This is a genomic window from Allobrachymonas chironomi DSM 19884, assembly GCF_000374625.1.
GTDB lineage: Bacteria > Pseudomonadota > Gammaproteobacteria > Burkholderiales > Burkholderiaceae_C > Brachymonas > Brachymonas chironomi.
In genome coordinates this window covers 1-107,166 of record NZ_KB894773.1, presented here as the reverse complement: position 1 = coordinate 107,166, position 107,166 = coordinate 1, and the positions used below count along the sequence as shown (strand labels likewise).

The 107,166-nt window shown below is 65.0% G+C and carries 98 protein-coding genes and 1 pseudogene; 52 read left to right on the top strand and 47 right to left on the bottom strand.

From position 1 onward, the window contains the following. Both C513_RS0109955 and C513_RS0109950 read left to right on the top strand, forming a co-directional pair. Positions 1–236, top strand: a 236-nt coding sequence (locus tag C513_RS0109955; RefSeq protein ID WP_018715866.1) for a Tn3 family transposase, incomplete at its 5' end; no start/stop codon positions are given. Between the two features lie 141 nt (positions 237–377). After that, entirely contained in the window at positions 378–1,343 is a 966-nt protein-coding gene (locus tag C513_RS0109950) for a cytochrome-c peroxidase (RefSeq protein ID WP_018715865.1), read from the top strand. A gap of 83 nt (positions 1,344–1,426) precedes the next feature. Here the strand turns inward: C513_RS0109950 and tgt are convergent, their stop codons facing one another. The 3 genes from tgt to queA all read right to left on the bottom strand — a co-directional run bounded on the left by tgt (position 1,427) and on the right by queA (position 3,992). Continuing rightward, positions 1,427–2,593 (bottom strand): tRNA guanosine(34) transglycosylase Tgt, encoded by a 1,167-nt coding sequence (tgt, locus tag C513_RS0109945; RefSeq protein ID WP_018715864.1) that lies wholly within the window; start codon positions 2,591–2,593, stop codon positions 1,427–1,429. Between the two features lie 65 nt (positions 2,594–2,658). Further along, positions 2,659–2,820 carry a hypothetical protein gene (locus tag C513_RS14315; RefSeq protein ID WP_018715863.1) on the bottom strand — a complete coding sequence of 54 codons (162 nt, stop codon included), beginning with the start codon at positions 2,818–2,820 and terminating at the stop codon, positions 2,659–2,661. A 107-nt stretch (positions 2,821–2,927) separates the two neighbouring features. Continuing rightward, on the bottom strand, positions 2,928–3,992 hold the full coding sequence (gene queA, locus C513_RS0109935; RefSeq protein WP_018715862.1) for a tRNA preQ1(34) S-adenosylmethionine ribosyltransferase-isomerase QueA: 1,065 nt from the start codon (positions 3,990–3,992) through the stop codon (positions 2,928–2,930). Positions 3,993–4,284: 292 nt separating this feature from the next. On the opposite strand from queA, the gene C513_RS0109930 reads away from it, so the two are divergent. Continuing rightward, complete coding sequence (locus C513_RS0109930) at positions 4,285–5,370, top strand: Fic family protein (RefSeq protein ID WP_018715861.1); 1,086 nt, start codon at positions 4,285–4,287, stop codon at positions 5,368–5,370. Between the two features lie 99 nt (positions 5,371–5,469). Here the strand turns inward: C513_RS0109930 and C513_RS0109925 are convergent, their stop codons facing one another. Then, on the bottom strand, positions 5,470–6,471 hold the full coding sequence (locus C513_RS0109925; protein WP_018715860.1) for a TauD/TfdA family dioxygenase: 1,002 nt from the start codon (positions 6,469–6,471) through the stop codon (positions 5,470–5,472). 172 nt (positions 6,472–6,643) lie between these two features. Between C513_RS0109925 and recG the strand changes: the two genes are divergently transcribed. The 3 genes from recG (at position 6,644) to C513_RS0109910 (ending at position 10,108) form a co-directional block, all read left to right on the top strand. Then, positions 6,644–8,749: an ATP-dependent DNA helicase RecG gene (recG, locus tag C513_RS0109920; protein WP_018715859.1), complete on the top strand. Its 2,106-nt coding sequence runs from the start codon at positions 6,644–6,646 to the stop codon at positions 8,747–8,749. 82 nt (positions 8,750–8,831) lie between these two features. Beyond that, positions 8,832–9,338 carry an NUDIX hydrolase gene (locus C513_RS0109915; RefSeq protein ID WP_033395012.1) on the top strand — a complete coding sequence of 169 codons (507 nt, stop codon included), beginning with the start codon at positions 8,832–8,834 and terminating at the stop codon, positions 9,336–9,338. 5 nt (positions 9,339–9,343) lie between these two features. Beyond that, positions 9,344–10,108, top strand: a complete 765-nt coding sequence (locus C513_RS0109910) for a sulfite exporter TauE/SafE family protein (RefSeq protein WP_026320737.1) — start codon at positions 9,344–9,346, stop codon at positions 10,106–10,108. Positions 10,109–10,122: 14 nt separating this feature from the next. Here the strand turns inward: C513_RS0109910 and C513_RS0109905 are convergent, their stop codons facing one another. Continuing rightward, positions 10,123–11,472 (bottom strand): NnrS family protein, encoded by a 1,350-nt coding sequence (locus C513_RS0109905; RefSeq protein ID WP_018715856.1) that lies wholly within the window; start codon positions 11,470–11,472, stop codon positions 10,123–10,125. Positions 11,473–11,627: 155 nt separating this feature from the next. On the opposite strand from C513_RS0109905, the gene C513_RS0109900 reads away from it, so the two are divergent. From C513_RS0109900 to yjjJ, 3 genes are all read left to right on the top strand, one after another. After that, positions 11,628–12,872 carry an MgtC/SapB family protein gene (locus C513_RS0109900; RefSeq protein WP_018715855.1) on the top strand — a complete coding sequence of 415 codons (1,245 nt, stop codon included), beginning with the start codon at positions 11,628–11,630 and terminating at the stop codon, positions 12,870–12,872. Positions 12,873–12,982: 110 nt separating this feature from the next. Next, entirely contained in the window at positions 12,983–14,020 is a 1,038-nt protein-coding gene (locus C513_RS0109895) for a glycosyltransferase family 4 protein (protein ID WP_018715854.1), read from the top strand. A gap of 104 nt (positions 14,021–14,124) precedes the next feature. Next, entirely contained in the window at positions 14,125–15,471 is a 1,347-nt protein-coding gene (yjjJ, locus tag C513_RS0109890; RefSeq protein ID WP_018715853.1) for a type II toxin-antitoxin system HipA family toxin YjjJ, read from the top strand. Here the strand turns inward: yjjJ and C513_RS0109885 are convergent, their stop codons facing one another. The 4 genes from C513_RS0109885 to minC form a co-directional block, all read right to left on the bottom strand. Continuing rightward, a complete protein-coding gene (locus C513_RS0109885) occupies positions 15,472–17,316 on the bottom strand; it encodes an ABC transporter ATP-binding protein (protein WP_018715852.1) in 1,845 nt (614 codons plus the stop codon). It lies immediately after the preceding gene. A 65-nt stretch (positions 17,317–17,381) separates the two neighbouring features. Beyond that, on the bottom strand, positions 17,382–17,651 hold the full coding sequence (minE, locus tag C513_RS0109880) for a cell division topological specificity factor MinE (RefSeq protein ID WP_018715851.1): 270 nt from the start codon (positions 17,649–17,651) through the stop codon (positions 17,382–17,384). A 2-nt stretch (positions 17,652–17,653) separates the two neighbouring features. Next, positions 17,654–18,469 (bottom strand): septum site-determining protein MinD, encoded by an 816-nt coding sequence (gene minD, locus C513_RS0109875; RefSeq protein ID WP_018715850.1) that lies wholly within the window; start codon positions 18,467–18,469, stop codon positions 17,654–17,656. A 41-nt stretch (positions 18,470–18,510) separates the two neighbouring features. Next, positions 18,511–19,260, bottom strand: coding sequence for a septum site-determining protein MinC (gene minC, locus C513_RS0109870; RefSeq protein WP_018715849.1), 750 nt, complete (start codon positions 19,258–19,260; stop codon positions 18,511–18,513). Between the two features lie 262 nt (positions 19,261–19,522). On the opposite strand from minC, the gene C513_RS0109865 reads away from it, so the two are divergent. The 8 genes from C513_RS0109865 (at position 19,523) to C513_RS0109830 (ending at position 29,425) form a co-directional block, all read left to right on the top strand. After that, on the top strand, positions 19,523–20,734 hold the full coding sequence (locus C513_RS0109865) for an efflux RND transporter periplasmic adaptor subunit (RefSeq protein ID WP_018715848.1): 1,212 nt from the start codon (positions 19,523–19,525) through the stop codon (positions 20,732–20,734). A 10-nt stretch (positions 20,735–20,744) separates the two neighbouring features. Further along, positions 20,745–22,730: a MacB family efflux pump subunit gene (locus tag C513_RS0109860; protein ID WP_051084434.1), complete on the top strand. Its 1,986-nt coding sequence runs from the start codon at positions 20,745–20,747 to the stop codon at positions 22,728–22,730. Positions 22,731–22,745: 15 nt separating this feature from the next. Further along, positions 22,746–24,233: an efflux transporter outer membrane subunit gene (locus C513_RS0109855; RefSeq protein ID WP_018715846.1), complete on the top strand. Its 1,488-nt coding sequence runs from the start codon at positions 22,746–22,748 to the stop codon at positions 24,231–24,233. Positions 24,234–24,312: 79 nt separating this feature from the next. Beyond that, complete coding sequence (locus C513_RS0109850; protein WP_018715845.1) at positions 24,313–25,335, top strand: Ldh family oxidoreductase; 1,023 nt, start codon at positions 24,313–24,315, stop codon at positions 25,333–25,335. A gap of 137 nt (positions 25,336–25,472) precedes the next feature. After that, positions 25,473–26,570, top strand: a complete 1,098-nt coding sequence (locus C513_RS0109845) for an NAD(P)-dependent alcohol dehydrogenase (RefSeq protein WP_018715844.1) — start codon at positions 25,473–25,475, stop codon at positions 26,568–26,570. A gap of 170 nt (positions 26,571–26,740) precedes the next feature. Further along, complete coding sequence (locus C513_RS0109840) at positions 26,741–27,427, top strand: glutathione S-transferase N-terminal domain-containing protein (protein WP_018715843.1); 687 nt, start codon at positions 26,741–26,743, stop codon at positions 27,425–27,427. Further along, positions 27,424–28,269 carry a DsbA family protein gene (locus C513_RS13210; RefSeq protein WP_018715842.1) on the top strand — a complete coding sequence of 282 codons (846 nt, stop codon included), beginning with the start codon at positions 27,424–27,426 and terminating at the stop codon, positions 28,267–28,269. The genes C513_RS0109840 and C513_RS13210 overlap by 4 nt, the downstream gene beginning before the upstream one ends. A gap of 139 nt (positions 28,270–28,408) precedes the next feature. Further along, positions 28,409–29,425: a recombination-associated protein RdgC gene (locus C513_RS0109830; RefSeq protein ID WP_018715841.1), complete on the top strand. Its 1,017-nt coding sequence runs from the start codon at positions 28,409–28,411 to the stop codon at positions 29,423–29,425. Positions 29,426–29,438: 13 nt separating this feature from the next. On the opposite strand, the gene C513_RS0109825 is transcribed toward C513_RS0109830, so the two are convergent. The 7 genes from C513_RS0109825 to C513_RS0109795 all read right to left on the bottom strand — a co-directional run bounded on the left by C513_RS0109825 (position 29,439) and on the right by C513_RS0109795 (position 38,138). Continuing rightward, a complete protein-coding gene (locus C513_RS0109825) occupies positions 29,439–30,686 on the bottom strand; it encodes a phenylacetate--CoA ligase family protein (protein WP_026320734.1) in 1,248 nt (415 codons plus the stop codon). Positions 30,687–30,797: 111 nt separating this feature from the next. Beyond that, on the bottom strand, positions 30,798–31,643 hold the full coding sequence (locus C513_RS0109820; RefSeq protein ID WP_018715839.1) for an ABC transporter ATP-binding protein: 846 nt from the start codon (positions 31,641–31,643) through the stop codon (positions 30,798–30,800). 163 nt (positions 31,644–31,806) lie between these two features. Next, complete coding sequence (locus C513_RS0109815) at positions 31,807–33,237, bottom strand: ABC transporter substrate-binding protein (protein ID WP_018715838.1); 1,431 nt, start codon at positions 33,235–33,237, stop codon at positions 31,807–31,809. A 92-nt stretch (positions 33,238–33,329) separates the two neighbouring features. After that, entirely contained in the window at positions 33,330–34,406 is a 1,077-nt protein-coding gene (locus C513_RS0109810; RefSeq protein ID WP_018715837.1) for a branched-chain amino acid ABC transporter permease, read from the bottom strand. Between the two features lie 36 nt (positions 34,407–34,442). Beyond that, positions 34,443–35,372, bottom strand: a complete 930-nt coding sequence (locus C513_RS0109805) for a branched-chain amino acid ABC transporter permease (protein WP_018715836.1) — start codon at positions 35,370–35,372, stop codon at positions 34,443–34,445. 21 nt (positions 35,373–35,393) lie between these two features. Next, the gene (locus C513_RS0109800; RefSeq protein WP_018715835.1) at positions 35,394–36,179 is read right to left on the bottom strand and encodes an ABC transporter ATP-binding protein; all 786 of its coding nucleotides are present in this window, start codon (positions 36,177–36,179) and stop codon (positions 35,394–35,396) included. A 24-nt stretch (positions 36,180–36,203) separates the two neighbouring features. Continuing rightward, positions 36,204–38,138 (bottom strand): AMP-dependent synthetase/ligase, encoded by a 1,935-nt coding sequence (locus C513_RS0109795; protein WP_018715834.1) that lies wholly within the window; start codon positions 38,136–38,138, stop codon positions 36,204–36,206. Between the two features lie 260 nt (positions 38,139–38,398). On the opposite strand from C513_RS0109795, the gene C513_RS0109790 reads away from it, so the two are divergent. The 14 genes from C513_RS0109790 (at position 38,399) to paaE (ending at position 52,574) form a co-directional block, all read left to right on the top strand. Continuing rightward, complete coding sequence (locus C513_RS0109790) at positions 38,399–39,151, top strand: Crp/Fnr family transcriptional regulator (RefSeq protein ID WP_051084433.1); 753 nt, start codon at positions 38,399–38,401, stop codon at positions 39,149–39,151. Between the two features lie 31 nt (positions 39,152–39,182). Beyond that, on the top strand, positions 39,183–40,556 hold the full coding sequence (locus C513_RS14155) for a pseudouridine synthase (RefSeq protein ID WP_018715832.1): 1,374 nt from the start codon (positions 39,183–39,185) through the stop codon (positions 40,554–40,556). Positions 40,557–40,917: 361 nt separating this feature from the next. Next, positions 40,918–42,585 (top strand): phenylacetic acid degradation protein PaaN, encoded by a 1,668-nt coding sequence (gene paaN / locus C513_RS0109780; protein WP_018715831.1) that lies wholly within the window; start codon positions 40,918–40,920, stop codon positions 42,583–42,585. A gap of 10 nt (positions 42,586–42,595) precedes the next feature. Beyond that, the gene (locus C513_RS0109775) at positions 42,596–43,396 is read left to right on the top strand and encodes an enoyl-CoA hydratase-related protein (protein WP_018715830.1); all 801 of its coding nucleotides are present in this window, start codon (positions 42,596–42,598) and stop codon (positions 43,394–43,396) included. Positions 43,397–43,398: 2 nt separating this feature from the next. Then, the gene (paaH, locus tag C513_RS0109770; RefSeq protein WP_018715829.1) at positions 43,399–44,928 is read left to right on the top strand and encodes a 3-hydroxyacyl-CoA dehydrogenase PaaH; all 1,530 of its coding nucleotides are present in this window, start codon (positions 43,399–43,401) and stop codon (positions 44,926–44,928) included. Then, positions 44,921–45,385, top strand: coding sequence for a hydroxyphenylacetyl-CoA thioesterase PaaI (gene paaI, locus C513_RS0109765; protein ID WP_018715828.1), 465 nt, complete (start codon positions 44,921–44,923; stop codon positions 45,383–45,385). The genes paaH and paaI overlap by 8 nt, the downstream gene beginning before the upstream one ends. A 60-nt stretch (positions 45,386–45,445) precedes the next feature. Next, on the top strand, positions 45,446–46,765 hold the full coding sequence (paaK, locus tag C513_RS0109760; protein WP_018715827.1) for a phenylacetate--CoA ligase PaaK: 1,320 nt from the start codon (positions 45,446–45,448) through the stop codon (positions 46,763–46,765). Positions 46,766–46,777: 12 nt separating this feature from the next. Then, positions 46,778–47,983, top strand: coding sequence for a 3-oxoadipyl-CoA thiolase (gene pcaF / locus C513_RS0109755; RefSeq protein WP_018715826.1), 1,206 nt, complete (start codon positions 46,778–46,780; stop codon positions 47,981–47,983). A gap of 14 nt (positions 47,984–47,997) precedes the next feature. Beyond that, positions 47,998–48,786 (top strand): enoyl-CoA hydratase/isomerase family protein, encoded by a 789-nt coding sequence (locus C513_RS0109750; RefSeq protein ID WP_018715825.1) that lies wholly within the window; start codon positions 47,998–48,000, stop codon positions 48,784–48,786. A gap of 48 nt (positions 48,787–48,834) precedes the next feature. After that, positions 48,835–49,845, top strand: a complete 1,011-nt coding sequence (gene paaA, locus C513_RS0109745; RefSeq protein WP_018715824.1) for a 1,2-phenylacetyl-CoA epoxidase subunit PaaA — start codon at positions 48,835–48,837, stop codon at positions 49,843–49,845. Next, entirely contained in the window at positions 49,842–50,135 is a 294-nt protein-coding gene (gene paaB, locus C513_RS0109740) for a 1,2-phenylacetyl-CoA epoxidase subunit PaaB (protein ID WP_018715823.1), read from the top strand. Before paaA ends, paaB begins: the two co-directional genes overlap by 4 nt. After that, entirely contained in the window at positions 50,135–50,920 is a 786-nt protein-coding gene (gene paaC / locus C513_RS0109735) for a 1,2-phenylacetyl-CoA epoxidase subunit PaaC (RefSeq protein ID WP_018715822.1), read from the top strand. The genes paaB and paaC overlap by 1 nt, the downstream gene beginning before the upstream one ends. 4 nt (positions 50,921–50,924) lie before the next feature. After that, complete coding sequence (gene paaD / locus C513_RS0109730; RefSeq protein ID WP_018715821.1) at positions 50,925–51,455, top strand: 1,2-phenylacetyl-CoA epoxidase subunit PaaD; 531 nt, start codon at positions 50,925–50,927, stop codon at positions 51,453–51,455. Positions 51,456–51,476: 21 nt separating this feature from the next. Continuing rightward, a complete protein-coding gene (gene paaE / locus C513_RS0109725; protein ID WP_018715820.1) occupies positions 51,477–52,574 on the top strand; it encodes a 1,2-phenylacetyl-CoA epoxidase subunit PaaE in 1,098 nt (365 codons plus the stop codon). Positions 52,575–53,067: 493 nt separating this feature from the next. Here paaE and C513_RS0109720 read toward each other — a convergent pair whose 3' ends face one another. From C513_RS0109720 to C513_RS0109700, 5 genes are all read right to left on the bottom strand, one after another. Beyond that, complete coding sequence (locus tag C513_RS0109720; protein WP_018715819.1) at positions 53,068–54,444, bottom strand: MFS transporter; 1,377 nt, start codon at positions 54,442–54,444, stop codon at positions 53,068–53,070. A 112-nt stretch (positions 54,445–54,556) separates the two neighbouring features. Continuing rightward, the gene (locus C513_RS0109715) at positions 54,557–54,958 is read right to left on the bottom strand and encodes a putative zinc-binding protein (protein ID WP_018715818.1); all 402 of its coding nucleotides are present in this window, start codon (positions 54,956–54,958) and stop codon (positions 54,557–54,559) included. Between the two features lie 72 nt (positions 54,959–55,030). Continuing rightward, on the bottom strand, positions 55,031–55,315 hold the full coding sequence (locus C513_RS0109710) for a DUF2249 domain-containing protein (protein WP_018715817.1): 285 nt from the start codon (positions 55,313–55,315) through the stop codon (positions 55,031–55,033). Positions 55,316–55,443: 128 nt separating this feature from the next. After that, complete coding sequence (recQ, locus tag C513_RS0109705) at positions 55,444–57,315, bottom strand: DNA helicase RecQ (protein WP_026320729.1); 1,872 nt, start codon at positions 57,313–57,315, stop codon at positions 55,444–55,446. Positions 57,316–57,424: 109 nt separating this feature from the next. Further along, complete coding sequence (locus tag C513_RS0109700; protein ID WP_018715815.1) at positions 57,425–58,252, bottom strand: M48 family metallopeptidase; 828 nt, start codon at positions 58,250–58,252, stop codon at positions 57,425–57,427. A 212-nt stretch (positions 58,253–58,464) separates the two neighbouring features. On the opposite strand from C513_RS0109700, the gene htpG reads away from it, so the two are divergent. The 4 genes from htpG (at position 58,465) to C513_RS13730 (ending at position 62,965) form a co-directional block, all read left to right on the top strand. After that, positions 58,465–60,525 (top strand): molecular chaperone HtpG, encoded by a 2,061-nt coding sequence (gene htpG, locus C513_RS0109695; RefSeq protein WP_018715814.1) that lies wholly within the window; start codon positions 58,465–58,467, stop codon positions 60,523–60,525. 118 nt (positions 60,526–60,643) lie between these two features. Then, on the top strand, positions 60,644–61,234 hold the full coding sequence (locus tag C513_RS13735) for an O-methyltransferase (RefSeq protein WP_169335121.1): 591 nt from the start codon (positions 60,644–60,646) through the stop codon (positions 61,232–61,234). Between the two features lie 11 nt (positions 61,235–61,245). Then, on the top strand, positions 61,246–62,349 hold the full coding sequence (gene ribD / locus C513_RS0109685) for a bifunctional diaminohydroxyphosphoribosylaminopyrimidine deaminase/5-amino-6-(5-phosphoribosylamino)uracil reductase RibD (RefSeq protein WP_018715812.1): 1,104 nt from the start codon (positions 61,246–61,248) through the stop codon (positions 62,347–62,349). Between the two features lie 133 nt (positions 62,350–62,482). Continuing rightward, positions 62,483–62,965 (top strand): hypothetical protein, encoded by a 483-nt coding sequence (locus C513_RS13730; protein WP_018715811.1) that lies wholly within the window; start codon positions 62,483–62,485, stop codon positions 62,963–62,965. Positions 62,966–63,063: 98 nt separating this feature from the next. Here C513_RS13730 and C513_RS0109675 read toward each other — a convergent pair whose 3' ends face one another. The 4 genes from C513_RS0109675 to lysM all read right to left on the bottom strand — a co-directional run bounded on the left by C513_RS0109675 (position 63,064) and on the right by lysM (position 66,923). Further along, entirely contained in the window at positions 63,064–63,918 is an 855-nt protein-coding gene (locus C513_RS0109675; RefSeq protein ID WP_018715810.1) for a 3-hydroxybutyryl-CoA dehydrogenase, read from the bottom strand. A gap of 152 nt (positions 63,919–64,070) precedes the next feature. Next, positions 64,071–64,619: a hemerythrin domain-containing protein gene (locus tag C513_RS13190; RefSeq protein WP_018715809.1), complete on the bottom strand. Its 549-nt coding sequence runs from the start codon at positions 64,617–64,619 to the stop codon at positions 64,071–64,073. A 168-nt stretch (positions 64,620–64,787) separates the two neighbouring features. Then, positions 64,788–66,293, bottom strand: a complete 1,506-nt coding sequence (locus C513_RS0109665; protein ID WP_018715808.1) for an AMP nucleosidase — start codon at positions 66,291–66,293, stop codon at positions 64,788–64,790. Positions 66,294–66,431: 138 nt separating this feature from the next. Next, on the bottom strand, positions 66,432–66,923 hold the full coding sequence (gene lysM, locus C513_RS0109660) for a peptidoglycan-binding protein LysM (RefSeq protein ID WP_018715807.1): 492 nt from the start codon (positions 66,921–66,923) through the stop codon (positions 66,432–66,434). 127 nt (positions 66,924–67,050) lie between these two features. Here lysM and C513_RS0109655 point away from each other — a divergent pair, with 127 nt between their 5' ends. Further along, positions 67,051–67,878, top strand: coding sequence for a type III pantothenate kinase (locus tag C513_RS0109655; RefSeq protein WP_018715806.1), 828 nt, complete (start codon positions 67,051–67,053; stop codon positions 67,876–67,878). Positions 67,879–67,938: 60 nt separating this feature from the next. Here the strand turns inward: C513_RS0109655 and C513_RS13185 are convergent, their stop codons facing one another. The 14 genes from C513_RS13185 to C513_RS0109580 form a co-directional block, all read right to left on the bottom strand. Beyond that, positions 67,939–71,328, bottom strand: coding sequence for a mechanosensitive ion channel domain-containing protein (locus tag C513_RS13185; RefSeq protein ID WP_083927390.1), 3,390 nt, complete (start codon positions 71,326–71,328; stop codon positions 67,939–67,941). Between the two features lie 34 nt (positions 71,329–71,362). Continuing rightward, a complete protein-coding gene (locus C513_RS0109645) occupies positions 71,363–72,595 on the bottom strand; it encodes a M20 aminoacylase family protein (RefSeq protein WP_018715804.1) in 1,233 nt (410 codons plus the stop codon). 102 nt (positions 72,596–72,697) lie between these two features. Next, complete coding sequence (locus C513_RS0109640) at positions 72,698–72,952, bottom strand: acyl-CoA-binding protein (protein ID WP_018715803.1); 255 nt, start codon at positions 72,950–72,952, stop codon at positions 72,698–72,700. 53 nt (positions 72,953–73,005) lie between these two features. Next, positions 73,006–74,985, bottom strand: a complete 1,980-nt coding sequence (locus tag C513_RS13180; protein ID WP_018715802.1) for a polysaccharide biosynthesis protein — start codon at positions 74,983–74,985, stop codon at positions 73,006–73,008. Positions 74,986–74,999: 14 nt separating this feature from the next. Continuing rightward, the gene (locus tag C513_RS0109630; RefSeq protein WP_018715801.1) at positions 75,000–75,602 is read right to left on the bottom strand and encodes a sugar transferase; all 603 of its coding nucleotides are present in this window, start codon (positions 75,600–75,602) and stop codon (positions 75,000–75,002) included. 11 nt (positions 75,603–75,613) lie between these two features. Then, entirely contained in the window at positions 75,614–76,771 is a 1,158-nt protein-coding gene (locus tag C513_RS0109625) for a DegT/DnrJ/EryC1/StrS family aminotransferase (protein WP_018715800.1), read from the bottom strand. 43 nt (positions 76,772–76,814) lie between these two features. After that, positions 76,815–78,056, bottom strand: a complete 1,242-nt coding sequence (locus tag C513_RS0109620) for a glycosyltransferase family 4 protein (protein ID WP_018715799.1) — start codon at positions 78,054–78,056, stop codon at positions 76,815–76,817. Further along, positions 78,053–79,225 (bottom strand): glycosyltransferase, encoded by a 1,173-nt coding sequence (locus tag C513_RS0109615; RefSeq protein ID WP_018715798.1) that lies wholly within the window; start codon positions 79,223–79,225, stop codon positions 78,053–78,055. The genes C513_RS0109620 and C513_RS0109615 overlap by 4 nt, the downstream gene beginning before the upstream one ends. Beyond that, a complete protein-coding gene (locus tag C513_RS0109610) occupies positions 79,222–79,851 on the bottom strand; it encodes an acyltransferase (RefSeq protein WP_018715797.1) in 630 nt (209 codons plus the stop codon). The genes C513_RS0109615 and C513_RS0109610 overlap by 4 nt, the downstream gene beginning before the upstream one ends. 30 nt (positions 79,852–79,881) lie before the next feature. Continuing rightward, positions 79,882–81,195, bottom strand: a complete 1,314-nt coding sequence (locus C513_RS13175; protein ID WP_018715796.1) for a lipopolysaccharide biosynthesis protein — start codon at positions 81,193–81,195, stop codon at positions 79,882–79,884. Positions 81,196–81,199: 4 nt separating this feature from the next. Then, positions 81,200–82,294, bottom strand: coding sequence for a DegT/DnrJ/EryC1/StrS family aminotransferase (locus C513_RS0109600; RefSeq protein ID WP_018715795.1), 1,095 nt, complete (start codon positions 82,292–82,294; stop codon positions 81,200–81,202). 6 nt (positions 82,295–82,300) lie between these two features. Beyond that, positions 82,301–82,882 (bottom strand): acyltransferase, encoded by a 582-nt coding sequence (locus C513_RS0109595; protein ID WP_018715794.1) that lies wholly within the window; start codon positions 82,880–82,882, stop codon positions 82,301–82,303. After that, positions 82,879–83,832, bottom strand: a complete 954-nt coding sequence (locus C513_RS0109590) for a Gfo/Idh/MocA family protein (RefSeq protein WP_018715793.1) — start codon at positions 83,830–83,832, stop codon at positions 82,879–82,881. The genes C513_RS0109595 and C513_RS0109590 overlap by 4 nt, the downstream gene beginning before the upstream one ends. 584 nt (positions 83,833–84,416) lie before the next feature. Next, the gene (locus C513_RS0109580; RefSeq protein ID WP_018715791.1) at positions 84,417–85,745 is read right to left on the bottom strand and encodes a nucleotide sugar dehydrogenase; all 1,329 of its coding nucleotides are present in this window, start codon (positions 85,743–85,745) and stop codon (positions 84,417–84,419) included. Between the two features lie 226 nt (positions 85,746–85,971). Between C513_RS0109580 and galU the strand changes: the two genes are divergently transcribed. The 7 genes from galU to C513_RS0109545 all read left to right on the top strand — a co-directional run bounded on the left by galU (position 85,972) and on the right by C513_RS0109545 (position 92,054). Next, the gene (gene galU / locus C513_RS0109575; protein WP_018715790.1) at positions 85,972–86,847 is read left to right on the top strand and encodes a UTP--glucose-1-phosphate uridylyltransferase GalU; all 876 of its coding nucleotides are present in this window, start codon (positions 85,972–85,974) and stop codon (positions 86,845–86,847) included. A gap of 27 nt (positions 86,848–86,874) precedes the next feature. After that, positions 86,875–87,936 carry a dTDP-glucose 4,6-dehydratase gene (gene rfbB / locus C513_RS0109570; RefSeq protein WP_018715789.1) on the top strand — a complete coding sequence of 354 codons (1,062 nt, stop codon included), beginning with the start codon at positions 86,875–86,877 and terminating at the stop codon, positions 87,934–87,936. A 3-nt stretch (positions 87,937–87,939) separates the two neighbouring features. Continuing rightward, positions 87,940–88,866, top strand: a complete 927-nt coding sequence (gene rfbD / locus C513_RS0109565; RefSeq protein WP_018715788.1) for a dTDP-4-dehydrorhamnose reductase — start codon at positions 87,940–87,942, stop codon at positions 88,864–88,866. A gap of 32 nt (positions 88,867–88,898) precedes the next feature. Then, complete coding sequence (gene rfbA, locus C513_RS0109560) at positions 88,899–89,789, top strand: glucose-1-phosphate thymidylyltransferase RfbA (protein WP_018715787.1); 891 nt, start codon at positions 88,899–88,901, stop codon at positions 89,787–89,789. Then, positions 89,786–90,334 carry a dTDP-4-dehydrorhamnose 3,5-epimerase gene (gene rfbC, locus C513_RS0109555; RefSeq protein ID WP_018715786.1) on the top strand — a complete coding sequence of 183 codons (549 nt, stop codon included), beginning with the start codon at positions 89,786–89,788 and terminating at the stop codon, positions 90,332–90,334. Before rfbA ends, rfbC begins: the two co-directional genes overlap by 4 nt. 61 nt (positions 90,335–90,395) lie before the next feature. Next, positions 90,396–91,286: an acetylglutamate kinase gene (argB, locus tag C513_RS0109550; RefSeq protein WP_018715785.1), complete on the top strand. Its 891-nt coding sequence runs from the start codon at positions 90,396–90,398 to the stop codon at positions 91,284–91,286. A 9-nt stretch (positions 91,287–91,295) separates the two neighbouring features. Further along, positions 91,296–92,054, top strand: a complete 759-nt coding sequence (locus C513_RS0109545) for an enoyl-CoA hydratase (protein WP_018715784.1) — start codon at positions 91,296–91,298, stop codon at positions 92,052–92,054. A 59-nt stretch (positions 92,055–92,113) separates the two neighbouring features. Here C513_RS0109545 and C513_RS0109540 read toward each other — a convergent pair whose 3' ends face one another. The 8 genes from C513_RS0109540 to C513_RS0109505 are packed head-to-tail and all read right to left on the bottom strand — an operon-like array spanning position 92,114 to position 99,042. After that, entirely contained in the window at positions 92,114–92,686 is a 573-nt protein-coding gene (locus C513_RS0109540) for a TrbM/KikA/MpfK family conjugal transfer protein (RefSeq protein WP_018715783.1), read from the bottom strand. Next, positions 92,683–94,371, bottom strand: coding sequence for a type IV secretory system conjugative DNA transfer family protein (locus tag C513_RS0109535; protein ID WP_018715782.1), 1,689 nt, complete (start codon positions 94,369–94,371; stop codon positions 92,683–92,685). The genes C513_RS0109540 and C513_RS0109535 overlap by 4 nt, the downstream gene beginning before the upstream one ends. Further along, positions 94,368–94,892 carry a hypothetical protein gene (locus C513_RS0109530; RefSeq protein WP_018715781.1) on the bottom strand — a complete coding sequence of 175 codons (525 nt, stop codon included), beginning with the start codon at positions 94,890–94,892 and terminating at the stop codon, positions 94,368–94,370. Before C513_RS0109530 ends, C513_RS0109535 begins: the two co-directional genes overlap by 4 nt. Further along, entirely contained in the window at positions 94,883–95,923 is a 1,041-nt protein-coding gene (gene virB11, locus C513_RS0109525; RefSeq protein ID WP_018715780.1) for a P-type DNA transfer ATPase VirB11, read from the bottom strand. The genes C513_RS0109530 and virB11 overlap by 10 nt, the downstream gene beginning before the upstream one ends. After that, complete coding sequence (locus C513_RS13170) at positions 95,920–97,113, bottom strand: TrbI/VirB10 family protein (RefSeq protein WP_018715779.1); 1,194 nt, start codon at positions 97,111–97,113, stop codon at positions 95,920–95,922. The genes virB11 and C513_RS13170 overlap by 4 nt, the downstream gene beginning before the upstream one ends. Before the next feature lie 3 nt (positions 97,114–97,116). Next, positions 97,117–97,827: a TrbG/VirB9 family P-type conjugative transfer protein gene (locus C513_RS0109515; protein ID WP_051084432.1), complete on the bottom strand. Its 711-nt coding sequence runs from the start codon at positions 97,825–97,827 to the stop codon at positions 97,117–97,119. After that, on the bottom strand, positions 97,814–98,611 hold the full coding sequence (locus C513_RS13165) for a VirB8 family type IV secretion system protein (RefSeq protein WP_018715777.1): 798 nt from the start codon (positions 98,609–98,611) through the stop codon (positions 97,814–97,816). Before C513_RS13165 ends, C513_RS0109515 begins: the two co-directional genes overlap by 14 nt. Continuing rightward, entirely contained in the window at positions 98,605–99,042 is a 438-nt protein-coding gene (locus tag C513_RS0109505; protein ID WP_156816087.1) for a hypothetical protein, read from the bottom strand. Before C513_RS0109505 ends, C513_RS13165 begins: the two co-directional genes overlap by 7 nt. A 94-nt stretch (positions 99,043–99,136) precedes the next feature. On the opposite strand from C513_RS0109505, the gene C513_RS13160 reads away from it, so the two are divergent. The 9 genes and pseudogenes from C513_RS13160 to C513_RS0109460 form a co-directional block, all read left to right on the top strand. After that, a complete protein-coding gene (locus C513_RS13160; protein ID WP_018715775.1) occupies positions 99,137–99,733 on the top strand; it encodes a lytic transglycosylase domain-containing protein in 597 nt (198 codons plus the stop codon). Between the two features lie 19 nt (positions 99,734–99,752). Further along, positions 99,753–100,082: a TrbC/VirB2 family protein gene (locus tag C513_RS0109495; RefSeq protein ID WP_018715774.1), complete on the top strand. Its 330-nt coding sequence runs from the start codon at positions 99,753–99,755 to the stop codon at positions 100,080–100,082. Positions 100,083–100,096: 14 nt separating this feature from the next. Continuing rightward, positions 100,097–100,393 carry a VirB3 family type IV secretion system protein gene (locus C513_RS0109490; RefSeq protein ID WP_018715773.1) on the top strand — a complete coding sequence of 99 codons (297 nt, stop codon included), beginning with the start codon at positions 100,097–100,099 and terminating at the stop codon, positions 100,391–100,393. 4 nt (positions 100,394–100,397) lie between these two features. Continuing rightward, complete coding sequence (locus C513_RS0109485; protein ID WP_018715772.1) at positions 100,398–102,827, top strand: VirB4 family type IV secretion/conjugal transfer ATPase; 2,430 nt, start codon at positions 100,398–100,400, stop codon at positions 102,825–102,827. A 15-nt stretch (positions 102,828–102,842) separates the two neighbouring features. Continuing rightward, complete coding sequence (locus C513_RS13725; protein WP_018715771.1) at positions 102,843–104,351, top strand: glucosaminidase domain-containing protein; 1,509 nt, start codon at positions 102,843–102,845, stop codon at positions 104,349–104,351. Between the two features lie 91 nt (positions 104,352–104,442). Beyond that, entirely contained in the window at positions 104,443–105,300 is an 858-nt protein-coding gene (locus C513_RS0109470) for a hypothetical protein (RefSeq protein WP_018715770.1), read from the top strand. A 21-nt stretch (positions 105,301–105,321) separates the two neighbouring features. After that, on the top strand, positions 105,322–106,320 hold the full coding sequence (locus tag C513_RS0109465) for a TrbL/VirB6 family protein (protein WP_018715769.1): 999 nt from the start codon (positions 105,322–105,324) through the stop codon (positions 106,318–106,320). A gap of 5 nt (positions 106,321–106,325) precedes the next feature. Then, positions 106,326–106,895: a DUF4189 domain-containing protein gene (locus tag C513_RS14745; protein WP_083927389.1), complete on the top strand. Its 570-nt coding sequence runs from the start codon at positions 106,326–106,328 to the stop codon at positions 106,893–106,895. Between the two features lie 63 nt (positions 106,896–106,958). Continuing rightward, positions 106,959–107,166, top strand: a pseudogene (locus C513_RS0109460) (IS256 family transposase); the annotation flags it as partial.

Below are 107,166 nucleotides of genomic sequence, written 5' to 3'. Positions count from 1 at the left end.
GGGCCAGCGGCCTCAACCTGGTGACGGCGGCCATCGTGCTATGGAACACGGTCTATCTGGAGCGGGCCGCGAACGCCTTGCGTGGCCACGGTCAAGCCGTCGATGACGGCCTGTTGCAGTACCTGTCGCCGCTCGGCTGGGAGCACATCAACCTGACCGGCGATTACCTCTGGCGCAGCAGCGCCAAGATCGGCGCGGGCAAGTTCAGGCCGCTACGGCCGCTGCAACCGGCTTAGCGTGCTTTATTTTCCGTTTTCTGAGACGACCCCGTCATCACCGCCCTGACCCTGGGCCTGGCAGCCTGCGGCAATGACCAGAAGCCGGCCGCCGCGCCTGCTGCTCCGGCCGCATCGGCTGCTGCCAGCGCTCCGGCATCGGTGGCAGCACCGGCAGCCAGCCAGGCCGCAACGGTCCGCAACGAGCTGATCAAGCCGATTCCGGCAGCAGAGATCAAGGACCCGGCCATGGTGGAACTGGGCAAGAAGCTGTTTTTTGATCCCCGCCTGTCCCGCTCCGGCGGCATGTCCTGCAACTCCTGCCACAACCTGAGCATGGGCGGCAGTGACAACCTGGCGGCATCGATTGGTGACCGCTGGCAGAAGGGCGGCATCAACTCGCCCACCGTGCTCAACTCCAGCCTGAACATCGCCCAGTTCTGGGATGGCCGTGCCAAGGACCTGAAGGAACAGGCCGGCGGCCCGATCGCCAACCCGGTGGAAATGGCCTTCACGCACGATCTGGCGGTGGCCATGCTGGAAACCATCCCGGGCTACAAGCAGGAGTTCACGGCGGTGTTCAAGAAGGACAGCATCGATATCGACCAGGTGACCACGGCCCTGGCGGCCTTCGAGGAAACGCTGGTCACGCCCAACTCCCGCTTCGACAAGTGGCTCAAGGGTGACGATTCCGCCATCACTGCCGATGAGCTGAAGGGCTACGAGCTGTTCAAGTCGGCCGGTTGCGTGGCCTGCCACAACGGCCCCAACGTGGGTGGCGCTTCCTTCCAGAAAATGGGTGTGGTCGAGGCCTACAAGACGGCCCACACGGCACAGGGCCGCATGGACGTGACCAAGTCCGATCAGGACCGTTTCCTGTTCAAGGTGCCGACGCTGCGCAACGTCGAGCTGACCTACCCCTACTTCCACGATGGCGCCGCCATGACGCTGACCGAAGCCGTGGACACCATGGGCAAGCTGCAGCTGGGCCGCACCTTCACCGCAGAGGAAAATGCCCAGATCGTGGCCTTCCTGAAGACGCTGACCGGCGACCAGCCGAAGTTCGAGCTGCCGCAGCTGCCGGTTTCCGGCGACAGCACGCCGCGTCCTGATCCCTTCGCCAAGTAAGTAGCGGATCCTGCCCGGACAAAAGGCCTTCCCCCGTCAGGGTGGAAGGCCTTTTTCGCAGGAGTTGCCGAAGCCGGCCGGTCTTACACCCCGCGGGCGCGGTCGGTATGGAACCGGGCCACGAAGGCGTCAAAATGGCCGGCATCCATGGCATCGCGCACTTCCTGCATCAGGTTCAGGTAGTAGTGCAGGTTGTGGATGGTGGTGAGCATGGGGCCGAGCATCTCGCCGCACTTTTCCAGGTGGTGCAGATAGGCGCGGCTGAAGCCGTCACGGCCACCGGCGGCATAAGGGATGCCGCTCGGGCCGGCGCAGGCATAGCAGGTACAGGTTTCATCCAGCGGGCGCGCGTCGGTCTTGTGGCGCGCATTGCGGATTTTCAGGTCGCCAAAGCGCGTGAACACATGGCCGTTGCGGGCATTGCGCGTCGGCATCACGCAGTCGAACATGTCGACGCCGTGCTGCACGCCAAACACCAGGTCTTCCGGCGTGCCCACGCCCATCAGGTAGCGCGGCTTGTGTGCCGGCAGGCGGTGCGGGGTGTAGGCGGTCAGGCGCTGCATGTCTTCCTTGGGCTCGCCCACGCTGACACCGCCCACAGCGTAACCGGGGAAGTCCATCTCGACCAGCTGTTCCAGCGATTCCTGGCGCAGGTGCTCGAACATGCCGCCCTGCACGATGCCGAACAGGGCGTTGGGGTTGTCCAGCCGCTGGAATTCGTCCTTGCAGCGCTGCGCCCAGCGCAGGCTGAGTTCCATCGAGGCACGGGCTTCCTTTTCGGTGGTCAGCTGGCCGCCGGTTTCGTACGGTGTGCACTCGTCGAACTGCATCACGATGTCCGAGTTGAGCACGGTCTGGATCTGCATGCTGATCTCGGGCGTGAGAAACAGCTTGTCGCCATTGACCGGGCTGGAAAAGCGCACGCCTTCCTCGCTGATCTTGCGCATGTCGCCCAGGCTCCAGACCTGGAAACCGCCGCTGTCGGTCAGGATCGGCTTGTGCCAGTTTTCGAACTGGTGCAGTCCGCCAAACTGCTGCATGATGTCCAGCCCCGGACGCATCCAGAGATGGAAGGTGTTGCCCAGGATGATTTGCGCGCCCATCTCATGCAGGCTGCGCGGCATCACGCCCTTGACGGTGCCGTAGGTGCCCACGGGCATGAAGATGGGGGTTTCGACCACGCCGTGGTTGAGCGTGAGCCGGCCACGGCGCGCCTGGCCGTGGGTGGAGAGAAGATCGAATTGCAGCATGGCGACCGATTGTAGGGCCTGGCTGCGTTGGCGTCATGTGCTGCGCATCGCGCGCAGCGGCAGGCTTACTGTTGCGACGCGCCTTGGCTGGTCTGGACCAGCCTGGGCTGGGATATGTCGGTGCGGCCATCGGCACGATCCGAGCTGTCCCACGCCCACGCGGTGACAACGCTGAAACCCAGCAGGAAAACCATGGCGGCGGCCAGACGGCCAAACAGAGACAACATGTGACTATCCTTCAGTTATGCAGCTGATTGTGCATCAGCCGAGGCCGGTGTCAGCTTGTTGTCATCCGCAAAAGTGTGAACTAATGCAAGGACTTGGCGACTAATGCTCAGGTGTCGTCAGCCATGTTGCGTTGCAGCAACATGGAGTCGCCATAACTGAAGAAGCGGTAGCGCTGCGCAATCGCGTGCTGGTACAGCGCCATGATGTGCTCGTAGCCGGCAAAGGCGCTGACCAGCATCATCAGCGTGCTCTTGGGCAGGTGAAAGTTGGTCAGCATCAGGTCCACCACGCGGAAGCGGTAGCCAGGCGTGATGAAGATGTCGGTATCGCCACGGGGCTGGCCGCTGCCGGCCCAGCTTTCCAGCGCGCGCACGCTGGTGGTACCCACGGCCACGATGCGGCAGCCACGGGTGCGGCAGGCTTCGATCGCGGCCTGGGTCTCGGGCGGGACATGGTAGCGCTCGTGGTGCATCACGTGCTCGGCGATGTTCTCGGTCTTGACCGGCTGGAAGGTGCCGGCACCCACGTGCAGCGTGACATGGGCACGTTCCACGCCCATGGCCTGCAATTGGTCCAGCAGCGGCTGGTCAAAGTGCAGGGCAGCCGTCGGTGCGGCCACGGCACCGGGGTGGCGTGCAAACACGGTCTGGTAGCGGCGCTCGTCCTCGGCATCGTCACCGTGGGTGATGTAGGGCGGCAGCGGCACATGGCCGTGCTGCGCCATCAGCGTGTACGGGTCGTCACTGAACTGGAAACGGTAGATCGGGCCGTCCTCATGTGGCCAGCGGCCCAGCAGGGTGGCGCTAAAACCGCCGTCCATCTCCAGCACGGCACCGGGTTGCGGCTTTTTGCTCACCTTCATGTGCGCGGCCACGGTGTGCGGCAGATCCGGTTCGTGCAGCACGCGTTCCACCAGCAGCTCCAGCTGGCCGCCAGTGGCCTTGTGGCCGAACAGGCGCGCCTTGACCACCTGGGTGTCGTTGAACACCAGCAGGTCGCCGGGTTGCAGCAGGCCAGGGAGGTCGGTAAACGGGCGGTCCACCGGCGTGGCAGCACGGCCATCGAGCAGGCGCGAGCCGGTGCGCTCGGCAGCCGGATGCTGGGCAATCAGCTCGGGCGGCAGGTGGAAATCGAAATCGCTGAGGGTGTGGGGGCGGGCAGGGGTGGGCATGGGGCTAGGCGTTGAAAGCAGGCAGGATTGTCCCATGCGGGGCACTGCCTGGGAAAGCCCTCTGGTCCACGGCAAACAAATTGCGGGCAATAGGGATGCGGCAGTTTGCTAGCCCGGCTGATCTTCGGCCAGTGGCACTCTGCTCCGCGTGCAGGGCTTGTGCCTGACAGATGTGGATGGATCGGGCAAGTCTGAGGGGGCAGGCATCGGACATGTATAGAAGGCAGGTTTCTTCTATACATGTCCAGATCGTCATGTTCAAATATGCGTGTTTTGTATACATGAGATCGGTATGAAACCCTTTGATCGGACCCAGCCCCACAATGCCTTGCCCTTGTTGCCGCCTCCAGTGGAGCTGGAAAGCAAGGCTGTGTTGAAACAGGTGATCGCGGCCCGCACCGCATTGGCCGAGTTGAATGGGGCTGCAAAACTGCTGCCCAATCAGGGCGTATTGATTCAGGCAATTGGCCTGCAGGAAGCCAAGCTGTCCTCCGAAATTGAGAACATCGTCACTACGCACGATGATCTGTTTCGTGGCTTTGCCAATGACGGGGAGGGTGCCAGTCCGGAAACCAAGGAGGTACTGCGCTACCAGGAGGCGCTTTGGCAGGGGCATGAGTGGGTGGAACAGGGCCTGCCGTTGACTACGCGCTTGTTCGAAGCGCTGTACCAGGTTGTGAAGCAGGCAGATGACGGCGTGCGTCGTTTGCCGGGTACGCGACTGGCCAACCCTGCTACCAAGGAAATCATTTACAGCCCGCCGGAAGGTGAAACCGTCATTCGTGACAAATTGGCGAATCTTGAGCAGTTCATCAACAGCCCGTCGGAGCTGGACCCGCTTGTGCGTATGGCAGTGGCGCACTACCAGTTTGAGGCGATTCACCCTTTCCCTGACGGCAATGGACGGGTAGGGCGTATCCTCAATATCCTGCAAATGCAGAGCGAGGGCTTGCTGGATGTGCCCATCCTCTACCTATCGCGCTACATCATCGAGAACAAGGGCGCGTATTACCGGGGCTTGTCAGGTGTGACGGAGCGCGGGGAGTGGGAAGCCTGGGTGCTGTACCTGCTGCGTGGTGTGGAAAGCATGGCGCAAGTCACCCGCGAGCGTATCCAGGCGGTGTTGGCCCTGATGGAGCTGGCCCACGAACAGGCGCAGGGTGTATTGCCCAAGGTGGCGGTGCGCGGTATTCTGGATGTGGTGTTCCGTCATCCCTACTGTAAGGTCCGGTTCCTGGAACAGGCTGGGCTGGGCACACGCCAGACCTGCACCAAGTACCTGCGCGCATTGGTCAGCGCCGGCTTGCTACGCGAAGAAACGGTATGGAGAGAAAACTACTTCATCAATGATGCCTTCTTTGAGGCGCTTTCGCGTTAGAAGGCTGATGTGCATGAAGTTAACATGAGCTTTCCATCATGTTAAATTTATAGTCAAAAATCAACATGATGGCGGCGTTGTCGCCGCCCATCCTGTCGATCAGGCCAGCGCAGCCAGCATCTCCGGCGTTTCCGGGAAGCCATTGCGGCCGGGGAAGTCGTCGCCATGCTCGCGTGCGTTGGGCATTTGCAGCCACAGGCGCAGCAGCTTGCGGCCATCCTTGACCACGTTATCGTGATCGACAAAGCTGGTGCGCGAGTGCAGCACCACGTTGTTGTTGGCCAGTTGCAGGTCGCCCGGTTCCAGCATCATGTCGATGCGGTGGTTGGGGTTGGCAATCACGTCATCGAGGATGTCCAGTGCGCGAATCTCTACCTGCGACAGCGGCAGCTCCATGATCTCGTGGCCCAGCTCGACGTACTGGCGCAGGTAGCGGCAGCTCAGCTTGCCCTGGTGGTAGCTGAACAGCGCGGTCAGTGCCGGCGTGGGCTGGCACAGGTGGGCCATGTACCAGCGCTTGTAGTACAGGCCGAGGTATTCGGGGTGCTTTTCCAGGATCTCGTTGTAGATGGAAGCCACGCTGACCAGGCTGGACAGGCCGCCTTCCCTGGCCTTGCGCACGCACAGCAGGCCCACCACGTCGGACGGATCGGTGTGGTAGGGAAGGTAGAGGTTGGTTTCGTAGACGCGGGTGTTCTTGTCGCTGGCATCACCCACGGCCTGGACCTTGCCGAGCAGGTCGCCCTTGGGGTTCTGGCGCACCGGGCGGCCCAGATGCAGGCCGATGCCGTAGCAGACGGCATCGATCTGCTCTTCGGTGTAGCGTTCTACCGGAATGCCGCGCGCCACCAGAAAGCCGAGACCGTTTTCCAGGTCTTCGGACCAGCGTGCCAGCTCGGGGGCCAGGGCGTCCAGCGGGAAATCTTCCTTGGTGAAGTGGGGGAAACGCAGGCCGCGTGCCTCCAGTCCGGCCAGGGCGGCATCCAGCGCGGCAATCGCCTCGGACGAGAGCGGGCGCAGCCATTCGTCCTGGCGTTGGGCAACGTCGGCGGCTTGCCAGGCTGAAGGGCCGGTTACGGGCTGGGTCAGAATGAGGCTCATGGCGCGGGATCTCCTGGCTGAAAGGGGCAGGCCGCATGCTGCGGCGAATCTGTCATATTAAACCAAGAGTGGTATACCTCTCAAGGTGCCAAGGCATGTGCTACAGCGGTAGTCGGTATTCCTGCCGTGCCCGTACGGGCGCAATGTTGCCAAAAACAGGCAGAATCCCCCCATGCCCCAACCCCAGCCAGCCGCCCCGGCGGCCAAGCCCCTGTCGCCCATGCAGAAAGCCCTGCGCAAGCTGGGCCTGGTGCGCCCCATGGATTTTGCGCTGCACGTGCCGTTGCGCTACGAGGACGAGACGCGCATCGTCAAGCTGCGCGATGTGCGTCCGGGCGAGGTGGCGCAGATTGAGGGTGTGGTCACGTCCAGCGAGCTGCAGTTCCGGCCGCGCCGCCAGCTGATCGTGACCGTGGACGATGGCACGGATGTCTGCACGGCACGCTTCTTCAATTTCTATCCCAACCAGCAGCAGGCCTTGTCGGAAGGCAAGCGGGTGCTGCTGCGCGGCGAAATCCGCACCGGCTTCATGGGCTGCACCATGCTGCATCCCTCGTTCCGCGTGGCCGGCGGCGAACTGCCTGACGCACTGACGCCGGTCTACCCCTCATCCGGCAATCTGCCGCAGGCCTACTTGCGGCGCGCCGTGCTGTCGGGGCTGGAGCGGGCGCAGCAGGCCGGGCTGCTGGCCGAGACGGTGCCGGCCGAAGCCTTGCAGGATCTGGGCCGGCAGCTGCGTCAGCCGCCCTGGCCGCTGGCGCAGGCGCTGCACTATCTGCACCATCCCTCGCCCGATGTCTCGGTAGCGGCGCTGGAAGACCGCAGCCACCCGGCCTGGCTGCGGCTCAAGGCCGAGGAACTGCTGGCGCAGCAGTTGTCGCAGGCCCAGGCGCATCTGGCACGCGAGCAGCTGCGCGCGCCGCGCCTGCCCTTGCGCGAAGGCGGCCTGCATGAACAGCTGCTGGCGCAGCTGCCGTTCAGCCTGACGGCGGCGCAGCGCCGTGTCTGCGAGGAAATCGCGCAGGACTTGCAGCGCGGCCAGCCCATGCACCGCCTGCTGCAGGGCGATGTGGGATCGGGCAAGACCGTGGTGGCTGCGTTGGCGGCGGCGATTTGTATCGATGCCGGCTGGCAGTGCGCGCTGATGGCGCCGACCGAAATCCTGGCCGAGCAGCATTTTCGCAAGCTGCTGGACTGGCTGACGCCGCTGAACGTGGGCGTGGCCTGGCTCACCGGCAGCCAGAAGACGAAAGAGCGCCGCGAGATGCTGGAGCGCATTGCCAGCGGCGAGGCGCAGCTGGTGGTGGGCACGCATGCGGTGATCCAGGACAAGGTGCAGTTCCAGCGGCTGGCGCTGGCCATCATCGACGAGCAGCATCGCTTTGGCGTGGCGCAGCGGCTGGCCTTGCGCAGCAAGATGCAGCCCGATGCCGACGGCCAGGCCGATCCGCACCTGCTGATGATGACCGCCACGCCGATTCCGCGCACGCTGGCCATGAGCTACTACGCCGATCTGCATGTGAGCACCATCGACGAATTGCCGCCGGGCCGCACGCCGGTGCTGACCAGGCTGATCAGCCAGCAACGGCGCGACGAGGTGATTGCGCGCATCGGTGCGCAGCTGGCGCAGGGCCGGCAGGTCTACTGGGTTTGCCCGCTGATCGAGGAAAGCGAGGCGCTGGACCTGCAGAACGCCACGCAGACCTGGGAGGAGCTTGGCGAAGCCCTGCCCGGCGTGCAGGTGGCGCTGCTGCATTCCAAGCTGCCGGTGGCCGAGAAAAAGGCCATCATGGCCGCCTTTGCCGGCGGTGACACCGGCGTGCTGGTCAGCACCACCGTGATCGAGGTCGGCGTGGACGTGCCCAATGCCAGCCTGATGGTGATCGAGCATGCCGAGCGCTTCGGCCTGTCGCAGCTGCACCAGTTGCGCGGCCGGGTCGGGCGCGGTGCCGCCGCCAGCGCCTGCGTGCTGCTGTATGCGCCCAATGAGGCCGGCCGGGTCAGCGAAACCGCCAAGGCGCGCCTGATGGCGATGGCCGAGACCAACGACGGCTTCGAGATTGCCCGGCGCGATCTGGAAATCCGTGGCCCGGGAGAGCTGCTGGGTGCGCGCCAGAGCGGCAGCCCCTTGCTGCGTTTTGCCGATCTGGAGCAGGATGCCCTGCTGCTGGACTGGGCGCGCCACTGGGCCCCGGTCATGCTGCGCCAGTGCCCGACGCTGGCCGAACGCCATCTGGAGCGCTGGCTGGGCGGCAAGGCCGAGTTCCTCAAGGCCTGAATCGATTCGCTAGCGTCAATGCGATAATGTCCCATTCCCTGGCCTGATCCTGATGCAGGCCTGCCTTGCTGAAAGAACAATCATGGAACGCTGGACCCCCCGAGTTACCGTGGCTGCCGTGCTGGAGCATGAAGGCCGATTCCTGCTGGTGGAAGAGCGTCAGACCCGTGGTCTGGTGCTGAACAATGCGGCTGGCCACCTGGACCGGGGCGAGTCCCTGGTGCACGCCTGTGTGCGCGAAGTGCTGGAAGAAACCGCCTACGATTTCACGCCCGAGGCGCTGGTCGGCGTCTATTTGTCGCGCTACCAGGGGCATGATGCCAGGCGCGGCATCGACCGCGACCTGACCTTTTTGCGCTTCACCTTCTGCGGCAAGCTGGGCCGTTTCCACCCGGATCGCCAGCTGGATACGCCGATCGAACGCACGCTGTGGCTCACGCCCGACGAGATCCGTGCCAGTGTGCAGCGCCATCGCAGTCCGATGGTGATCCGCTCGCTGGAAGACTACCTCAATGGCCATCGCTTCCCGCTGGACACGATCTACGCGCATGAGAGCGTCACCCATCCGGCCTGTTTCGAGACGCGTTGATCGTCATGGCTGAACTGGATACAGGCGTCTGGCTGGTGCTGGCACTGGCCGCCTTTGGCGCAGGGGTACTCAATGCGATTGCCGGAGGGGGCAGCTTCCTGACGTTCCCGGCCCTGGTCTGGGCCGGCATACCGCCGATTGCCGCCAACGCGACCAGTGCCGCGGTGGTCGCGCCCGGCTACCTGGGCAGCACGCTGGGCTTCCGGCCGGAATTGCAGGAACTGTCGCGCCGCCTGCTCTGGCGCGAAATGCTGGTGGCGGCCATCGGTGGCCTGCTCGGGGCATTGTTGCTGCTGGTCACGCCCGCTGCCGTGTTTGCCGGCATCGTGCCCTGGCTGCTGCTGTTTGCCACGGCGCTGTTCGCCATGGGCCCGTGGCTCACGGCGCGCCTGCGCGGCGGCCAGGCCGACCAGCTGCAGCGCTGGCGCTTGCCGGCCTTGCTGCTGGTATGCATCTACGGCGGCTACTTCAACGGCGGGCTCGGCATCCTGCTGATGGCCATGTACCTGCTGGTGGGCGAGGCCCGCCTGAACACCGCCAACGCCCTGAAAAACCTGAATTCGCTGGTGCTGTCGCTGATTTCGGTGGCGGCTTTTGCCTGGGCCGGCGCGATTGTCTGGCGCGAGGCGCTGGTGATGATGGTGTTTGCCACGCTGGGCGGCTGGGCCGGGGCGCGGCTGGCACGCCGGCTGCCGATGCGCGTGGTGCGCGCCATCGTGATCCTGACCGGGCTGGTGATGAGCCTGCTGTTCTTCCTGCGCCAGCGCTGAGTTGGCGCCCGGACTCAGCCTTCCTTGCCATCCACGCGCGGCTTGCCGTACCAGCGGCTGTAGCGCCAGGCCCAGACGGCGACGATGCCGGTCCAGAGCAGCGCCGACAGCATCAGCAGCAGGCTGGCCTGTGCGCTGGGGAAGGCACCGGCCAGGCGCAGCACGATGGCCAGTTGCAGCAGCCAGAACAGTGCCCAGACCTTGTCGTCGGCGATCAGGGCGCGGCCACTGTGGCCGCAGGACACGCGCGTCACCATCGCCAGGATGAGCGATCCCAGACAGCCCATGGTCAGGGCATGCAGCGCCGCCCAGGGTAGCACCAGGCCGGACGTGGCACCGAGGATATTTGTCAGGCCGCTGATCAGGAAGGCCAGTCCCAGCCAGATGAAGCCGATGTGCAGCATCGCCAGCAGCCGGATTTTCAGGCTTTGCACCAGGCCCCAGACCACGGCCAGCCACAGCAGCATGCCGGCCAGGCCCAGCTCGATCACGCCACGCAGCAGCATCCAGCCCTGGCCGCGCAGGCCGAGCGCCTCCAGCCAGGGCACGACAGCCTCGAAAATCGCCGCACCGAGCATCAGCCCCAGCACCCAGAACGGGCGCCAGACCTGCACCATGGGCACGGCATTGCTGGTAAAGAAGGGAATCATGCGGTGGGCCACAGCCACGAAGGTGACCACGATAAAGGCCCACAAGCCGCTCAGCGTCCACAGGCGTGAAGACGCGGCATCGCCCTGCCACAGCGCCAGCAGGCTGGCGGCCAGACAGACGCAGCCGGCCAGGCCGCCCAGGCCCACGCTTTTGGCGTGCAGGCGATCCTGGTGCACGCTGCTCCTGACCAGCTTCCACCACAGCGCGTACATCCAGCACAGACCCAGCAGCGCCAGCGTGCCGCCGAGCAGGGCCAGCGTCTGATGCAGCTGTGCCCCCACCAGCCACAGCAGCCAGCCTGTCGCCTGCATCAGCAGCAGCGGCCGTACCTGTTGCGTCGTGGGGGCGGTCACGTTGAGCCACTTGGGCCCGGCGGTGAACAGGAAGCCGGCAAAGTACAACGGCATGAAGCCATACACCATCACATGGGCGTGCACCAGCGTGGCAGGAAGGGTTTGCTGCAGCTGAAGGGCCCCGCTGAAGCGATCGGTCTGGACCAGCGCCCACCACAGGCTGCCGGCAACCAGCAGCAGCATGGCCAGGAAAAAGCCGAGCCGGTGCGGCGCACGCATCAGGGCCTGCAGGCGCCAGGGCGTGGCCTCGGCCTGCGCCAGCAGCGCCGCTTTCTGGCGCGCCTTGTCTTCGGCGGACGGGCGGGCTGCTGCAGTCTGGATCGGAATCGGGCGGGAGGAGGGGGGGTGCGGGGCGGTCATGGGGAAATTCTAGGCCGCTGCCGTTGCCACCGGCCGCATTCACACAGCAGCGGCAAGGGCATGCCCTGCTTCTGGCGAAGCCCGGTGTCCGCCAAAGGAGCTAGTTGGTATATGCTGGCCGGAGGAGCCTGCAAGGGGCAGAGGAGAACACCGGGATGGAATGGAATGACACCTTGCGCGGCATGCTGGCAGCCCTGGGCATCGGCCTGCTGATCGGCATGATGCGCGAGCGCCGCAACAACAAAACCATGGCCGGCATTCGCACGCATGCGCTGGTGGCGCTGGCCGGGGCCATCTGCATGTTTCTGGGCAGCGGCATTTACATGGTGGCGCTGCTGGTCATCGGTGCCTATGGCGTGGCCGGTTACATGCGCAACGATCCCGGTGATGTCGGCCTGACGGGCGAGGTGGCGCTACTGGTCAACATGGTGCTGGCCGGCCTGGCCATGCAACGGCCCGAGCTGGCGGTGCCGCTGGGCGTGGTGGTGGCGGTGCTGTTGCAGGCCAAGCAGCAGCTCCGCACCATCAGCCGCCAGCTGATCAGCGAGCAGGAGGTGCGCGATGGCATGGTGCTGCTGGTAGCCGGCCTGGTGATCATGCCCCTGCTGCCGGCGGCAGCGGTCGATCCCTGGGGGGCGCTGCATCCGCGCACGGTGTGGAAGGTGGTGGTGCTGGTGATGGCCGTCGGCGTGCTGGGCCATGTGGCGCAGCGCATGGTGGGGCCGCGCTGGGGCCTGCCGGTGGCCGGCTTCTTTGCCGGCTTTGCCTCCTCCACGGCTGCCACGGTGAGCATGGGCCAGCGCACCAAGGCCGATGCCGCCACGGCGCTGGAAGCCGGCGCCGCTGCCATTCTGGCCAATCTGGCCTCGCTGCTGCTGCTGGGTGCCGTGGTCTGGGCGGTGGCGCCGGGCCTGCTGCAGGCCACGCTGGCGCCGCTGGGCATGGCGGTGGCCGTGCTGCTGCTTGGTGCGCTGCTCGGGCTGCGCCGCTCGATGCAGCAGCCGGTTCCGGAAGAGCCGGCACCGGCCGCGGCACGCGCCTTCAAGCTCAGCCACGCGCTGCTGATCGCGTTCGCGATTGCGCTGGTATCGGTACTGTCGGCCTGGCTGCGCCACCTGTTTGGCGATACCGTGGCGATTCTGGCAGCGATGCTGGCAGCGCTGACCGAGCTGCAGGCGGCGGCTGTCAGCGTGGCGCGCATGGGCAGCTCGGGCCAGATGCCGCAGGCGACGGCGCAATGGGGCCTGGTCGGCGTGCTGGCCGCCGGTTCGGCGGCCAAGTCGGTGCTGGCCTTGGTCAGCGGCAGCCGGTCCTACGGCCTGTATGTGGCACTGGCGCTGGTCGTGCAAGCGGCAGCAGCAGCGGCCGTGCTGGCGCTGATGCAGGGCATCTGGGGTTGACACATGGCCGTCATGCGTCCGACATGAGGCCGTCGCGCAAATCCCGTCCAATGGTCACATGATGGTGCGGGGCGGCCAGCCGGCGGCCCCTGGACTCGGAACCGGATACCATGAAAATCATGATTGTGACCGACGCCTGGGAACCCCAGGTGAATGGCGTGGTGCGCACGCTGAAAACCACCACCGCCCACCTGCAGGAGCTGGGGCATGAGGTGCAGATCCTGTCGCCGCTGGAATTCCGCTCCGTGCCGTGCCCGACCTACCCGGAGATCGCGCTGGCGCTGACCACGCCGGCGCAGGTGGCGCAGCGCATCCAGGACTTCGATCCCGATTGCCTGCACATTGCCACCGAAGGCCCGCTCGGCTGGATGGCACGCCACACCGCGATCCGGCTCGGCTGGCCCTTCTCCAGTGCCTATCACAGCCGTTTCCCGGAATACGTGCATGCGCGCTTCCGGCTGCCGGTCGGCATCAGCTATGCGGTGCTGCGCAAGTTCCACAATGCAGCACGCTCCACCATGGCCCCGACACCGGCCATCGTGCAGGACCTGCAGGATCGCGGTTTCCGCAAGGCCCGCCTGTGGTCACGCGGGGTGAATCTCGATGCCTTCCACCCCGATGGCGAACAGCTGCCGCGCGAGAAGGACCCGGTGTTTCTCTACGTCGGCCGCATTGCCGTGGAAAAGCAGGTGCACAAGTTCCTGGAGCTGGACCTGCCCGGCGAGAAATGGGTGGTCGGCTCCGGCCCGGAAGAGGAACGGCTGCGTGCGCGCTTTCCGCAGGCGCGCTGGCTCGGCGTGCTCAAGGGCGAGCCGCTGTCCACTGCCTACCGCAGCGCCGACGTGATGGTGTTTCCCAGCGTGACCGATACCTTCGGTCTGGTGATGGTCGAGTCCATGGCCTGCGGCACGCCGGTCGCGGCCTATCCGGTGCCGGGCCCGATCGATGTGATCGGCATGGCATCCGATGGTGGCGTGCTCGATACCGACTTGCGCCAGGCCTGCCTGCGTGCGCTGGACAAAACGCGGGATCGCGCCGCCGTGCGCCGCCATGCCGAACAATTCAACTGGCCGGCTGCCACGCGCCAGTTTCTGGACGGGCTGGCGCCGCGCAGCCGGGAGGCGGGGCGGGTGCTGCTGGCGGGCTGAGTTCCGCTGGCCTGTGACAGGGCCGGTGGTCCTGCGCTTGCTTTTGCTGTCATCGGCCCTAGAATAGCTATTCACTTGTCTATTCATTTATCTATTCAAGCGCCATGACCCTCCATGCCGATACGATCCGGCTGCAGCTGGCACAGGGACCGATGACCAGTCGCCAACTGCAGCAGCAGCTGGGCCTGAGCCAGGCCACGCTATCGCGTGCGCTGCGGGCCATGGGTGGGCAGATCGTGCGTCTGGGGGCTGGGTCCGCTATTCACTATGCCCTGCATGACAGCGTGCGCGGTCTGCCGGACATGCCGGTCTACCGCGTGACGCCGGAAGGGCAGATCCAGGAGTTGGGCCTGCTGTTGCCGGTGCGCCCGGAAGGCTTTGTCATGTGCCAGACAGCCGGCAAAAGGCTGCACAGCGACGGCCTGCCCTGGTGGCTGTACGACATGCGGCCACAGGGTTATCTGGGGCGTGCCTATGCACAGCGCCATGGAGCCTTGCTCGGCCTGCCGACCACTCTATCGCAATGGACGGATACCCATGCCCTGATGGCACTGCTGCGGCATGGGCAGGATGTGACGGGCAATCTGCTGCTTGGCGATGCCATGCGTACCGCCTATCTGGAATCGGCAGACCCCTTGCCGGTGGCCAGCGCAGACAAGCCGCAGGTGTACGGGGAAATGGCCAGGGAAGCGGCACAGGGCGAACTGCCGGGTTCATCGGCGGGTGGCGAGCAGCCCAAGTTCACTGTCTATGCAGACGCGGATATTGCGCCGCAACACATGATCGTCAAATTCAGCGAAGCCGCAGACAACAGCGTGAGCCGGCGCTGGCGTGACCTGCTGCTGGCGGAACATCTGGCGCTGCAGGTTCTGGCAGAGCAGGGCGTGGCAGCGGCGCGCAGCAGCATCGTCGATCATGGCTCCCAGCGCTTTCTGGAAGTACAGCGCTTTGACCGCGTGGGTGTGCGTGGCCGGCGTGCCCTGTTCTCGCTGGCAGCGCTGGATGCCGAGTTCGTCGGTGCAGCCCAGTCAGGCTGGCCGGCGATCACGCGCCAGCTGGCGCGGCAGGGGCTGATCCGGCCGGAGGCGGCGGAGGGTGCTGCCCTGCTCTGGGCCTTCGGCACCCTGATCGGCAATACCGACATGCACACCGGCAACCTGTCCTTCATCAGTGACCATGGCCGGCCCTATGCCCTGGCTCCTGCCTATGACATGACGCCGATGGCTTTTGCGCCACGCAGTGGTGGCAGCTACCTGGACGACATGCCGCAGACCGGCCTGCACCCCGACGTGACACCAGCCCAGTGGCTGCAAGCCGAAGCGCTGGCGCAGCACTATCTGCGGCGCCTGCAGACAGAGTCCCGATTCGATGCCGCCTTTGCGCCCTGTCTGCTGGCACTGGAGCAGCATCTGATAGCCATGGGGCGCAAGATCCGTCTGCTGGCTACCTGATCAGCTATCCTGCGATGCCAGAAAACCGCCGCTCTGGCGCTGCCACAGCCGCGCATACAGCCCGCCTTGGGCCAGCAGTTCCTGGTGCGTGCCCTGTTCGATGATGCGGCCCTGGTCGAGCACAATCAGGCGATCCAGTGCGGCAATGGTGGACAGGCGGTGCGCAATCGCGATCACGGTCTTGCCTTCCATCAGGCGCAGCAGGCTGCTCTGGATCGCGGCCTCGACTTCGGAGTCAAGTGCGCTGGTGGCTTCGTCCAGCACCAGGATCGGCGCGTCCTTGAGCATGACGCGGGCAATCGCCACGCGCTGGCGCTGGCCTCCGGAGAGCTTGACGCCACGCTCGCCCACCTGGGCGTCGTAGCCGGTATGGCCCTGGCGGTCGTCCAGATGCGCAATGAACTCGTCGGCTTCGGCGCGTTCGGCTGCGGCGATCATCTCGGCCTCGCTGGCATCGGGCCGGCCATAGAGGATGTTGTCGCGCATGGAGCGGTGCAGCAGCGAGGTGTCCTGCGACACCATGCCGATGGCGCCGCGCAGGCTGTCCTGCGTCACGCTGCGCACATCCTGACCGTCGATCAGGATGCGGCCGCTGTCCACGTCCTGGAAGCGCAGCAGCAGGTTGACCAGGGTGGATTTGCCGGCGCCGGAGCGGCCGATCAGGCCGATTTTTTCGCCAGGGCGGATCACCAGGTCCAGCCCGTCGATCACCGGTGCCAGGCCGGCACGGTAGCTGAAGCTGACACGCTCGAAGCGTACCTCGCCCTGCGATACCTCCAGCTGGCGTGCGTCCGGTGCATCCACCACGGTGCGCGGGCGCGACAGTGTCTGCATGCCGTCCTGGATGGTGCCGACGTTCTCGAACAGCATCGTCATTTCCCACATCACCCAGTGGCTCATGCCGGTCAGGCGCAAGGCCATGGCGCTGACGGCCGCCACGGCACCGGTACCGACTTCGCCGCGCGTCCACAGCCACAGCGACAGGCCGGCAGCGCTCAGGATCAGCAGCACCATCATGATCTGGTTGACGATTTCGAAGCGGCTGACCAGTCGCATCTGCTGGTAGCCGGTGGCGCGGAAATCGTCCATCGCGGCACGCGCAAAACCGGCCTCGCGCTGGGTGTGGGCAAACAGCTTGACGGTGCCGATGTTGGCGTAGGCATCGGTAATGCGGCCGGTCATGGCGGCGCGCGCATGGGCCTGCGCCTTGCTGACCTGGCCCAGCCGCGGCACGAAGTACGCGCAGGCCAGCAGATAGCTCACGGCCCACAGGGCAAACGGCAGCATCAGGCGCAGATCAAAGCCGCCGGCCAGCAGCAGGATGGTGATCATGTAGGTACCCATGCCGATTACCACATCGGTGGTGGTGAACAGCATGTCGCGCACCGCCAGCGCAGTCTGCATGATCTTGGTGGTGATGCGGCCGGCAAATTCCTCGGCGTAAAAGGCCATGCTCTGGCCCAGCATCAGCCGGTGGAAGTTCCAGCGCAGCCGCATCGGGAAGTTGATGGCCAGCGCCTGGTGCTTGAAGATGGTCTGCAGCCCGACCACCACGATGGAGGCGAGCATGATGCCGGTGAGCCAGCCGAGCTGGCTGCCAAAGTCCTGCAGCAGGGTGTCGCGGCTGCTGGCGGCCAGCCAGTCCACCACGCGGCCCAGCGTGGCAAACAGGAACACTTCGTACATGGAGACCAGCGCCGACAGCATGGCCATGCCCAGCAGGTAGCCGCGCGCGCCGCGCGTCATCTGCCAGACAAAGCGCAGCAGGCTGGTGGGAGGGGCTACCGGTTCCCGCGTCGGGTAGGGCGGCAGCCGGCGTTCAAACCAGGAAAACAGGAATTTCATGCCGGAATGCTAGCCCAGTTGGGCTTTCATCGCCAGAGCAGGGGGCTTCCGGGCGGCCGGCAGGATCAGCGTGTATTGCCTTCGGGCAGCTCGATCTTGACTTCCAGCACTTCCAGGTTGTCCTGGCGATCCAGCTGCACCTTGATGTCCTCGGCGTTGATCTTGATGTACTTGGAGATCACCTCCACCAGTTCGCGCTGCAACGCCGGCAGGTAGTCGGGCTCGTCAGCATTGCGGCCGCTGCGCTCGTGCGCCAGGATGATCTGCAGGCGCTCCTTGGCAACGGAGGCGGTCTTCTTCTTCTCGCCGAGCAGGAAGGACAGGAACGATGCCATGCTTACTTCCCTCCGAACAGGCGCTTGAAGAAGCCCGGCTTTTCGGCCTCGATGAAGCGCAACGGCTTGTCCTGGCCCATGAAGCGATCGATCACGTCCTCGTAGGCATCGGCCACATCGGTGCCCTTGGACAGGATCGCCGGAGCGCCCTGGTTGGAGGCCTGCAGCACGGCTTCGGATTCGGGGATCACGCCGATCAGCTTGATGCGCAGGATGTCCTGGATGTCTTCCAGCGACAGCATCTGGCCGTCGGCCACGCGGTTGGGGTTGTAGCGCGTGATCAGCAGGTGCTCGCGGATCGGTTCCTGGCCTTCGGTGGCACGCTTGGTCTTGCTGCCCAGCATGCCCAGGATACGGTCGGAATCGCGCACCGAGGAGACTTCGGGGTTCGTGACCACCAGCGCCTCGTCGGCAAAGTGCATGGCCATCATGGCGCCACCCTCGATACCGGCGGGCGAATCGCAGACGATGTATTCAAAGCCCATGGCGGCCAGGTCTTCCAGCACCTTGCCCACGCCTTCGCGCGTCAGGGCGTCCTTGTCGCGTGTCTGGCTGGCGGCCAGGATGTACAGGTTGTCGACCTGCTTGTCCTTGATCAGGGCCTGGTTCAGGTTGGCTTCGCCCTGGATCACGTTGATCAGGTCGTACACCACGCGGCGTTCGCAGCCCATGATCAGGTCCAGGTTACGCAGGCCGACGTCAAAGTCGATCACGGCAGTCTTGTGGCCACGGGTGGCCAGGCCGGTGGCAAAGCTGGCGCTGGTGGTGGTCTTGCCTACACCCCCCTTGCCGGAGGTCACGACGACGATTTTTGCCATGTTGGGATTCCTTGGTAATGGATATATGAAGGATTTGAAGGTTATTGCAGGGGTTCGAACAGCATCTTTTCGCCGTCCAGGCGCACTTGCGCCGGCTTGCCGGCCACTTCGGGCGGCAGCTCCTGCTCACTGGTGCGGTAGATGCCGGCAATCGATACCAGCTGCGGCTGCAGGCAGGTCGTGAAGATGCGGGCATCGGTATTGCCGCGCGCGCCGGCAATGGCGCGGCCACGCAGCGGCGCGTACACATGCACGTTGCCGTCGGCGATCACTTCGGCACCGTCGCTGACCATGGCCAGCACGACCAGATCGGCACCGCGGGCATAGACCTGCTGGCCGGAGCGCAGCGGCTTGTCCACGACCATGGTGACGGGAGCCGGGGCCGGGACTTCGCGCACCACCTCGACCTGCTGCACCACGGTGGGCGGCGCAGCGGCCGGAGCCGGAGCCGGTGCCGCCACGGCACGCGCCGGCAGTTCTTCGGGGGCGGCGGCCAGGCCGTGGGCCAGCGCGGCCTGCATCTGTTCGGGGCTGCCACCGCGCACCGCCACCGGCAGCGTGCGGCGGGCACGCAGCAGCGTTACCAGTGCGGCGAAATCGATGGCTTCGCCGCGTACGGCAGCCAGATCGATCACCAGGGCGTCATGGTCGAAAAAGTCGGGATCGTCGCCCAGTTGGGCATCCAGCTCTGCCTGCAGGCGGGACAGGTCGGGGGACTTGAGCAGCAGGGCCACCGTGGACAGGAAGGCGCTCTTGAATTCGAAGCAGGGGGTGGCCGTGTCGGCGGTCATGATGATGTACGAGAAAACGGGTATCGGTAAAGCCATGAGTTTACCGTCTGCAGACAGGCTTCATGTATCAGCCAGTTACCATCCCATGCGAATTTGATGCGATATGGCGGCATGCCACGGGAACTTCCGGCATCATGGCCGGATCGTTCTAGTGCGCTGTACTGCATCATCGGCCTTCGCGGCAAGCCTGCAGGGGCGGCGACTCGAACCATTTGCCTGGATTGCCGGCATCGGCCGGCTCCGCAACAGGAAAATCAAGACCATGTGGAAAACCCTCAAGAGCCATCCCTGGTGGATCGCCTTCTCCGTGGCCGTGCTGGTGCTGGCCGGCTGGCTGATTTACAGCACCTTTCTGGCCAAGCCGGAAACCCCGCCCCTGATCACCGCGGCGGTGCAGCGCGGCGATCTGGAAGACAGCGTGCTGGCTGCCGGCACGATCCAGGCCTCCAACCTGGTGAACGTCGGCGCGCAGGTGTCGGGCCAGGTGCAGAAGCTCTACGTGAAAGTGGGCGACCAGGTGCAGGTGGGACAGCGCATTGCCGATATCGATGCCGTGACCCAGCGCAACAACCTGCGTGATGCCGAAGCCGCGGTGGCATCGGCGCGGGCGCAGAAGGTGGCCAAGCAGGCCGTGCTGGACAAGGCGCAGACCGAGTACAACCGCCAGAAGTACATGTACGATCGCGATGCCGCCAGCAAGGCCGATTACGATGCGGCACGCCAGGCGCTGACCACCGCGCGTGCCGACCTCAACAGCGCCGATGCCACCATCGCCCAGTACAACGTGCGCGTGCAGACGGCGCAGGCCAATGTCGGCTATACCCGCATCACCTCGCCCAGTGCCGGCACCGTGGTGGCCATCGTCACCGACGAAGGCCAGACGGTGAACGCCAACCAGACCGCGCCGACCATCGTCAAGGTGGCGCAGCTGGACACCATGACGATCCAGGCGCAGATTTCCGAAGCCGATGTGCCGCGTGTACAGCCCGGCATGCCGGCCTATTTCACCATCCTGGGCGAGCCGGACAAGCGCTACAGCGCCAGCCTGCGCAGCATCGAGCCGGGTCCGATCGACATGGAAACCTATGGCGGCAGCGCCACCAGCAGTTCCAATACCAGCGCCGTGTACTACAACGGCCTGCTCGATGCCCCCAACCCGGATGGCAAGCTGCGCATCCAGATGACGGCGCAGGTCTCCATTGTGCTGGCCGAGGCGAAAAACGCGCTGCTGGTACCGGCCGGTGCGCTGGGCAAGCGCGAGCCGGGCAGCAAGGAGCCGGTTTACACGGTGCGCGTGGCCAGCGGCGAGAAGGGCAAGGAAACCATCGAGCAGCGCAAGGTGCGCGTCGGTCTGAACAACCGCGTGCAGGCCGAGGTGCTGGACGGCCTGAAGGAAGGCGAGCTGGTGGTGGTGGGTGATTCTTCTGCCGGTGGTGCCAACTCGCCGGCGCTCCGTACGCCGCGCATGTTCTGACGGAAGCGCCATGCCCGAGACCCGATCCCCTGTGACGCCGGACGAGCGCGTACCGCTGATGCGGGTGCGCGGCGTGACGCGCGAGTACCCGGCCGGCGACGATGTGGTGGCCGTGCTCAAGGACATCGATCTGGACATCCATGCCGGCGAGATGGTGGCGATTGTCGGTGCTTCCGGCTCCGGCAAGTCCACGCTGATGAACATCCTGGGCTGTCTGGACCGCGCCACGCGCGGCAGCTACCAGGTGGCCGGCAAGGAAACCGGCAGCATGGAGCCGGACGAGCTGGCACGGCTGCGCCGCGAGCACTTCGGCTTCATCTTCCAGCGCTACCACCTGATGGGCGATCTGAATGCCCTGCAGAACGTGGAGATTCCGGCCATTTACGCCGGCGTCAACGTGGAACAGCGCCACCAGCGCGCCCAGCAGCTGCTGGAACGCCTGGGCCTGGGCGAGCGCATGCACCACCGCCCCGGCCAGCTTTCGGGCGGCCAGCAGCAGCGCGTCTCGATTGCACGTGCGCTGATGAATGGTGGCGACGTGATCCTGGCCGACGAACCCACCGGCGCACTCGACAGCGCCAGCGGTGTCGAGGTGATGGCCATTCTCAAGGAGCTGCATGCGGCCGGCCACACCATCATCCTGGTGACGCACGATGCCCAGGTGGCCGACCATGCCGAACGCGTGATCACGATCAGCGATGGCCGCATCGTCAGCGATACGCGCAAGAGCGATGCCAGCCTGCCCGCACGCAAGGACAACAGCGGCGTGCCGCAGCAGAAGAACAGCTGGGCTGCCACCTGGGGCCGGCTCGGCGAGGCCCTGCAGATGGCGGTGCGCGCCATGATCGGCCACAAGATGCGCACGCTGCTGACCATGCTCGGCATCATCATCGGTATTGCCTCGGTGGTGTCGGTGGTGGCGCTGGGCGAGGGCTCGCGCCAGCGCATTCTGCAGGATGTCAGCAGCATGGGCACCAACACCATCGATGTCTATCCGGGCACCGGCTTTGGTGACCGGCGCTCGGGCCGCATCCGCACGCTGAAGCCGTCGGATGCGCAGGCGCTGGCACGGCTCGGCTATGTCGACAGCGTGACGCCCAATGTGCAGACCAGTGCCATGCTGCGACGCACCAACGTCGAGAAGAACGCCACCGTGCAGGGCGTCGGGCCGCAGTTCTTCCAGGTGCGCGGCTACACCCTGGCCCAGGGCGTGAGCTTTGACGATGACAGCGTGCGCACACAGAACCAGGATGCGGTGATCGATCCCAACACGCGCGATGCCTTCTTCCAGCCGGACGAGAACCCGCTGGGCAAGGTGCTGCTGATCGGCAGCGTGCCGGTGCGCGTGGTGGGCGTGACCGAGCCCAAGGACAGCATGTTCGGGGCTGCCGACACGCTGAACATCTGGCTGCCCTACACCACGGTGATGGGCCGCATCATGGGCACCGACTACCTGCGCGGCATCACGGTGCGCGTCAAGGACGGGGCCGACAGCAAGGCCGCCGAGGAGGGCATCACCCAGCTGATGACGCTGCGTCACGGCAAGGTCGATTTCTTCACGCAGAACTCGGACAGCATCCGCCAGACGGTGGAAAGCACGACGCAGACCATGACGCTGCTGGTGTCGGCGATTGCGCTGATCTCGCTGGTGGTGGGCGGTATCGGCGTGATGAACATCATGCTGGTATCGGTCACCGAACGCACGCAGGAGATTGGCGTGCGCATGGCCGTGGGCGCGCGCCAGGGCGACATCCTCAAGCAGTTCCTGATCGAGGCGGTGCTGGTGTGCCTGCTGGGCGGTGTGCTGGGCGTGCTGCTGGCGCTGGGCGTGGGCTGGGTGTTCAGCCAGTTTGGCGGCAATTTCAGCATGCTGTTTTCGGTGGGATCGATCGTGGCGGCGTGTTTCTTCTCGACCCTGATCGGCGTGCTGTTCGGCTTTCTGCCGGCACGCAATGCGGCACGGCTGGATCCGGTCGATGCGCTATCGCGCCAATGACATGAAGGTGCAAGCATGACAACCCTGATTTCTGCGGCTCTGTTGCGCCGTCATAGCCTGGGCCTGATCGCCGCTGCCAGCCTGTTGGCCGGCTGCGCCGCCACGCCCTTCCAGAGCCCGGCCGTGCAGGTGCCCGGCCAGTGGCAGCAGGGGGCCGGCCAGCCCACCAGCGGCAGCCAGGTGGCGCAGCGCGACCGCTGGTGGGCCAGCCTTGGTGATGCGCAGCTGACGGCGCTGATCGATCTGGCCCTGCAACGCAACAACAATCTGGCCGCGGCGGCCTACCGGGTGCGCAATGCGCAGCTGCAGGCCGGCAATGCGCTGGGCAACCGTTTTCCCACGCCCGGTGCCAGTGTGGGCACCAGCGCCAGCCGCGTGCTGGACAGCGGGGCCGGCACCAGCCGCAGCCACAATGCCAGCCTGAACGCCAGCTGGGAGGCCGACCTGTGGGGTCGCCTGTCTGCGGCGCAACGCGCTTCCGATTGGGAAGCGGCGGCCACCGAAATGGACCGCCAGGCAGTGGCGCAGGCGCTGATCGGCACCGTGGCCAGTACCTACTGGCAGCTGGCCGTGGCCGAGAGCCGGCTGGCCAGCCAGCAGCAAAGCCTGGCGCGCGCCAATCGCACGCTGGAGCTGGTGAATGTGCAGTACCAGGCGGGCGCGATTTCCGGGCTGGAGCTGGCCCAGGCGCGCCAGACCCAGGCCAGCCAGCAGGCGCAGATCAGCCGTTACCGCCAGCAGATCGTCGAGCTGCGCAACGCCATGGCGCTGCTGTTCGACAGCGCGCCGGACCAACTGCCCCCCGAGGCGCAGCGGCCGCGCCTGCCCGATACGCGGGTGCTGCCCGCAATCCCGGCCGGCCTGCCGTCCGAGCTGCTGGGGCGTCGTCCCGATCTGCTGGCCGCCGAGATGCGGCTGCGCTCGGTGCTGGCGAATGCCGATGCGGTGCGCGCCAGCTACTACCCGGTGCTGAGCCTGACCGGCTCCATCGGCAATACCAGCCGCGATCTGTCCGACCTGCTGGAGAACCCGATCGCCACGCTGGGGGCCGGCCTGACCTTGCCGTTCCTGCGTTTTGGTGAAATGCGCCGCAACACGGCCATTGCGCAGAACCAGTACGAGCAGGCCATCATCGATTTCCGCCAGACCCTGTACCAGGCCTATGCCGATGTGGAAAACGCACTCGCCGGCCGCCGCAACCTGGCCGATCAGGAAACCCAGCTGCGCCGTTCGCTGCAACAGGCGGCACGCACCGAAGAGCTGATGGAAGTGCGCTACCGCGCCGGTGCCGTCGCCCTCAAGCTCTGGCTGGATGCGCAGGAAACCCGCCGCAGCGCCCAGCTGGCGCTGCAGGACATCCAGCTGGAACGCCTGAGCAATCTGGTGGCGCTGTACCAGGCGCTGGGCGGCAGCCCGGTGCTGCAGGCGGTACCGCTGCCCGAAGCCCGCCCCAAAGTGGGCAATACGGGCCTGTTCCCGACGCAGCTGGCCCCGGCCTCCTGAGCCGCACCGGGGGAAATGCCGGGTAGCGGCGCGGGTGCCGTCCGTTACGATACGGGGTTTTCATGAGCCAGGCCCCTGCATGACCGATTCCGACCACCGCCTTTCCCTGTCCGATCTGACGGCGCTGCTGACGCGCATCTTCGAGCGCCACGGCTGCTCGCCCGAGGTGGCCGCCATCCTGGCTGCCAACTGCGCCAGCGCACAACGTGATGGCGCCGACAGCCACGGCGTGTTCCGCATGCCGGGCTATGTCTCCACGCTGCAGAGCGGCTGGGTGGATGGCCGCGCCGTGCCGCAGGTGCACGATGTCGCCCCCGGCTTTGTGCGCGTAGATGCGCGCAACGGTTTTGCCCAGCCGGCACTGGCGGCGGCGCGCCCGCTGCTGCTGGAGAAAGTGCGGCGCAACGGCATCGCGCTGCTGGCGATCCGCGATTCGCACCACTTTGCCGCACTCTGGCCGGATGTGGAGCCGTTTGCACGCCAGGGGCTGGTGGCGCTCAGCTTTGTCAACAGCATGGCCTGTGTGGTGCCGCATGGTGGTCACCGTGCGCTGTTTGGCACCAACCCGATCGCCTTTGCCGCACCGCGCGCCGAAGGGGATCCGCTGGTGTTCGACATGGCCACCAGTGCCATGGCGCACGGCGATATCCAGATCGCCGCGCGTGAAGGCCGCCAGCTGCCACCCGAGCATGGCGTGGACCTTGCCGGCCAGCCGACCCAGGATCCGCAGGCCGTGCTGCAGGGCGGGGCGCTGCTGCCGTTTGGCGGCCACAAGGGCTCGGCGCTGTCGATGATGGTGGAGCTGCTGGCCGCGGCGCTCACCGGCGGCGATTTTTCCTTCGATTTCAGCTGGGAGCAGCACCCCGGCGCGCAGACGCCACGCACCGGCCAGCTGCTGATCGTGATGGACCCGTCGGCGGGCAACAGCGGTGCCGGCTTTGCCCGGCGCGCCGAGGATCTGGTGCTGGCCATGCGCGCCGCCGGCCAGTCACGCATGCCCGGCGAGCGCCGCTACCGCCAGCGGGCGCAGTCGGATCGTGAGGGCATTGTGCTGGATGCCGCTACCTGGCAGCGGTTGCAGGAGTTGGCGGGAGCGGCATGAAGCCAAACCATGGACGTTCCGCTGCCACGCTGCTACATTGGGCATGAACGCATGACAACACGGCGGCAATCTGCCTGGTGTGCAGGCAGGTGGAGCTGGTCGTATCCGTTTTCCCAACCCTGATCCAGGAGACAAGCATGGCAGCCATGATGAAAGCAGCGGTTTTTGTAGAGCCCGGTCGTATCGAGCTGGTCGACAAGCCGATTCCCGATGTGGGCCCGAACGATGCGCTGATCAAGATCACCACCACCACCATCTGCGGCACCGACGTGCACATTCTCAAGGGCGAGTACCCGGTCGAGAAGGGCCTGACGGTAGGCCATGAGCCGGTGGGCGTGATCGTCAAGCTCGGCAGTGCGGTGCAGGGTTACCAGGAAGGCCAGCGCGTGATTGCCGGTGCCATCTGCCCCAACTTCAACAGCTATGCTGCCCAGGACGGCGCTGCCTCGCAGGACGGCAGCTACCTGGTCGCCAGCGGCCGCTGCGGCTGTCACGGCTACAAGCTCACCGCGGGCTGGCGCTTCGGCAACCTGATCGATGGCACCCAGGCCGAATACGTGCTGGTGCCCGATGCCCAGGGCAACCTGGCCCCGGTGCCGGACCACCTGACGGACGAGGAAGTGCTGATGTGCCCGGACATCATGTCCACCGGCTTTGTCGGTGCCGAAAACGCCAACATCAAGATCGGCGACACCGTGGTGGTGTTTGCCCAGGGCCCGATCGGCCTGTGCGCCACCGCCGGAGCCAAGCTGCGTGGTGCCACCACCATCATCACGGTCGATGGCAACGACGACCGCCTGGCCGTGAGCCGCAAGCTCGGTGCCGACGTCACCATCAACTTCCGCAACGCCGATCCGGTCGAGGAAATCCTGAAACTCACCGGCGGCAAGGGCGCCGACAGCGCCATCGAGGCGCTGGGCACGCAAATCACCTTCGAGCAGGCGCTGCGCTGCATCCGTCCGGGTGGCACGGTCTCCAGCCTGGGGGTGTATTCCGAAGACCTGCGCATCCCGCTGGGGCCGTTTGGTGCCGGTCTGGGTGACCACAAGATCAACACCGCGCTTTGCCCCGGCGGCAAGGAGCGCATGCGCCGCCTGCTGAACGTGGTGGGTTCCGGCCGGGTGGATCTGAAGGCGCTGGTGACGCACGAATACAAGCTGGACAACATCGTCGAGGCCTACGACCTGTTCGCCAACCAGCGTGACGGCGTGCTGAAGATCGCGATCAAGCCCTGAACGCGGCTGGCGCAAGCCAGTGACAAACCCGCCCGGCGCTGGTGCCGTGCGGGTTCGTGTTTTTCGCGGGCGCGAAAAACCCCTGTTCGGGTAATCGGCAATTCGGCCCTGCCACAATCTGCCGCGGAAAGCTGCATACTGGGACCATCACATTGCAGGAGGAACCCGATATGACAGACCTGTCCGCCTTTCCCGTCACCGGACGCTGGCCGGCACAGCATCCGGAGCGCATTCAGCTGTACAGCCTGGGCACGCCCAACGGCCAGAAGGTGTCGATTGCGCTGGAAGAACTGGGTCTGCCCTACGAGTTTCACCGCGTGGACATCATGACAAATGACCAGTTCACGCCCGAATTCCTGAGCATCAACCCCAACAACAAGATTCCCGCCATCCTCGATCCGGACGGCCCGGGTGGCCAGCCGATGCCGCTGTGGGAAACCGGAGCCATCCTGATCTATCTGGCCGACAAGACCGGCCGGCTGCTGCCGCAGTATCCGGTGCAGCGCTACCAGACCATCCAGTGGCTGATGTGGCAGATGGGCGGTGTCGGCCCGATGTTTGGCCAGGTCGGCTTTTTCTACCGCTACGGCGGCAAGGATTTCGAGGACAAGCGCCCGCTGGAACGCTACGTCAACGAGACGCGCCGCCTGCTGGGTGTGCTGGACCAGCGGCTGGAAGGCCGCGACTGGGTCATGGGCGACTACAGCGTGGCCGATATCGCCATCTTCCCCTGGGTGCGCTGCATGCGTGACGTCTACCAGGCGGCCGAACTGGTCGGTATCGACGAGTTTCGCAACGTACTGCGTGTGCTGGAGGCCTTCCTGGCGCGTCCGGCCGTACAAAAGGGGCTGGCATGAGCAAGAAACTGGACAACATTCCCTACTGTGACCCGGTGACGGGGCAGTGCACGCCGGACACCCCGACCGATGCCGGCCAGAAGCTGGACGAGATTCCCTATTGCGATCCGGTCACCGGTGTCTGCACGCCCGCAGCCGCAGTCGGAACCGACCAGCAGCCGTCTGCTGCTGATGCCGGCGATGATGCCGAAGCGCTTGGCCAGGAAGTGATCTACATCGGTGATCCGATGTGTTCCTGGTGCTGGGGCATGGAGCCGGGCCTGCGGGCGCTGCACAAGGCCGCCGCCGAAGCCGGCCTGCCCTACACCATCCTGGTCGGCGGCCTGCGTCCGGGCGGCGGCGAAGCCTGGGACGACGCCATGCGCCAGTTCCTGCGCCACCACTGGGAAGAGGTCTGGACGCGTACCGGCCAGCCCTTCAGCTACGAGCTGCTGGACGACCAGCAGCGCAGCTTCGACTACGATACCGAGCCGCCGTGCCGCGCCGTGGTGATCGCGCGCGAAATGCTGCTGCAACGCGAGGATGAGGAATCGGCGCTGCACGATTTCTTTGCCGGTATCCAGCGCCATTTCTATGCCGACAATGCCGATCCCGGACAGGTCGATTTCTACCGCGATATCTGCGCGCAGGCCGGGCTGGACTTTGCCGAGTTCAGCGAGCGCTTTGCTTCCGAAGAGGCGCGCCAGGCCACTTATGCCGAGTTCAACATGGTGCGCGAATGGGGCGTCAGCGGCTTCCCCACGGTGGTGCTGCGCAAAGGCCGCGAGCTGCATCTGATCACCACCGGTTACGCCACTGGCAAGACATTGGTGCAGACCATGAAGGAACTGATGGCGGCCTGATACCGCCTTCCAGGCGCTACGATAGAGCCCCCGGCAGGGACAGCCACCGCTGTCGCCTGTCGCAGCTGGCTGCACCCGATACGCCCCGGCCCGTTCCGGGGCGCTTGCATTCTGCCAGCCCACCCAACCAAGGAATCCCGTGTTCAAGAATCTGATCCTGTTTCGTATCGGTCCCGACTGGAACCCCGGCATGGCGGCGCTGGAGGCCGGCCTGGACAAGAACCGTTTCGTGCCCTGCGGCCCGACCCAGCAGAAGTCGCTGGGCTGGGTCGAGCCGCGCGGCGAAGCTGGCGGCGCGCTGGTGGAAAGTGTCGGCGGCCACTGGCTGCTGAAGCTGCTGACCGAACAGCGCGTGGTGCCGTCCTCGGCGGTAAAGCAGCGCGTGGACGAGATCGTCGCCCATATCGAGCAGACCACGGGTCGCAAGCCCGGCAAGAAGGAGCAGAAGGAGCTCAAGGAACAGGCGCTGCACGAACTGCTGCCGCGCGCCTTCACGCGCCAGTCTGCCACGCGCGTCTGGATCGCGCCGCAGCAGCGCCTGCTGGTGGTCGATGCCGGCAGCCAGGGCAAGGCCGACGAGGTCACCACGCTGCTGGTCAAGGAGTTCGAGGGGCTGGCGCTGTCGCTGATCCAGACGGCGGTGTCGCCGGCGGCAGCGATGACCGACTGGCTGGGCACGGGAGAGGCCCCGGCCGGTTTCAGCATTGAGCGCGAATGCGAACTCAAGACCCTGGACGAGATGAAATCGGTGGTGCGTTATGCACGCCACCTGCTGGATACCGACGAGGTGCGCCAGCACATTCTGGTCGGCGGCAAGGTGCCGACACGGCTGGCCATGACCTGGCAGGACCGCGTCTCCTTCATGCTGACCGATACGCTGCAGCTCAAGAAACTGGCGTTCCAGGATGTGGTGTTCGAGGACAAGTCGCCCGACGATGACGGTTTCGATGCCGATGCCGCGATTGCCACCGGCGAGCTGATCGTGCTGCTGCCGGCGCTGTTCGAGGTGCTGGGTGGCGAGCAGGAGTTCGGGGCGGCAGCCGCAGCACCGGCCCTGGCACCGCTGCATCCGCATGTGGCGAGCGGCGTGCCGGCTGCTGCGTCGGCTGCCGTTGCCGACAGCGCGGCAGCCGAAACGCCGCCTTGGGAAGACTGATACCGGCTGCGGCTCAGTCGTAGCTGCGTGCGTCCTCGATCACCTTGCCGTCGTTGGGCAGCGCACCGGGCGCGCAGAATGCGACATCGGCACGCAGCTTGGTGAGTTCGCGCACGGTGCTGGCCACGGCCTGCTGCAGGCTCTCGTCCGGCTCGGCGCATTCCACGCGCAGCGTCATCTGGTCATTCGCCATGGCACCGCTGACCACCAGCCGCGCCTTGCCTACCTGCGGGAATCGGCGCACCACCTCGGCCACCTGGGCCGGGTGCACGAACATGCCGCGCACCTTGGTGGTCTGGTCGGCACGGCCCATCCAGCCCTTGATGCGGGCGTTGGTACGACCGGTGGGGCACTGGCCCGGCAGCACGGCTGACAGGTCGCCGGTGCCGAAACGGATCAGCGGATAGTCGGGGTTGAGCGTGGTCACCACCAGTTCGCCGACTTCGCCTTCGGGCACCGGGTCGCCGGTGCCGGGTCGCACGATTTCGACAATCACGTGCTCGTCCAGCACCAGGCCTTCACGGGCGCGGGTTTCGTAGGCGATCAGGCCCAGATCGGCCGTGGCATAGCACTGGAAGGTCTGTACACCGTGCTCGGCAAACCAGTCACGCAGGCTGGGCGGGCAGGCTTCGCCGCTGACCATGGCCTTGCTCACGCTGGGCAGCGGTACGCCCATCTCGGCGGCTTTTTCCAGGATGATCTTCAGGAAGCTGGGCGTGCCGATATAGCCGGCCGGCTTCAGCTCCTGCATCACCTGTACCTGCTGCTCGGTCTGGCCGATGCCGCCCGGGAAAACGGTGCAGCCACGTGCATGGGCGCCATTTTCCATCATGCTGCCAGCCGGCGTGAAGTGGTAGCTGAAGCAGTTGTGCACCAGCTCGCCGCTACGAAAGCCCGCAGCATGCAGGGCCCGGCCCATGCGCCAGTAATCGCGCGCCTTGCCTTCGGGCTCGTAAATCGGGCCGGGGCTGGCAAACACGCGGCCCATGTCAGGCCCGTAGCCGATGGCGCTGAAGCCGCCAAAGGCATTCTGGGCACGCAAGGCCTTCTGGCGTTCCAGCAGTTCGTACTTGCGCGTTACCGGCAGCGTGGCCAGGGCTTCGCGGCTGGTGATGGCGGCGGCATCCACGCCGGCCAGGATTTCGGCCATGGCGGGGGAGTGCTGCTGGGCGTGGGCGATCTGCCTGGGCAGGGCGGCAAACAGGGCCGCTTCACGCTCGGCAGCAGGGCGGATTTCCAGGGTGTCGTAATAGGTTTGCATGGTCATTCAGCTCGACAAGGGGCAAACAGAGGGGTGCAGTCAGCCTGCAGGCGCAAGCCCGCTGCAAGGGGTGTCAGGACAGGGTGGGGCCTCGGCAGCCCCGCCGGACGATCAGGCCAGCCAGCGCTTGCGGCGCTTGTAGCTCTTGACGTCCTTGAAGCTCTTGCGCTCGCCGCCGCCCATGCCCAGGTAGAACTCCTTCACGTCCTCGTTGCTGGTGAGCTGTTCGGCGGTACCGTCCATCACGATGCGGCCGCTTTCCATGATGTAGCCGTAGTGGGCGTACTTCAGGGCCATGTTGGTGTTCTGCTCGGCCAGCAGAAAGGTGGTCTTTTCCTTGGTGTTCAGATCCTTCACGATCTCGAACACCTCTTCCACGATCTGCGGTGCCAGACCCATGGAGGGTTCGTCCAGCAGCACCATGTTGGGGTTGCTCATCAGGGCGCGGCCGATGGCGCACATCTGCTGCTCGCCGCCCGAGGTGTAGGCGGCCTGGCTGGTGCGGCGCGTTTTCAGGCGCGGAAAGTAGTTGTAGACCTTTTCCAGGTTGGCCGCGATTTCGCCCTTGTCCTTGCGCGTGTAGGCGCCGGTGAGCAGGTTTTCCTCGATCGTCAGGTGGGCAAAGCAGTGGCGGCCTTCCATCACCTGCACCACGCCGCGCTTGACCAGATCGGCCGGTGACAGGCTCTGGATCTGTTCGCCACGGTATTCGATGGTGCCCTTGGTCACCTCGCCGCGCTCGCCGGCCAGCAGGTTGGAAATGGCACGCAGGGTGGTGGTCTTGCCGGCACCGTTGCCGCCCAGGATGGCGACCACGCTGCCTTCGGGCACGGTCAGCGACACCCCCTTCAGCACCAGGATGATGTGATTGTAGATGACCTCGATGCCGTTGACGCTGACCAGGGTCGGGGCGTCCAGCGGCGATGGCAGGGTGGAGGAGCTTGCAGTTGCGTCCATGGTCTTGTCTCCGTTGTCTGGGGCTGGCTCTGGGTGGCCAGCCTGGGGCAGGGGGTAGTGCGGGGCACTGGCAAGACCACGCCGTCGGGCGATGGTCTTGCCGCTGCCGGGCGGGGCAGCGGTCCGGGCCGCCTGCCGCAGCAGGCCGGCCCGGTGGGCGCTATCAGGCGCCGCAGTCAGCCGCGTCGCGCTTGGCGATCTTCTTCTCGGCGGCGTACTTCTCGGCACCGGCGGTCACCAGCGGACCGACCACGGCCTGGTCAGCCTGGATCCAGTCGGTGGCGGTGTTCCACTTGCTGCCGTCCCAGGTCTGCACGCGGGCCGCCATGGAGCCCATGTGGTCCTGGCAGGTGGTCTGGATCGGGTGGGCCAGGTCACCAAAGCCCAGCTCGGCCAGACGCTCCTTGCTCAGGTTCAGGTTTTCCATGCCCCAACGCACCTGTTCGGCCGTCATGACCTTGCCCTTGCCGAACTTCTCCTGCGCGGTGCGCACGGCTTCCACGCCCAGCATCTGGATCAGCATGCCGCGGTTGTACAGCACGCTGCCCACTTCCGCACGGCTGGAGGCGGTGCCGTTGCCCTTGTCGTACACGTGCTTCAGGATGTCCTGGACCACCGGGAAGTCCTGGCCGCTGCCATTCAGCGCCAGTGCGTTGTAGCCGGCAGCACCCTGGCCCACGTCCTTGACGTCCGGCTCGGCACCGGCCCACCACACGCCGTAGATCTTGTCACGCGGGAAACCGGTCGCCTGGGCTTCCTTCAGCGCGGTGGAATTCATCACGCCCCAGCCCCACAGCAGCACGTAATCGGGCTTGCTCTGGCGCACCTGCAGCCAGGTGGCCTTCTGCTCCACGCCCGGTGCGGTCACCGGCAGCATCTGCAGCTCGAAGCCGTGCATTTCGGCACGCTTCTGCACCAGCGGGATCGGCTCCTTGCCGAACGGGCTGTCGTGGTAGACCAGGGTCACTTTCTTGCCCTTGAGCTTGTCCAGGCCGCCTTCCTTCTGGCCCAGGTGCTGGATCAGCACGTCGGCTGCGGTCCAGTAGCTGCCCATGTAGGGGAAGTTCCACTTGAAGTAGTCACCATTCTGGGACACCGACAGGCCGTAGCCGAAGGTCATCAGCGGGATCTTGTCGACCGGGGCCTTCTCGGTCAGGGCAAAGGTAATGCCGGTGGATTGCGGATCGAACATGGACACGCCGGGCTTGGTCTTCAGGCGCTCGTAGCACTCCACGCCGCGGTCGGTGGCGTAGCCGGTTTCGCATTCTTCGTAGGCGATCTGCACGCCGTTGATGCCGCCGTCACGCTCGTTGATCAGCTTCAGGTAATCCTGCTTGCCGTCAGCCCACGGGATGCCGTTGGGGGCGTAGGGGCCGGTACGGTAGGACAGCAGCGGGAAGAACTGCTTGTCGGCGCTGGCAGCCACGGTGGTGGAGTTGCCGCCGCCGCCGGTGGCGGCAGGGGCAGCCGCGGTGGCAGAGGCGCCGCTGGCAGCGGGGGCCGAGCTGCCGCCGCCGTCCTTCTGGCAGGCGGCCAGCGTCATCAGGCCGGCGATGGCCACGGCAGTCAGTGCGGGGCGAAAGAATGTGGTCATGGTTGTCTCCTCGAGTGGGGTCTAGGGTGAGAGGTGGAAAAGGAAAATATCAGGCTAAGGTCAGGCGGGTACAGCGGAAAGGCCTGACCGGATCAGTGCGGGAAGGGCCAGATGCGCAGCTTCTGCTTGGCCATGCTCCAGAGCTTGGCCAGACCATGCGGTTCCACGATCAGGAACCAGACGATCAGCGCACCAAAGATGATGAATTCGATGTGCGAGATGGTCGCAGTGGACATCGACATGCCGAACAGACCGGCCGCAAAGGGCAGGAAGTTGGTCAGGAAGATCGGCAGCAGCACGATGAAGGCGGCACCGAAGAAGCTGCCCATGATGGAACCCATGCCGCCGATGATCACCATGAACAGCAGCTTGAAGGAAATGTCCACCGAGAAGGCGCCCGGCTCCCAGGAACCCAGGTGCATGAAGCCCCACAGCACGCCGGCCATGCCGACGATGAAGGAACTCACGGCAAAGGCCGACAGCTTGGCAAACATCGGGCGAATGCCGATCACGGAAGCCGCCACGTCCATGTCGCGGATCGCCATCCACTCGCGGCCGATGGCACCGCGCACCAGGTTCTTCACCAGCAGGGCGGTTACCACCAGCACGGAGATGCAGAACATGTAGCGGGCAAACGGGGTGTCCAGCGGGATGCCGAAGATCTGCAGGTTGGATACCGACACCGAGCCCGAGGGCGAGTTGTTGGTCAGCCACTTGATGCGCAGGAACATCCAGTCGCTGAAGAACTGGGCCGCCAGCGTGGCCACGGCCAGGTACAGGCCCTTGACGCGCAGCGAGGGCAGGCCGAACAGGATGCCGAACAGCATCGCGCAGATGCCGCCAAAGATCAGCGTCGGAATCAGCGGGAAGCCGTCCATGCGGGCGAACAGGTTGAAGGCACCGTAGGCACCCACGGCCATGAAGGCACCGGAACCCAGCGAGATCTGGCCGCAGTAGCCCACCAGCACGTTCACGCCCAGGGCGGCCAGACACATGATGGTCAGCGGAATCAGGATGGCCGAGAACCAGTAGGGGCTGGCGAGGGCAGGCACCACCACGAACACTGCCAACAGCAGCGCGATCATGAAGTAGCGATCCTGTCGGATGGGAAGAATGGCCTGATCAGCACGGTAGCTGGTCTTGTACTGGCCGTTTTCGCGGTAGAGCATGTGAGAGTCTCCTGTAATCGTTATGGTCTGCGCTGCTTACACGCGGTCGATGATCTTTTCGCCGAACAGGCCTTGCGGGCGGAACAGCAGGAACACCAGGGCCAGCACATAGGCGAACCAGATCTCGATGCCACCACCGACCAGCGGGCCGATGTAGACCTCGGACAGCTTCTCGCCGACGCCGATGATCAGGCCGCCGATGATGGCGCCGGGCACCGAAGTCAGGCCGCCCAGGATCACCACCGGCAGGGCGCGCAGGGCCACGGTTGCCAGCGAGAACTGCACGCCCAGCTTGGAGCCCCAGATCATGCCGGCCACCAGGGCCACCACGCCGGCCACGCACCACACGATCACCCAGATGCGGTTCAGCGGAATGCCGATCGACTGGGCGGCCTGGTGGTCGTCTGCCACGGCGCGCAGGGCGCGGCCGGTGGTGGTCTTCTGGAAGAACAGGGTCAGGGCCACTACCAGCGCGGCAGCGATCAGGCCGGCAATCAGGTCTTCCTTGTTGACCAGCACGCCGCCTTCAAACACGTTTTCCAGCAGGATCATCGGGTCCTTGGGCATGCCGATGTTGATGGAGTAGATCTCGCTGCCGAACAGGGTCTGGCCGATACCTTCCAGCAGGTAGGTAATGCCCAGCGTGGCCATCAGCAGGGTCGCACCCTCCTGGTTGACCAGCTTGCGCAGCACCAGCCGCTCGATCACCCAGGCCACCCCGAACATCAGGATCGCGGCCCCGATGAAGGCCAGGATATTGGCCACGATCGGGTTGGCAATGCCGAGGTATTGCGGCACCCATTCCGCCAGTCGGGCCATGGCCAGGGCTGCGAACAGCACCATGGCGCCCTGGGCAAAGTTGAACACGCCCGATGCCTTGAAAATCAGCACGAAGCCCAGCGCCACCAGCGCGTACAGCATGCCTGTCATCAGGCCGCCGATCAGGGTTTCCAGAAAAAATCCCATGGTTTGTCTCCTTGTGTCCGGTCAGTGGCTGGAACCGAGGTAGGCCCGGATCACGTCTTCGTTGTTGCGCACTTCTTCGGGGCTGCCGTCACCGATCTTCTTGCCGTAGTCCAGCACCACCACGCGGTCGGAAATGTCCATCACCACGCCCATGTCGTGCTCGATCAGCACGATGGTGGTGCCGAATTCGTCATTCACGTCCAGGATGAAGCGGCTCATGTCCTGCTTTTCCTCGACGTTCATGCCGGCCATCGGTTCATCGAGCAGCAGCACCTGCGGCTCCATGGCCAGGGCGCGGCCCAGGTCGACGCGCTTCTGCAGGCCGTAGGGCAGCTGGCCCACGGGGGTCTTGCGGAAGGCCTGGATTTCCAGGAAGTCGATGATCTGCTCCACGTACTCGCGGTGCTGGATCTCCTCCTTCTCGGCCGGGCCGATGCGCAGCGCCTGCAGGAAGATGTTGCTCTTGATCTTCAGGTTGCGGCCGGACATGATGTTGTCGAGCACGCTCATGCCCTTGAACAGGGCCAGGTTCTGGAAGGTACGGGCCACGCCCATTTCTGCCACCTGGCGGCTGTTCATGTGGTCGAAGGTCTTGCCACGGAAGGTGATCGAGCCTTCGGTGGGGGTGTAGACGCCGTTGATGCAGTTCAGCATCGAGCTCTTGCCGGCACCGTTGGGGCCGATGATGGAGCGGATCTCGTGTTCCTTCACGTTGAAGGAAATGTCGGTCAGGGCCTTGACCCCGCCAAAGCGCAGGCTGATGTTCTTGATGTCAAGAATGACGTCGCCGATTTTCTTGGTAGTCATGATGCGGTCTTCCGTCGGTCGTGATCAGGCCGCAGCCCGGGTGGCAGGGAAAGTCTTGGCGTCGGCCAGCTTCAGCGTGGCGCTGACCTTGCCGGTGCGACCGTCGTCGAACTTGACCTGGGTCTCGATGAACTGCTCGGGCTTGCCCTCGTACAGCGCGTCCACCAGCACCTTGTATTTGTCGGAGATGAAGCCGCGGCGCACCTTGCGGGTACGGGTCAGCTCGTCATCGTCCGGATCCAGCTCCTTGTGCAGCACCAGGAAGCGCGCCACCTGGGTGTCGGCCATGCCTTCCTCGCGCGCCAGGTCGGCGTTGACCTTCTCGATGCACTCGCGCACCATTTCCAGCACCTGCGGCTTGGCGGCCAGATCGACGTAGCCGCCATAGGGCAGGCCCTGGCGCTCGGCCCAGTTGCCAACCGCCTCGTAGTCGATGTTGATGAAGGCCATCACCTGGTCGCGGTCGTGGCCGAAGCACACCGCTTCCTTGATCTGCGGGAAGAACTTGAGCTTGTTCTCGATGTAGTTGGGCGCGAACATGGCACCGCCGGCCAGCTTGCCCACGTCCTTGGCGCGGTCGATGATGCGCAGTTGGCCATCGGCATCGATCACGCCGGCATCGCCGGTCTTGAAATAGCCGTTCTCGTCGATCACCTCGGCCGTGGCATCGGGGCGCTTGTAGTATTCCTTGAGCACTGACACGCCCTTGACCAGCACTTCGCCGTTGTCGGCAATCTTCAGCTCGATGCCGGGAGCGGCTTCGCCCACGGTGTTGAGCTTGACGCGGCCGTTCTTCTGCAGGCAGACATAGGCGCAGGTCTCGGTCTGGCCGTAGAGCTGCTTGAGGTTGACGCCAATCGAGCGGAAAAAGCGGAACAGGTCCGGGCCGATGGCGGCACCGGCGGTGTAGGCCACGCGGATGCGGCTCAGGCCCATCACGTTCTTCAGCGGCCCGAAGACAAACCAGTTGCCCAGCGTGTACTTCAGGCGATCGCCCATGCCCACGCTCTTGCCGTCCAGAATGTCGGAGCCCACGCGCTGGGCCACGTTCATGGCGGACTTGTACATCCACTGCTTGAGCTTGCTGGCATCTTCCATGCGGATCGAGACCGAGGTCAGCATGCCTTCGAACACGCGCGGCGGGGCAAAGTAGTAACTCGGGCCGATCTCGCGCATGTCGATGCCCAGGGTCTCGGCCGATTCGGGGCAGTTGATGGTGAAACCGGCCACCAGCCACTGCGCGATCGAGAACAGGTGGTCGCCCACCCAGGCCGGCGGCAGGTAGCAGATCATGTCATCGCCGGGGCGCAGTCCGTCAACCTGCTTGCCGCCCTCGGCTGCGCCGATGAAGCTGCTGTGGGTCTGGCACACGCCCTTGGGCTTGCCGGTGGTGCCGGAGGTGTACAGGATCACCGAGACATCATCGGGCTGGATCTGGTCCACCGACTGCTGGTAGAAGCCGGGATGCTGCTGCTCGTACTGGCGGCCCAGTTCGAACAGCTCGTCCACGCTGATCAGCCCTTGTTCGCTGTAGTTGCGCAGGCCGCGCGGATCGTCATAGATGATGTGCGCCAGGCCGGGCATGGTTTCGCGCAGTTCCAGCATCTTGTCGACCTGTTCCTGGTCTTCGGCGAACACGAAGTGGATGTCGGCATCGCTTAGCACAAAAGCCATTTCGGAGGCTACCGCATCCTGGTACATGGGCACCGGAATGCCGCGCAGGCTCTGGACGGCCAGAAAGCTCAGGTACAGATGCGGGCGGTTGTTGCCGACGATGGCCATGTTGTGGCCGGCCTGGAAGCCCAGACTGGCCAGGCCACCGGCCATCCAGCGCACCTCGTCGGCAGCGCGCTGCCAGCTCCAGGTTTGCCAGATGCCGTACTCTTTTTCACGCATGGCGTGTTCGCTGGGGCGCTGGCGTGCGTGCTCCAGCAGCAATCGGGGGAAGGTCATGGTCATGCGCTTGCCTCGTTGTCTCCGTGTGTTTGTAGAAGTCCGTTGCGTGGTTTACAAGTCGCAACGGGCTAAATGTCTTTGGCGAATGCTACCGTTGACTTTGTTGTTTGGGTGTCATTTTGGCGACAATCTAGGGCATTCCCTCTGTGGGAATAACCCTGATGCAAGGCGGCAGGCGGTTTTGTTACTGTGTGGCATTGCCGCGCAACGGGCATTTGGTTGACATTTGCCTTGCGTGTTCCGTGACTGGTCAATCTGCCCGCATGTACACTGCTCCGTCTTCTCCTCACGATTCCACGACTGCCATTCCTCCCCTGCTGGAGCGGCGGCGCTTTGCCACGCAGGCCGAGTTGCAGGCCGTTGTCTGGTGGCAACTGCTGGAGCCGGCACACCGTCTGCGCGTGGCCCAGGACATGATGGTGGGCCAGGTGCTGGCGGGCGAGCTGGTGTGCCGTACCGGCAGGGCGCCGACCTTCTGGTTCGGCCTGCTCGAAGGCTTGCTGAAAATGAGCAATGACGGCTCGCAGGGGCAGACCATCACCTTTTCGGGGCTGGTGCCTGGCGGCTGGTTTGGCGAGGGCACGCTGCTCAAGCGTGAGCCCTACCGCTACAACGTGCAGGCCTTGCGCAACAGCGTGGTGGCGGTGCTGCCGATCGATACCTTCCACTGGCTGCTGGACCACTCGATTGCCTTCAACCGCTACATCATGAACCAGCTCAATGAACGCCTGGGCCAGTTCATCGCTGCCCGCGAGGTGGAGCGTCTGGACAGTCCCAATGTGCGCGTGGCGCGCAGCCTGGCGGCGCTGTTCAACCCGATCTTGTTCCCGGTAGGTGGCGACAAGATGCTGCGCATCACGCAGCAGGAGTTGGCCTATCTCGTCGGCCTGTCGCGCCAGCGCGTCAACGAGGCCTTGCGCGTGCTGTCGCTGCACGGGGCGATCCGCGTGGGCTATGGCGGGCTGCTGGTGTCGGATCTGGAATTGTTGCGGCGTGGGACCTTCGAGACAGCGTAGCCACCCGCGCGCCGGCGCGCGATAATGCCGCATGAGCGACCAAACCCCTCCCTCCCGTCCCGTCCTGCACCGTCCGGCCAAGGCCAAGCCTGCGGATGCGCCTGAGCCGCCGGCAGCTGCCGGCGGCATGCGCAGCAAGGGCTACCGTTCGCATGGTGCGGCACCGGCCGCCCGGCCGCCGGCGCAGCGCAGCAATGTCTGGCGCAGCGATGATCCGTCCACGCTGAAGGGCGAGGGCAAGCCGGCCTTGCGCAGTGCCGGCATCAAGCGCCACGATACGGATACCCCGACCGATGGCCAGGGCCGTTCCGTGCCGCGCCAGCTGGACCGCGCGCCGCAGCGCCGCCGTCCGGAGCGCGAGGACGGCGAGCGTCGTCCCTGGCGCGAGGATGCGGAGCGTGCGCCCGGTTCCGGTCGCCGTGACGATGCCGATGCGCGTGCATCGCAGCGCTACCGCCAGGAGCGCCCGCCGCAAGGGCGGCGTGATGCCGATGGCGACGGACGCTATCGGGATCGTGCCACTGACATGCCTGCGCCACGCGAACGCCGTGCTCCGCTGGCGCCCGCCGTGCCCACGGCACAGCTGCCCGCCGGCGCGGCCCCGGTGCGCGTGCGCCCGACCGCAGCGCCAGATCTGGCCACCGGCATCCGTCTCAACAAGCGCATGGCCGAGCTGGGCCTGTGCTCGCGGCGCGAGGCCGACGACTGGATTGCGCGTGGCTGGGTGCTGGTGAATGGCGCCCCGGCTGAAACCGGCCAGCGGGTGCGCCCTGATGACGAGATTCGCGTGCAGAAAGCGGCGCGTGGCCAGCAGGAACAGCGCGTCACCATCCTGATCCACAAGCCGGTCGGCTACGTCAGCGGCCAGCCTGAAGATGGCTACCAGAGTGCCGCCAGCCTGATCCGCGCCGACAGCCGCTGGCAGGACTGCCAGGTGCGCCAGCGTTTCCAGCCGCAGCAGCTGCGCGGTCTGGCGCCGGCCGGGCGCCTGGATATCGATTCCACCGGCCTGCTGGTGCTGACGCAGGATGGCCGCGTGGCGCGCCAGCTGATCGGCGAGGACAGCCGCATCGACAAGGAATACCTGGTGCGGGTGGAGTACCAGTCACCGCTAGGCGTGGTGGGCCACGATGTGCAGTCGGTGTTCCCGGCTGACCAGCTGGCGCTGTTGCGCCATGGCCTGAGCCTGGACGGCGTGCCCTTGCAGCCGGCGCAGGTGGACTGGCAGAACCCGGAACAGCTGCGTTTCGTGCTGGTGGAAGGCAAGAAGCGCCAGATCCGCCGCATGTGCGAAGCGGTGGGGCTGAAGGTGGTCGGCCTGAAGCGGGTACGCATCGGCCAGGTGGTGCTGGGCAAGCTGCCGCTGGGGCAATGGCGCTATTTGCGGCCCGACGAACACTTCTGAGCGCGCACTGCCTCTCGTTTTCCCTGAATATGCCCGGTTCTTTTTATAAAGACCGGGTTTTTTGTGTCATGACTGTGGCGGGATGGCGGTAGCATGATTGGCGGTGGCGTGTGCAGGCAGGTGCGTAGCTCACGGATGCGAATGCTGCGGTGCACCATAGAGGTTTGCGGCAAGAAATGACATCAAAACAACAGGCCGTGCAGGGCTCTTGCTGGTAGTCTAGGGGAAACCACTAATTTGATATGGATCAAACGTGATACATTCCATCATAGAAATACAGATTGCCTGTAGCACATCTTTTTGCCGGTGTGTCATGTGCATCTGTTCTTCCCCACTTTCCCCTTGAGTTCTGGAGCCGCACATGTCTCATCCCCTGTTCGAAAAGCACCGCGCTACCCTGGATGGTGCCATCAATGCCATCGCCACGCGTGGTTACTGGTCGCCGTATCCCGAAATGCCGAGCCCCAAGGTCTACGGCGAAACCGCTGCTGCTGACGGCAAGGCGGCGTTCGAGGCGCATCTGGGCCAGCAGTTCGAACTGGATCAGCCGGGCCAGACCGGCTGGGGCGGCAACGAAGCCTCTCCTTACGGCATCGAGATGAACATCAAGTACCCGGTGTGCGACCACGAGGCGCTGATCGCCGCCGGCCTGGACGCCATGAAGGGCTGGCAGGCCGTGGGTGCCGAAGGCCGCATGGGCATCTGTCTGGAAATCCTGGACCGTCTGCACAAGCAGGCCTTTGAAATGGGCCACGCCGTGATGATGACCACCGGCCAGGGCTGGATGATGGCCTTCCAGGCCGGTTCCGCCCACGCGCTGGACCGTGGCCTGGAGGCCGTGGCCTACGCCTGGCGCGAGCAGAGCTTTGTGCCGACGACGGCCACCTGGGAAAAGCCGCAGGGCAAGAACCCGGCGCTGGTCATGAAGAAGCACTTCGAGATCGTCGGTCGCGGTATCGGCCTGGTGATCGGCTGCGGTACCTTCCCGACCTGGAACACCTACCCCGGCCTGTTTGCCGCGCTGTCCACCGGCAACGCCGTGATCGTCAAGCCGCACAGCAATGGCATCCTGCCGGCTGCCATCACTGTGCGCACCATCCGCGCCGTGCTGGCCGAAAACGGCATCGACCCCAACCTGGTGACGCTGTGCGTGGCTGAAAAGCGCTCCGTGACCCAGGCCCTGTCGCAGCACGAGTCCGTCAAGTCGATCGACTTCACCGGCAGCAACGTGTTCGGCGAATGGCTGATCGACAACTGCCGCCAGGCCCAAGTGTATGCCGAGCTGGCCGGTGTGAACAACGTGGTGATCGAGTCCACCGACAACTACAAGGCGATGCTGGGCAACCTGGCCTTCACGCTGTCGCTGTACTCCGGCCAGATGTGTACCACTACCCAGGCCGTGATCGTGCCGGCAGAAGGTATCGAGACCGACCAGGGCCGCAAGAGCTACGACGAGGTCTGTGCCGACCTGGGTGCTGCCATCGAGCGCTTCCTGGGCAAGCCCGAAGTGGCGCACGCGGTGCTGGGTGCCATGCAGTCTACCGCCACGGCCGAGCGCGTGGATCTGGCCAACAGCGGCCAGCTGGGCAAGGTCGTGCTGGCTTCGAAGAAGCTGGAGAACCCCGATTTCCCGAACGCCGATGTGCGCACCCCGGTGCTGCTGGCGGTGGATGCGGCCGACGAGGCTTCCTACATGGAAGAGCGCTTCGGCCCGATCAGCTTTGTCGTCAAGGCCGACAGCGCCGCTGGCGCCCTGGCCCTGTCCGAGCGCATCGTCAAGACGCATGGTGCCCTGACCGTGGGTGTCTACTCCACCAAACAGGACTATCTGGACGCCATGACCGAAGCCACCTGGCGCGGCAAGGTCGCCCTGTCGATCAACCTGACCGGCGGCGTGTTCGTGAACCAGTCTTCCGCCTTCTCCGACTACCACGGTACCGGTGGCAACCCGTCTGCCAACGCTTCCTACGCGGATTCCGCCTTCGTGGCCAACCGCTTCCGCGTGGTGCAGCGCCGCTACCACGTCTGAGGGGGGGGTCATGACGTTTGAAACCATCACGCTGGACATCCGGCAGGGCGTGGCGCGCCTGGCGCTGAACCGCCCGGACAAGATGAACAGCTTCAACGGCACCATGCACGACGAGCTGCGTGCCGCGCTGCAACAGGTGCAGGACGATGCCAGCGTGCGCGTGCTGGTGCTGACCGGCCATGGCCGCGGCTTCTGCGCCGGCCAGGATCTGGCCGATGCCGAAGTGCGCTTCGTGCCCGGCGAAGGCACGCCGCCCGATCTGGGCGACGTGGTGGAACGCCGCTACAAGCCGCTGGTGATGCAGCTGGCCAGCCTGCGTGTGCCGACCATTGCGGCCGTCAACGGCATCGCTGCCGGTGCCGGTGCCAGCCTGGCGCTGGTGTGCGACATGGTGGTGGCCACCGAATCGGCCGCCTTCATGCTGCCGTTTGCCAAGATCGGCCTGATTCCCGATACCGCCTGCTCCTGGATCGTGCCGCAGCGCCTCGGCTTTGCCCGCGCCATGGGCCTGGCCCTGACCGGCGAGAAGCTGCCGGCGACCAAGGCCGCCGAATGGGGCCTGATCTGGGAAGCCGTCCCGAACGACGACTTTGCTGCCCGTATCGATGCCCTGGCGGCCCAGCTGGCCACCATGCCGACCAAGGCGCTGGTGCGCACGCGCCAGGCCATGCTGACCGCTTCCAGCCACACGCTGGAGCAGCACCTGACGCTGGAAGGCATGCTGATGCGCGAAATGGGCCGCAGCGCCGATTACGTGGAAGGCGTGTCTGCCTTCCTGGAAAAACGCGCACCGCGCTTTACCGGAGCCTGAACATGAGCCAAGCATTGCCCGCTACCCGCGTGGTAGCCGTGATTGGTGCTGGTGCCATGGGTGCCGGCATTGCCCAGGTGGCGGCCCAGGCCGGCCACACCGTGCGTCTGCTGGACGCGCGTGAGGGTGCCGCCGAACAGGCGATCGCCAACATCCGCAAGATGTTCGGCAAGCTGGCCGACAAAGGCCGCATGAGCGCGGAGCAGGCAGAAGCTGCCGGCGCACGCCTGCTGCCGGCCGCCAGCAACCAGGAATTTGCCGATGCCGCCCTGGTGGTGGAAGCCATCGTCGAGAACCTGGACGTCAAGCGCAAGCTGTTTGCCGAGCTGGAAGACATTGTTGCCGCAGACGCCATCCTGGCGACCAACACCTCCTCGATCTCCGTGACCGCCATTGGCGCGGCGCTGAAGCGCCCGCAGCAGCTGGTCGGCATGCACTTCTTCAATCCGGCGCCGCTGATGAAGCTGGTGGAAGTGGTGTCCGGCCTGGCGACCGACCGCCAGGTGGCCGAGATCATCTATGACACCTCCGTGGCCTGGGGCAAGACCCCGGTGCACGCCAAGTCCACGCCCGGCTTCATCGTCAACCGCGTGGCGCGCCCCTACTATGCCGAAAGCCTGCGTCTGGCAGGCGAGGGCGCTGCCGACATCGCCACGCTGGATGCCGTCCTGCGCGAGGCGGGCGGCTTCCGCATGGGCCCGTTCGAGCTGATGGACATGATCGGCCACGACGTGAACTTTGCCGTCACCAAGTCGGTCTGGAATGCCTTCTACAACGACCAGCGCTTCCTGCCTTCGCTGATGCAGCAGGATCTGGTGGATGCCGGCTTCCTGGGCCGCAAGACCGGTCGCGGTTTCTACGATTACGCCGAAGGCGCCGACAAGCCGCAGCCGCAAACGGCTGCTGCCGTGGCGGCACCGGCCGGCATCGTGCTGCATGGCGAATGCCCGCTGGCGCAAGCGCTGGCCAGTCGCCTGCAACAGGCTGGCGTGGCCTTCACGCAGCAGCCGGCACAGGCCGATGGCCGCGTGGCGCAGATCGGCGACACCGCCCTCTATCTGACCGATGGCCGCACCGCCACCCAGCGTGCCCATGCCCTGGGTTGCAACAACCTGGTGCTGGTGGATCTGGCGCTGGATTACACCCAGGCCACGCGTCTGGCGGTGGCGGCGGCGCTGCAGGCCGATGCGGCTGCCGTGCAGGCCGTGACCGGCCTGTTGCAGGCGGCCGGCTATGCCGTGTCCGTGCTGCGTGATGTTCCCGGCCTGCCGGTGATGCGCACCGTGGCCATGCTGGCCAACGAGGCCGCCGATGCCGTCAACCAGGGCGTGTGCGATGTCGACAGTACCGACGTGGCGATGCAGCTGGGCGTGAACTACCCGCGTGGCCCGCTGGCCTGGGCGCGTCAGGTGGGACTGGAGCAGGTGCGTACCGTGCTCGCCCATCTGGCCCAGTTCTATGGAGAGGACCGCTATCGCGTGTCCCCCTGGATCCAACAACAGGTTTATGCAGGAGATGTCCGTCATGGATGAACAGAAGATCAGCCCGGCCGAAGCACAGGCCCTGGCGGATGCCGCGGCCCAGGCCATGTGGCAGCGTGACACCAACGCCCATGCACGCGGCATGGAACTGGTGGCAGTCAGCCCCGGCGAAGCCACGGTGCGCATGCGCGTGGCCCCCGACATGGTCAACGGCCACCACATCTGCCACGGCGGCATGCTGTTCACGCTGGCCGATACCGCCTTTGCCTATGCCTGCAACAGCTACAACCTGAACACCGTGGCATCGGCCTGCCATATCGATTTTCTGGCGCCGGCACGGGAAGGCGAACTGCTGGAGGCACGTGCGGTCGAGCGTTCGGCATCGGGCCGTACCGGTGTCTACGACGTTACCGTCAGCGTGGTGGACGGTGGCACCGTGGCTCTGTTCCGCGGCAAGAGCTACCGCATCCGTGGCGAAGTCACGGCCAGTTTTACCGATGCGGCCTGATCTGGTGCCGTTTCCTTTTTTTCTCAAACAACAACATATTCATTCACTGGAGACTTTTGCATGAACCAGCAAGCAAAACCCGGACTGCACGCCATCGAGTCGGCCAGCCGGGACGAAATCTCGGCCCTGCAACTCGAACGCCTGAAGTGGTCGGTGCGCCACACCTATGACAACGTGGCGCCCTACCGCGCCAAGTGCGAGGCCCAGGGCGTGCACCCGGACGATCTGAAAACCCTGTCCGATCTGTCCAAGTTCCCGTTCATGACCAAGATCGACCTGCGGGACAACTACCCCTTCGGCCTGTTCGCCAAGCCGATGAAGGAAGTGACGCGCCTGCACGCTTCCAGCGGTACCACCGGCAAGCCGGTGGTGGTGGGCTACACCCGCAAGGACATCGACAACTGGGCCGACCTGATTGCGCGTTCGCTGTATGCGGCTGGCGTGCGTCCCGGCGACATGGTGCAGAACTCCTACGGCTACGGCATGTTCACCGGCGGCGTGGGTGCCCACTACGGCATCGAGCGTCTGGGTTGTACCGTGGTGCCGATGTCCGGTGGCCAGACCGAAAAGCAGGTCTCGCAGATCATGGATTTCAAGCCCGATGCGATCATGGTGACGCCGTCCTATTCGCTGGTGATTGCCGAGGAATTCGAGCGTCTGGGCGTGTCCCCCGAGGACATCTCCCTGCGCGTGGGCGTGTTTGGTGCCGAGCCCTGGGGCGAAGGCATGCGCGGTGAAATCGAGCGCAAGCTGGGCATCGACGCGGTGGACATCTACGGCCTGACCGAAGTGATGGGCCCGGGCGTGGCCTGCGAATGCGTGGAAAGCAAGGACGGCCCGGTGATCTGGGAAGACCACTTCTACCCGGAAATCATCGATCCCGAAACCGGCGAAGTGCTGCCCGACGGCTCCGAGGGCGAACTGGTGTTCACCTCGCTGACCAAGGAAGCCTTCCCGGTGATCCGCTACCGCACGCGTGACCTGACGCGTCTGCTGGCGCCGAGCTCGCGCGCTTTCCGCCGCATCGGCAAGATCGGTGCCCGTACCGACGACATGCTGATCGTGCGTGGCGTGAACGTGTTCCCCAGCCAGGTGGAAGAGCAGATCCTGCGCGACAAGCGTCTGGCTGGTGTGTACCAGATCCACCTGAGCCGCACCGGCCTGATGGACGACGTGGAAGTGCATTGCGAATTGCAGCGCGAGTTCACCGGCCGCCTGACCCCGCAAGAGGTGCAGCTGTGCGCCAAGGAGCTGCAGCACCACATCAAGACCCATATTGGCATCAGCACCAAGGTGGTGATTGTCGATGCCGACCAACTGCCGCGCACCCTGACGGGCAAGGCGCGTCGCGTGTACGACAACCGTCCGAAGCTGGTGTAAGGAGAAAGAACAATGACACAGGCATTTATCTGCGACGCCATCCGCACGCCCTTCGGGCGCTACGGTGGCACCCTGTCCACGGTGCGCGCCGATGATCTGGGCGCGCTGCCGATCAAGGCGCTGATGGAGCGCAACCCCCAGGTCGAGTGGAACCTGGTGGATGACATCATCTACGGCTGTGCCAACCAGGCCGGCGAAGACAACCGCAACGTGGCCCGCATGAGCGGCCTGCTGGCCGGACTGCCGGTGAACGTGCCCGGTACCACCGTGAACCGCCTGTGCGGTTCCGGCATGGATGCCATCGGTCTGGCAGCGCGCAGCATCAAGGCAGGCGAAGCCGGCCTGATGATTGCCGGCGGTGTGGAAAGCATGAGCCGTGCCCCCTTCGTCATGCCCAAGGCCGAAACCGCCTTCAGCCGCAGCAATGCCGTGTACGACACGACGATCGGCTGGCGCTTCATCAACCCGATGATGAAGAAGCTGTACGAGACGCACTCCATGCCGCAGACGGCCGACAACGTGGCTGCCGATTTCAACATCAGCCGCGCCGACCAGGACGCCTTTGCGCTGCGTTCGCAGCAGCGCTGGGCCGCTGCCGACGCCGCCGGCCGCTTTGCCGACGAGCTGATCAGCGTGACCATTCCCCGCAAGAAGGGTGATCCGGTGGTGTTTGCCGCCGACGAGCATCCGCGTCCGCAAACCACGCTGGAACAACTGGCCAAGCTGAAGGGCGTGAACGGTCCCGATCTGACCGTGACGGCCGGCAACGCTTCCGGTGTGAACGATGGTGCCTGTGCGCTGCTGGTGGCTTCCGAGCAGGCCGCCGGCCAGTACGGTCTCAAGCCGATCGCCCGTGTGGTCGGCATGGCCACGGCCGGCCTGGCTCCGCGTATCATGGGTTTTGGCCCGGCTCCGGCCGTGCGCAAGGTGCTGGCCCAGACCGGCCTGAGCCTGGAGCAGATGGACGTGATCGAGCTGAACGAAGCCTTTGCCGCACAGGCGCTGGCCGTGCTGCGCGATTTGGGTCTGTCCGATGACGCCGAACACGTGAACCCGAACGGCGGTGCCATCGCCATGGGTCACCCGCTGGGTGCCAGCGGTGCGCGTCTGGTGATGACGGCGGCCTACGAGCTCAAGCGCCGTGGCGGCCGCTACGCCCTGTGCACCATGTGCATCGGCGTGGGCCAGGGCATCGCCATGGTCATCGAGAGCGTCTGAGCCGGAGTGTCCGCATGAGCAAGTACACGACATTGAGCATCGAGCGCGAAGGCGCGGTTGCCACCGTCTGGATGGACCGCCCCGATGTGTTCAACGCGTTTGACGAGCAGCTGATTGCCGAACTGGATCAGGCATTTGCCGAACTGGATCAGGACGACAGCGTGCGCGTGGTGGTGCTGGGCGGCAAGGGCAAGCATTTTTCTGCCGGCGCCGACCTGAACTGGATGAAGCGTGCCTCCACCTTTACCGAGGAAGAAAACCGCGCCGATGCCCTGCGTTTTGCCGGCATGCTGCGCCGCATGGCCACCATGTCCAAGCCGACCGTGGCCCGGGTCCAGGGCGCTGCCCTGGGCGGTGGTACCGGCCTGGCGGCTGCCTGCGATATCGCGGTGGCCAGCGATGATGCCTCGTTCGCGACTTCCGAAGTCAAGTTCGGCATCATCCCGGCCGTCATCAGCCCCTATGTGCTGCGTGCCATCGGTCCGCGCCAGTCGCTGCGCTATTTCCAGAGTGCCGAGCGCTTTACGGCGCAACGCGCCCAGATGATCGGCCTGGTGCACGAAGTTTGCGCCCGCGACGATCTGGATGCCACGGTCCAGGCCGTGGTCGAACCGCTGCTCACCGGCGGCCCTGGTGCCCAGCAGGCGGCCAAGGATCTGGTGGCTGCGATCCACGGTCTGCCGATTGGCGAGGCCGCTGGAGAAGAAACTGCCCGGCGCATTGCGCGCCAGCGTGCGACCCCGGAAGCCCGTGAGGGCATCGGGGCATTCCTGGAGAAGCGCAAGCCGTCCTGGCTTGCCTGAGGCTGCCCAGCCACTCCAATTTTTCCCAAGTAGTAAGGAGACTTCACTATGTATACACAGTCCTTTAGTGTTTCGGACGAGCCGGGCAAGCAGCAGAAAGCGGTTCTGTCTACCGAATCGCCCGAGCTGATGGCCAGGTTCGATGCCCGCATCGACGCTGACGGCCGCATCGAGCCGCAAGACTGGATGCCCGAGGCATACCGCAAGACCCTGGTGCGCCAGATCAGCCAGCACGCGCACAGCGAAATCGTTGGCATGCTGCCTGAAGGCAACTGGATCAGTCGCGCTCCGAGCCTGAAGCGCAAGGCGATCCTGATCGCCAAGGTACAGGACGAGGGCGGTCACGGCCTGTACCTGTACAGCGCGGCCGAGACGCTGGGCACCAGCCGCGACCAGATGCTGGACGGCCTGCACTCCGGCAAGGCCAAGTACAGCTCCATCTTCAACTACCCGACCCTGAACTGGGCCGACGTGGGCGTGATCGGCTGGCTGGTGGATGGCGCTGCCATCATGAACCAGGTGCCGCTGTGCCGCTGCTCCTACGGCCCCTACGCCCGTGCCATGGTGCGCGTGTGCAAGGAAGAGTCCTTCCACCAGCGCCAGGGCTACGAAGGCCTGCTGGTGATGATGCAGGGCACCGAAGAGCAGAAGGCCATGGTGCAGGACGCCGTCAACCGCTGGTGGTGGAAGTGTCTGGCCATGTTCGGACCGCCGGATGCCGACAGCCCGAACAGTGCCCAGGGCATGCGCTGGGGCATCAAGCGCGTCTCCAACGACGACCTGCGCCAGAAGTTCATCGACGCTACCGTGCCGCAGGCCAAGGTGCTGGGCGTGACCCTGCCCGATCCGGACCTGAAGTGGAACGAGGAGCGTGGTCACCACGACTACGGCCAGATCGACTGGAGCGAGTTCTGGGATACCGTCAACGGCAACGGTCCTTGCAACAAGGAACGTCTGTCCACCCGCGTGAAAGCGCACAACGATGGTGCATGGGTCCGCGAAGCCGCGATCGCCCACGCCCGCAAGCAACAGCAACGTCAAATCAAGGAGGCAGCATGAGCATCGAACTGAAAGATTGGCCCCTGTGGGAAGTATTCGTCCGCAGCAAGCAGGGTCTGGAGCACAAGCACTGTGGCAGCCTGCACGCGTCCGACGCGGCGCATGCCCTGGAGGCCGCACGTGATGTGTATACCCGTCGCCAGGAAGGCGTGAGCATCTGGGTGGTGGAATCCAAGAAGATTACCGCCAGCAACCCGGATGACAAGGGCGAGCTGTTCGATCCGGCAGCCGACAAGATCTACCGCCATCCGACCTTCTACGAGATCCCGGAAGAAGTGGGGCACATGTAATGAGCGCAACGACCGAATACCTGCTGCACCTGGCGGACAACGCCGTGGTGCTGGGCCAGCGCAACGCCGAATGGTGTGGCCATGGCCCTGCGATCGAGGAAGACATCGCCCTGGCGAACGTCAGCCTGGACCTGATCGGTCAGGCGCGTCTGCTGTATCAGCAGGCCGCCGAGCGCATGGGCAATGGGGCCACGGAAGACCAGCTGGCCTATTTCCGTGACGTGCCGGATTTCCGCAACTACACGCTGCTGGAACTGCCGCACCACAGCGCGCTGGTGGGTTACGCCAAGTCCGACATGGACTACGGCACCACCATCGTGCGCAACTTCCTGTACAGCGCCCTAATGGTGCTGGTGTGGGATCACCTGCAGAAGTCTTCCGACGAGCAGCTGGCCGCCATCGCTGCCAAGTCGCTCAAGGAAGTGCGTTACCACCTGCGTCACTCCCGTGACTGGCTGGTGCGCCTGGGTGACGGCACCGAGGAATCCCATGCACGTGCCCAGGCCGCGCTGGATCACCTGATGCCCTATACCGAGGAATTCTGGCAGGGTTGCGCGATGGAACAGGCCGCCGTGGCGGCTGGCGTGGGTGTCGACATGGCAGCGCTGCGTCCGCAGTGGGACACGCTGGTGAACGACGCCCTGGCCGAAGCCACGCTGCAGCGTCCGGCGTTCCCGGGCGGCTACATCACGCAGGGCAAGGAAGGTCTGCACTCCGAGCATCTGGGCTTCCTGCTGAGCGAAATGCAGGGTCTGGCGCGCGCCCATCCGGGCGCCAGCTGGTAAGGCCATGAGCACGCAGTTCAACCAGGACGCTGTCCAGGCGGCGTGGGCCGCCCTGGAACAGTTGGCCGACCCCGAGATTCCCGTGGTATCGCTGCGGGAGTTGGGCATCCTGCGCGATATCCGCCTGGGTGACGAGGGGTTGGAAGTGGTGATCACGCCGACCTACAGCGGTTGCCCGGCCATGGGCCAGATCGAGGATGACGTCAACGCCACCCTGCAGGCTGCCGGCCTGCAGGGCCGTGTCATCACGCAGCTGGCACCGGCCTGGACGACCGACTGGATGACGGACGAGGCGCACGAGAAACTGCGGGCCTACGGTATTGCGCCGCCGCAGAACCGTTGCGCCAGCCAGCCGGTGCAGGGTGAGAGCGTGTTGCGCTTCGTGCGCCAGGCTGGCCAGTCCGAAGTGGTGCCCTGTCCGAAGTGCGGTTCCAGCCATACGGTGGAAACCTCGCATTTCGGCTCCACTGCCTGCAAGGCCCTTTACAAGTGCCTGGACTGCCAGGAGCCTTTCGACTATTTCAAGCCCTATTAAAAAAGAGATTGGGAGACTTTCATGTCCATTCCTCGTTTTCATGACCTGAAGGTCAAGCGCGTCAATCCGGAGGCGGCCGGCTCTGTGGCCATCGCCTTCGATATTCCGCACGACGCACGCGCCGACTTCCAGTTCGAACCCGGTCAGTTCCTGACCCTGCGCGCCACCATCGACGGTCAGGATGTGCGCCGCAACTACTCGATCAGCAGCTCGCGCAGCCGCTTCCACCGTGACGGCGAGATCGAGATCGGTATCCGCCCGGTGGTGGATGGCGTGTTCTCGAACTGGGCCGCCACTGCCGTGAAGGCAGGCCAGACCCTGTCCGTGATGCCGCCCGATGGCCGTTTCACGGTCAAGAAGCAGCGCGCGATCCACCGCGTCGGCTTTGCCGCCGGCTCCGGCATCACCCCGATCCTGTCGATCGCGGCGACCACGCTGGAAGAGCAGCCCGAGTCCAAGTTCACCCTGGTGTACGGCAACCGCCGCATGTCCAGCGTGATGTTCAACGAAGCCCTGCAGGATCTGAAGGACCGCTACGCCGGCCGCTTCACCATGATCCACATCCTGTCGCGTCAGGCGCAGGAAGTGGACCTGCTGCAAGGCCGCATCGACGCCGAGAAGGTGCAGGCCCTGGTGGATGCCCTGCTGCCGGCCAAGAGCATGGACGAAGTGTTCATCTGCGGCCCCGAGGCCATGATCGACGCCACGACCGACGCACTGGTCAAGGCAGGCGTGCCCGAGAACCGTGTCTACAGCGAGCGCTTTGCCACCTCTCCGGCCCAGGCCGCCAAGATCCAGGCAGACTCCGATGCGGCTGAATCCAAGGTGGCTGCCACCAAGGACAAGCTGATGACCGTGGTGCTGGACGGCAAGGAGTACGAGATCCCGGTGAGCGAAGACGATCACCTGCTGGATGCGGCCCTGGACGCCGGTCTGGACCTGCCGTTCTCCTGCAAGGCCGGTGTCTGCTGCACCTGCCGCTGCAAGGTGGTGTCTGGCGATACCGTCATGGACAAGAACTTCACGCTGGAAGCCGACGAAGTGGCACAGGGCTATGTCCTGAGCTGCCAGGCGCGCGCCACCGGCCCGAAGGTGGTCCTGAGCTTCGACGATCGCTGATCCACGTCGGTTGATCCGCATTGACCCGCCCGCCGCTTTGCGGTTGGCGGGTCGTTTTATTTTGGGGCTCCCTGCCATCTCTCTGGCGGGGAGCCTCCTGGTTTTGGCAGGCCTGATTGGGGGTGCGGTGAGTGGTCCTGCGTGTGCGGGTTGGTCCAGCGCTCTTCAGTCGGTCTGGGCGGATGCGGGCCTGCATGCCAACAGGCAGCAAGACAGCAAGCAGTGCGCCGGCTCGCCAGGGGGGGTGTGACCGGAGACGTGTGCTGCCGTGTCCAGACTGCTTCCCGGCATGGCAGGCCAGAGGGCCCTGAAGCTCCAGCGTTCATGCCCAGGAATGGCTGCACAGGGCTTCTGCTGGAGCATCGCAGCAGGGGTGTATGCCGCATACGCTGCGAGCACGAAAAAGGCCTGTCTGCAGGCAGACAGGCCGAAGGGGGAGTCGCGATCCGGTTTATGTGCCGTGCATCACGATATATGTGTCACGTGGTGCCGATTACACCTTGGTGATGCGGCCACTGACCGGCGGGATGTGGCGCTTGATCAGCATCAGCGCGAAGGCCGAACCGAACATGCCGACTGCCAGCAGGGTCAGGAAGCCGTTGGCACCGGCGGCGGTGATCACGGCTGCGCCGATGAAGGCACTCACGATGCCGCCGCCGCGGCCTACGGCCAGCGCCATGGCGGTGCCGGTGGCACGGATGGAGGTCGGGTAGACATAGGCACACAGGGCGTACAGCAGCACCTGGGAGGCGCTCACGAACAGGCCGTGGATGCCGAAGCCGGTGATCAGCATCTGCGTGTCCTGCTTGGTGTCGATGCCCATCATGGCGATCGCCACGATACCGGCCAGCAGCGCCATGATGATCATCGGGATGCGGGAGCCGAAGCGGTTGACGATCAGCGCGCACAGCAGCGAACCGACCACGCCACCCACGTTGTAGGCGGTCAGGCCCTGGCTGGCCAGCGAGACCGGCAGGCCTTCGCTGGTCAGCATGGTGGGCAGCCAGCTGTAGGCGCTGTAGAGCGACAGCACGACCATGAAGAAGGCCAGCCACAGGCCGATGGTGTCACGTGCGTAGTCGCTGGTGAACAGGCCCTTCATGCCAACGGCCTGCTTGGCGTTGGCGCTGGCTGCGGCTTCCAGCGAGTCGGTGAACTCGGCGTTGGCCGGGGTCGGGCGCTCCAGGCGATTCAGCAGCTTGACCAGTTCCTGCCAGCGTTGGCGCTGACGGGCCAGGAAGCGCGGCGATTCCGGCAGGAAGGCGAACAGCACCAGGCTGAAGGCCATCGGGATTGCGCCGCCGATCCAGAACAGGGCGCGCCAGCCGTAAGTCGGCAGCACCCAGCCGGCAAACAGGCCGGCCAGCATGCCACCCAGCGGGAAGCAGACGATGGAGATGGTCACGGCCATGGTGCGGGAACGCGCCGGCGCGTATTCGGCCGTCATGGTGGAGCAGCTCGGCAGGGCGCCGCCAATGCCGAGACCGGCAACAAAGCGCAGGGCAATGATGGTTTCCACATCGGGCGAGAAGCCGATGGCCACGGTGGCGGCACCGAACAGCAGCACGCTGAAGGCGAGGACCAGACGGCGGCCGATGCGGTCGGCGATGCTGCCGGCCATGGCCATGCCGACGGCCATGCCGATCAGGCCGGAAGCCACGGCAGGTGCGAAGGCGGCGCGCGTGATGCCCCATTCCTTGATGATCATGGGGATGGCAAAGCCGATCAGCTGGCCATCAAAGCCATCGAGTACGATGGCCATGGCGCACAGGAAGATCACGCCTTTCTGCAGGGCGGTGAATGGCCCCTGGTCGAGCGCGTGGCCGATATCGATGACCGGTGCTCCGCCGGCGGTGGTGGTCTGACTCATGGGGTCTCCAAATTGACTTAAATCAAGAATCGCTCAGTTAAGCGCGAACTATATCAGTGGAGTCCCAACGTGTTACCAAAACCTAGGGAAAGCGATAATCAATTGTGTCATGTTATGGATCAACATGTTGCGCGGAACCATCAGGCGGGTGGCTGGTCAGGTCGGCGAGGATGTGCCTGATCACGGTTTCGGCCTGGGCGGCATCGAAATCCTGGTGCAGCTTCTTGCGCACGCCCTGTTCCTGCAGCTGGAAATGGCGATCCGGCGTGATCGCGTGACGTGCCAGCGTGTTGCGCACGCATTGCAGCTGGCAGCCATCCAGCGCGATGATCGGCCGGCCGGAGCAGGCCAGCTTGACCAGCGAGGGCACATCACCGCCCACGCCGGCGATGCAGGACATTTCGGCCACGCCGCGCCGGTCCAGCTGCAAGGCCACGTGGTTGGCCAGCTGGGCGGCGCTGGAACAGCCTGAGCACGAGTACACCAGCGCCTGCTGGTGGCGGGGTCGGGTCATGGGGGGTTCTCCGGTGGATGGCCAGCCAGTCACGCACGGGAGCGGGACGGCCGTGCGTGGGCCGCCTGTGTCTTACTGGCGCAGGAAGTCGATGACCACGCCGTTCATGTCGCGCTGCAGGTAGCTGATCCGGATGCCCTGGTCGCCGTAGCGTTCGATCATCTGGTGCAGCAGCGGAATCGGGTCGTGGTCATTGACGAAGCGCATGGTTTCGCCGGGCTGCAGCGCGTCCAGTGCACCAAAGATGGCGGCATGGCGGAAGCGCTTGGCCACGCCACGCGCATCAAAGCCATGAACGGCATCGGCATGCGCAGGGTGCTGCGGCATGCCGGCGGGTTGCAGGGGAATGGTGGTCATCGGAATCTCTCCTGGCCGGGGGGTGGATGGAGAGGGCATTCTTGTCCGATAAAACAGTAGGGATTTGACCTGCCGCAAGGATGTCCTTTTGGGGGAGCAGGCCTCATCCGGCAGAGGGAGGCTGCCGCTCAGGCCAGCTCCAGCTGCTGCAGCACGTCGCGCCCATAGCGCTCCAGCTTGGCCTCGCCCACGCCGCTGATGCCATTGAGCGCCGCCAGGGTGTCGGGGGAGGCCTCGGCAATGGCGGCGAGCACGCTGTCATGAAAAATCATGTAGGCCGGTACGCCATGTTCGCGGGCGGTGTCGGCGCGCCAGCGCTTGAGGGCGTCGAAACGCTGGCGGCCGGCATCGTCGAGTTGCGCGGCCAGCACGCCGAGCCTGCTGCCGGCACTGCGCGTGCCGCTGGCGCGACGGCGCGCACTGGGCGTGACCGGAGCGCGCAGCAGCACCGTCTGCTCGCCGCGCAGGATCGGGCGTGCCATCGGCGTCAGGTGCAGGGTGTTGAAGCGGCTGGCATCGACCAGCAGCGCGCCGGTGGCGATCAGCTGGCGCAGCAGGGGGCGCAGCTCGGCCTCGCTGGCCCCGCGTGCCAGGCCGAAGGTGCTGAGCGTGTCATGGCCGTACTGCTTCACCTTGTCGGTATCGCGACCGCGCAGCACATCCATCACCTGGCCGGCGCCAAAGCCGAAACCGGATTTTTCCTGCAGGCGGTAGACGGTGGACAGCAGCTTGCGTGCCAGTTCCGTGGCGTCCCAGACATCGGGCGGGTTGAGGCAGTTGTCGCAGTTGCCGCAGGGTTGCGAGGGCTCGCCAAAATAGGCCAGCAGGCGCACACGGCGGCAATCGATGGCCTCGGCCAGCGCCAGCAGCGCGTCCAGCTTGCCAGTCTGCACCTGCTTGAAGCGCTCTTCGGCCGGGCTGTCATCGATCATGCGGCGCTGGTTGACCACGTCCTGCAGGCCATACGCCATCCAGGCATGCGACGGCAGGCCGTCACGGCCGGCGCGGCCGGTTTCCTGGTAGTAGCTCTCGATATTGCGCGGCAGATCCAGGTGTGCCACGAAGCGCACATCGGGCTTGTCGATGCCCATGCCGAATGCGATGGTGGCCACCATCACCACACCTTCCTCGCGCAGAAAACGATCCTGGTTGGCCTGGCGCAGGCTGGCATCCATGCCGGCGTGGTAGGGCAGGGCATCCACGCCTGCGCGCACCAGCGCCTCGGCGACTTCATCCACCCGCTTGCGGGACAGGCAGTAGACCACGCCGGCATCGCCTTCGTGCTCGTCTTCGATGAAGCGCTTGAGCTGGGCCAGCGCATCGCGCTTTTCGACAATGGTGTAGCGGATATTGGGGCGATCGAAACTGCTGACAAAGGATTCGGCCTGCTCCAGCTGCAGGCGTTCGGCGATGTCCTGGCGTGTGAGATGGTCGGCCGTGGCGGTGAGCGCGATGCGCGGCACGCCGGGAAACTGCTGCGACAGGATATCGAGCTGGCGGTACTCAGGGCGGAAATCGTGGCCCCACTGGCTCACGCAGTGCGCTTCGTCGATCGCGAACAGCGCCAGCTGCCGCTGCTGGTAGAGGCGCTGCAGCAGTTCCAGGAAGCGGGCCGTGGTCAGGCGCTCCGGCGCCACGTAGAGCATGGTGAGCCGGCCCGCGAGCAGATCCTGTTCCACCTGGCGCGCCTGTTCAAAGTCGAGGGTGGAGTTGAGGTAGGCAGCAGCAACACCGGCTTCCTGCAGCGCGCAGACCTGGTCGTGCATCAGCGCCACCAGTGGCGACACGACGATGCTGCTGCCCAGTCCCTGGCGCTGCCGCACGATGGCCGGAATCTGGTAGCAGAGCGACTTGCCGCCGCCGGTCGGCATCAGCACCAGCGCATCGTGGCCCTTGCTGACGCGTTCGATGATGGCCTGCTGCTGGCCGCGAAAGGCCGGGTAGCCGAAGACCTGCTGGAGCACCTGCAGGGGGGAGGAGGCTTGGGGAGAGTCAGGCATCGTCGGGTAAAAATGAATACCTGCGCATTATATCTATCCCCGCTTGTCCCCATGAAAAAACCGCCGGTCCTTGCGGATCTGGCGGTGTGAGGCACAAGGCCTGGCCGGCTTACTTGCGGCGTGCCGCCTGGTACAGCGGCATGACCTGCGGCAGGGCGGCCTGGATGCGCGAGGTGCGGTCGGCTGCATTCGGGTGGGTGGAGAAGAAGGCCGAGCCCTGGCCGGCACCATTGGCCGCCATTTTCTGCCACAGCGTCAGCGCCGCCGAGGGGTTGTAGCCGGCGCGCGCGGCCAGCTCCAGGCCAAAGATATCGGCTTCGGTTTCCATGCGGCGCGAGTAGGGCAGATCCAGCGTCAGCTGCTTGGCAATGCCGGCCACGTCCATCATGCCGCCGCTCAGGCCCAGCAGCGAACCGCCGATGGACAGCGCCATGTCGCCCGCCATTTGCTGCGACACCTGCTCGCGCGAGTGCTCGCGCAGGGCGTGCGCCATTTCGTGGCCGATCACGGCGGCGAGTTCATCGTCGGACAGGTTCAGCTTCTGGTACAGGCCGGTATAGACCGTGACCTTGCCGCCCGGCATCACGTTGGCGTTGACTTCATCGTTGCGGATCAGCGCCAGATCCCAGTTCCAGCGGGCCGCATCGGGACGGAAGTGGCTGACCTGGCCCGCCAGGCGGCGCATGATGCTGGTGACGCGGTTGTAATCGGCGCCACTGGTGATCAGCACGCCCTTGGATTGCGCTGCGCTCTTGCGCTGGTTGAATGCCTGTTGCGAAGCCTGCACCATCTCGGCTTCGGATACCAGCAGCAGCTGCGAACGGTTGCTGCCGGTGACGGAGCCGGTGGTGGAGGTGGCGCAGCCGGCAAGGGCAGCCGTGGCGGCCACGGCTACAGCGGCGCGACGCGCCATGACGATCAGAGGCTTGTTCGACATGTGGAATCTCCCTGGTGTTCTGGTCGCAGCACGGCAACATGCCAGTGCGCAGGAATCTGACGATTGGCATGTTAGACCAATTTGCCGGGAGGGGTTCCCGCCGGCCTGTAAACAATCGTCAGCCGTGAAAAAGTCTCGCCGGCCGGGCTTGTCTTGAAAATCGGAAGCCATGCCCTACCTGTGTAGGACAGATTCAACCAAGCAAGACAACCATGAGTACCCATCAACATGCCTTCCAGGCCGAAGTGGCACAACTGCTGCATCTGGTCACCCACTCCCTCTATTCCAACCCCGACATTTTCGTGCGCGAGCTGATCAGCAACGCTTCCGATGCCAGCGACAAGCTGCGCTTCGAGGCGCTGGAGCAGCCGGCCCTGTACGAGGGCGATGCTACGTTGCAGGTGCATGTGGCGATCGATCCGGCCGCCAGGACCATCACTTTTACCGATAACGGCATCGGCATGAGCGAGCAGGAAGCGATCGAGCATCTGGGCACGATTGCCAAGAGCGGCACAAAGGACTTTGTCAGCCGCCTGACCGGCGACCAGAAAACCGATTCCCAGCTGATCGGCCAGTTTGGCGTGGGTTTCTACTCCGGCTTTATCGTGGCCGACAGGATCACGGTGGAAAGCCGCCGTGCCGGTCTGCCGGCGGATCAGGGCGTGCGCTGGGTCAGCGGCGGCACCGGCGAGTTCACCACCGAAACCATCACGCGCGAGAAGCGCGGCACCAGCATCACGCTGCATCTGCGCGACGACCAGCTGGACTACCTGAACGGCTACAAGCTCAAGAGCATCATCGCGCAGTACTCCGATCACATCAGCCTGCCGATCATGATGCCGAAGGAAGAGTGGAAAGAGGGCGAGGACGGCCAGCCCGGCGACATGGTGCAGACCGGCGAGTGGGAGCAGGTCAACGAAGCGCAGGCGCTGTGGACGCGCAACAAGAAGGACATCACTGCCGAGCAGTACAACGCCTTCTACCAGCAGCTGGCCCATGATTATGAAGATCCGCTGGCCTACAGCCACAACCGTGTCGAGGGCCTTACCGAGTACACGCAGCTGCTGTACATCCCGGCGCATGCCCCGTTCGACCTCTACCAGCGCGATCAGCAGCATGGCCTCAAGCTCTATGTACGCCGCGTCTTCATCATGGACAAGGCCGAGGCACTGCTGCCGCAGTACCTGCGTTTCGTGAAGGGCGTGGTCGATGCCTCCGACCTGCCGCTGAACGTCAGCCGTGAACTGCTGCAGGAAAGCCGCGATATCCGCAGCATCCGCGAAGGCAACACGCGTCGTGTGTTGTCCATGCTGGAAGATCTGGCCAGCCAGCAGGCGACGCCGCCGGAAAGTGGCGAGGGCAAGGTCGATATCGGCAGTGGCGAAGCGGTGCCGGCCCCGGAGCCGGTCGAAACCGCAGACGGTATCACCGATGTGCAGGACAAGTCCGAAGCCGCTCCGGCCGCAGAAACCGCCGCCGCCTTTGCCGAACAGGCCAGTGGGCACGGCAAGTACGCGCGCTTCTATGCCGAATTTGGTGCCGTGCTCAAGGAGGGGCTGGGCGAGGACAGCAAGAACCGTGACCGCATCGCCAAGCTGCTGCGCTTTGCCAGCACCACCACCGACAGCGTGAGCGTCAGCCTGGCCGATTACAAGTCCCGCATGCAGGAGGGCCAGCAGGCGATCTACTACATCACCGCCGAAAATCAGGCCGCTGCCAGCAACAGCCCGCAGCTCGAACTGTTCCGCAAGAAGGGCATCGAGGTGCTGCTGATGACGGATCGCGTTGACGAGTGGGCGCTGGGCTATCTGACCGAATTTGACGGTACGCCGCTGCAAAGCGTGGCCAAGGGGGCGGTGGATCTGGGCCAGCTGCAGGACGATGACGAGAAAAAGGCTGCCGAAGCCGCCGAGGAAGCGGCCAAGCCGTTGCTGGAACAGCTCAAGCAAACGCTGGCCGAAGTGGCCGAAGACGTGCGCAGCACCACGCGCCTGGTCGATTCCCCGGCCTGCCTGGTCTCCAGCGACAACGGCATGAGCATGCAGCTGGCACGCCTGCTCAAGCAGGCCGGCCAGCCGGTGCCGGACGTCAAGCCGGTGCTGGAAGTGAATCTGGAGCACGCCCTGATCCGGAAGCTGCAGGCAGCGCAGGAGGATGCCGGTCGCTTTGCCGATCTGGCCCGCATCGTGTTCGACCAGGCCCTGCTGGCCGAAGGCGGCATGCCGGCCGATCCGGCGGGCTATGTGAAGCGGGTGAATGCGCTGCTGGCATGAGTATGAGGGTCGCCTGAAGCGCTGAGCAACGGCCATCTGTGGAAGCATGGATGGCCGTTGTGCCGTGGCTGCCTGACTTGCTGAAGAAGTCCGCCGCATTTGTTGCAGAATGGCGCGCATGATGCCTTCCGCCGATCTGCCCGATGTCTTGCAGGCGATTCAGCTCGCCACCCGCAGCCACCAGCAGCAGCACGCCTGCAATGCCCATACCTTTGAAGATGGTGCCGGTCTGTGGCAGCTGGTGCAGCAGCACCAGCCGCGTCACATGCTGGAGCTGGGCAGCGGCCTGGGCTACACCGCCTGCCTGATGGCGCTGGCCAGCCCGCAGGGGCAGGTGCTGACGCTCGAAGGCGATCCTGAACATGCCGCGCTGGCGCGTCAGCAGATTGCGGCGCTGGGGCTGCAGCAGCGCGTGCAGCTGCACGAAGGCTCGTTTGCCACCGTGATGCAGGCGCTGCAACTGCCGGCTGGCAGCCAGGACCTGGTGTTTTTTGATGGCAATATGCCGCCGCTGATTCTGGTGCAGCATTTCCACACGCTGCTGGCCCCCGGCGGCCTGCTGGTCTGCGCCAATATCGACCTGAACGGCCCGCTGGGCGCACGCCGGGTACGCGCCGAGCTGGCCGATGCGCAACGCTGGCAGCTGCTACCGCCGCTGGAATCCGGCCTGACGCGCGTGGCGCGCCGGCTGCCTGCCCTGAGCCCCTGATAATCATCGCCATGGACTATTTTTCCCTTGCCCTCGATCTGGCCGAAAACGCGCTCACGCTGAGCAACCCGAATCCGCGTGTCGGCGCGGTCATTGTCGGCCAGGATGGCCGGATACTGGGCCAGGGCTACACCCAGCAGCGCGGCGGGCCGCATGCCGAGGTGATGGCCTTGCGCGATGCCGCCAGCCGCGACGCAGACGTGCGCGGCAGCACCTGTTACGTCACGCTGGAGCCCTGCTCGCACCATGGGCGCACGCCGCCGTGCTGTGATGCGCTGATCGCGGCAGGCGTCGGCCGGGTCTGCATTGCCCTGCGTGACCCGAACCCGCTGGTGGCGGGGCAGGGCATGGCGCGGCTGCAGGCTGCCGGCATCGCCGTGGAACTGGCACCGGAACAGATCGCGGCACGCGCCCGCGAGCTGAATATCGGCTTTCTGCGCCGCATGCAGCATGGTCTGCCCTGGGTGCGACTCAAGACCGCCTCCTCACTCGATGGCCGGGTGGCGCTGGACCATGGCGACAGCCAGTGGATCACCGGCGAAGCGGCGCGTACCGAGGTGCAGCACTGGCGCGCGCGCGCCTGCGCCGTGCTCACCGGGATCGGCACTGTGCTGGCCGACAACCCGCTGCTGAACGTGCGTTTGCCCGGGGCCACGCGCCAGCCGCATCTGGTGATCGTCGATACGCAGCTGCGTACCCCGCCGGGCGCGCAACTGCTGCAGGTGCCGCAGCGCCGGGTGCTGATCGCCAGCGTGGAACAGGCCGATGCCGGCTGGCAGCAGCGCGCCGCCGCGCTGCAGGTTGCCGGTGCCGAACTGCTCTTGTTGCCGGCCGATGCCGCCGGTCGTCCCGATCTGGCGGCGCTGCTGCAAGAGCTGGGCCGGCTCGAAGTCAACGAGCTGCATGTCGAAGCGGGCGCACAGCTGGCGGGCGTCCTGCTGCAGCAGGGTCTGGTCGATGAGCTGATCGCCTATGTGGCACCGCTGCTGCTCGGGCCCGGTCAGCCGCTGGCCGTGCTGCCACCGTTGCAGCGCGTGGCCGATGCCGTGCGCTGGCGGCTGCATGCGTTGCAGGCGGTGGGTGACGATGTGCGCCTGCAACTGCGCCCGGCCTGACTCTGTGCACTTTCGCACAAGACAGCGATGGCCGCATGTCACATGGCATGACGGCGGGGAACGCTTGCGCTAGCATGGTATCCAAGGGGAACAGGGCCGCATCGGCCCGGGTTCCGTGCGAAAGGAAAGCGATATGAACAAGATCTGGCGCAAGATGCCTGCCGCGCTGGCAGCGGGTGCCGCCGTGCTGGCCCTGGGCGGCTGTGCCGGCAGTGTGAACGGCTGGCCGGTACTCGGCGGCGTGAACATTGGCGTGGGCAGCGGCGGCGGCTGGGGCGGTGTCACCATGAGCACCCCGATCGGCAGCCCGACCAGCCCGGTCAGCGGCACCATCGGCCTGGGACGAGGCAGTGGCGGCTGGGGCTGGGGCAGCGGCGTGGGGGTCGGTGTCTCCATGGGCGGCAGCACGGTGCTGAACCGCAGCGATGACAACGCGCCGGCCGACACCCTGCCGGCTCCGGCGGGTACCCCGGTGCAGCAGGCACCGGCCGGTGTCTGGAGCCCGGTGACACAGGGCGGCACGGCGCAGTCGCCGCAGGCCCCGGTGGTGAACGAGGCCCCGGAAGGTTCGGCTTTTCGCAACTGGCCCTGGGGCGTGCAGCGCGTCAGCCCCTGAACGGCTGCCGGCCCATGCAAAAGCCCGCCGGGCCTGAAGGCCGGGCGGGCGGGTCCTGACTGGCCGGCTGCCGTGGCAGCCAGCTGCAGCTTGGCCGATTACTTGCTGTAGTCGTACACGCCACGGCCGGTCTTGCGACCCAGGCGGCCGGCGGCCACGTACTCCTTCAGCAGGTAGCAGGGGCGGTACTTGCTGTCGCCCAGCTCCTTCAGGTACACCTCCATCACGGCCAGGCACACGTCCAGACCGATCAGGTCGGCCAGCGCCAGCGGGCCGATCGGGTGGTTGCAGCCCAGCTTCATGCCGGCATCGATGTCTTCTGCCGTGGCCAGGCCTTCGGCCAGCACGAAGAAGGCTTCGTTGATCATCGGCACCAGAATGCGGTTGACGACAAAGCCCGGGTTGTTCTTGACCGTGATCGGGGACTTGCCCAGCTTCTCGGCCAGTTCCTTCACGGCGTCATGCGTCTCGTCGCTGGTCTGCACGCCACGGATCACCTCCACCAGCGCCATCATCGGCACCGGGTTGAAGAAGTGCATGCCCACGAACTTGTCGGCGCGGCTGGTCTGGGCAGCCAGGTCGGTGATGGAAATGGAAGAGGTGTTGGTGGCGATGATGGCACCAGCCTGCACGGCCTCGTCGATCTGCTTCAGGATCTTGTTCTTGATTTCGTGGTTTTCGGTGGCGGCCTCGATCACCAGGTCCACGTCCTTCAGGTCGTCGTAGCTGGTGCTGCCCTTGACCAGCGCCAGGGCCTTGGCCTTGTCGTCTTCGGTCATCTTTTCTTTCTTGATCAGGCGATCCAGGCTGCCGGAGATGGTGGACAGGCCCTTCTGCACGGCGGCTTCGGAAATATCCACCATGACGACGCTGATACCGTTGACGGCGCAGGTCTGTGCAATGCCGTTACCCATGGTGCCGGCACCGACGATGCCTACTTTGCTGATGCTCATACTGATCTCCTGGAGAGTGTGAAGTCTGTCTGCCATCTTAACCCGCGTCCATGACGGGACTGTGAGCAGACGCCAAAAGGATGGTTGCCGTGCCATGACCGCAACCACGGGGAGGGCTGCCGCCACCTGTGGTGCGGCAGCCGGTAGCGGTTTCAGCCCTTGAGCTGGGCGCGCACGCTGCGGCGCTGTTCGATTTCCTGGCGCATGGCCTCGGTCGTGGCCTGGCCCTGCACCAGCGGACTGACAGCCGGGTAGGCCACGCTTTCTTCCAGCAGCATGTGGTCGGCATAGAGCTGGCAGAACAGGCGGGAGGTTTCCTGCAGCGAAGCGGCATTGAAGGAGGTAAAGCCCTCGACGGCAGCGGTCAGTTCGGGCTGGATGGACAGCCAGTTCTCCTCCAGCCAGCCGTGGTCCTGCTGCAGCAGGCGCGTCACGTGCATCAGTTCCTCGTCACCCGAGGCCAGCAGCGGCGGGAAAATGTGGCGCTCTTCATCCAGATGGTGTTCGCGCGCCTCGCGGCCCAGCCAGTCGCGCACGGCACGGGCCTCGGTGCGCAGCGGCAGCGTTGTGCCCTGTTCGGCCAGATCGTTCGCCAGCTGCGTCAGGCGTTGCAGCATGGCTGCAATCTGCTGGTGGCTATTGTCAAAAAGTCCCATGACGCCAGCCGGATCGGCGGCGGGGACAGGAGTCGGGGCATTCATGGTTCAGCCTCCTTGGCGGGTTGCGGCACATGTCCTGGCAGCGACGGCTGGCGATACCAGCCACCGTGCATAGTGGTCTCATTTTAACGCTGCACTGCAGCAAATGGTGCGCCGCCACAGGGCTTGTCTGATCCGGCGCAGGAAAATATCACGCTTGCCGGCCAGCGCTTACTGGAATGCCACTTCCTGGAAGCTGCGCAGCTTGCGGCTGTGCAGCTGGCCGGTGGCACCGCTGCGCAGCAGCTCCACGGCACGCATGCCGATGCGCAGGTGCTGGTCGACGCGCTGGCGGTAGAAATGGTTGGCCATGCCGGGCAGCTTGATTTCGCCGTGCAGCGGCTTGTCGCTGACGCACAGCAGGGTGCCGTAGGGCACGCGGAAGCGGAAGCCGTTGGCCGCCACGGTAGCACTTTCCATGTCGATGGCGATGGCGCGGCTCTGGCTGAAGCGCTGCACTGGCGCCTGATGGCCTTCCAGCTCCCAGTTGCGGTTGTCGGTGGTGGCCACGGTGCCGGTGCGCAGGATCGCCTTCAGACCGTCCTCCGGCAGCGCCGTGACCTCGGCCACCGCCTGCTGTAGCGCCTGCTGGATTTCGGCCAGCGCCGGCAGCGGCACCCAGGGCGGCAGGTCGTGATCCAGCACATGGTCTTCGCGCACATAGCCGTGTGCCAGCACATAGTCGCCCAGTTGCTGGCTGTTGCGCAGGCCGGCGCAGTGGCCCAGCATCAGCCAGGCGTGCGGGCGCAGCACCGCCACGTGATCGCTCATGGTCTTGGCATTGCTCGGGCCGACGCCGATGTTCACCATGGTGATGCCGTCGTGATCCGGCCCGACCAGGTGGTAGGCCGGCATCTGCGGCAACCGTTGCGGATGGCTGCCCTGCACGAAGCCGTCCGGTGTCGGCAGACTGGCGTGCTGCGTGATCACATTGCCCGGCTCGACAAAGGCGGTGTAGCCGCCGGTATCGTCTTGCATGGCGGCATGGCCCAGGCGGATGAACTCGTCGATATAGAACTGGTAATTGGTGAACAGCACGAAATTCTGGAAATGGCGTGGCTCGGTGCCGCTGTAGTGGCGCAGGCGCTGCAGCGAGTAGTCCACGCGCGGCGCGGTAAACAGCGCCAGCGGCAGGGCCTCGCCATGGCGCGGCTCATGGGTGCCGTTGGCAATGGCATCGTCCATGCTGGCCAGATCCGGCCAGTCGAAGGTGGTGTGCATGCGGGCCCGCTGTGCGGCGTCCAGGCTGCCCTCTACCTGCTCACTCGGATCGAGGGCAAAGTGCAGCGGCATCGGCTGGCTGCTGGTGCTGATTTCCAGCGCGACCTGGTGGTTGTCCAGCAGGTGGCGGAACTGGGTGCGGTAGTAGCTGGCAAACAGCTGCGGATCGGTCAGCGTGGTCTCGAACACGCCGGCATGGGCGACAAAGCCCCAGGCCTGGCCCTGGCCGTCACGCGGCAACCGTGTCGGCTGTCGCGTGCGGATGCGTACCTGCGGGTAGAAGGCGCGTATCGGCTGCGGCAGGCTGCCGTCCTGCACGAACTGGCGGAACTGCGTGCGCAGATGCTCCTGCGCCTGCCGGTAGATCAGCTGGACCTGTTGCAGGGCGGCATCGGCATCGGTAAAGGATTGCGGGGCCACAAAGGGCGGTGTCAGGGCAGGGCTGGCAGCGTTCATCAGGCATTCTCGTCACGGGGTCATGCGGCCATTCTATGAAACTGCCATGGCAGCGGCATGTCAGGCTGCGGCACAAAAAAACGCACCTGCGCCCGAAGGCGGCAGGTGCGTGTGCACGATCAGCGCGTGCGGCGGGGATTACAGCGCGGGGATGCGCAGCTTCTGGCCCGGGTAGATCTTGTTCGGGTCAGACAGCATCGGCTTGTTGGCCTCGAAGATCACCATGTACTTGTTGGCATCGCCGTAGTGCTTCTTGGCGATGGCAGACAGGGTGTCGCCGGACACCACGTCGTGGTACTGGGCGTCGGAACCGGCACCGTCGGTGACGTTCAGGTTGTTGTCCACGTCGCGCACGCTGGCCACGTTGCCGGCTGCCAGGGTGGCCTTTTCGGCGGCTTCCTTGTTGGGCGCATCGCCCGTCAGGGTGACCTTGCCGCTGGCACCGTCAAACATCACGGCCAGGTTGCTCAGGCCCAGGTTCTGGGTCTCGATGTACTGCTTGATGGCAGCGCCGGCTTCGGCGTTGAGCTGGGACAGGGAGGTGGCGTCATTGGCCGCAGCGGCCTCTTCTACCTTCTTGCCACCGAACAGCTTTTCGCCAGCGTCCTTGATGAAACTGAACAGACCCATGTGTATCTCCTGAAATAAGTTGAGGATGGCTCCAGCGTAGCGTGAAAATGTGACAGCGGCGAGGGTGTCTGCAAATTTCTGGTAAGCAATCGTCAACTATGTCGCGCTGGACGTGGATAATGCAGCCATGAGCTTTCTTGCAGTCGATATCGGCAACACCCGCCTCAAGTGGGCGCTGTATGACCGGCCCGCACCGCAGGCGGTGATGCTGGCGCACGGTGCCGAGTTCCTGGAAAACATCGACAAGCTGGCCGATGGCCCCTGGAAGGCGCTGCCGGTGCCGCAGCGCATGCTGGGCTGTGTGGTGGCGGGCGATGCGCTCAAGCGTCGCGTCGAGGAACAGATGGAAATCTGGCCCCAGCTGGAGGCCAGCTGGGTGGTGCCCAGCGCCCAGCAGGCCGGTGTCACCAACGGCTACGATTTGCCCACGCGGCTGGGGGCGGATCGCTGGGTTGCCATCATCGGGGCCTACCGCCGCATGCTGCACCACTGCCAGGGCCGGCCCTTGCGCCCGGTGCTGCTGGTCATGGTCGGTACCGCCGTCACGATCGAGGCGATCGACCCGGCCGGCCTGTTCCTGGGCGGCATGATCCTGCCCGGCCACGGCATCATGCTGCGTGCGCTCGAATCCGGCACGGCCGGCCTGCACGTGCCTACCGGCAACGTCACGGAATTTCCCACCAACACCAGCGATGCCCTCACCAGCGGCGGCACCTTTGCCATTGCCGGTGCCGTGCAGCGCATGGTGCGTCATGTGCAGAAGCGCTGCGGCCTGCCACCCATGTGCATCATGACCGGTGGTGCCGGCTGGAAAATGGCGCCCTACATGGAAACCCCGTTCGAGCTGGTCGAAAGCCTGATCTTCGAGGGCCTGCTCTGCATGGCCGAACAGCCGGATGCGCGCACGGTGGCACACCAGCACCTGCTGGCGCAGCAGGCACAGCAACAGCAGTAAGCGCCCGGCAGCCGCCAGCCGGCCGGATACGGGGCTCGCCTGCCCCGGACAGCAGGCGCATCAGACCGCCTTGCCGGCCGCCGCGGCTCCGTCCGGCTTGCCCGTCACGGTGTCGCCCACCGGCACATCGCGCACATGCACATCCATCTGCGGGAAGGGGATCTCGATCTGGTGGTGCTTCAGCGTGGCCAGAATGCGCGCGTTCAGGTCGGTCATCACGCCCATGCGGTCATTCATGTCGACAAACAGCCGCAACTCGAAATTGAGTGCGCTGGCCCCCATGCCCATGAAAACCGAGCTTGGAGCCGGCTCGGTCATGACGCGCGGGTCGTCGCGTGCGACCTGGCGCAGCAGGGCATGCACCTGGGCCGGATCGCTGTCGTAACCCACATCCACGCGCAGGATCAGGCGGGTCACGGTATTGTTCAGCGTCCAGTTGACCACCTCGCTGGTGATGAAAGTCTTGTTCGGGATCAGCACTTCCTTCTGGTCGTAGTCCAGCACGGTGGTGGCACGCGTATGGATGCGGCTGACGGTACCGGTCAGGTTGCCGATGGTGATGGTATCGCCCACGCGGAACGGGCGCTCCACCAGCAGGATCAGGCCGGAAACGAAATTGGCGAAAATTTCCTGCAGGCCAAAACCCAGGCCCACCGACAAGGCCGCCGCCATCCATTGCAGTTGCGACCAGCGCAGCCCCAGTGTCTGCAGCGCCAGCACGACACCGGCAATGGTGATGGCATAGCGCAACAGCGTGGTGATGGTGTAGCGTGCCGAGGCCGACACCAGATTGCGCGCACTCAGCAGGATCTCCACCAGACCGGGCAGGTTGCGCGCCAGGCTGATCATGATGGCCAGCAGCACGGCCGAGCCCAGCACATCGCCCAGGCTGACCGGGATATCGGTTTTTTCGCCGGCGGCACCGGTATCGCTGGCGTGCCAGAGCACCACGTCATCGAGCTTGACCAGCGCCGGTAGCACCTCGGCCCAGGCCCAGAGCAGGCCAAGCAGCAGCAGCGTGATCAGCAGGGTGCGCACCAGCCGGCGTGACTGCGCGCTGATGTTGACCAGGGTCAGTTCGGGGGCGGTCTGGCGCGGGGCATCATCGGCTTCCAGATCGACCACGGTACTTTCTGCCGGGTCATCACCGCGCTCCATCTGGCGCAGCGCAATGCGGCGCTCGCTCAGCAGCAGCCAGCGCTTGAACAGGCCGGACAGCACGCCCACACCGACAAACACCACCATGCTGCTCATCAGCGCTTGCAGCACGATGGCGCCGGACAGCACATAGCCCATGGCCGCAATCACCAGGCAGAACAGAAAGGCCAGCGGCAGCAGCCAGCGCAGCAGCCGGGTCATGCGCTGCATGGCGGTGGGGCCCTGGCCGGCCGGGCCGGACTGGCGCTCATGCGTGGCCAGCCGGCCCAGCCACAGGCTGAGCGCAGCCATCGCCAGGGCCAGCAGCATCAGGCCGAGGCGCGCCTGACCGCTGACGGCCAGATCCGAGCCGGCATACAGCGGCACCAGCGCCAGCAGGGCGGCCGGCAGCGTGGTGAGCGTGGCCACCGGCAGCACCTTGCGCAGGGAATCGACCCGTTCGCTGCGCCAGTACAGGTGGGACTGGGCCAGGCCGTCCTGGCGCAGCAGCGCATGCACGAAGGCCAGCACCATCACCAGGCCGCTGAGCTGCACCAGGGCCTGGCCCCAGGCGGTTACCAGCGGCGAGACACCGGCGCCGAGGCGCTGCAGGATGTAGCCGTTGCCCCAGGCCAGCGCCGCCCAGGGCAGCGACAGCACCAGGGTCCACAGCAGGGCCAGCAGCGTGTGGACAAAGTTGTCCTGCAGCGGGTTGCGCGTGAGCTGGCCCAGGCGCTGCAAGTCACGCCGGGCATGGCTGCCGACGGCAAACATGCCCACGATCAGCGCCAGCCCGAGCAGATAGGAAAACGGCCGCTCGCGCAAGTCCTGCCAGAGCAGGCGCGCCATGTGCGGCGTGACTTCCGGCTCCAGCGAGGCGCGCATGCTGGCGGGCAGCGCGCGCAGCCAGTCGCTGCCGATGGCGGCATGGCTGGGCACCCACAGCAGCTGCTGGTCCATCAGCTTGCGCAGTTCCGAGCCGCGCTCGTCGATCGTGAACAGGGCCGCATGCGAATGCTCCAGCAGCACGATGCGGCGACGCAGCACCGGAATCAGCTGCTCCACCAGATCGGCCTGCGTCAGCTGCCAGCGGTTCAGCGTTTGCGCCTGGTCACTGGTCTGGCTGGCGGCAGACGCCGTGCTGCCCTGCAGCCGGCGTTGCTGTTCGTTCAGGTTGTACAGCTGCAGGCGCAACTCGCCAATCTGCTGTTCCAGCTTGCGGCGCTGTATCAGCAAGGCGTAGCTGGAGGGCATGCCCTGGCGCTGCTTCCACAGCCACTGACCCATGCTGACGCTGCTGCTGCCCAGTTCCAGCCTGGCCTGGGTTTCACGCAGCGATTCGACGATGCGATCGCGCTGCGCCTCCTGCCGGGTCAGCAGCGCCTGGTCCTGCAGCACGGCCTGCGATTCGGCCTGCAGCTGGTTCGCCAGATCCAGGTTCTGCTGGGCCAGTGCGGCGATCGCCGGGTCATTGCTGCTGTTGCTGCCGCTGGCCAGTTGCTGCATCTGTTCGGCCAGCTGCTGCAGGCGCTGCTGGCTGTTCAGGGCGATGCGCTGCTCCAGCCAGCCGAGGCGCGGCGCCCGCAGGGCCAGCTGTTGCTGCAACTCGGCCTGACGGCTTTCCAGCTGGCGTTGGCGGCTTTCAGTGCTGGCCAGCTCGAGTTCGCGCAGGGCCAGTTGCGCCCGTGCTTCCTGGTAGCTGGCGGCTTCCTGCAGCTGGCGTGCCTGGCTGGCCAGATCTGCTTCCGGGTTGCTGCCGGCCGCAGGGGGCTGGTGCACTTGCTGGCGCAGCGTGTTGAGTTCGTCCATCACCTGGGCCGGCTGCAGGATCAGGTCGGTGAGGGCACGGGTGGTGCCCTGGATCTGTTGCTGCAGGGTCTCCTGGGCGCTGCGCTCGTCGGCCAGCAGGCGCTCCAGCTGGGTGTTGCTGGCCTGTTCAGGCAGTTTGCCGACCCATTGCTGCAGCGCCTGGCTGATCTGCTCTGCGGTGACCGGGGCCGGGGCAGCAGGGGTCTGCTGGTTGGCCTGTTCCAGTTGCTGGCGTTCCTGCTGCAGTCTGGCCGCGCTGCCCAGGCGCTGCTCGGCATCGTCCAGCAGTGTGCTGACCGGCTTCAGTTCGGCTTCGGGCAGGTCTGCGGCGGCCTGTCGCAGCTGGCTGATGTCCTGTTGCAGGCGGGCGGGTGTGGCGGCGGTGTTGGCACTGGCGCTGTCCTGGGCCTGCAGCAGGCCGTGGCCGGCCAGCAGGGTGCACAGCAGCAACAGCTGCAGCCAGCGCGTGCTCACGGCTGGCAGTCGTCGGAATCGGATCGGCATGGGGGGAATCGGTAAAAACAGGCGGCGCGCGTTATCAGGCAGCGGCTGGCGGTGCGGCCAGCCAGCGTTCGGCCAGGCGTACCCACAGCAGCACGCCCACCGGCAGCACCTCGTCGTTGAAGTCGTAGCTCGGGTTGTGCAGCAGGCAGGGGCCTTCGCCATGCCCCAGGTGGCGGTGGTCGCCATCGCCGTTGCCCAGGAACAGGTAGCAGCCGGACTTCTGTTGCAGCATGAAGGAGAAATCTTCGGCGGCCATGGTCGGCTCCTGCCGGTGCACATGGCGTGCCCCCAGCAGCTCGCTGGCCAGCTCGTGCATGAACTGGGCTTCGGCGTGGCTGTTGACGGTGGGCGGGTAGTTGCGCACAAACTCGAAGTCGGCATCCATGTTGTAGGCGCGTGCCGTGTGGATGGAGAGCTCGCGCATGCGCTGTTCCACCAGATCCAGCACCTCGATCGAGAAGGTGCGTACCGTGCCCTGCAGCGTGCAGTTGTCCGGGATGATGTTGGTGGCTTCGCCGGCCTCCAGCATGGTGACCGAGATCACGGCGGCATCGGCCGGGCGCGTGTTGCGCGAGATCACGGTCTGGAAAGCCTGCACCAGCTGGCAGGCCACCGGCACCGGATCGTTGGCATTGTGCGGCATGGCGGCATGGCCCCCCTTGCCGCGCAGCGTGATGCGGAATTCGTTGCTCGAGGCCATCACCGGGCCGGCGGAGGCCGCCACGTCACCGGCGGGTATGCCGGGCCAGTTGTGCAGGCCGAACACGGCGTCCATCGGGAAGCGCGTGAACAGGCCGTCATCGATCATGGCCTGGGCTCCGGCACCGCCTTCCTCGGCCGGCTGGAAGATGAAGTAGACCGTGCCGTCAAACTGGCGCGTAGCGGCCAGGTGCTGTGCCGCACCCAGCAGGATCGCCGTATGGCCGTCATGGCCGCAGGCGTGCATCTTGCCGGGGTGGCGGCTGGCGTGGGCAAAGGTGTTTTCTTCCTGCACCAGCAGCGCGTCCATGTCGGCGCGGATGCCGACGGCGCGTTCCGAGCTGCCGTGGCGCAGCACGCCCACCACACCGGTACGGCCGATGCCGCGGTGCACCTCGATCCCCCACTGCGCCAGCTTTCCAGCCACCAGTTCCGCGGTGCGGTGCTCTTCGTAGCACAGCTCGGGGTGGGCATGGATGTCACGGCGCGTGGCGACCCATTCCGGGATCTGCTGGCGGATCTCGGCGGGCAGCTGCAGGGTACGGGAGGCGGAGGTCGGACTGCTCATGTCTGGCAGTGTAGCGCGGGATGCGGTCCGGACAAAGAAAAGGCCTGCGGCAGCATGCACGCAGGCCGGATCTGCAGTCGGAGCGATGCCGGCCGCCGGAACTCAGTCCAGCGAGTCGATCAGGTCGATGTATTGCTGGCGCGCGTCGTCGCCGGAGGTGCCTTTCAGGGCATTCCAGGCATCCCACTTGGCACGTGCCACCATGTCGGTGAAACCGGGCTTGGGACGGGTGTTGTCGCCCTCGGTGGCCTGCTTGTACAGGCTGTACAGCTTCAGCAGCGTGGCGTTGTCGGGGCGCTTGGTGAGCTGCTGGGTGCGCTCGTAGGCGGCTTCGAATTGGGCGTTGAGGTCGCTCATGGGGTCTCCTCCTGGGCGGTTGGGTGGGGTGGGTGAAAGCCGATTGTAGCGATTCACTGAACGATCGTGCTTTTTTGTTGTAACAACATCCAGTCTACCAGCGGGCCGGCGCGATAGCCGCTGACCAGTTGCAGCAGCTGGCGGCTGATGGCCCCGATGTCGTGCGTCTCCATGTGCTGCAGCAATTCGGCCAGCTGCGGCTGCAGCTCGGTCCAGGGCAGGAACTGCTCGTGCGCCTTCATGATGCGCGGGTGATCGGTCGGTTCCGGCTGGTCGCCGATCAGCAGTTCCTCGTAGAGCTTTTCGCCGGGGCGCAGGCCGGTCACCTGTATCGCGATATCGCCTTGCGGATTCTGCGCATCGCGTACCGTCAGGCCGGACAGGGTCACCATCTGGCGTGCCAGATGCATGATCTGCACCGGTTCGCCCATGTCCAGCACGAACACATCGCCGCCCGATCCCATGGCACCGGCCTGCAGCACCAGCTGGGCCGCTTCCGGAATCGTCATGAAATAGCGCGTGACCTCGGCATGCGTCAGCGTGATCGGGCCGCCATGGGCAATTTGCTGACGGAACAGCGGCACCACCGAGCCGGAAGAGCCAAGCACGTTGCCGAAGCGCACCATGGCAAAGCAGGTGCGGTTGCGGACCGGCGTGGGTGCGCTGTCACGCCCCACGGCCTGATCGAGGGCGGCAAAGGACAGTTCCGGGCTGCCGGCCAGCGCCTGCAGGCAGAGTTCGGCCAGGCGCTTGCTGGCACCCATGATGTTGGTCGGGCGCACTGCCTTGTCGGTGGAAATCAGCACGAAGTGCGGCACGCCGTGCTCCAGTGCGGCGCGCGCCACCGCCAGGGTGCCGAACACGTTGTTGGCCAGGCCCTGCACCGGGTTGTGTTCCACCATGGGCACATGCTTGTAGGCGGCGGCGTGGTAGACCGTGTGCGGCTGCCAGGTCTGCATGATCTCGCGCATGTGCTGCAGCTTGCGCACATTGCCCAGCAGCGGCACCAGCTCCGGCGAGGGCAGCAGCGTGGCCGCCTCGGCCTGCAGTTCCTGGTAGATGTTGTAGAGGGCGAATTCGCTGTGTTCGAGCAGCAGCAGGCGCTGTGGCCGCTGGCGCAGGATCTGGCGGCACAGCTCGCTGCCGATACTGCCGCCGGCGCCGGTCACCAGCACCACCTGGTCGGCGATATTGCGGCGGATCAGATCCGCATGGGGCGGTACCGGATCGCGTCCGAGCAGATCTTCCACATCCAGCTCCTGGAACTGCTGCAGGCCGGCGCGGCCGCTGGCCAGCGCCGCCATGCTGGGCACGCTGCGCACATGCACCGGCAGGCCCTGCAGGCTCTGGATGATGCTGTTGCGCTGGGCGCGGTCCAGGCTGGGAATCGCCAGCAGCACATCGGTGACTGCGCTGTCGCGCACCACTTCGGGCAGGCGGTCGGAGGGCCAGACTTCCATGCCGTTGATGCTGTGGCCGGCCTTGGCCGGATTGTCGTCAATAAAGCCGATCATGGTGTACTGGCGCGCATTGCGCAGCGCCGCCGCGGTCTGGATGCCGGTTTCACCTGCGCCGTAAATCAGTAGCCGGCCCAGCTGGCGGGTCTCGTGGCCGCTGGTGTACATGAACAGGCCGCGTACAAAGGCGCGGTTGCCGCCCACCAGCAGCAGGAACAGCAGCGGCTGCAGGATACCGACACTGCGTGGCACCGCCGACGGATTGCCGAAGAACACCACATAGATGAAGAACAGCACGCCATACACGGCCACCGCCTGGATCGTGGTGACCATGGCGCTGAAACCGGTGTAGCGGAAAATCGCCCGGTACAGGCCGAACTTGACCATGATCGGGATCGCCAGCGCCGGTGCCAGCAGGTAGGCGGTGAGTTGCGTGGCGTCCGGCGGCACCCACAGGTCCAGCCGCAGGCTGATGCCCAGCCACAGCGCCAGCCAGGCGCACAGCACATCCATCAGCATCGCCATGAGCTGCTTGGGCAGGGTGTTGGAATCAAAAATGCGGGAAGTGGCAGACATGCGGGAGACAGGGTTCAGGGCTTGTGCAGGATGCCCACGGTCATGGCGATGATCTTCAGGTCGAGCAGGAAATTGCGCTCGCGCACGTACTGCCGGCACAGTGCCAGCTTGGCCGGCAGAATGGTGTCGACGTAGGTGCGTTCGGGATCGGCGCTAGCGGCCAGCAGTGTGCTTTCGCTGCGGTATTGTACGGAGGCCAGATCGGTGATGCCAGGACGCAGGCTCAGCACCTCGCGGCGGATCTCGTCCGGGTAGAGCGCCACGTAGCGCGGCACCTCGGGGCGCGGCCCGACCAGGCTCATGTCGCCCAGCAGCACGTTGATCAGCTGCGGCAGCTCGTCGAGCTTGTAGGCACGGATGACATGGCCGCTGCGCGTGATGCGGTCGTCTTCGCCCACGGTGATCTGCAGGCCGGCGTTGTCCTGGCGCATGCTGCGGAACTTGTAGATGCGGAACGGCACGCCATCACGCCCCACGCGCTGCTGGCGGAAAAACACCGGCCCGGGCGAATCGAGCTTGACCCAGGCCGCAATCGCCAGCAGCAGCGGCGCCAGCAGCAGCAGACCCGTGGCCGAAGCCAGCAGGTCGAACAGGCGCTTGAGCAGCAGGGAGGTCATGCCGGGCAGGCTCAGCCCAGGATGTGGCGCAGCGCCTCGATGATGCGCTCCTGCTCGGCATCGCTCATGGCGGTGAACAGCGGGATGCTGAACATGTGCTGGTAGGCTTTTTCGGCCTCGGGGAACATCGCGGGCGTCAGGCCGTAGGTATCGCGCCAGTAGGGCTGGCGGTGCAGCGGCACGTAGTGCACGCTGGTGCCGATACCGGCATCGCTCAGTTGCTGGATGACCTCATCGCGCGTGATGCCGGCGTTGTCGGGCAGACGCAGCACGAACAGGTGCCAGGCGTGGATATCGCCTTGTGGCGCATCGGCCGGCAGGATGAGTGGCAGATCGTGCAGCGCTTCCAGGTAGCGTTTGGCGAGCTGCTGGCGGCGCTGCAGAAAGGCCGGCAGGCGGCGCAGCTGCACCCGGCCCATGGCACCGGCCATGTCGGTCATGTTGTACTTGAAGCCCGGCGCCACGATCTCGTAGTACCAGGCTGGCGTCTTGCTGCTGAAGCGGTCAAAGGCATCGCGGTTGATGCCGTGCAGGCGCATCACGCGCATGCGCGCCGCCATCTCGGCGTTGCGCGTTACCACCATGCCGCCTTCGCCGGTGGTCATGGTCTTGTTGGCGTAAAAGCTGAACACGGCGGCATCGCTGTCCAGCTGGCCGACCAGAGTGCCGCCATGGGTGGTGGGCAGGGCGTGGGCGGCGTCTTCGAGCACGCGCAGGCCATGGCGATCGGCGATCTCGCGGATCGCCGTCATGTCGCAGGCCAGGCCGCCGTAGTGCACCGGCATGATGGCCCTGGTGCGCGGCGTGATGGCCGCCTCGATCTTGCGCACGTCGATGTTCAGCGTCACCGGGTCGCAATCCACCAGCACCGGATCGGCGCCCAGATAGCGGATCACCTCGGTGGTGGCGGTAAAGGTCAGCGTGGGGGCGATCACTTCATCGCCGGGGCCGATGCCCATGGCTTCCAGTGCCAGATGCAGGCCGGCGGTGGCCGAGTTGACGGCAATGGTGTGCACGCCGCCGCCCAGGTAATCGCCAAATTCCTGCTCGAAGGCGCGCGTTTCCGGGCCGGTGGTGACCCAGCCGCTGCGCATGGCGTGCGCCACGGCGGTGATTTCTTCCTCCCCGATATCGGGGCGGGCAAAGGGGATAAAGGCGTTGGTGTTCATGGCAGGGCGTATTGTCGCAGGGTGGGGGCCATCGCGGGGAAATTCAGGCGCAGGCCTGCAGGAAACGGCGGGCCAGCACCGGATAGGTGTGGTGTTCCAGCACAAACTGGCGGCCGGCATCGCCCATGCGGGCGCGGGTACCGGCATCGAGTGCGGCCAGCTGGCGCAGGCCGTCGGCAATCGCGGCCGGATCGGCCGGCGGCACGGTGATGCCGCAGCCGGCTTCGGCTACCGGATCGTTGCCGGCCTCGACCGAGTGCAGCACCACGCAGCGCGCCATCATGTAGTCCATCAGCTTGTTGGGCGCAATGCCGAAGCGGTAAATGGAGACGCGCTGCCAGCCAATGTAGGCGATATCGGTCACTGCCAGGAAGGACGGAATCTGCGCCTTGGGAATCGGATCGAAAAACGCCACGTTCTGCAAGCCCAGCTGCTGTGCCTGCGCCTGCAGCGCGGCTTTTTCGTGGCCGTCGCCCACCAGTACAAAGGCCAGGGGGGCGTCGCGCAGCAGGGCAGCCGCCTGCAGCATCACATCCAGTGCATTGGGCGTGCCGTGCGAGCCGGCATAGCCCACCAGCTGCAGGCCGGCCTGCTTGCAGGCGCGCATGTGTTGCGCCACGTCCTCGCGCAAGGGCGGCGGATTGCCCTGCCATTCGTCCAGCGTGATGCCGTTGGGCACGATATGCAGCTTGCGCAGGTCCAGCCCATGATCCTGCATGTGGCCGGCCACCTTGGGCAGCATGCTCACCACCACATCGGCATGGCGGTAAGCGTAGTTTTCGGCGGTCTGGCACAGGCGGATAAAGGGGTGCGCAGACGACATGCCGCCCAGTTCGATCGGCGACAGCGGCCACAGGTCATGCACCTCGAACACCAGCCGGCAGTCCAGGCCCTGCTGGCGTGCCAGCTTGACGATGCGGTGCGCCACCCAGATATCCATCGGGTAGGTGCTCGATGCAATCACGATGTCCGGGCGGAACTCGCGCACGATCCGGTCGGCTTCGCGCCAGACCTGGCGCAGAAAGCGCCAGATGTTCTTCACGCGGCCCAGGCCGTTGCCGGCATAGACAGGCGTGGGGTACCAGTGGTAATCGATGCCGTCGATCAGCTCATGATGGCGTGTGCCGGCCTGGTCGGGCTGGCGTGTGCGCACATGGCTGAAATCGGCGGCGAGCATGCGCACCGCATGGCCGGCCTGCACCCATTCGCGGGCCAGGTAGTAGGGCCGGTATTCCATGCCGTGGCGCGGACTGCCGGCGTAGTGGTTCAGGTAGAGGATGTTCATCGGGAAGAGAGGGTCTGCACCAGCTGCTGGATTGCCGGCGGAAACAGGCCATGGTGTTGCACCCAGTCGCGGTTGAGGCGGGCAATGGCGGCGGCCTGTGCCTGCAGCGGCGGCAGCGCCAGTGGCACGGCGCGGCTCAGGTCGATGCCGCCAGCGGGCACGATCCAGCCGTTGTGGCCGTCCTGCACCAGCTCGCGGTTGGCGGGCAGATCGCTCAATAGCGGAATGCAGCCGTAGGCCATGGCTTCCAGCACCGACACGGCGACCGAATCGCTTTCGGGCTGGCTCAGATACCACTGGGCGCGGGCGTAATGCGCTGCCTGCTGCTGCGCCGACAGGCGGCCAACAAAGCGCACCTGCTGCTGCAGACCGTGTTGCGCCACCCACTGTTCCAGCTGCGGACGCAGGCTGCCATCATTGGCCACCACCAGCTGCGCCTGCGGCTGCCAGGCGGCGATGGCGGCAAACAGTTCCAGCACGCGCTGCGGCTGGTAGATCGGCTCCAGTCCGCGGTTGGCGTAGCAGAGCCAGGGCTGCTTCTGGTCGCGCGGCAGGGCCGGCAGGCTGTCCAGCCCGAACGGAAACGTCAGCACCTGGCGCGCACCCAACTGCTGCATCACGCCCGTCATGTGCTGCGAATCGCTGGTGCACAGGGCGGCGTTGCGCAGGATCGATTGCGTCAGCCAGCGGTAGGCCGCATGGCGCTGCGGCGTCACCAGAATGTCGCTGCCCCAGGCCGATGCCAGCAGCTGGCCGCGCAGCCGCCCGAAGCGCTTGGCCAGCAGCGCCAGCGTGCCGTGCGAGGTCAGGTAATGCGGGTTGATCCAGTCGGCATCGACCTGCTGCAGCCAGCGCGCTACCTGCGGGGCTTTTTTCAGCAGCGCGATATTGCCGCCGCCAAAAGCCGGATCGGTGCCCAGCGCCAGCCGCTGTTGCTGCGGCACCAGCCGTGCCAGATCGGGCGCAAAATCGCGGCTGCTGCAAATCCACAAGTCCACCAGCGGCTGCAGTGCGCGCGCCCACTTCAGCAGATGCGGGCTGTCGCCATCGCCGATCAGCACGTAGCGCAGGCGGGGCTGGCCGGCAGGCTGGCCCTGCGGCCGGGTGGCGCGCGCCACGGCCTGGCTGATCGGGGAACTGGCGGGGTCGAAGGGTCGGGAACGGCTCATGCGTCGGAAGCGGGAAGTTGGCCGGCCCAGCGTTCGTAGGCGGCGCGGTAATCGGGGTGTTGCTGCAGCCAGGCCGCGTCCTGCTGGCGGGTATCGCCAACGATCTGCGCCGGGTTGCCGGCGAGCACGGCAAAATCACCAAACTGGCCGCGCACACGGCTGCCGGCGGCCACCAGACAGCCCTTGCCGAGCACCGTGCCGGCCTCGATCACGCTGTGCGGGCCGATAAAGCAGTGCTCGCCAATGGTGATCGGAGCACGGATATCGCTGGGCTGGCTGCCATCGGCAGCCGGTTGCGGCACACCGGACAGGCGCGCTGCCACGCGCACGCTGCGGTGCGTGCTGTGGCTGACGATGCTGATGAAGTTGGTGACCTGCGTGCCCTGGCCAATGCGGATGCCGCTGCTGGCCTCGATGAAGTTGAAGTGACCGATGAACACATCATCCCCCAGCGTGAGCCGGTCTTCGTGTTCGATGCAGCTGCTGGGCGAGATGCGCGTGTGCGGTAGCGTCCGGCCCTGGCTGGATTCGCCAAACAGCACGCGGAAAAACACCAGCCGCCACACACGGCGGCGCAGGCGGTTCAGGTGCGCACGCAGGCGCAGGGACAGGCTGGAATCGGACATGCAGGCGCTATTGTCCCCGATGCGGCGGCATCAGGGCTGTTCTTCCACCAGTTCACGCACGCCGGGGTCTGCCGGATCCTGGGGTTCGGGGGCCGGAATATCGCGCCAGAAGGCCAGCCGCCAGAAGTAGATGCCAAAGTAGAGCACCATGGCCGCCGATACCGCCCAGCCGCCGGCAATCAGGCCGCCGAACTGCAGACCCAGCGCCAGCGCCAGCACAAACGCCGCCTGCCCGACCAGTGCCCAGCGAAACGCCCATCGCTGCGCCTTCCAGGCCATGGTGACGACCGCCAGCGGCGCGGCCACAAAATGCGCGGCGATATACGGGGCCAGCGCCCGTGCCAGTTCGCCGGCTTCGCTCCACTGCGGGCCAAACACGGTCACGAACAGCCAGGGCCCGGCCAGCATCAGCACCAGCATCAGCACGCTGCCCATGGCGGCCAGCAACAGCATCACCTGGCGCACGGCACGGCGCGCCGCTTCGGGCTGGGCGTTGGCCAGGCGCGGGTACAACGCCTGCGATACCGCACTGCCCACCAGCGTTGCCGGTGCTTTCAGATAGCGTAGCGCCAGGCCCCAGAAGCCGGCCGCCGCCTCGCCTGTCCAGGCGATCAGCAGCGCCACCGCCACCGCATCCTGCAGCGTGCCCAGAAAGGCGTGCGGTGTGTTGAGCAGCGGAAAATCGCGGTGCGTACGCGCCGCCTGGCGCATGTCGGACTGCAGGGCGGTATCGGCCGATCCCGGCAGCACGCCACGCCAGCCGCCTTCGGGCGTCGGGCGCAGCAGCACCAGGCAGGCGACCAGCGCCGCCGCTATCGGTGCCGCCACCAGCGCCCAGGCCTGCTCCGACCCGGCAGGTGCCCGCGCCTGCAGCCACAACGCATAACCCAGCGCCACCTGCAGCACGGCAGTGCCGCCGTACTGCAGCACCCGTGCCAGCGCCAGGGCACGGAAACGGTGCGCCCGGTTGCTCCACAGGGTCAGCAGCTGCAGCGCGCCGACCGTCAGCACGGCCAGCGGCAGCAGCTGCGGCAAGGGCAGATAGCCCAGCGCATGCAGCGCCCAGGCCAGCGGCAGGCACAGCAACAGCACGATCAGGCCAATGCGCAGGCACAGCGCCAGCAGCGCGCGTGCCTCTCGTCCGTCACGCACCATCGGTAGCGCAAACTCGTAGCGCGCACAGGCCACCACGGCCACCGTGGCGGCAATGGTGCTGAAGCTGGTAAACAGGCCAAATGCCTCCGGCGTGAACAGCCGCGTGATCAGCGGTCCCAGCAGCAGCGGAATCAGCTGCGCCAGTGCGCCGCCGGCCAGCAGGGTGAGAGTGGCGCGGAGCAGGGTCACGGACTCAGGCGGTCAGCGCTGCCACCAGCGCCTGCATCACCAGCGTCTGCTGTTCCCGCGACAGATCCGCACTCATCGGCAAGCTCATCACCTCGGTCGCCAGGCGATCTGCCACGGGCGTCGGGCGGTCACACAGGCCCTGGTAGGCAGGCTGCTGGTTCATCGGGATCGGATAGTGCACGGCAGTGGGAATCCCGGCAGCCTTGAGCCGTTCCTGCAACTGCTCGCGCTGCGGTACGCGCACGGTGTATTGCGCAAACACGCTGGTGCGGCCCTCGCGCTGCTGCATGCGCGTGATGCCGGCGGCATCGCACAGGGCGTTGTAGGCCTGGCCCAGCTGCATGCGCTGCTGCACTTCCCATGCAAAGCGATCCAGCTTGGCCAGCACGATGGCGCACTGCAGCGTGTCCATGCGACCGCCCACGCCGATGCGGGTGTGGGTGTAGCGCTTGCTCTGGCCGTGGATGCGGATCTCGCGGCAGGCCTGTGCCAGCGCGTCATCGTGCGTGAAGATGGCGCCGCCATCGCCATAGCAGCCCAGCGGCTTGCTCGGGAAGAAGCTGGTGCAGCCAAAGGTGCTCAGGTTGCAGCTTTCGCGGCCATGGTAGCGGGCGCCAAAACTCTGCGCCGCATCCTCGATCACGGGCAGATTCCCGTGCGCGGCGGCGATCGCATTGATGGCGTCCATGTCCGGCACCTGGCCATACAGGCTGACCGGCATGATGGCCTTGGTCTTCGGCGTGATGGCGGCCTCGATCAGGTTGGCATCGATCAGGCCGGTATCCTCTTCCACATCCACCCACACCGGCACCGCACCCAGCAGGGCGATGACCTCGGCGGTGGCGGCAAAGGTGAAGGGCGTGGTGATGACTTCGTCACCAGGCTGGATGCCCAGCGCCATCAGGCTGATCAGCAGGGCTTCGGTGCCGCTGCTGACGGTGATGCAGTGGGCGGTGCCGGTGCGTGCAGCCAGGGCCGTTTCCAGTTCGGCCACTTCGGGGCCCATGATGTACTGGCCGTGGTCGAGTACGCGTTGCATGCGCTGCTGGATCGGGTCGCGCAGGGCGGCGTATTGGGTTTTGAGGTCGATGAAGTCCATGGTGTGTCAGGCCGGTTGCAAACTCAGCTTTCCATTGTCCAGCACATAACGATCCCCCGTATGCAGACACACAGCCTCGCCTGAACCCTGCAGCGGCAGCTCCAGCCGTTCGCCAAAGCGGCTCATCCAGCCGATCTGCCGCGCCGGTACGCCCACCACCAGGGCAAAGTCGGGTACGTCCTTCTGCACCACCGCTCCGGCGCCGACAAAGGCGTAGCGTCCCACGGTGCTGCCACAAACGATGGTGGCGTTGGCACCCATGGTGGCTCCCTGTTTCACCAGCGTGCGGCGGTATTCTTCCTTGCGCGCCACGGCAGAACGCGGGTTGTAGACGTTGGTGAACACCATGCTCGGTCCGCAGAAGACGTCGTCTTCGAGCGTGACGGCATCGTACACGCTGACGTTGTTCTGCACCTTGACGTTGTTGCCGATGCGCACATCGTTGCCGACGAACACGTTCTGGCCGAAGGAGCAGCGCTCGCCAATCACGGCACCGGCGCAGATGTGAACCCAGTGCCAGATGCGGCTGCCGGCGCCGATTTGCGCGCCGGGGTCGATGATGGCGGTGGGGTGGATGGTGACGCTCATGCCAGCAACCGCGCCAGCATCGGATGCCCCATCCCATCCCTGGCCGCCACCACCGGCGCAGTGCGGATCACGTTCACTGTCTCGATGCAGTGGCGCGCATCCTCCAGCCCGTAGCCGCGACCGGCCAGAATTTCCTCGTAGCTGACCTTGTGCAGTTCGGTAAAGCCTTCGGAGAATTCCAGCTCCTCCCCATTTATGTCGATGCTGCGGTAGGTCGTCTTGCGGCCCTTGACCTCATCAGGCAGGTCGTTGGCATCGATAGAGAGAAACCAGCGCACGCGGGCGCGCTCGTATTCCAGGTAGCCGGCGGCCTTGGTTTCGCCACTGTAGTGCACCACGTTGTCCTGCAGCTGGCCGAAGACGAAATGCAGCATGTCGTAGAAGTGCACGCCGATGTTGGTGGCCACGCCAAAGGACTTGCGCGGGTCGCCTTTCCAGCTTTCCAGGTACCACTTGCCGCGGCTGGTGATGTAGGTCAGCTCCACGTCGAACTTGGTGTCGGCCGGAGCGGCAGCCACCTTCTGGCGCAGCGCCAGGATGGCATCGTGATGGCGCAGCTGCAGGATGTTGTACACGCGCTGGCCGGTTTCACGTTCCACCAGCGCCAGGTCGTCCAGCAGTTCGGGCGTGGGCACCAGCGGCTTTTCGCAGATCACGTCGGCGCCTAGGCGCAGGCCGGCGGTGATGTGCGGATGGTGCAGGTAGTTGGGCGAGCAGATGCTGACGTAATCCAGCGCGGTAGCCGGATCGCGCTTGAGGCGATGGGCGTAGTCGTAGAAGCGCTCGAAATCGGTAAAGAACGCGCTTTGCGGCGAGATGCTGTCGATGATGCCGACCGAGTCGTTGGTGTCGTAGGCCACGGCCAGGTGGTGGCCCAGGTTCCTGATGGCGTGCATGTGGCGCGGGGCGATGTAGCCGGCGGCGCCGATGAGGGCGAAGTTTTTGGTCATGATGCGCTGTATTGTCTGTCAATTGGGCGAAGCAGGGCTTTGCAATTCACGTGCACATGGCGTGTTTGGCACATATTTTTGCCTGGTGGTTGGATGCCTAAGGGTATAATGGATGCAACACGGCCCCTCTCGGCGAGTCTGCTTTGCAGATGAGTTGCTGAGGGGTTTTTTTACGTCTGCATGTTCCAGATGGCTTGCCAGTTGGCTGGCGCCCCCATACCTGCCAGATTGATGTCAAGATGCTGCAGGCTGGGAAAGGTCAGCAAGTGTGTCTGTATGCGTTCAGGCCAGCTGGATCGCGGGTTGACCTCCTTGAGAAGATGGCAGGTCATCTTAAGGAGCATGAAGCAGCGTGCTTGCGCATGCGTGTCCGCGGCAAAGTTGGTGGTCCAGGCCAATTCCTTGGCAGAAGGTAGTTTGGGTTGATCGATGATGTTGCGGTTCCACAGCCTGCTGTGGTGGGCGCAGACGTTGCGCAGGTAGTTCAGGCTCCACGGTCCATATCCGATACCAGCATGCCCCGGCTGATGAGCAGTTGAAGCTGCTCATCGTAGCTTTTCCAGGGCTTGGTGTAGGGCACGGTCTTACAGCCGAAACACGGCAAACCCCTGCGCCCCCGCCACATGCCGGTCATACAAGCTCTTCACATCCGCCAGAATCGGCTGCTCGCCACGGCACAGCGGGCGCAGGTCGGCAGGTGTCATGGCGCGGTAGCTGCCGTGGCCCACGGCCACCACCAGTACGTCCACGGGATGCTCGGCATCTATGGTCTGCAGGTCGATGCCGTATTCGTGGCGGACTTCGTCCGGGTCGGCGACCGGGTCGCTGACTACGACCTGCATGCCCCAGGCCTGGAATTCGCGCACCATGTCCACGACCTTGCTGTTGCGGATGTCGGGGCAGTTTTCCTTGAAGGTGATGCCGAGGATGCCGACCTTGCAGCGCGGGGCGTCCATGCCCTGTTGCAGCATCAGCTTGATGGTGTTGCGTGCCACGTAGCGCGCCATGTTGTCGTTGATGCGGCGGCCGGCCAGGATGACTTGCGGGTTGTAGCCGACGGCCTGGGCCTTGTGGGTGAGGTAGTAGGGGTCCACGCCAATGCAGTGGCCGCCGACCAGGCCGGGGCGGAAGGGCAGGAAGTTCCACTTGCTGCCGGCGGCTTCGAGCACTTCTACGGTGTCGATGCCGAGGCGGGCGAATAGCACGGAGAGTTCGTTGACAAAGGCGATGTTGAGGTCGCGCTGGGTGTTTTCGATGACCTTGGCGGCTTCGGCGACCTTGATGCTGCTGGCGGGATAGGTGCCGGCTGTGATGATGCCCGCGTACAGATCATCGACCGCCTTGGCGATGGCCGGGGTGCTGCCGCTGGTGATTTTCCTGATCTTGGTGAGGGTGTTGACCTTGTCGCCGGGGTTGATGCGTTCGGGGCTGTAGCCGCAGTAGAAGCCCTGGGCAGGATCGACCTCGTTTTCGTTGCCGGCATGGATGTAGCGCAGGCCGGAGGCCTGTTCCAGCGCGGGTACGCAGACTTCCTCGGTGGCGCCGGGGTAGACGGTGGATTCGTAGATGACGATATCGCCTGGCTTGAGCACCTGGCCAATGGTCTGGCTGGCCTTGATCAGCGGGGTCAAATCCGGGTTGTTGGTGTCGTCTACCGGCGTGGGTACGGTGACAATGAAGATGCGGCATTCCTGCAGATCAGCCGGGTGGCTGGTGTAGCGCAGCTGGGTGGCGGCCTGCAGTTGTTCGGGCGATGCCTCCAGCGTGCTGTCGTGGCCGGACTGCAGTTCGGCGATGCGGTGGGTGTTGATGTCAAAGCCGATGACCGGCTGGTGACGGCCGAATTCGACGGCCAGGGGCAGGCCAACGTAGCCTAGGCCGATGATGGCGAGGGGAAAGGAAGTAGGGGCCACGTTGGATCTGGTAAGTGCAGGAAAGTAGGATGAATTATAGGACTGGTCAGGATTCGGCGGGGTGTGGGGAGAGACGCCAGCCGGAAGCAGCGCATGGGGGTATCATCCAGACATGTCCAGCGGAGTGGGTGTGTTCGTCATGCATACGACACAGGACTGACATACATTCGCGTATTTGCCGAACCGTATCGGATCGGCTTGCCAGCATGAACTGCAGATTAGGAACATGAACCCTTCCAGCATCAAGAAAGCCGTCTTCCCCATCGCCGGCCTCGGCACCCGCTTCCTCCCTGCCACCAAGGCCAGCCCCAAGGAAATGCTGACCGTGGTAGACAAGCCGCTGATCCAGTACGCGGTAGAGGAAGCCTATGAGGCCGGTATCCGCCAGATGATCTTCGTCACCGGCCGCACCAAGCGCTCTATTGAAGACCATTTCGATACCGCTTATGAGCTGGAGTCGGAGCTGGAAGCCGCCGGCAAGCGCGAGCTGCTCCAGCTGGTGCGCAGCATCAAGCCCGACGACATGCAGTGCGTCTACGTACGCCAGCATCGCGCCCTGGGCCTGGGCCATGCCGTGCTGTGCGCGCGCGAGCTGGTGGGCAATGACCCGTTCGCCGTGCTGCTGGCCGATGACCTGATGGTGGGCCAGCCGTCCATCATGTCGCAGATGGTGGAGCAGTTCAACGAATGGCGCACCAGCATTTTGGCAGTGCAAGACGTGCCGCGTGAAGACACGCGCAAGTACGGCATCGTCGCCGGCACCGAGGTCAACCCGCAGATGGTGGATGTCAACGCCATCGTCGAAAAGCCCGCGCCCGAACAGGCACCCAGCACCCTGGCCGTGGCTGGCCGCTACATCCTCACCCCCGGCATCTTTGCCGAAATCGCCAGTCAGCAAACCGGCGTGGGTGGTGAAATCCAGCTCACCGATGCCATCGCCTCGCTGCTGCGCCGTGAGCGCGTATTTGCCTTTCGCTACCAGGGCAAGCGTTACGATTGCGGCAGCAAGCAGGGCTTCCTCCAGGCCACGGTGGACCTGGCGCGTCAGCACCCCGAAATGGGCGAAGGTTTCAGCGCCTGGCTGAAGGACAATTGCCAGTAAGCTCACAATGGGCGGCAAGGAAATTTCATGATCCTGATCACAGGCGGCGCCGGCTTCATCGGCGGCAACTTCGTTCTCGACTGGCTGGCGCAGCACAACGAGCCCATCCTCAACCTGGACAAGCTGACCTATGCCGGTAACCTCGAAACCCTGGCTGCAGTGCAGGATGACCCACGCCACCTCTTCGTGCAGGGCGATATCGGTGACGCGCAGCTGGTCAGCCGCCTGTTGGCCGAGCACCAGCCACGCGCCATCCTCAACTTTGCCGCCGAAAGCCATGTGGACCGATCCATCCACGGCCCGGAAGACTTTATCCAGACCAATATCGTCGGCACCTTTCACCTGCTGGAATGCGCCCGTGCCTACTACAACGGCTTGCAGGGCCAGGCCAAGGAGGCCTTCCGCTTCCTGCACGTCTCCACCGACGAGGTCTACGGCACCCTGGCACCTGATGCCCCGGCCTTTACCGAGCAGCACCGTTACGAGCCCAACAGCCCCTACAGCGCCAGCAAGGCCGCCAGTGATCATCTGGTACGCGCCTACCACCACACTTACGGCCTGCCGGTACTCACCACCAACTGCAGCAACAACTACGGCCCCTACCATTTCCCGGAAAAGCTGATCCCGCTCATGATCGTCAACGCCCTGGCCGGCAAACCGCTGCCGGTTTACGGTGACGGCATGCAGGTGCGTGACTGGCTCTACGTCAAAGACCATTGCAGCGCCATCCGCCGCGTGCTGGAGGCCGGCCAGCTGGGCGAAACCTACAACGTTGGCGGCTGGAACGAAAAGCCCAATATCGACATCGTGCACACCATCTGCCGTCTGCTGGACCAGCTACGCCCGCGTGCCGATGGCCGCAGCTACGCCGAACAGATCACCCACGTCACCGACCGCCCCGGCCACGACCGCCGTTACGCCATTGACGCGCACAAGATCGAACGCGAACTGGGCTGGAAACCGGCAGAAACCTTTGACACCGGCATTGCCAAAACCGTGCAGTGGTACCTGGACCACCCGCAGTGGGTCGCCAATGTGCAAAGCGGTGCCTACCGCGAGTGGGTCAGCAAGCAATACACGCAGGAGTAAGCCATGGGCACCACCATCCTGCTATTGGGCAAACAGGGCCAGGTCGGCTGGGAACTGCAGCGCAGCCTGGCTCCGCTGGGAACGGTCTGGGCCCTGGGGCGTGATACTGTCGCCAATCCCGTCTGGCAAGGTCAGCCGTTGTACGGAGATCTGGCCGATCCCGAAGCCCTGGCCGCCACCGTGCGCCTGCTGCAGCCAAACGTCATCGTCAATGCTGCTGCCTACACCGCAGTAGACAAGGCCGAAAGCGAGCCAGAGCTGGCGCAGCGCATCAATGCCACCACCATGGGCGTGCTGGCCCAAGAGGCAGACCGTCTGGGCGCACTGCTGGTGCATTACTCCACCGATTACGTGTTTGACGGCTCAGGCCAGCAGTCCTGGCAGGAAACCGATGCCACCGCACCGCTCAATGCCTACGGCCAGACCAAGCTGGCAGGAGAAGCCCTGATCCGCCAGCACGCGGCCAGGCACCTGATTTTCCGCACCAGCTGGGTCTATGCCGCACGCGGCGGCAACTTTGCCCGCACCATGCTGCGACTGGCGCAGGAGCGCGATAGCCTCAGCGTGATCAGCGACCAGTGGGGTGCCCCCACTGGTGCCGAGCTGATCGCCGATGTCACCGCCCATGCCGTGCGGCAGTACCTGCGTGGCGATACCGGCTGTACCGGCCTCTACCATCTGGCCGCTGGCGGCAGCACCAGCTGGCATGGCTATGCCAGCCATGTGCTGGATGTGGCACGGCGCAAGGGTCTGCCGCTTAAGGTGGCTCCGGAAGCCGTCACCGCCATTCCCTCCAGCGCCTACCCCGTGGCAGCTACGCGGCCGCTCAACTCACGCCTGGACACGCACAAGTTGCAGCAGGCGTTTGGCCTGACGCTGCCGGACTGGCAGCAGGGCGTGGACCGCATGCTGGAAGAAGTGCTGGGCTGAGACCCGGCCCCTGAATACCACAAGAGAACCCCATGACTATCTCACGCAAGGGCATCATCCTGGCGGGCGGCTCCGGCACCCGCCTGCACCCGGCTACGCTGGCCATCAGCAAACAACTGCTGCCGGTGTACGACAAACCCATGATTTATTACCCGCTCACCACATTGATGCTGGCGGGTATCCGCGACATTCTGGTCATTTCCACGCCGCAGGACACGCCACGCTTCCAGCAGCTGCTGGGCGACGGTGGCCAGTGGGGGCTGAACCTGCAGTACGCCGTGCAGCCCAGTCCGGATGGTCTGGCGCAGGCTTTCCTGATCGGCAAGGATTTCATCGGCAACCACCCTTCGGCGCTGGTGCTGGGTGACAACATCTACTACGGCCATGATTTGGTGACCCTGCTGCTGCAGGCCCATGCACGTACCGATGATGCCTCGGTCTTTGCCTACCATGTGCAGGATCCGGAGCGCTACGGCGTGGTGGAGTTCGATGCCGCCGGCAAGGCTATCAGCATCGAGGAAAAGCCGCAGCAGCCCAAGTCCAGCTACGCTGTCACCGGCCTGTACTTTTACGACAACCAGGTGGTGGACATTGCCAGCCAGGTCCGGCCCAGCGCCCGTGGCGAGCTGGAAATCACCAGCGTCAACCAGGCCTACCTGGAGCAGGGCCGCCTGCATGTGGAAATCATGACGCGCGGCTATGCCTGGCTCGATACCGGCACCCATGAAAGCCTGCTCGATGCCGGCCAGTTCATTGCCACGCTGGAGCAGCGCCAGGGCCTGAAAATCGCCTGCCCGGAAGAAATCGCCTGGCGCAACGGCTATATCGATGCGGCCCAATTGCAGGAATTGGCAGAGCCGATGCGCAAGAATGGCTACGGCCAGTACCTGCTGCGCCTGCTGAAAGAAGGATTGCCCCGATGAAAGCCTTGCCCACCTCCATTCCCGATGTGTTGATCCTGGAGCCGCGCGTGTTTGGCGATGCCCGTGGCTTCTTCATGGAAAGCTTCAACCAGCGCGTGTTTGACGAGCTGACCGGTACCCGCCACCAATTTGTGCAGGACAACCACTCCCGGTCCGCCCGGGGCGTGCTGCGCGGCCTGCATTTCCAGACGCAGCAACCCCAGGGCAAGCTGGTACGCGTGGTGCGCGGCAGCGTGTTTGATGTGGCGGTGGACATCCGCAAGGAGTCGCCCACCTTTGGCCAGTGGTTTGGCCTGGAGCTGAGTGAAGAAAACCAGCGCATGCTGTGGGTGCCGCCCGGCCTGGCACATGGCTTTCTGGTGTTGAGCGAGACGGCGGAATTCCTGTACAAGACCACCGATTACTATGCGCCGCAGCATGAAGCCACGCTGGCCTGGAATGATCCGGATGTGGGTGTGGCCTGGCCGCTGACGTGCAGCGACATTCGGCAACCGCTACTTTCGATCAAGGACCAGGCAGGGTTGGCACTGCAGGATCTGGCCTAGCCACGAAGATACCGTACCCTTGTGCTAAATTGGACGTTATTCTTGCTTCAGATCCATCATCATGACCGACACCACCCCCATCTCCCCCGCCCTCAAGGCCGACCTGCTGTCGCAGGCGCTACCCTATATCCGCCAGTTCCATGGCAAGACCATGGTGATCAAGTACGGCGGCAATGCCATGACCGATCCGGCGCTGCAAAAAGCCTTTGCCGAAGACATCGTGCTGCTCAAGCTGGTGGGCATCAACCCGGTGGTAGTGCATGGCGGCGGTCCGCAGATCGAGACCGCGCTCAAGCGCCTGGGCAAGGAAGGCCATTTCATCCAGGGCATGCGCGTGACCGATGCCGAGACCATGGAAGTGGTGGAATGGGTGCTGGGTGGCGAGGTGCAGCAGGACATCGTGGGCCTGATCAACCAGGCCGGCGGCAAGGCCGTGGGCCTGACCGGTCGTGACGGTGCCATGATCCGCGCCCGCAAGCTGCGCCTGAAGGATTTACAGGATCCGGCCATGGAGCACGACGTGGGCCAGGTGGGCGATATCGAGGCCATCGATCCCAGCGTGGTCAAGGCGCTGCAGGATGACCAGTTCATTCCGGTGGTCAGCCCGATCGGTTTTGGAGAGCACAACGAGAGCTACAACATCAATGCCGATGTGGTGGCCTCGCATCTGGCGATGACGCTGAATGCCGAAAAGCTGCTCATGTTGACCAACATCCCCGGCGTGCTCGACAAGCAGGGGGAGTTGCTGACCGAGCTCACGCCGTCCCGTATCGATGCCCTGTGTGCCGATGGCACCATCTCCGGTGGCATGCTGCCCAAGATTGCCGGTGCGCTGGATGCCGCCCGCAGCGGCGTCAATGCCGTGCATATCATCGATGGCCGCGTGCCGCACAGCATGCTGCTGGAAATCCTGACCGATACGCCGTACGGCACCATGATCTGCGCAGCGTAAGGGGCAGCCATGAGCGATATCCTGATCCACACCGATGCCGGTGTCAGCACCATCACCTTCAACCGCCTGGACAAGAAGAACGCGCTGACCGAAGCCATGTACAGCGCGCTGGCCGAGGCCATGCAGCAGGCCGCCACGGATGACGCCGTGCGCGTGCTGGTGATCCAGGGCGACGCCAGCGTGTTCACCGCCGGCAACGACATCAAGGACTTTCTGGAGCATCCGCCCACCAGCACCGATGCGCCGGTGTTCCGCTTCCTGCGCCAGCTGGTGGTTTTTCCCAAGCCGCTGATCGCTGCCGTGGCCGGTCCGGCGGTGGGCGTGGGCACCACCATGCTGTTCCATTGCGACCTGGTCTATGCCGGTGACAATGCGGCCTTTGCCATGCCGTTCGTCAACCTGGGCTTGTGCCCCGAGGCGGGCTCCAGCCTGCTGGCACCGCAGCTGGTCGGGCACCAGCGCGCCGCCGAACTGCTGTTGCTGGGCGAACCTTTCCTGGCCGAAACCGCCCGTGATCTCGGTCTGGTCAATCGCATCACCGCGCCGACCGAGGTCAACGAGCTGGCAGGTGCTCAGGCCAGGCGCCTGGCCAGCAAGCCGATGAGCTCGCTGCTGGAAACCAAGCGCCTGCTCAAGCAGGGCCAGCAGGCCGCGCTGCTGGAGCGCGTGGCCGAAGAAGCGGCGGTGTTTGCCCGCATGCTGGGCGAACCGGCAGCGCGTGAAGCCTTCACCGCCTTCATGGAAAAGCGCCCGCCGCAGTTCCACTGAGCGACGCGGCTTCAGCGCCTGTACACCCCGTGGCGGATCGGTCTGCTGCGGGGTGTTTTTCATGGGCCGGGTGCAGCTTGCCAGCGGCCATCGTGGCCCGGCTGGCCGACATAGCGTGGCGGCTTCAGGTCGCCCGGGGCGATATAGCCGTGCTGGTAGTAGCTGCTGCAATGGCGTGGCATGTGTGGATCAATCGCCTGCACGGTCTGATAACTGCATTCTTCCTCATCCACCTGTCGCCACCAGGGCGACCCGCGTGGGCGTGTCGGGCAGACGCGGATGGTGGTTTCGTAGGTGTTGCGGTTCAGGCTGGCGGCATCGCAATAACCGGCACCGCGGGCAATCGCCTGGGTCAGGGATTGCATGTGGGTATCAGCACTGGCGCTCGGGCACAGGTTCAGGAAGTTCAGCCGTTTCGTCAGCGTTGACAGGTCCGTACGGAATTGCTTGTGCAGGCTGAAATAGTAGCTCAGCGATGGTGTGCAGGCAGCCGGACGGCTGCCGCTGGACAGGCATAGCAGGGCTTCGCAGGCCAGCCGTGTCAGGCCGGTGAACAGGGCGGGTGACTGTGCCCGGGCCGGCAGGGCCAGTGGCAGCAGCAGGGCGAGCAAGAACAGGGGTTTGCGCATCATGGCGTCTCCACGGTGGGCAGCAGGGGAATCGGTGTGGCAGGCAGCAGCCGCTGGCGCAAGCGCCGGTCGCGGTAGTAGCAGATCTTGTCGAGCAGGGCGGCATCGGCCAGCCCTTCCATCAGCACCAGCTGGCGTTCGCGGCCCAGCGCCTTGACCTCCTGCGGCAGCAGCAGCGGGCGGCTGTCGAGAATTTCGGTATGGCTGGTGTCGCGTCCGTGACTGCGCTGCTGGCGGCGTTGCGTGGTGTTGCCCAGCATTTCGGCGTAGAGCCGGGCGTCCTGCTGTTCACGTGGGGCAAACAGGATTTGCGTGGCGTGGTTGGTGGCCAGATTGCGTGCCTGTTCCGGGCCATAGCAGGCATCGAGCTGGGCCATGCTCTGGATCACTGTCAGCAGCCGCAGCTGGTAGCCGGCCATATAGCTCACGCTCTGCGCCAGGATGTCGATGCGGCCCATGCTGGTGAACTCGTCCAGTAGCAACAGGCAGGGGTGGCGCAGGCTGGCATCGTGTTCGGGCAGGGTGCGCGTGTTGTCGCGGATCAGTAGCGAGAAAAAAAGCCGTACCAGCAGGGCGGCCTGCTCCAGGCGATCCGGCGTGATGCACAGGTAGACCGTCATGCGCTGGCGTCGCACCTGATCCAGCGGAATAGCGTGGCCGCTGGTGGCGGCATCGAGCTGCGGATCGGCCCAGAGCCCGAGCGGGGCCTGCAGGCTGCCGACAATGCTGGCCAGCGTGTCATCGGCCTGGCCGCACAGGGCGCGCAGGCTGGTGCGACAGCTGGCAGACAGCAGGTCGTCGTCGGCCAGCAGCTGCAGCCAGTCGCGCATGGGGCGGCCATCACCAATCGACAGCCGGTAGAGCTGGCCCAGCGTGGGCGCTTGTGCGGCGGGCAGCTGCAGGCGCAGATCGCGCGCGTGACGTTCGAACAGGCACAGGCCGAGCGCGACAAAGGCGTTGCGCGCCTGGTCGGTAAAGAAGCGCTGGTTGCCGCTGTGGTCGCCCTCCGGATACAGTACCTGGGCGATGCCGCGCAGGTCGCCGGCACAGCGTGCCGGATCGCTGGAGACATGCTGCAGCGGATTCCAGCGGTGGCTGCGGCCATCGGCGGCAAAGGGCTGGAAGCAGAACACCTGCTGACCGATGCCGTGGCGATAGCCGCTGGTGCGCGCGTGGTTCTCGCCCTTGATATCGAGCACGACCACGCTGTGCGCATAGTCCAGCAGCACCGGGATCACCACGCTCACGCCCTTGCCGGAGCGGGTCGGGGCGGCCAGCAGCACAAAGCGCTGGCTGTGGTCGCGCAGCAGTTGTCTGCCGCTGCGGCCGATCAGCAGGCCGCCGGGGTCGTTGCGAAACAGGCCGGTGCGACGCAACAGGGTACGGCTGGCAAAGCGGGCATCGCCGTGCAGGCTGCGTGCCGGCTTGCGCCACAGCAGCACCAGCGCACCCAGCCAGACCAGGCTGGCCAGACCCAGTCCGATGCCGCCGCTGAGCTGGATGGCGCGTTGGTGCGCCTGCAGCTGGGGCAGTTGCTGCAGTTGCAGGTAGCGCGGCCAGAGCCAGGGCGTGGCCGTATCGGGCAGGCCCCACCATTGCAGCAGCAGCCAGCCCGACAGCCAGCTGCCGGCCAGCAGCAACAGCATCAGGCTGGCGAGGGACAGCGTCAGGCGCAGTGCGGCGTTCATGCGGGCGACTCCGGCAGGCGCTGGCAGGCCAGCCGCGGGTGATGCGCACTGTCCGGGATCGGCGCCAACAGCAACTGGCCGGGGGCGGCCGGCAGCAGGCGGTAGCGGCGCTCGCGTGCATCGCGCAGCAGCGATAGCACCAGCGCCTGCCACTGGCGTTGTGCGGTGGCGGGCAGGGCGTGATCCGGCGCTTGGGTCGGCAGCAGTTGTGCCTCCAGCACTTGCTGCTGTAGTTGCCGGCCGTGCAAGCGGCTGTTGCCGCTGAGCCGCAGCCGCAGGTGGCTAGGCTGTCCACCACGGGCTGGCGTCAGTGTCAGCAGCGTATGGCTGGTCCAGCGTCCCCCGGCATCGGCGCGCAGGGCGGCGTGCTGGCGCAGCTGTCCTGCGGGAATCTGCAACAGGGCCGGCAGTGCGATCGGTGTGCTGGCGCACATCCAGCTGCCGGCCAGCGGGGACGGACGCGCCAGTACGGCGGCGGGGGCGAGCAGCAAGAGCAGGGCGACCCGGTACGTCAGCGGCATGTGGCCTCCAGTTGCGCCTGCGGATCGAAATGGATGCCGGTGAGTTGCCGCTGGCCGGCATGGGCACGCACATGCACCACGATATCGATGGTCTGCTGCAGCAGGCGCTGGATGACGCCAAATTCCAGCCCGGATCCTTCGGGCGAGGCCTTGACCATCAGCGCCAGCTGGTCCCAGGTTTGGGCCACGCTGCCGGCATGGCAGCTGGTGATGGAGCCGGGATGCCCCGAGGCGCAGTTGCGGATGAAGTAAAAGGCCTCGTCGCCACGCAACTCGGCCAGGATGATGCGGTCCGGCTTCATGCGCAAAGCCGCTTCCATGCAGGTCTTGGCGCTGACCGGGGCCAGGCTTTGACCGCCCTTGGAATAGAGCAGGTGCACCGCATTCGGCTGCGTGATGAAGAGTTCGCGCGCGTCCTCGATCGTGACCAGCCGTTCCTGTGGCGGGATATGGCCGACCAGCGATTTCATGAAGGTCGTCTTGCCGCTGCCGGTTGCACCGGACACCACCAGCGTCTTGTGCTGCAGCACGGCCAGCCGGAAAAATTCGGTGTGGCGGCCCTGGTGCAGCAACTCCAGCAGCTGGCGATCCTGGGACGACAGGCGTTGTGTCTGCGGTGCCAGCTGGTCGAAAAACCCTTGTGCCGCATACTGTTCCAGCGAAGGTGGCTGGCGCGAGGGCAGCCGGATCGTGATCGAGATACGCTCGGCCTCCACCGCCGGCGGAATGATGAACTGTGCGCGCTGCCCCGAAGGAAAGGTCAGCGATACCAGTGGCTCGGCTGCGGTGATGCGCTGGCCGGTATTGCTTTCGTTGACGATGGTGGTGCAGAAATGGCGCACCCGCTCTGGTGTCAGGCCGGCCACCGGCATGCACTGCCAGCCGGCTGGTGTTTCCAGATAGACCTCGCCAGGACGGTTGATGCAGATTTCGGTCACATCCGGCCGCGTCAGGAAGTCGGCAATGCCCAGCATCTGGTACTGGTATTGCAGAAAACCGTCGGGCAGCCGGGCCAGCGGATCGGTGCTCATGGGGTCAGCACTCCGGCAAAGTCGATGTCGCGTGCTACCTGGATCGTGATCAGCTGGCCTTGTGCAATCGTGATGGTGGGAGCACGCGTGGCACCGGCCTGCAGCGCGGTTTGCGCCGCCGATTGCAGCGTGTCGGCGGTGCGGCTCTGGTAGGGGTTGCTTTGCTGCACGATGCTGCCGCTGTCCACGCCGATGCTGGTGGTGCTGGGGCTGGCGGCAGCCGGTGCGTGGCGGGCGGCCGCGATCTGCATCACATCGCTCATCAGGCTGACCAGCAGCGCCGAACTGATGCGCTCCCCCCAGTGCTTGTTGACTGCGCCCGGATGGCCGGTACCGCCCAGGGCATCGGCACCGGGACTCATGAGTTGCACGTCCAGGCCGTCAGGTGTGAGCATGCGTTCCCAGACCACCGCCAGTCGCTCCGTTGCGCCGACCTGCTCCTGGTACTGGCCGCTCACGCGTGAACCAGGCCGGATCAGCAGTTGCCCGCCGAGCGAGTACACCGGCTCGGTCACGATGCACGAGGTCAGCCCGGCCAGATCGCTGACGATGCGGGTCTCCAGCACGCAGCGGATCACGCGGCCGCGAGGCAGCAGGGTGGTCGGGTGGGCCACGCGCTGCACATGCACGGCCGACCCGCCGCTGTCGGCTGCTGCCGCGTTGACGGTTTCCACCAGCGGACCATCGGCCTGGCTGAGCGGGCTGATGGGCTCCCGGAGCGCAGCGCGGGAGGCGCGCGCGGGCGCCAGTGGTACCGGAGCCGTATCCATGGGCGCGAGCGCCGAGTTGTCCATGGCGATGGGCATGGCGCTGCCGGCTGTCATGCCCGGCGCGGACTGGCTGGCAGCGGGGAGCGGTGGCGGTAGCGGCGGCAGGGTGTCCGGCAGCAGGGCGGCAGTCGCGGCACTGGCGCTGGCCTGAAAACCTTGCGGTGGCAGCTCCACGCGCTCGCCGGAGCTGCGCATCGGGGCGCTGCCGCCATCGCTCCAGGGCAGCCGGTTCATGCTCCAGGCCACCATGGCGGCACTGCCGGCGAGCAGGGTGGCGGCAAATACCAGGGCCTTGTGGTTCAGGCGTGGGCGCTGACGACTGCGCAGCACCGGTTCGGCGGCCAGTAGCTGGTCATCCGGGCTGGCGCTGTCGTCGGGCCTGGCAGGGGCATGCTGGCGGGGTGGAAAGAGGAATCGCATGGCTTACTCCCGTCGCAGGGCCAGCACCTGCTGACCATGGCGCAGTACCAGATAGGGGTAGACGCCATGCACCGTGATGCGTCCCTGCTGGTAGCTGCTGTTGATGAGGAAATCCTCGCCGTCCTGCTGTTGTCGGCCAAACACGGCGGGTAGGCCGCCATGCAGGGACATCTCCGGCGACAGGTCGATATAGGTAAAGCGGCCGTCATCGGACACGTGTTCGGGGCGCAGCCAGACGGCATCCGCGCTGGCGGCATAGCTGTAGGCCTCGTGCCGAGCGGCAGTTTCGTCTATAGTCGCCTGGCTGCGTGCCGATGTGGTGGCGGGGTAGCGGAAACGCACCCTGTAGTGCACGCCCTGGCGGCGTGCCTGGGCCGGCGTCAACGTGCCCTGGCCCAGCACCTGCAGCTCCAGCAGGTAGCTGCGCCGGTCGGTGCGGATATGCATATTGGTGGCGGCTTGCGCATGGCGCGGTTTCAGGTAGAACACCTGATCGCGTCGCACCAGTTCCCAGCCGCCACTCTGGCCAGTACCAAAATCGCGCACCTGCTCATCGGCTTCGAGTTCGATCTGGGTGGCAATACCCTGGCCGGTGCGCACTGCGTAAACGGCATCCGGCTGGTAGTGGTACTCCTGGATCACGCCACCCTGCACCCACTGGGGCAACAGCGGCAGCAGGCACAACAGGGCGCGTCGCTGTCTAGTGGATGGCATCGCGTTCTCCTTCTGGCGCTGTGGCAGATGCGGCCGCCGGCTGGCTGCTGAGCGAGTCCTGATCGACGCGGTAGGCCAGCACGCGGAAACCCAGTGGATTCTCGATGCGCGCTTCCTCGTTCATCTCCAGCTCCGGGTCATAACCGATCTTGAGCGTGGCCAGACGGGTGTCCAGCAGGCGGGATTGGCCACTCGCCTTGTCGAACAGCCAGCGCTCGAAACGCACGCTGGCAGCGATGGGCGTACGCGGCAGCTTGCTGGCGGCATCGTCGGCGCCGCCATCGTTCCAGGTCAGCACCGTGCTCAGGATGCGGATGCGTACCGATTGCTCACGGCCATAGAGCGTGTCGGGGTTGTCCGGATGGCCGTTGCTGTAGAGCGTTTCGTATTCGCGGAGCACGGCACCGCTGGCCATGGCCTGCACCAACCGGCTGTCGCGCCGGTTCAGCAGATCCCAGTCGTACGATTCGCGCGCAATCACGAAGTGCGCCACCTGGCTCTTGTTCAGTGCTTCGCTGGCGCTCACGGCCGCCAGCGGCATGTCGATGCGCGCCACGCTGCTGGTGCCGTGGGCCGGGTCTGCCAGCACCAGATAGGGGACCTGCTCCTTCAGGGGCAACAGCAGCGCATACCCACTGGCCAGCAGCAGTGTCAGCAGGGTCGAGGCCCCGGCTACGCGCCAGGCCTTGCGCTCACTGTTGCGACTGCGCTCGATCAGGCCGGTTTCGAAGTCCCGTGCGGCGTTCAGCAGCGGGTGCTTGTCAAGAACATGGCGCTTCAGCATGCAGCCTCCCGGCAATCGCCAGCGGCTGAAGCACCGGGTTCCGGTTGGGGTGCATCCTGCCAGGCCAACAGCTGCCGACCCTGCAGCTCCAGCATGACCTGTTCTTGCGCATACAGCGTCTGCAAGGCCAGCAGCGCCTGCGGCAAGGACAAATGGTGAAAGCCCGCCAGTGTGGATGGCAGAGGGTAGTCCTGCAGCAGGCGGTCATCAAGTTGGAGGCCACCCTGGGTACTCCAGCGGCGCAACAACTGACGCAGGCTGCCATCGCGCGTACTGGCGGCATAGACCGGCATGCGGCTGGAAGAGGTGCTGGCGGCCTGGTAGCGATTCACGGGCTGCCAGTGGCCGGCAAAGTCGGGCGCGGCATCTCCGGCACAGCCGGCCAGCAGCATCAGTCCCAGCGAGATTAGTGTTTTTGTTTCGTGTGACATCAAAATTCCGTTCCAACGTGTAATTAGGTGCTATATTACATCGTAAGTATTCGTTAGAGCGAATTGTGTAGAAATATTTAATGCGATCCCGATCATGATGCCCGATTGCCCCAACCTGGCCGTTCCCGCCACCGTGCTGCAGCATGTGGTGCGGGTGGAGTCCGGCTTTCATCCCTACGCGATTGGCGTGGTGGGTGGCCGGCTGGCGCGCCAGCCGCGCAACCTGCCCGAAGCGGTCGCCACCGCGCGCATGCTGGAGCAGCAGGGCTACAACTTCTCGCTCGGGCTGGCCCAGGTGAATCGCTACAACCTCCGGCGCCACGGCCTCGGCAGCTATGAGCAGGCCTTCACCAGCTGCGACAACCTGCGTGCCGGCAGCCGCATCCTGCAGGAGTGCTACCAGCGCGCCGGCGACTGGGGCAAGGCTTTCAGCTGTTATTACTCGGGCAATTTCACCACCGGATTCCGCCACGGCTACGTACAGAAAGTGATGGCACAGATGCAGCCGGGAATGGCAACGCAGGCCATGCCGATTCCTGTTATCGGCAAGCGCAAGACGGCTGCCGGCAAGCGTGTCGCCGCCGTGCCGCGATCTGTCACTCCTGCATCCGTTCCCGCTCCCGTTTCCGCAACCGTACCTGCTGCTGTCGCGCCGGCAGTAGCTGCGGGCGATACCCGCTTCGTTTTCTAACCACCCTCAGGAGATTTCCATGTCCACCCCCTTCGCTCCGGTTCACCGTTCTTCCATCCTGCGCGGGCTGCAGCCCCTGGGCCTGTTGCTGCTGGCCAGCCTGTGCCTGGTCTACGCGCCGGATACCTTCGCCGCCGATCTGGTGGCCGGTGGCAAGGTCGGCACTTTCCTGACCAAGATCCGCGATGCCCTGGTGCCGATCTCGATCACCGTGGTCACCATCGCCTTCGTGTTCGCCGGCTACCAGATCGCCTTCAACCACAAGCGCATCAGCGATGTCTCGCCGGTGCTGGTGGGTGCCATCGTCATCGGCGCAGCGGCCCAGCTCGCCGGCTGGTTCATCGGCTGATCGCGGAGGTCTGCATGCGCAAGGACACCGTATTCCGTGGCTGCACCCGTCCGGCCATGCTGATGGGCGTGCCGGTGCTGCCGCTATTCATCGGGGCGGGCGGCTGCCTGCTGCTGGCGGCCTGGTTCAACCTGTTCTGGCTGCTGGCCTTGCCGCCGGTGATCTTCACCCTGCAGCTGATGACGCGCCACGACGACATGGTGTTTCGTCTGCTCGGCATCCGCTGGCTGTTCCGGCTGCGGGTGCGCCAGCGTGCCCTGCATGGCGGCATGTGGGTGTTCAGCCCGCTGGAACCGCGCCGCCCGGAGTAACACCATGCGCCAGGAACATCTCCCGCCCGTCAGCGCCCATATTCCCTTGTCCAGCCATGTCGCCCCGGAGGTGGTCAAGACCACCGGTGGTGATTACCTGATGTGCTGGCGGCTCGATGGCCTGCCCTTCGCCGGTCGCGAAGAAGGCGAACTCGAAAGCCGTCACCAGACCTTCAACCGCCTGCTGCAAAGCCTGCGCGCACCAGAATACGCCAATGTCGCCTTTTGGGTGCATGATGTGCGCCGTCGCATGTCACTGGACCTGCAGCCGTCCTTCGACGACAGCTTCAACCAGCAGCTGTCTGACCGGTATTTCCAGGCCCTGTCCGGCCGCAAGCTGATGCAGAACAGCCTGTACTTCAGCATGCTGTACCGTCCCGCGCCGGAAGGGCGCCGCCTGCTGCAGCCGGCCGTCGATCTGGCTGCGCTGCGCGCCGAGCAGGAACAGGCGCTGGTCCGCATCGAGGAGCTGGCCGGCCATGTCGAAGCCGTACTGCACGATTACGCCCCGTCCCGGCTCGGCCTGCAGCAGGATGCCCATGGCACGCTGTTTTCAGGAATATGTCGCTTCTACGCCTGGCTGATCAACCGGCTGGACGAGCCGGTGCCGCTGCAGCAGGGGCCCATCTACGCCAGCCTGCCGGTCTCGCGCCACATCTTCAGCCCGTCTGGCGGCGACTTCATCATCCGCACGCCGGACGGTGCCCACCATTACGGTGCCATGCTGCAACTCAAGGACTATCCGGAGCACACTTGGCCCGGCATGCTCAACGGCCTCAAGTACCTCGACATGGAGTACGTGCTCACGCACTCCTTCACCCCGCATGCGCGCCAGCAGGGCCTGAAGGTGCTGGAGCGCACCAAGGGCCTGATGATCAGCGCCGGTGACCGGGGCGTGAGCCAGATCGAGGAGCTGGACCTGGCCATGGATGGTCTTGCCAGCGGCCACTTCGTGCTGGGCGAATACCACTTCAGCCTGGCGCTCTATGCCGACAGCCAGGAGCAGCTGCAGCGCCACATTGCCCAGGCCCGTGCCGAGCTCTCCCAGGCCGGTTTCGTCTCCGTCAAGGAAGACCTGGCCGTCACCGGTGCCTTTTATGCGCAACTGCCCGGCAACTGGCGCTACCGGCCACGTCTGGCGCAGCTGTCCTCGCTCAACTTCCTCGGACTCAGCCCGTTGCACAACTTTGCCTCGGGCAAGCGCAGTCACAACCCCTGGGGCGAGTGCGTCACCGTGCTGCAAACCGCCAATGGCCAGCCTTACTATTTCAACTTCCACGCCACCCATCCCGGCGAGGACAGCACGGGCGAAAAAGCGCTCGCCAACACCCTGGTGATCGGCAAATCCGGTACCGGCAAGACGGCGCTGATCAACTTCCTGCTGTCACAGGTGCAAAAATACCAGCCCAGGCCCACCATCTTCTTTTTCGACAAGGACCGTGGTGCCGAACTGTTCGTGCGCGCCTGTGGTGGCCGCTACATGCGGCTGGCCCAGGGCGAGTCCACCGGCTTCAATCCGCTGCAGTGCGCCGCTACTCCGGCAAACCTGCAGTTCCTGGTCGATTGGGTCAAGCTGCTGGCCGGCAAACCTGCCTACAGCGCCAGCGAGGACGAAGACATCCAGCGCGCCGTGCAGGCCATGCTGGACACGCCAATGCGCTTGCGCACCCTGGGCAATCTGCAGAAAAGCCTGACCAACCTGGGCGATGACAGTGTCTACGCGCGCCTGCGCCTGTGGACACGTGCCGGTGCCCTCGGCTGGGTCTTCGACAACCCGCAGGACGTCATCGATCTGGCCGGAGCCAGCATCATCGGCTTCGACTACACCGAGATTCTCGACCTGCCGCAGGTGCGCACTCCGGTCGTGCACTACCTGTTGCATCGCCTCGAAGCCCTGATCGACGGTCGTCCGCTGATCTACGTGATGGACGAATTCTGGAAAATCCTCGACGGTGAAGGTGGTCTGAAGGAGTTTGCCCGCAACAAGCAGAAAACCATCCGCAAGCAGAATGGCCTCGGCATTTTTGCCACCCAATCGCCCGAAGACGCCCTGCGCAGCGACATCGCTGCTGCCCTGGTCGAACAGACGGCCACCCTGATCCTGTTGCCCAACCCGCAGGCCGATCGCCGTGACTACATTGATGGCCTCAAGCTCACCGAGGCCGAATTCCAGCTGCTCACCCGGCTCGACGAGCGCAGTCGCTGCTTTCTGGTCAAGCAGGGCCATGTCAGCGCCCTCTGCCGGCTCGATCTGCAGGGGCTGGACGATGCCCTCGCCGTGCTGTCGGCCAATACCGGCAACATCCAGCTGCTGCAACAGGTGCTGGAGCAGCTCGCCCCTGGCGATACGCACGGCCAGCAGGCCCTGCCGCCACAGCAGTGGCTGCCCCTGTTCCATGACGCCCGACACGCGTCCCGCGCCCTCACTTCCTGACACCCGGGAGTTTCCATGACACGTCATTCCGCAGACAACTTCATCACCCGCCTGTATCCCGCCGCCGTGCAGGCCTCGCAGGACACCGGTTTGTCCTGGGAACTGATGCTGGCCCAGGCCGCGCTCGAAACCCGCTGGGGCCGGCAGGGCTCGCTGGCCGACACGCACAACCTGTTCAACATCAAGGCCGATCGCCAGTGGAAGGGGCCGCAGCAGCAGGTTCATGTCTGGGAGGTGGAGGGCGGCCGCACGCGCTGGCAACATGACGGCTTCCGTGTTTATCCGGACGAAGCCGCATCGTTGCAGGACCGCAACCGCTTTTTGCAGACCCAGCCACGCTACGCCCGGGCCGGCCTGCTGCACCCCGACACCCTGGGTGATTACGAACGCGAAGCCCAGGCCTTGCAGCGCGCCGGCTACGCTACCGACCCGCACTATGCCAGCAAGCTGATCCGCATTGTCGAAGGCCCGACCATGCAGCGCGCGCTGGCCCATGCACAAAAACAGCATGGCCAGTTGCACCTCGAAGCCGCTTCGCCAACGTCGGACATGCCCCTGCAGGATGCCGATCGATGGGTGCAGGAGGCGGGCAAGGCCATCCGTGTCGGTCAGACCGTGCTGCTCGCCGCACAGCAACGCTTTGCACCCGGAACACATGAGTATGGCCGCTCCGATGGCGACTGGGGCCGCCAGGGGCGCGCCAACCACAGCCCCAACCAGCGTACCGACCCCAGCCGCAGCGGCCAGGATCTGGATCAGGATGGTCGCAAGGGCATCGACTGCTCCATGCTGGTCTACCAGTCGCTGAAGGACGCCGGCTTCCAGTGGCCGGAATCCCATCTCACCACCGCCATGCTGTTCAAGGGCCGACACACCACCGCCCTGGCGCGCAGCCATTTCGACACGCTGACGCCGCAAGAGGCGCGCCAGCAGTTGCAGCCTGGCGACATCCTCATGTTCAAGAGCCGCAAGGGTTCAGGCCAGCACGTCGGCCTCTTCGAAGGCTATGACGATCAGGGCCACATGCGCTTCTTCGGCTCCCAGGTCAGCACCGGCCCGGCCAGTGTCACCGTCCGGCCCGGCGGCTACTGGGACGGTGCCGGGCAGGAATTTCTCGGTGCCTTGCGGCCACGCCACGAATATTTCACCCGCACCGACAAGCTGACGCAGGCGGACACACCAGCGCAGGCTGCGCCCGACAAGCCTGCCCGGCAGGCCAGTCCCTGGATGGATACCCTGTGCCAGCAGCTGCGCATCGGCTGCCCTGACATTCCGGCACAACAGCACGGGCCGATTGCCGAATACCTGGCTGGCCGTCTGCAATCCCTGCAGTTTCCGGCACAGCAACTGGGTCGCCTGGTGCTTGAAGAACACCAGGGGCGCCAGTGGTTGCACGCCATCAGCCAGAACGGACAAGCCCTGATCAGCGCCGACCTCGACAAGGCGCGGCAAGGCTTGCAACCGGACCGGCAGCACAAGCACGAGCCCCTGCAACACAGTCTGGCACAGCGTACCAGCCCGTAATGCCGATCCCCGCCTTCCCTTTCCCGTCTACCGCCCATTCATCATGCCGATACACGACAGCCTCCCGAAGCCCGCTGACCGACTGACGCGAATGACCTACCGGTTTTTCCAACTGCTGCTAACCATGGGCCTGAGCGGTATCGGCGCAAGCGCCCAGGCCCAGATCCCGGTCACCGATGCCGCCAATCTGGCCTTCCAGCAAACCATGCAACAGGCGATGCAGTTGCTGTTGCAGAACACCATCGCCGAATCCGCCATCAAGGAGCATCTTGGCAACACCATCCTGCGCGACCAGATCGGCCAGCGCCTGCTGGCACCCATGCTGGAGCAACTCAGCATCAAGACCGGAGTCGATTTCAGCCGTGTCACGCAAGGCATGACTTCCAGGATATCCCAGGGTCAGCAGGGCTGGAATTCCCGCAAGTTCGGCATGCTGCAAACGGGTACGAAACAGGCGCTGGAAAAAGCCAGTCCTGCACTGGAAACCGTCCAGCGTTATTACGGATTCGACACCACACCCAATTGCCCCGATCGCCAGGGACCGATCAGGAGTTACTGTCTGGCCAGCCGCGAGATACTGGCGACGCAATTGCTGGAAATCGAAAATCTAGGCAAGACCCTGGAAGCCCGTAATCTGGCGCTGCAGGACATGATGGCCGACAACCAGTACGGCACCCTCGCCGAACTCCAGCAAAAGCAATACACCCTGCAAACCCTGCAGGCCCTGATTGCCAATGACCAGATGCGCCTGCAAACCTCCATGGCGGCCTATCAGGGCATGCGTACCCTGTATCAGGAAAAATACCAGGAAGCCCTGCAGAATCGCGTGACAGGAAAACCCAGTCTGCTGGGAAGCCTGTCCCAGGCTGCTACCGTCAAACTGGGCTTGCAGGCCGGCAAACTCGCTGCCCGCGAACTGGTGGGCAACAAGGACATGTTTCGCAAATGACCGGGCAGGAGAATCGCCACCATGTTTGATGCCTTTATCTCGGCACGCCTGTTTTCCAGCATCCGCGGCTATATCGTCGACCTGATCCACCAGTTCGGCTATGCTGGCATGGCACGCGCCTACGGCCTGGCCGTAGCCGTCGGCACTGTCATGCTCACCATCTGGTTCATGTGGCAGGGCTACCGCATCGCCACCGGCCAGAGCCGCGACAGCATGCAGGCCATGCTGATGCGCGCCGTCACCGTCATCACCATGCTCTCGCTGGCACAAGGCATGGCCCTGTTCGGCCAGGAACTGTCCACCTTCATCGTCGATGACCTGCGCAACAGCATCGCCCGTGTCATCACTGGCAACGACTATCACGACCCGGCCGACATGATCAGCCGCGCCATCACTCAGATGCTGGTCCTGCAAACCGCACTCGATGTCTACCAGGCCAACGGAGCCGGAGCCGCCAGCAACATCAGCATGGCCAACTTCCTCAACTTCAGCACCGGTCTCAGCCAGTCCATGCCCGCATTAATTGCAGGCGGCTTGATGTTGCTCAACGAAATAGCGTTACACCTCTGCCTAGTCGTCGCGCCATTGTGCATACTGGCATACATCTACGAACCCACGCGCTTCCTGTTCGTCAACTGGCTTAAGTTCACCATCGCCACCCTGTTCAGCATGGTCATCATCAGCGTAGTCACCGTCATCGCCCTGCGCGCCATCCTCGTGCTCATCGCATCCCTGCTGGCCATGGACGTAGGCAACGGCATTGCCAATGCACTCGGCGTCAATGCCAGCTTGCAGCTGCGTGATATCGCCACCTTGTCAGGTGGTGTGGGCTTGTTGTTAACGACGTTGTTGTTGGGGACGCCGCCGATTGTTTTCAACTTTTTTATCGGTGGCGGCTTGAATCCTGGAACAATTAACTCATTTGGTCTTTTTGCTAGGCATGAGCCAATGAATCAGGCGTTATTGAAAAGTATGAATCCCATTATGCCGATCAGATCTGAAAAAGTATTAAGGCAGTAAAATTTATGAAAATCTCAGAATTTGTCATGCTTGCCGCTATAGGAGTGGCGCTTCCTTCTATTGCAAATGGTCAAGATGATCAATGGAGGGCGTATCTTGGTGATGCAGATGTCGTTAATATGTTGCAGGAGCAGATTTCAATAGGTAGAGAGCAGCAGAATGCAAACTATAGACGAAGTAGAGAATTGCTTTCAGAAAATCTAGTTCTAAAAAGCAGTCAGAGGGAGTATTATGGATCTGTCCATATGAATCCCAATGACTTGACTGAGCTTTATTGGGCGGCAGGGCAACGCGATGCAAAGGCTTCGATAGTGAGTGGGGCCAACATGTGCGGGAAAGGTTGCAAGCTTCTAGTGACGTTTAGTGACTCCTGCGTAATGTTTGCGGAGCCGCGAGGCAATAGTGAAGTTAGTAACATTGTCTATGCGATAGACGATGATCCTGAGCGGGTTATAGAGGCTGCGAGGCAGAAGTGCCAAGCTGCGAATGGAGTGGCATGTGATGTCTTTGCTAGGCCTAGATCTGCTGAGCACCCTTCATATTGTGTGGGCTACCGCTATGGGATCTACTCATAGGGCTTGCGGCGAGCCTGTCATAAATTTTGTGTGTGAGGCATACCATGTGCAACAGGAGCATGTATGTCAAGCAAAACGAAGTTGAAGAACGCGGCGATTGCCGAGAAGTCTGCCTCGCTGCCAAGCATCCCCGAGGAGTTGCTGGACCAGCTGGTACAGCAAGGCCCAATGACGGCCGCATCGATCCAGGACATGACGATGGCGCTGAAGAAGGCGCTGATCGAACGTGCCTTGGGTGGAGAGCTCAGCCATCATCTGGGATATCCACCGG

Bases quoted from the DNA above. Each gene is read 5' to 3' on its own strand.
- tgt (WP_018715864.1), bottom strand. From the start codon at position 2,593: ATGCTGCAATTCGATCTTCTCTCCACCCACGGCCAGGCGCGCCGTGGC.
- C513_RS14315 (WP_018715863.1), bottom strand. From the start codon at position 2,820: ATGTTGTCTCTGTTTGGCCGTCTGGCCGCCGCCATGGTTTTCCTGCTG.
- queA (WP_018715862.1), bottom strand. From the start codon at position 3,992: ATGCCCACCCCTGCCCGCCCCCACACCCTCAGCGATTTCGATTTCCAC.
- C513_RS0109930 (WP_018715861.1), top strand. From the start codon at position 4,285: ATGAAACCCTTTGATCGGACCCAGCCCCACAATGCCTTGCCCTTGTTG.
- C513_RS0109925 (WP_018715860.1), bottom strand. From the start codon at position 6,471: ATGAGCCTCATTCTGACCCAGCCCGTAACCGGCCCTTCAGCCTGGCAA.
- recG (WP_018715859.1), top strand. From the start codon at position 6,644: ATGCCCCAACCCCAGCCAGCCGCCCCGGCGGCCAAGCCCCTGTCGCCC.
- C513_RS0109915 (WP_033395012.1), top strand. From the start codon at position 8,832: ATGGAACGCTGGACCCCCCGAGTTACCGTGGCTGCCGTGCTGGAGCAT.
- C513_RS0109910 (WP_026320737.1), top strand. From the start codon at position 9,344: ATGGCTGAACTGGATACAGGCGTCTGGCTGGTGCTGGCACTGGCCGCC.
- C513_RS0109905 (WP_018715856.1), bottom strand. From the start codon at position 11,472: ATGACCGCCCCGCACCCCCCCTCCTCCCGCCCGATTCCGATCCAGACT.
- C513_RS0109900 (WP_018715855.1), top strand. From the start codon at position 11,628: ATGGAATGGAATGACACCTTGCGCGGCATGCTGGCAGCCCTGGGCATC.
- C513_RS0109895 (WP_018715854.1), top strand. From the start codon at position 12,983: ATGAAAATCATGATTGTGACCGACGCCTGGGAACCCCAGGTGAATGGC.
- yjjJ (WP_018715853.1), top strand. From the start codon at position 14,125: ATGACCCTCCATGCCGATACGATCCGGCTGCAGCTGGCACAGGGACCG.
- C513_RS0109885 (WP_018715852.1), bottom strand. From the start codon at position 17,316: ATGAAATTCCTGTTTTCCTGGTTTGAACGCCGGCTGCCGCCCTACCCG.
- minE (WP_018715851.1), bottom strand. From the start codon at position 17,651: ATGGCATCGTTCCTGTCCTTCCTGCTCGGCGAGAAGAAGAAGACCGCC.
- minD (WP_018715850.1), bottom strand. From the start codon at position 18,469: ATGGCAAAAATCGTCGTCGTGACCTCCGGCAAGGGGGGTGTAGGCAAG.
- minC (WP_018715849.1), bottom strand. From the start codon at position 19,260: ATGACCGCCGACACGGCCACCCCCTGCTTCGAATTCAAGAGCGCCTTC.
- C513_RS0109865 (WP_018715848.1), top strand. From the start codon at position 19,523: ATGTGGAAAACCCTCAAGAGCCATCCCTGGTGGATCGCCTTCTCCGTG.
- C513_RS0109860 (WP_051084434.1), top strand. From the start codon at position 20,745: ATGCCCGAGACCCGATCCCCTGTGACGCCGGACGAGCGCGTACCGCTG.
- C513_RS0109855 (WP_018715846.1), top strand. From the start codon at position 22,746: ATGACAACCCTGATTTCTGCGGCTCTGTTGCGCCGTCATAGCCTGGGC.
- C513_RS0109850 (WP_018715845.1), top strand. From the start codon at position 24,313: ATGACCGATTCCGACCACCGCCTTTCCCTGTCCGATCTGACGGCGCTG.
- C513_RS0109845 (WP_018715844.1), top strand. From the start codon at position 25,473: ATGGCAGCCATGATGAAAGCAGCGGTTTTTGTAGAGCCCGGTCGTATC.
- C513_RS0109840 (WP_018715843.1), top strand. From the start codon at position 26,741: ATGACAGACCTGTCCGCCTTTCCCGTCACCGGACGCTGGCCGGCACAG.
- C513_RS13210 (WP_018715842.1), top strand. From the start codon at position 27,424: ATGAGCAAGAAACTGGACAACATTCCCTACTGTGACCCGGTGACGGGG.
- C513_RS0109825 (WP_026320734.1), bottom strand. From the start codon at position 30,686: ATGCAAACCTATTACGACACCCTGGAAATCCGCCCTGCTGCCGAGCGT.
- C513_RS0109820 (WP_018715839.1), bottom strand. From the start codon at position 31,643: ATGGACGCAACTGCAAGCTCCTCCACCCTGCCATCGCCGCTGGACGCC.
- C513_RS0109815 (WP_018715838.1), bottom strand. From the start codon at position 33,237: ATGACCACATTCTTTCGCCCCGCACTGACTGCCGTGGCCATCGCCGGC.
- C513_RS0109810 (WP_018715837.1), bottom strand. From the start codon at position 34,406: ATGCTCTACCGCGAAAACGGCCAGTACAAGACCAGCTACCGTGCTGAT.
- C513_RS0109805 (WP_018715836.1), bottom strand. From the start codon at position 35,372: ATGGGATTTTTTCTGGAAACCCTGATCGGCGGCCTGATGACAGGCATG.
- C513_RS0109800 (WP_018715835.1), bottom strand. From the start codon at position 36,179: ATGACTACCAAGAAAATCGGCGACGTCATTCTTGACATCAAGAACATC.
- C513_RS0109795 (WP_018715834.1), bottom strand. From the start codon at position 38,138: ATGACCATGACCTTCCCCCGATTGCTGCTGGAGCACGCACGCCAGCGC.
- C513_RS0109790 (WP_051084433.1), top strand. From the start codon at position 38,399: ATGTACACTGCTCCGTCTTCTCCTCACGATTCCACGACTGCCATTCCT.
- C513_RS14155 (WP_018715832.1), top strand. From the start codon at position 39,183: ATGAGCGACCAAACCCCTCCCTCCCGTCCCGTCCTGCACCGTCCGGCC.
- paaN (WP_018715831.1), top strand. From the start codon at position 40,918: ATGTCTCATCCCCTGTTCGAAAAGCACCGCGCTACCCTGGATGGTGCC.
- C513_RS0109775 (WP_018715830.1), top strand. From the start codon at position 42,596: ATGACGTTTGAAACCATCACGCTGGACATCCGGCAGGGCGTGGCGCGC.
- paaH (WP_018715829.1), top strand. From the start codon at position 43,399: ATGAGCCAAGCATTGCCCGCTACCCGCGTGGTAGCCGTGATTGGTGCT.
- paaI (WP_018715828.1), top strand. From the start codon at position 44,921: ATGGATGAACAGAAGATCAGCCCGGCCGAAGCACAGGCCCTGGCGGAT.
- paaK (WP_018715827.1), top strand. From the start codon at position 45,446: ATGAACCAGCAAGCAAAACCCGGACTGCACGCCATCGAGTCGGCCAGC.
- pcaF (WP_018715826.1), top strand. From the start codon at position 46,778: ATGACACAGGCATTTATCTGCGACGCCATCCGCACGCCCTTCGGGCGC.
- C513_RS0109750 (WP_018715825.1), top strand. From the start codon at position 47,998: ATGAGCAAGTACACGACATTGAGCATCGAGCGCGAAGGCGCGGTTGCC.
- paaA (WP_018715824.1), top strand. From the start codon at position 48,835: ATGTATACACAGTCCTTTAGTGTTTCGGACGAGCCGGGCAAGCAGCAG.
- paaB (WP_018715823.1), top strand. From the start codon at position 49,842: ATGAGCATCGAACTGAAAGATTGGCCCCTGTGGGAAGTATTCGTCCGC.
- paaC (WP_018715822.1), top strand. From the start codon at position 50,135: ATGAGCGCAACGACCGAATACCTGCTGCACCTGGCGGACAACGCCGTG.
- paaD (WP_018715821.1), top strand. From the start codon at position 50,925: ATGAGCACGCAGTTCAACCAGGACGCTGTCCAGGCGGCGTGGGCCGCC.
- paaE (WP_018715820.1), top strand. From the start codon at position 51,477: ATGTCCATTCCTCGTTTTCATGACCTGAAGGTCAAGCGCGTCAATCCG.
- C513_RS0109720 (WP_018715819.1), bottom strand. From the start codon at position 54,444: ATGAGTCAGACCACCACCGCCGGCGGAGCACCGGTCATCGATATCGGC.
- C513_RS0109715 (WP_018715818.1), bottom strand. From the start codon at position 54,958: ATGACCCGACCCCGCCACCAGCAGGCGCTGGTGTACTCGTGCTCAGGC.
- C513_RS0109710 (WP_018715817.1), bottom strand. From the start codon at position 55,315: ATGACCACCATTCCCCTGCAACCCGCCGGCATGCCGCAGCACCCTGCG.
- recQ (WP_026320729.1), bottom strand. From the start codon at position 57,315: ATGCCTGACTCTCCCCAAGCCTCCTCCCCCCTGCAGGTGCTCCAGCAG.
- C513_RS0109700 (WP_018715815.1), bottom strand. From the start codon at position 58,252: ATGTCGAACAAGCCTCTGATCGTCATGGCGCGTCGCGCCGCTGTAGCC.
- htpG (WP_018715814.1), top strand. From the start codon at position 58,465: ATGAGTACCCATCAACATGCCTTCCAGGCCGAAGTGGCACAACTGCTG.
- C513_RS13735 (WP_169335121.1), top strand. From the start codon at position 60,644: ATGATGCCTTCCGCCGATCTGCCCGATGTCTTGCAGGCGATTCAGCTC.
- ribD (WP_018715812.1), top strand. From the start codon at position 61,246: ATGGACTATTTTTCCCTTGCCCTCGATCTGGCCGAAAACGCGCTCACG.
- C513_RS13730 (WP_018715811.1), top strand. From the start codon at position 62,483: ATGAACAAGATCTGGCGCAAGATGCCTGCCGCGCTGGCAGCGGGTGCC.
- C513_RS0109675 (WP_018715810.1), bottom strand. From the start codon at position 63,918: ATGAGCATCAGCAAAGTAGGCATCGTCGGTGCCGGCACCATGGGTAAC.
- C513_RS13190 (WP_018715809.1), bottom strand. From the start codon at position 64,619: ATGAATGCCCCGACTCCTGTCCCCGCCGCCGATCCGGCTGGCGTCATG.
- C513_RS0109665 (WP_018715808.1), bottom strand. From the start codon at position 66,293: ATGAACGCTGCCAGCCCTGCCCTGACACCGCCCTTTGTGGCCCCGCAA.
- lysM (WP_018715807.1), bottom strand. From the start codon at position 66,923: ATGGGTCTGTTCAGTTTCATCAAGGACGCTGGCGAAAAGCTGTTCGGT.
- C513_RS0109655 (WP_018715806.1), top strand. From the start codon at position 67,051: ATGAGCTTTCTTGCAGTCGATATCGGCAACACCCGCCTCAAGTGGGCG.
- C513_RS13185 (WP_083927390.1), bottom strand. From the start codon at position 71,328: ATGCCGATCCGATTCCGACGACTGCCAGCCGTGAGCACGCGCTGGCTG.
- C513_RS0109645 (WP_018715804.1), bottom strand. From the start codon at position 72,595: ATGAGCAGTCCGACCTCCGCCTCCCGTACCCTGCAGCTGCCCGCCGAG.
- C513_RS0109640 (WP_018715803.1), bottom strand. From the start codon at position 72,952: ATGAGCGACCTCAACGCCCAATTCGAAGCCGCCTACGAGCGCACCCAG.
- C513_RS13180 (WP_018715802.1), bottom strand. From the start codon at position 74,985: ATGTCTGCCACTTCCCGCATTTTTGATTCCAACACCCTGCCCAAGCAG.
- C513_RS0109630 (WP_018715801.1), bottom strand. From the start codon at position 75,602: ATGACCTCCCTGCTGCTCAAGCGCCTGTTCGACCTGCTGGCTTCGGCC.
- C513_RS0109625 (WP_018715800.1), bottom strand. From the start codon at position 76,771: ATGAACACCAACGCCTTTATCCCCTTTGCCCGCCCCGATATCGGGGAG.
- C513_RS0109620 (WP_018715799.1), bottom strand. From the start codon at position 78,056: ATGAACATCCTCTACCTGAACCACTACGCCGGCAGTCCGCGCCACGGC.
- C513_RS0109615 (WP_018715798.1), bottom strand. From the start codon at position 79,225: ATGAGCCGTTCCCGACCCTTCGACCCCGCCAGTTCCCCGATCAGCCAG.
- C513_RS0109610 (WP_018715797.1), bottom strand. From the start codon at position 79,851: ATGTCCGATTCCAGCCTGTCCCTGCGCCTGCGTGCGCACCTGAACCGC.
- C513_RS0109600 (WP_018715795.1), bottom strand. From the start codon at position 82,294: ATGGACTTCATCGACCTCAAAACCCAATACGCCGCCCTGCGCGACCCG.
- C513_RS0109595 (WP_018715794.1), bottom strand. From the start codon at position 82,882: ATGAGCGTCACCATCCACCCCACCGCCATCATCGACCCCGGCGCGCAA.
- C513_RS0109590 (WP_018715793.1), bottom strand. From the start codon at position 83,832: ATGACCAAAAACTTCGCCCTCATCGGCGCCGCCGGCTACATCGCCCCG.
- galU (WP_018715790.1), top strand. From the start codon at position 85,972: ATGAACCCTTCCAGCATCAAGAAAGCCGTCTTCCCCATCGCCGGCCTC.
- rfbB (WP_018715789.1), top strand. From the start codon at position 86,875: ATGATCCTGATCACAGGCGGCGCCGGCTTCATCGGCGGCAACTTCGTT.
- rfbD (WP_018715788.1), top strand. From the start codon at position 87,940: ATGGGCACCACCATCCTGCTATTGGGCAAACAGGGCCAGGTCGGCTGG.
- rfbA (WP_018715787.1), top strand. From the start codon at position 88,899: ATGACTATCTCACGCAAGGGCATCATCCTGGCGGGCGGCTCCGGCACC.
- rfbC (WP_018715786.1), top strand. From the start codon at position 89,786: ATGAAAGCCTTGCCCACCTCCATTCCCGATGTGTTGATCCTGGAGCCG.
- argB (WP_018715785.1), top strand. From the start codon at position 90,396: ATGACCGACACCACCCCCATCTCCCCCGCCCTCAAGGCCGACCTGCTG.
- C513_RS0109545 (WP_018715784.1), top strand. From the start codon at position 91,296: ATGAGCGATATCCTGATCCACACCGATGCCGGTGTCAGCACCATCACC.
- C513_RS0109540 (WP_018715783.1), bottom strand. From the start codon at position 92,686: ATGATGCGCAAACCCCTGTTCTTGCTCGCCCTGCTGCTGCCACTGGCC.
- C513_RS0109535 (WP_018715782.1), bottom strand. From the start codon at position 94,371: ATGAACGCCGCACTGCGCCTGACGCTGTCCCTCGCCAGCCTGATGCTG.
- C513_RS0109530 (WP_018715781.1), bottom strand. From the start codon at position 94,892: ATGCCGCTGACGTACCGGGTCGCCCTGCTCTTGCTGCTCGCCCCCGCC.
- virB11 (WP_018715780.1), bottom strand. From the start codon at position 95,923: ATGAGCACCGATCCGCTGGCCCGGCTGCCCGACGGTTTTCTGCAATAC.
- C513_RS13170 (WP_018715779.1), bottom strand. From the start codon at position 97,113: ATGCGATTCCTCTTTCCACCCCGCCAGCATGCCCCTGCCAGGCCCGAC.
- C513_RS0109515 (WP_051084432.1), bottom strand. From the start codon at position 97,827: ATGCCATCCACTAGACAGCGACGCGCCCTGTTGTGCCTGCTGCCGCTG.
- C513_RS13165 (WP_018715777.1), bottom strand. From the start codon at position 98,611: ATGCTGAAGCGCCATGTTCTTGACAAGCACCCGCTGCTGAACGCCGCA.
- C513_RS0109505 (WP_156816087.1), bottom strand. From the start codon at position 99,042: ATGTCACACGAAACAAAAACACTAATCTCGCTGGGACTGATGCTGCTG.
- C513_RS13160 (WP_018715775.1), top strand. From the start codon at position 99,137: ATGATGCCCGATTGCCCCAACCTGGCCGTTCCCGCCACCGTGCTGCAG.
- C513_RS0109495 (WP_018715774.1), top strand. From the start codon at position 99,753: ATGTCCACCCCCTTCGCTCCGGTTCACCGTTCTTCCATCCTGCGCGGG.
- C513_RS0109490 (WP_018715773.1), top strand. From the start codon at position 100,097: ATGCGCAAGGACACCGTATTCCGTGGCTGCACCCGTCCGGCCATGCTG.
- C513_RS0109485 (WP_018715772.1), top strand. From the start codon at position 100,398: ATGCGCCAGGAACATCTCCCGCCCGTCAGCGCCCATATTCCCTTGTCC.
- C513_RS13725 (WP_018715771.1), top strand. From the start codon at position 102,843: ATGACACGTCATTCCGCAGACAACTTCATCACCCGCCTGTATCCCGCC.
- C513_RS0109470 (WP_018715770.1), top strand. From the start codon at position 104,443: ATGACCTACCGGTTTTTCCAACTGCTGCTAACCATGGGCCTGAGCGGT.
- C513_RS0109465 (WP_018715769.1), top strand. From the start codon at position 105,322: ATGTTTGATGCCTTTATCTCGGCACGCCTGTTTTCCAGCATCCGCGGC.
- C513_RS14745 (WP_083927389.1), top strand. From the start codon at position 106,326: ATGAAAATCTCAGAATTTGTCATGCTTGCCGCTATAGGAGTGGCGCTT.